At 36.7% G+C, this 114,879-nt stretch carries 131 protein-coding genes, 2 pseudogenes and 1 other annotated feature (2 of these 134 running past the window's edge); of the genes and pseudogenes, 41 read left to right on the forward strand and 92 right to left on the reverse strand.

The window, feature by feature from the left end; translation table 11 throughout:
* The 7 genes from pyk to dnaE all read right to left on the reverse strand — a co-directional run.
* Positions 1-1,459, reverse strand: partial view of a pyruvate kinase gene (gene pyk, locus FS802_RS22900; RefSeq protein WP_001232679.1) — the 5' portion only. The gene continues 299 nt to the left of window position 1, outside the view; 1,459 of the gene's 1,758 nt are visible here — the first part of the coding sequence; the start codon lies at positions 1,457-1,459; its stop codon lies beyond the left edge, outside the window.
* 53 nt (positions 1,460-1,512) lie between these two features.
* On the reverse strand, positions 1,513-2,472 hold the full coding sequence (gene pfkA / locus FS802_RS22905; RefSeq protein ID WP_000821162.1) for a 6-phosphofructokinase: 960 nt from the start codon (positions 2,470-2,472) through the stop codon (positions 1,513-1,515).
* A gap of 128 nt (positions 2,473-2,600) precedes the next feature.
* A complete protein-coding gene (gene accA / locus FS802_RS22910; RefSeq protein ID WP_000818786.1) occupies positions 2,601-3,575 on the reverse strand; it encodes an acetyl-CoA carboxylase carboxyl transferase subunit alpha in 975 nt (324 codons plus the stop codon).
* Entirely contained in the window at positions 3,563-4,432 is an 870-nt protein-coding gene (gene accD, locus FS802_RS22915; RefSeq protein WP_000942866.1) for an acetyl-CoA carboxylase, carboxyltransferase subunit beta, read from the reverse strand. The genes accA and accD overlap by 13 nt, the downstream gene beginning before the upstream one ends.
* 185 nt (positions 4,433-4,617) lie before the next feature.
* Positions 4,618-5,262 carry a FadR/GntR family transcriptional regulator gene (locus FS802_RS22920; RefSeq protein ID WP_000175927.1) on the reverse strand — a complete coding sequence of 215 codons (645 nt, stop codon included), beginning with the start codon at positions 5,260-5,262 and terminating at the stop codon, positions 4,618-4,620.
* A gap of 14 nt (positions 5,263-5,276) precedes the next feature.
* A complete protein-coding gene (ystJ, locus tag FS802_RS22925) occupies positions 5,277-6,485 on the reverse strand; it encodes an NADP-dependent malic enzyme (protein ID WP_161796084.1) in 1,209 nt (402 codons plus the stop codon).
* 133 nt (positions 6,486-6,618) lie between these two features.
* The gene (gene dnaE / locus FS802_RS22930) at positions 6,619-9,945 is read right to left on the reverse strand and encodes a DNA polymerase III subunit alpha (RefSeq protein WP_000673713.1); all 3,327 of its coding nucleotides are present in this window, start codon (positions 9,943-9,945) and stop codon (positions 6,619-6,621) included.
* Between the two features lie 42 nt (positions 9,946-9,987).
* On the opposite strand from dnaE, the gene FS802_RS22935 reads away from it, so the two are divergent.
* Positions 9,988-10,401 carry a YtrH family sporulation protein gene (locus tag FS802_RS22935; protein WP_002008713.1) on the forward strand — a complete coding sequence of 138 codons (414 nt, stop codon included), beginning with the start codon at positions 9,988-9,990 and terminating at the stop codon, positions 10,399-10,401.
* Complete coding sequence (ytrI, locus tag FS802_RS22940; RefSeq protein ID WP_001265726.1) at positions 10,398-10,901, forward strand: sporulation membrane protein YtrI; 504 nt, start codon at positions 10,398-10,400, stop codon at positions 10,899-10,901. Before FS802_RS22935 ends, ytrI begins: the two co-directional genes overlap by 4 nt.
* Positions 10,902-10,953: 52 nt before the next feature.
* On the opposite strand, the gene FS802_RS22945 is transcribed toward ytrI, so the two are convergent.
* Positions 10,954-11,886, reverse strand: a complete 933-nt coding sequence (locus FS802_RS22945) for a DHH family phosphoesterase (RefSeq protein ID WP_000545128.1) — start codon at positions 11,884-11,886, stop codon at positions 10,954-10,956.
* A gap of 240 nt (positions 11,887-12,126) precedes the next feature.
* On the opposite strand from FS802_RS22945, the gene FS802_RS22950 reads away from it, so the two are divergent.
* On the forward strand, positions 12,127-12,423 hold the full coding sequence (locus tag FS802_RS22950; RefSeq protein ID WP_001144772.1) for a YtpI family protein: 297 nt from the start codon (positions 12,127-12,129) through the stop codon (positions 12,421-12,423).
* Positions 12,424-12,440: 17 nt separating this feature from the next.
* On the opposite strand, the gene FS802_RS22955 is transcribed toward FS802_RS22950, so the two are convergent.
* The 3 genes from FS802_RS22955 to FS802_RS22965 all read right to left on the reverse strand — a co-directional run bounded on the left by FS802_RS22955 (position 12,441) and on the right by FS802_RS22965 (position 15,493).
* On the reverse strand, positions 12,441-12,704 hold the full coding sequence (locus tag FS802_RS22955; protein ID WP_000093751.1) for a DUF3949 domain-containing protein: 264 nt from the start codon (positions 12,702-12,704) through the stop codon (positions 12,441-12,443).
* Positions 12,705-12,793: 89 nt separating this feature from the next.
* Entirely contained in the window at positions 12,794-13,735 is a 942-nt protein-coding gene (locus FS802_RS22960; protein ID WP_000345497.1) for a phosphotransferase enzyme family protein, read from the reverse strand.
* Between the two features lie 444 nt (positions 13,736-14,179).
* Positions 14,180-15,493: a CBS domain-containing protein gene (locus FS802_RS22965; protein ID WP_000201566.1), complete on the reverse strand. Its 1,314-nt coding sequence runs from the start codon at positions 15,491-15,493 to the stop codon at positions 14,180-14,182.
* A gap of 247 nt (positions 15,494-15,740) precedes the next feature.
* Between FS802_RS22965 and FS802_RS31245 the strand changes: the two genes are divergently transcribed.
* On the forward strand, positions 15,741-15,899 hold the full coding sequence (locus tag FS802_RS31245; RefSeq protein ID WP_222129166.1) for a hypothetical protein: 159 nt from the start codon (positions 15,741-15,743) through the stop codon (positions 15,897-15,899).
* Between the two features lie 40 nt (positions 15,900-15,939).
* Here the strand turns inward: FS802_RS31245 and FS802_RS22970 are convergent, their stop codons facing one another.
* Entirely contained in the window at positions 15,940-16,623 is a 684-nt protein-coding gene (locus tag FS802_RS22970) for a metal-dependent hydrolase (RefSeq protein ID WP_098654471.1), read from the reverse strand.
* A 149-nt stretch (positions 16,624-16,772) separates the two neighbouring features.
* On the opposite strand from FS802_RS22970, the gene pepQ reads away from it, so the two are divergent.
* Complete coding sequence (pepQ, locus tag FS802_RS22975; protein ID WP_070169147.1) at positions 16,773-17,870, forward strand: Xaa-Pro dipeptidase; 1,098 nt, start codon at positions 16,773-16,775, stop codon at positions 17,868-17,870.
* A 29-nt stretch (positions 17,871-17,899) separates the two neighbouring features.
* Here pepQ and FS802_RS22980 read toward each other — a convergent pair whose 3' ends face one another.
* Both FS802_RS22980 and FS802_RS22985 read right to left on the reverse strand, forming a co-directional pair.
* The gene (locus FS802_RS22980; RefSeq protein ID WP_001079365.1) at positions 17,900-18,271 is read right to left on the reverse strand and encodes a DUF3221 domain-containing protein; all 372 of its coding nucleotides are present in this window, start codon (positions 18,269-18,271) and stop codon (positions 17,900-17,902) included.
* Between the two features lie 20 nt (positions 18,272-18,291).
* Positions 18,292-18,666: a hypothetical protein gene (locus FS802_RS22985; RefSeq protein ID WP_098654470.1), complete on the reverse strand. Its 375-nt coding sequence runs from the start codon at positions 18,664-18,666 to the stop codon at positions 18,292-18,294.
* Between the two features lie 93 nt (positions 18,667-18,759).
* On the opposite strand from FS802_RS22985, the gene FS802_RS22990 reads away from it, so the two are divergent.
* Complete coding sequence (locus tag FS802_RS22990; RefSeq protein ID WP_000941479.1) at positions 18,760-19,587, forward strand: DUF2785 domain-containing protein; 828 nt, start codon at positions 18,760-18,762, stop codon at positions 19,585-19,587.
* A 14-nt stretch (positions 19,588-19,601) separates the two neighbouring features.
* Here the strand turns inward: FS802_RS22990 and FS802_RS22995 are convergent, their stop codons facing one another.
* From FS802_RS22995 to FS802_RS23035, 9 genes are all read right to left on the reverse strand, one after another.
* Positions 19,602-19,808: a hypothetical protein gene (locus FS802_RS22995; RefSeq protein WP_001248905.1), complete on the reverse strand. Its 207-nt coding sequence runs from the start codon at positions 19,806-19,808 to the stop codon at positions 19,602-19,604.
* Positions 19,809-19,871: 63 nt separating this feature from the next.
* Positions 19,872-20,876 carry an anti sigma factor C-terminal domain-containing protein gene (locus tag FS802_RS23000; protein WP_098654468.1) on the reverse strand — a complete coding sequence of 335 codons (1,005 nt, stop codon included), beginning with the start codon at positions 20,874-20,876 and terminating at the stop codon, positions 19,872-19,874.
* Positions 20,857-21,366, reverse strand: coding sequence for an RNA polymerase sigma factor (locus tag FS802_RS23005; RefSeq protein WP_048544391.1), 510 nt, complete (start codon positions 21,364-21,366; stop codon positions 20,857-20,859). The genes FS802_RS23000 and FS802_RS23005 overlap by 20 nt, the downstream gene beginning before the upstream one ends.
* 122 nt (positions 21,367-21,488) lie before the next feature.
* Positions 21,489-21,833 carry a DUF6176 family protein gene (locus FS802_RS23010; RefSeq protein WP_048544394.1) on the reverse strand — a complete coding sequence of 115 codons (345 nt, stop codon included), beginning with the start codon at positions 21,831-21,833 and terminating at the stop codon, positions 21,489-21,491.
* A gap of 2 nt (positions 21,834-21,835) precedes the next feature.
* Positions 21,836-22,624 (reverse strand): GNAT family N-acetyltransferase, encoded by a 789-nt coding sequence (locus tag FS802_RS23015; RefSeq protein ID WP_098654467.1) that lies wholly within the window; start codon positions 22,622-22,624, stop codon positions 21,836-21,838.
* Complete coding sequence (locus FS802_RS23020) at positions 22,621-22,953, reverse strand: cupin domain-containing protein (RefSeq protein ID WP_000450941.1); 333 nt, start codon at positions 22,951-22,953, stop codon at positions 22,621-22,623. The genes FS802_RS23015 and FS802_RS23020 overlap by 4 nt, the downstream gene beginning before the upstream one ends.
* A gap of 44 nt (positions 22,954-22,997) precedes the next feature.
* Positions 22,998-23,423, reverse strand: coding sequence for a hypothetical protein (locus tag FS802_RS23025; protein ID WP_016135447.1), 426 nt, complete (start codon positions 23,421-23,423; stop codon positions 22,998-23,000).
* 142 nt (positions 23,424-23,565) lie between these two features.
* Positions 23,566-24,699: an alanine dehydrogenase gene (gene ald / locus FS802_RS23030; RefSeq protein ID WP_098573354.1), complete on the reverse strand. Its 1,134-nt coding sequence runs from the start codon at positions 24,697-24,699 to the stop codon at positions 23,566-23,568.
* Between the two features lie 213 nt (positions 24,700-24,912).
* Positions 24,913-25,704, reverse strand: a complete 792-nt coding sequence (locus tag FS802_RS23035; protein WP_098200108.1) for an SDR family oxidoreductase — start codon at positions 25,702-25,704, stop codon at positions 24,913-24,915.
* Between the two features lie 147 nt (positions 25,705-25,851).
* Here FS802_RS23035 and FS802_RS23040 point away from each other — a divergent pair, with 147 nt between their 5' ends.
* Positions 25,852-26,310: a universal stress protein gene (locus FS802_RS23040; protein WP_001066680.1), complete on the forward strand. Its 459-nt coding sequence runs from the start codon at positions 25,852-25,854 to the stop codon at positions 26,308-26,310.
* Positions 26,311-26,351: 41 nt separating this feature from the next.
* Here the strand turns inward: FS802_RS23040 and FS802_RS23045 are convergent, their stop codons facing one another.
* Positions 26,352-27,047 carry a hypothetical protein gene (locus FS802_RS23045; RefSeq protein ID WP_098720317.1) on the reverse strand — a complete coding sequence of 232 codons (696 nt, stop codon included), beginning with the start codon at positions 27,045-27,047 and terminating at the stop codon, positions 26,352-26,354.
* A gap of 94 nt (positions 27,048-27,141) precedes the next feature.
* On the opposite strand from FS802_RS23045, the gene FS802_RS23050 reads away from it, so the two are divergent.
* Positions 27,142-27,321 carry a hypothetical protein gene (locus tag FS802_RS23050; RefSeq protein WP_064474588.1) on the forward strand — a complete coding sequence of 60 codons (180 nt, stop codon included), beginning with the start codon at positions 27,142-27,144 and terminating at the stop codon, positions 27,319-27,321.
* Positions 27,322-27,397: 76 nt separating this feature from the next.
* On the opposite strand, the gene argH is transcribed toward FS802_RS23050, so the two are convergent.
* The gene (gene argH / locus FS802_RS23055) at positions 27,398-28,786 is read right to left on the reverse strand and encodes an argininosuccinate lyase (RefSeq protein ID WP_098654465.1); all 1,389 of its coding nucleotides are present in this window, start codon (positions 28,784-28,786) and stop codon (positions 27,398-27,400) included.
* Positions 28,783-29,988, reverse strand: coding sequence for an argininosuccinate synthase (locus FS802_RS23060; RefSeq protein WP_000412318.1), 1,206 nt, complete (start codon positions 29,986-29,988; stop codon positions 28,783-28,785). Before FS802_RS23060 ends, argH begins: the two co-directional genes overlap by 4 nt.
* A gap of 166 nt (positions 29,989-30,154) precedes the next feature.
* Between FS802_RS23060 and FS802_RS23065 the strand changes: the two genes are divergently transcribed.
* Positions 30,155-30,472 carry a hypothetical protein gene (locus tag FS802_RS23065; protein WP_000417223.1) on the forward strand — a complete coding sequence of 106 codons (318 nt, stop codon included), beginning with the start codon at positions 30,155-30,157 and terminating at the stop codon, positions 30,470-30,472.
* Positions 30,473-30,500: 28 nt separating this feature from the next.
* On the opposite strand, the gene FS802_RS23070 is transcribed toward FS802_RS23065, so the two are convergent.
* Complete coding sequence (locus FS802_RS23070; protein WP_000910293.1) at positions 30,501-30,695, reverse strand: hypothetical protein; 195 nt, start codon at positions 30,693-30,695, stop codon at positions 30,501-30,503.
* Positions 30,696-31,550: 855 nt separating this feature from the next.
* Between FS802_RS23070 and FS802_RS23080 the strand changes: the two genes are divergently transcribed.
* A complete protein-coding gene (locus FS802_RS23080) occupies positions 31,551-32,213 on the forward strand; it encodes a YitT family protein (protein WP_001244511.1) in 663 nt (220 codons plus the stop codon).
* Between the two features lie 31 nt (positions 32,214-32,244).
* Here FS802_RS23080 and FS802_RS23085 read toward each other — a convergent pair whose 3' ends face one another.
* Positions 32,245-33,078 (reverse strand): EcsC family protein, encoded by an 834-nt coding sequence (locus tag FS802_RS23085; protein WP_088059863.1) that lies wholly within the window; start codon positions 33,076-33,078, stop codon positions 32,245-32,247.
* Between the two features lie 137 nt (positions 33,079-33,215).
* Here FS802_RS23085 and FS802_RS23090 point away from each other — a divergent pair, with 137 nt between their 5' ends.
* Both FS802_RS23090 and FS802_RS23095 read left to right on the forward strand, forming a co-directional pair.
* Positions 33,216-33,851, forward strand: a complete 636-nt coding sequence (locus FS802_RS23090; RefSeq protein WP_097860443.1) for a DUF1796 family putative cysteine peptidase — start codon at positions 33,216-33,218, stop codon at positions 33,849-33,851.
* Between the two features lie 69 nt (positions 33,852-33,920).
* The gene (locus tag FS802_RS23095) at positions 33,921-34,355 is read left to right on the forward strand and encodes an NUDIX hydrolase (RefSeq protein ID WP_000283464.1); all 435 of its coding nucleotides are present in this window, start codon (positions 33,921-33,923) and stop codon (positions 34,353-34,355) included.
* Between the two features lie 28 nt (positions 34,356-34,383).
* Here the strand turns inward: FS802_RS23095 and ackA are convergent, their stop codons facing one another.
* From ackA to FS802_RS23120, 5 genes are all read right to left on the reverse strand, one after another.
* Positions 34,384-35,577, reverse strand: coding sequence for an acetate kinase (gene ackA / locus FS802_RS23100; RefSeq protein WP_098654464.1), 1,194 nt, complete (start codon positions 35,575-35,577; stop codon positions 34,384-34,386).
* Between the two features lie 299 nt (positions 35,578-35,876).
* On the reverse strand, positions 35,877-36,863 hold the full coding sequence (locus FS802_RS23105) for a class I SAM-dependent methyltransferase (RefSeq protein ID WP_000084361.1): 987 nt from the start codon (positions 36,861-36,863) through the stop codon (positions 35,877-35,879).
* Positions 36,864-37,062: 199 nt separating this feature from the next.
* The gene (gene tpx / locus FS802_RS23110) at positions 37,063-37,563 is read right to left on the reverse strand and encodes a thiol peroxidase (RefSeq protein ID WP_000024522.1); all 501 of its coding nucleotides are present in this window, start codon (positions 37,561-37,563) and stop codon (positions 37,063-37,065) included.
* Positions 37,564-37,696: 133 nt separating this feature from the next.
* Positions 37,697-38,092 (reverse strand): GerW family sporulation protein, encoded by a 396-nt coding sequence (gene ytfJ, locus FS802_RS23115; RefSeq protein ID WP_000350003.1) that lies wholly within the window; start codon positions 38,090-38,092, stop codon positions 37,697-37,699.
* 12 nt (positions 38,093-38,104) lie between these two features.
* Positions 38,105-38,743, reverse strand: coding sequence for a DUF2953 domain-containing protein (locus FS802_RS23120; protein ID WP_002096283.1), 639 nt, complete (start codon positions 38,741-38,743; stop codon positions 38,105-38,107).
* A 205-nt stretch (positions 38,744-38,948) separates the two neighbouring features.
* On the opposite strand from FS802_RS23120, the gene FS802_RS23125 reads away from it, so the two are divergent.
* A complete protein-coding gene (locus FS802_RS23125; RefSeq protein ID WP_000785190.1) occupies positions 38,949-39,752 on the forward strand; it encodes an NAD kinase in 804 nt (267 codons plus the stop codon).
* A 107-nt stretch (positions 39,753-39,859) separates the two neighbouring features.
* On the opposite strand, the gene FS802_RS23130 is transcribed toward FS802_RS23125, so the two are convergent.
* From FS802_RS23130 to FS802_RS23165, 8 genes are all read right to left on the reverse strand, one after another.
* Positions 39,860-41,428 carry an amidohydrolase gene (locus FS802_RS23130; protein ID WP_098654463.1) on the reverse strand — a complete coding sequence of 523 codons (1,569 nt, stop codon included), beginning with the start codon at positions 41,426-41,428 and terminating at the stop codon, positions 39,860-39,862.
* Between the two features lie 70 nt (positions 41,429-41,498).
* Positions 41,499-41,930 carry a VOC family protein gene (locus FS802_RS23135; RefSeq protein WP_000600353.1) on the reverse strand — a complete coding sequence of 144 codons (432 nt, stop codon included), beginning with the start codon at positions 41,928-41,930 and terminating at the stop codon, positions 41,499-41,501.
* A 102-nt stretch (positions 41,931-42,032) separates the two neighbouring features.
* Positions 42,033-43,619 carry an acyl-CoA synthetase MbcS gene (mbcS, locus tag FS802_RS23140; protein ID WP_098720314.1) on the reverse strand — a complete coding sequence of 529 codons (1,587 nt, stop codon included), beginning with the start codon at positions 43,617-43,619 and terminating at the stop codon, positions 42,033-42,035.
* Positions 43,620-43,795: 176 nt separating this feature from the next.
* Positions 43,796-43,990 (reverse strand): alpha/beta-type small acid-soluble spore protein, encoded by a 195-nt coding sequence (locus FS802_RS23145; RefSeq protein WP_000157912.1) that lies wholly within the window; start codon positions 43,988-43,990, stop codon positions 43,796-43,798.
* A gap of 80 nt (positions 43,991-44,070) precedes the next feature.
* Positions 44,071-45,285 (reverse strand): tRNA uracil 4-sulfurtransferase ThiI, encoded by a 1,215-nt coding sequence (thiI, locus tag FS802_RS23150; RefSeq protein WP_000989277.1) that lies wholly within the window; start codon positions 45,283-45,285, stop codon positions 44,071-44,073.
* A 6-nt stretch (positions 45,286-45,291) separates the two neighbouring features.
* Positions 45,292-46,434, reverse strand: coding sequence for a cysteine desulfurase family protein (locus FS802_RS23155; protein ID WP_000638970.1), 1,143 nt, complete (start codon positions 46,432-46,434; stop codon positions 45,292-45,294).
* 228 nt (positions 46,435-46,662) lie between these two features.
* The gene (gene ezrA / locus FS802_RS23160; protein WP_000377307.1) at positions 46,663-48,375 is read right to left on the reverse strand and encodes a septation ring formation regulator EzrA; all 1,713 of its coding nucleotides are present in this window, start codon (positions 48,373-48,375) and stop codon (positions 46,663-46,665) included.
* A 207-nt stretch (positions 48,376-48,582) separates the two neighbouring features.
* Complete coding sequence (locus tag FS802_RS23165; protein ID WP_098720313.1) at positions 48,583-49,425, reverse strand: LysR family transcriptional regulator; 843 nt, start codon at positions 49,423-49,425, stop codon at positions 48,583-48,585.
* 124 nt (positions 49,426-49,549) lie between these two features.
* Between FS802_RS23165 and FS802_RS23170 the strand changes: the two genes are divergently transcribed.
* Positions 49,550-50,494, forward strand: a complete 945-nt coding sequence (locus FS802_RS23170; protein ID WP_000358805.1) for a DMT family transporter — start codon at positions 49,550-49,552, stop codon at positions 50,492-50,494.
* An 11-nt stretch (positions 50,495-50,505) separates the two neighbouring features.
* On the opposite strand, the gene refZ is transcribed toward FS802_RS23170, so the two are convergent.
* Positions 50,506-51,144: a forespore capture DNA-binding protein RefZ gene (gene refZ / locus FS802_RS23175; protein WP_000814938.1), complete on the reverse strand. Its 639-nt coding sequence runs from the start codon at positions 51,142-51,144 to the stop codon at positions 50,506-50,508.
* Between the two features lie 147 nt (positions 51,145-51,291).
* Between refZ and FS802_RS23180 the strand changes: the two genes are divergently transcribed.
* Positions 51,292-51,771 (forward strand): GAF domain-containing protein, encoded by a 480-nt coding sequence (locus FS802_RS23180; protein WP_000494316.1) that lies wholly within the window; start codon positions 51,292-51,294, stop codon positions 51,769-51,771.
* A 62-nt stretch (positions 51,772-51,833) separates the two neighbouring features.
* Here FS802_RS23180 and megL read toward each other — a convergent pair whose 3' ends face one another.
* Positions 51,834-53,012: a methionine gamma-lyase gene (gene megL / locus FS802_RS23185; protein WP_098654460.1), complete on the reverse strand. Its 1,179-nt coding sequence runs from the start codon at positions 53,010-53,012 to the stop codon at positions 51,834-51,836.
* 399 nt (positions 53,013-53,411) lie between these two features.
* Between megL and rpsD the strand changes: the two genes are divergently transcribed.
* The 5 genes from rpsD to FS802_RS23215 all read left to right on the forward strand — a co-directional run bounded on the left by rpsD (position 53,412) and on the right by FS802_RS23215 (position 57,696).
* Positions 53,412-54,014, forward strand: coding sequence for a 30S ribosomal protein S4 (rpsD, locus tag FS802_RS23190; protein ID WP_000135322.1), 603 nt, complete (start codon positions 53,412-53,414; stop codon positions 54,012-54,014).
* 497 nt (positions 54,015-54,511) lie between these two features.
* Positions 54,512-55,903: a T7SS effector LXG polymorphic toxin gene (locus tag FS802_RS23195; RefSeq protein WP_002096281.1), complete on the forward strand. Its 1,392-nt coding sequence runs from the start codon at positions 54,512-54,514 to the stop codon at positions 55,901-55,903.
* On the forward strand, positions 55,893-56,438 hold the full coding sequence (locus FS802_RS23200; protein WP_000932708.1) for a hypothetical protein: 546 nt from the start codon (positions 55,893-55,895) through the stop codon (positions 56,436-56,438). Before FS802_RS23195 ends, FS802_RS23200 begins: the two co-directional genes overlap by 11 nt.
* Positions 56,439-56,694: 256 nt before the next feature.
* On the forward strand, positions 56,695-57,159 hold the full coding sequence (locus FS802_RS23210) for a hypothetical protein (protein ID WP_000312812.1): 465 nt from the start codon (positions 56,695-56,697) through the stop codon (positions 57,157-57,159).
* Positions 57,160-57,231: 72 nt separating this feature from the next.
* Positions 57,232-57,696, forward strand: a complete 465-nt coding sequence (locus FS802_RS23215; protein WP_001147016.1) for a hypothetical protein — start codon at positions 57,232-57,234, stop codon at positions 57,694-57,696.
* A gap of 66 nt (positions 57,697-57,762) precedes the next feature.
* On the opposite strand, the gene FS802_RS23220 is transcribed toward FS802_RS23215, so the two are convergent.
* Positions 57,763-57,891 (reverse strand): hypothetical protein, encoded by a 129-nt coding sequence (locus FS802_RS23220; protein WP_000050944.1) that lies wholly within the window; start codon positions 57,889-57,891, stop codon positions 57,763-57,765.
* Between the two features lie 150 nt (positions 57,892-58,041).
* Between FS802_RS23220 and FS802_RS23225 the strand changes: the two genes are divergently transcribed.
* Entirely contained in the window at positions 58,042-58,344 is a 303-nt protein-coding gene (locus FS802_RS23225; RefSeq protein ID WP_000154637.1) for a YjdJ family protein, read from the forward strand.
* 77 nt (positions 58,345-58,421) lie between these two features.
* Here the strand turns inward: FS802_RS23225 and tyrS are convergent, their stop codons facing one another.
* The 6 genes from tyrS to acsA form a co-directional block, all read right to left on the reverse strand.
* Positions 58,422-59,678, reverse strand: coding sequence for a tyrosine--tRNA ligase (tyrS, locus tag FS802_RS23230; protein WP_000512075.1), 1,257 nt, complete (start codon positions 59,676-59,678; stop codon positions 58,422-58,424).
* 70 nt (positions 59,679-59,748) lie between these two features.
* Positions 59,749-59,978, reverse strand: a binding site (T-box leader).
* A 77-nt stretch (positions 59,979-60,055) separates the two neighbouring features.
* Entirely contained in the window at positions 60,056-60,301 is a 246-nt protein-coding gene (locus FS802_RS23235; RefSeq protein WP_001293791.1) for a hypothetical protein, read from the reverse strand.
* The gene (locus tag FS802_RS23240; protein ID WP_000057190.1) at positions 60,282-60,827 is read right to left on the reverse strand and encodes an RNA polymerase sigma factor; all 546 of its coding nucleotides are present in this window, start codon (positions 60,825-60,827) and stop codon (positions 60,282-60,284) included. Before FS802_RS23240 ends, FS802_RS23235 begins: the two co-directional genes overlap by 20 nt.
* Complete coding sequence (locus tag FS802_RS23245; protein WP_000066432.1) at positions 60,808-61,263, reverse strand: hypothetical protein; 456 nt, start codon at positions 61,261-61,263, stop codon at positions 60,808-60,810. The genes FS802_RS23240 and FS802_RS23245 overlap by 20 nt, the downstream gene beginning before the upstream one ends.
* Positions 61,264-61,329: 66 nt before the next feature.
* A complete protein-coding gene (locus FS802_RS23250; protein WP_000845599.1) occupies positions 61,330-61,887 on the reverse strand; it encodes a maltose acetyltransferase domain-containing protein in 558 nt (185 codons plus the stop codon).
* Positions 61,888-61,972: 85 nt separating this feature from the next.
* The gene (gene acsA / locus FS802_RS23255) at positions 61,973-63,691 is read right to left on the reverse strand and encodes an acetate--CoA ligase (protein ID WP_098654458.1); all 1,719 of its coding nucleotides are present in this window, start codon (positions 63,689-63,691) and stop codon (positions 61,973-61,975) included.
* A gap of 176 nt (positions 63,692-63,867) precedes the next feature.
* On the opposite strand from acsA, the gene acuA reads away from it, so the two are divergent.
* The 4 genes from acuA (at position 63,868) to FS802_RS23275 (ending at position 67,307) form a co-directional block, all read left to right on the forward strand.
* Positions 63,868-64,500 (forward strand): acetoin utilization protein acetyltransferase AcuA, encoded by a 633-nt coding sequence (acuA, locus tag FS802_RS23260; protein ID WP_098654457.1) that lies wholly within the window; start codon positions 63,868-63,870, stop codon positions 64,498-64,500.
* Positions 64,501-64,517: 17 nt separating this feature from the next.
* On the forward strand, positions 64,518-65,162 hold the full coding sequence (locus FS802_RS23265; RefSeq protein WP_000634568.1) for an acetoin utilization AcuB family protein: 645 nt from the start codon (positions 64,518-64,520) through the stop codon (positions 65,160-65,162).
* Positions 65,159-66,325: an acetoin utilization protein AcuC gene (acuC, locus tag FS802_RS23270; RefSeq protein WP_000092828.1), complete on the forward strand. Its 1,167-nt coding sequence runs from the start codon at positions 65,159-65,161 to the stop codon at positions 66,323-66,325. The genes FS802_RS23265 and acuC overlap by 4 nt, the downstream gene beginning before the upstream one ends.
* A gap of 121 nt (positions 66,326-66,446) precedes the next feature.
* A complete protein-coding gene (locus FS802_RS23275) occupies positions 66,447-67,307 on the forward strand; it encodes an alpha/beta fold hydrolase (RefSeq protein WP_141537767.1) in 861 nt (286 codons plus the stop codon).
* Positions 67,308-67,372: 65 nt separating this feature from the next.
* Here the strand turns inward: FS802_RS23275 and FS802_RS23280 are convergent, their stop codons facing one another.
* The 3 genes from FS802_RS23280 to FS802_RS23290 form a co-directional block, all read right to left on the reverse strand.
* Positions 67,373-67,642, reverse strand: a complete 270-nt coding sequence (locus tag FS802_RS23280; RefSeq protein WP_098654456.1) for a hypothetical protein — start codon at positions 67,640-67,642, stop codon at positions 67,373-67,375.
* 123 nt (positions 67,643-67,765) lie between these two features.
* On the reverse strand, positions 67,766-68,455 hold the full coding sequence (locus FS802_RS23285) for a response regulator transcription factor (RefSeq protein WP_000821764.1): 690 nt from the start codon (positions 68,453-68,455) through the stop codon (positions 67,766-67,768).
* Between the two features lies 1 nt (position 68,456).
* Positions 68,457-69,911, reverse strand: coding sequence for a sensor histidine kinase (locus FS802_RS23290; protein WP_098707675.1), 1,455 nt, complete (start codon positions 69,909-69,911; stop codon positions 68,457-68,459).
* Between the two features lie 149 nt (positions 69,912-70,060).
* Between FS802_RS23290 and FS802_RS23295 the strand changes: the two genes are divergently transcribed.
* The 3 genes from FS802_RS23295 (at position 70,061) to mscL (ending at position 72,330) form a co-directional block, all read left to right on the forward strand.
* Positions 70,061-70,741 carry an ankyrin repeat domain-containing protein gene (locus FS802_RS23295; protein ID WP_098654454.1) on the forward strand — a complete coding sequence of 227 codons (681 nt, stop codon included), beginning with the start codon at positions 70,061-70,063 and terminating at the stop codon, positions 70,739-70,741.
* A gap of 135 nt (positions 70,742-70,876) precedes the next feature.
* The gene (locus FS802_RS23300) at positions 70,877-71,803 is read left to right on the forward strand and encodes a Gfo/Idh/MocA family protein (protein ID WP_098654453.1); all 927 of its coding nucleotides are present in this window, start codon (positions 70,877-70,879) and stop codon (positions 71,801-71,803) included.
* 128 nt (positions 71,804-71,931) lie between these two features.
* Complete coding sequence (gene mscL / locus FS802_RS23305; protein WP_000267008.1) at positions 71,932-72,330, forward strand: large-conductance mechanosensitive channel protein MscL; 399 nt, start codon at positions 71,932-71,934, stop codon at positions 72,328-72,330.
* Positions 72,331-72,378: 48 nt separating this feature from the next.
* Here the strand turns inward: mscL and FS802_RS23310 are convergent, their stop codons facing one another.
* The gene (locus FS802_RS23310) at positions 72,379-72,651 is read right to left on the reverse strand and encodes a DUF3917 domain-containing protein (protein ID WP_000636592.1); all 273 of its coding nucleotides are present in this window, start codon (positions 72,649-72,651) and stop codon (positions 72,379-72,381) included.
* A gap of 149 nt (positions 72,652-72,800) precedes the next feature.
* Between FS802_RS23310 and dhp61 the strand changes: the two are divergent.
* From dhp61 to FS802_RS23325, 3 genes and pseudogenes are all read left to right on the forward strand, one after another.
* Positions 72,801-73,080, forward strand: a pseudogene (dhp61, locus tag FS802_RS23315) (protein Dhp61).
* A gap of 79 nt (positions 73,081-73,159) precedes the next feature.
* A complete protein-coding gene (locus tag FS802_RS23320; protein WP_000637905.1) occupies positions 73,160-73,396 on the forward strand; it encodes a DUF3949 domain-containing protein in 237 nt (78 codons plus the stop codon).
* Between the two features lies 1 nt (position 73,397).
* The gene (locus tag FS802_RS23325) at positions 73,398-73,760 is read left to right on the forward strand and encodes a DUF4288 domain-containing protein (RefSeq protein ID WP_141547140.1); all 363 of its coding nucleotides are present in this window, start codon (positions 73,398-73,400) and stop codon (positions 73,758-73,760) included.
* 34 nt (positions 73,761-73,794) lie between these two features.
* Here the strand turns inward: FS802_RS23325 and ccpA are convergent, their stop codons facing one another.
* The 6 genes and pseudogenes from ccpA to FS802_RS23365 all read right to left on the reverse strand — a co-directional run bounded on the left by ccpA (position 73,795) and on the right by FS802_RS23365 (position 78,102).
* Entirely contained in the window at positions 73,795-74,793 is a 999-nt protein-coding gene (gene ccpA / locus FS802_RS23330; RefSeq protein ID WP_098654451.1) for a catabolite control protein A, read from the reverse strand.
* Positions 74,794-75,175: 382 nt separating this feature from the next.
* Positions 75,176-75,297: pseudogene (locus tag FS802_RS32095) on the reverse strand (bifunctional 3-deoxy-7-phosphoheptulonate synthase/chorismate mutase); the annotation flags it as partial.
* Positions 75,298-75,553: 256 nt separating this feature from the next.
* Complete coding sequence (locus FS802_RS23350) at positions 75,554-76,036, reverse strand: DUF2247 family protein (protein ID WP_070169156.1); 483 nt, start codon at positions 76,034-76,036, stop codon at positions 75,554-75,556.
* 93 nt (positions 76,037-76,129) lie between these two features.
* Positions 76,130-77,146: a CamS family sex pheromone protein gene (locus FS802_RS23355; protein WP_098654450.1), complete on the reverse strand. Its 1,017-nt coding sequence runs from the start codon at positions 77,144-77,146 to the stop codon at positions 76,130-76,132.
* 117 nt (positions 77,147-77,263) lie between these two features.
* Complete coding sequence (gene ytxJ, locus FS802_RS23360; protein ID WP_064056632.1) at positions 77,264-77,590, reverse strand: bacillithiol system redox-active protein YtxJ; 327 nt, start codon at positions 77,588-77,590, stop codon at positions 77,264-77,266.
* On the reverse strand, positions 77,590-78,102 hold the full coding sequence (locus tag FS802_RS23365; protein WP_001197725.1) for a DUF948 domain-containing protein: 513 nt from the start codon (positions 78,100-78,102) through the stop codon (positions 77,590-77,592). Before FS802_RS23365 ends, ytxJ begins: the two co-directional genes overlap by 1 nt.
* A 187-nt stretch (positions 78,103-78,289) precedes the next feature.
* On the opposite strand from FS802_RS23365, the gene FS802_RS23370 reads away from it, so the two are divergent.
* Positions 78,290-79,405, forward strand: a complete 1,116-nt coding sequence (locus FS802_RS23370) for an aminopeptidase (protein WP_098654449.1) — start codon at positions 78,290-78,292, stop codon at positions 79,403-79,405.
* 37 nt (positions 79,406-79,442) lie between these two features.
* On the opposite strand, the gene FS802_RS23375 is transcribed toward FS802_RS23370, so the two are convergent.
* The 5 genes from FS802_RS23375 to FS802_RS23395 form a co-directional block, all read right to left on the reverse strand.
* Positions 79,443-79,844: a hypothetical protein gene (locus tag FS802_RS23375; protein WP_098654448.1), complete on the reverse strand. Its 402-nt coding sequence runs from the start codon at positions 79,842-79,844 to the stop codon at positions 79,443-79,445.
* Positions 79,845-79,874: 30 nt separating this feature from the next.
* The gene (locus FS802_RS23380) at positions 79,875-80,057 is read right to left on the reverse strand and encodes a hypothetical protein (RefSeq protein ID WP_000878351.1); all 183 of its coding nucleotides are present in this window, start codon (positions 80,055-80,057) and stop codon (positions 79,875-79,877) included.
* The gene (locus tag FS802_RS23385; protein WP_000347187.1) at positions 80,054-80,458 is read right to left on the reverse strand and encodes a PH domain-containing protein; all 405 of its coding nucleotides are present in this window, start codon (positions 80,456-80,458) and stop codon (positions 80,054-80,056) included. Before FS802_RS23385 ends, FS802_RS23380 begins: the two co-directional genes overlap by 4 nt.
* A 76-nt stretch (positions 80,459-80,534) precedes the next feature.
* Positions 80,535-81,026, reverse strand: a complete 492-nt coding sequence (locus FS802_RS23390) for a GNAT family N-acetyltransferase (protein ID WP_098654446.1) — start codon at positions 81,024-81,026, stop codon at positions 80,535-80,537.
* Positions 81,023-81,571, reverse strand: a complete 549-nt coding sequence (locus tag FS802_RS23395) for a GNAT family N-acetyltransferase (protein ID WP_000494657.1) — start codon at positions 81,569-81,571, stop codon at positions 81,023-81,025. The genes FS802_RS23390 and FS802_RS23395 overlap by 4 nt, the downstream gene beginning before the upstream one ends.
* A 142-nt stretch (positions 81,572-81,713) precedes the next feature.
* On the opposite strand from FS802_RS23395, the gene FS802_RS23400 reads away from it, so the two are divergent.
* A complete protein-coding gene (locus tag FS802_RS23400; protein ID WP_000414144.1) occupies positions 81,714-82,058 on the forward strand; it encodes a PadR family transcriptional regulator in 345 nt (114 codons plus the stop codon).
* Complete coding sequence (locus FS802_RS23405; protein ID WP_098654445.1) at positions 82,055-82,717, forward strand: HAAS signaling domain-containing protein; 663 nt, start codon at positions 82,055-82,057, stop codon at positions 82,715-82,717. Before FS802_RS23400 ends, FS802_RS23405 begins: the two co-directional genes overlap by 4 nt.
* Before the next feature lie 54 nt (positions 82,718-82,771).
* Here FS802_RS23405 and murC read toward each other — a convergent pair whose 3' ends face one another.
* The 10 genes from murC to FS802_RS23455 form a co-directional block, all read right to left on the reverse strand.
* Positions 82,772-84,082 (reverse strand): UDP-N-acetylmuramate--L-alanine ligase, encoded by a 1,311-nt coding sequence (gene murC / locus FS802_RS23410; protein ID WP_000219461.1) that lies wholly within the window; start codon positions 84,080-84,082, stop codon positions 82,772-82,774.
* A 252-nt stretch (positions 84,083-84,334) separates the two neighbouring features.
* Positions 84,335-85,453, reverse strand: coding sequence for a nicotinate phosphoribosyltransferase (locus tag FS802_RS23415; protein WP_000658380.1), 1,119 nt, complete (start codon positions 85,451-85,453; stop codon positions 84,335-84,337).
* A 61-nt stretch (positions 85,454-85,514) separates the two neighbouring features.
* Positions 85,515-89,546: a DNA translocase FtsK gene (locus tag FS802_RS23420; RefSeq protein ID WP_144525509.1), complete on the reverse strand. Its 4,032-nt coding sequence runs from the start codon at positions 89,544-89,546 to the stop codon at positions 85,515-85,517.
* A gap of 155 nt (positions 89,547-89,701) precedes the next feature.
* Positions 89,702-90,658 carry an N-acetylmuramoyl-L-alanine amidase gene (locus FS802_RS23425; protein WP_098655231.1) on the reverse strand — a complete coding sequence of 319 codons (957 nt, stop codon included), beginning with the start codon at positions 90,656-90,658 and terminating at the stop codon, positions 89,702-89,704.
* Positions 90,659-90,698: 40 nt separating this feature from the next.
* Positions 90,699-91,043: a hypothetical protein gene (locus tag FS802_RS23430; protein WP_000813286.1), complete on the reverse strand. Its 345-nt coding sequence runs from the start codon at positions 91,041-91,043 to the stop codon at positions 90,699-90,701.
* Positions 91,044-91,237: 194 nt separating this feature from the next.
* Positions 91,238-91,852 carry a YtpR family tRNA-binding protein gene (ytpR, locus tag FS802_RS23435; protein WP_144525511.1) on the reverse strand — a complete coding sequence of 205 codons (615 nt, stop codon included), beginning with the start codon at positions 91,850-91,852 and terminating at the stop codon, positions 91,238-91,240.
* The gene (locus tag FS802_RS23440; protein WP_000784602.1) at positions 91,849-92,661 is read right to left on the reverse strand and encodes a DUF1444 domain-containing protein; all 813 of its coding nucleotides are present in this window, start codon (positions 92,659-92,661) and stop codon (positions 91,849-91,851) included. The genes ytpR and FS802_RS23440 overlap by 4 nt, the downstream gene beginning before the upstream one ends.
* 78 nt (positions 92,662-92,739) lie before the next feature.
* Complete coding sequence (locus FS802_RS23445) at positions 92,740-93,054, reverse strand: thioredoxin family protein (RefSeq protein WP_000838193.1); 315 nt, start codon at positions 93,052-93,054, stop codon at positions 92,740-92,742.
* 82 nt (positions 93,055-93,136) lie between these two features.
* On the reverse strand, positions 93,137-93,646 hold the full coding sequence (locus FS802_RS23450; protein WP_098655243.1) for a DUF84 family protein: 510 nt from the start codon (positions 93,644-93,646) through the stop codon (positions 93,137-93,139).
* Positions 93,647-93,778: 132 nt separating this feature from the next.
* Positions 93,779-94,852: a M42 family metallopeptidase gene (locus FS802_RS23455; protein ID WP_002096267.1), complete on the reverse strand. Its 1,074-nt coding sequence runs from the start codon at positions 94,850-94,852 to the stop codon at positions 93,779-93,781.
* A gap of 148 nt (positions 94,853-95,000) precedes the next feature.
* Between FS802_RS23455 and FS802_RS23460 the strand changes: the two genes are divergently transcribed.
* Positions 95,001-95,312 (forward strand): PepSY domain-containing protein, encoded by a 312-nt coding sequence (locus tag FS802_RS23460; protein ID WP_000118541.1) that lies wholly within the window; start codon positions 95,001-95,003, stop codon positions 95,310-95,312.
* Between the two features lie 142 nt (positions 95,313-95,454).
* On the opposite strand, the gene FS802_RS23465 is transcribed toward FS802_RS23460, so the two are convergent.
* Together FS802_RS23465 and trmB are read right to left on the reverse strand one after the other, a co-directional pair.
* Positions 95,455-96,309 carry a YtnP family quorum-quenching lactonase gene (locus FS802_RS23465; protein WP_000436842.1) on the reverse strand — a complete coding sequence of 285 codons (855 nt, stop codon included), beginning with the start codon at positions 96,307-96,309 and terminating at the stop codon, positions 95,455-95,457.
* A 69-nt stretch (positions 96,310-96,378) separates the two neighbouring features.
* Positions 96,379-97,032 carry a tRNA (guanosine(46)-N7)-methyltransferase TrmB gene (gene trmB, locus FS802_RS23470; protein ID WP_001239384.1) on the reverse strand — a complete coding sequence of 218 codons (654 nt, stop codon included), beginning with the start codon at positions 97,030-97,032 and terminating at the stop codon, positions 96,379-96,381.
* Between the two features lie 228 nt (positions 97,033-97,260).
* Here trmB and FS802_RS23475 point away from each other — a divergent pair, with 228 nt between their 5' ends.
* Entirely contained in the window at positions 97,261-97,539 is a 279-nt protein-coding gene (locus FS802_RS23475; protein WP_001122237.1) for a YtzH-like family protein, read from the forward strand.
* Positions 97,540-97,542: 3 nt separating this feature from the next.
* Here FS802_RS23475 and FS802_RS23480 read toward each other — a convergent pair whose 3' ends face one another.
* The 4 genes from FS802_RS23480 to pepV form a co-directional block, all read right to left on the reverse strand.
* Positions 97,543-98,340 (reverse strand): phosphotransferase family protein, encoded by a 798-nt coding sequence (locus FS802_RS23480; protein ID WP_002096266.1) that lies wholly within the window; start codon positions 98,338-98,340, stop codon positions 97,543-97,545.
* A gap of 227 nt (positions 98,341-98,567) precedes the next feature.
* Complete coding sequence (pulA, locus tag FS802_RS23485; protein WP_098655232.1) at positions 98,568-100,709, reverse strand: type I pullulanase; 2,142 nt, start codon at positions 100,707-100,709, stop codon at positions 98,568-98,570.
* Between the two features lie 138 nt (positions 100,710-100,847).
* Positions 100,848-101,393: an RNA 2',3'-cyclic phosphodiesterase gene (thpR, locus tag FS802_RS23490; RefSeq protein WP_000418979.1), complete on the reverse strand. Its 546-nt coding sequence runs from the start codon at positions 101,391-101,393 to the stop codon at positions 100,848-100,850.
* A gap of 103 nt (positions 101,394-101,496) precedes the next feature.
* Positions 101,497-102,903, reverse strand: coding sequence for a dipeptidase PepV (gene pepV, locus FS802_RS23495; RefSeq protein ID WP_098655233.1), 1,407 nt, complete (start codon positions 102,901-102,903; stop codon positions 101,497-101,499).
* Between the two features lie 357 nt (positions 102,904-103,260).
* On the opposite strand from pepV, the gene FS802_RS23500 reads away from it, so the two are divergent.
* Positions 103,261-103,482: a DeoR family transcriptional regulator gene (locus FS802_RS23500; protein WP_000805512.1), complete on the forward strand. Its 222-nt coding sequence runs from the start codon at positions 103,261-103,263 to the stop codon at positions 103,480-103,482.
* Positions 103,483-103,563: 81 nt separating this feature from the next.
* Here FS802_RS23500 and FS802_RS23505 read toward each other — a convergent pair whose 3' ends face one another.
* Both FS802_RS23505 and FS802_RS23510 read right to left on the reverse strand, forming a co-directional pair.
* Positions 103,564-104,292: a pseudouridine synthase gene (locus FS802_RS23505; RefSeq protein WP_048562074.1), complete on the reverse strand. Its 729-nt coding sequence runs from the start codon at positions 104,290-104,292 to the stop codon at positions 103,564-103,566.
* A gap of 41 nt (positions 104,293-104,333) precedes the next feature.
* Positions 104,334-105,986, reverse strand: a complete 1,653-nt coding sequence (locus FS802_RS23510) for a putative polysaccharide biosynthesis protein (protein ID WP_048562073.1) — start codon at positions 105,984-105,986, stop codon at positions 104,334-104,336.
* A gap of 445 nt (positions 105,987-106,431) precedes the next feature.
* Here FS802_RS23510 and FS802_RS23520 point away from each other — a divergent pair, with 445 nt between their 5' ends.
* Complete coding sequence (locus tag FS802_RS23520; RefSeq protein ID WP_000558876.1) at positions 106,432-107,703, forward strand: BaiN/RdsA family NAD(P)/FAD-dependent oxidoreductase; 1,272 nt, start codon at positions 106,432-106,434, stop codon at positions 107,701-107,703.
* A gap of 174 nt (positions 107,704-107,877) precedes the next feature.
* Positions 107,878-109,317: an MDR family MFS transporter gene (locus tag FS802_RS23525; RefSeq protein WP_098655235.1), complete on the forward strand. Its 1,440-nt coding sequence runs from the start codon at positions 107,878-107,880 to the stop codon at positions 109,315-109,317.
* 33 nt (positions 109,318-109,350) lie between these two features.
* Here FS802_RS23525 and FS802_RS23530 read toward each other — a convergent pair whose 3' ends face one another.
* Both FS802_RS23530 and FS802_RS23535 read right to left on the reverse strand, forming a co-directional pair.
* On the reverse strand, positions 109,351-109,674 hold the full coding sequence (locus FS802_RS23530; protein ID WP_000098837.1) for an ArsR/SmtB family transcription factor: 324 nt from the start codon (positions 109,672-109,674) through the stop codon (positions 109,351-109,353).
* Positions 109,675-110,106, reverse strand: coding sequence for an SRPBCC family protein (locus FS802_RS23535; protein WP_000437776.1), 432 nt, complete (start codon positions 110,104-110,106; stop codon positions 109,675-109,677). It lies immediately after the preceding gene.
* A 424-nt stretch (positions 110,107-110,530) separates the two neighbouring features.
* Here FS802_RS23535 and FS802_RS23545 point away from each other — a divergent pair, with 424 nt between their 5' ends.
* Positions 110,531-110,758, forward strand: coding sequence for a DUF3973 domain-containing protein (locus tag FS802_RS23545; RefSeq protein ID WP_000498994.1), 228 nt, complete (start codon positions 110,531-110,533; stop codon positions 110,756-110,758).
* Positions 110,759-110,792: 34 nt separating this feature from the next.
* On the opposite strand, the gene FS802_RS23550 is transcribed toward FS802_RS23545, so the two are convergent.
* Positions 110,793-110,975: a sporulation protein Cse60 gene (locus FS802_RS23550; protein WP_000621751.1), complete on the reverse strand. Its 183-nt coding sequence runs from the start codon at positions 110,973-110,975 to the stop codon at positions 110,793-110,795.
* Position 110,976: 1 nt separating this feature from the next.
* Entirely contained in the window at positions 110,977-111,213 is a 237-nt protein-coding gene (locus tag FS802_RS23555) for a DUF2553 family protein (protein ID WP_000533808.1), read from the reverse strand.
* Between the two features lie 254 nt (positions 111,214-111,467).
* Between FS802_RS23555 and FS802_RS23560 the strand changes: the two genes are divergently transcribed.
* Complete coding sequence (locus FS802_RS23560) at positions 111,468-111,962, forward strand: CarD family transcriptional regulator (RefSeq protein ID WP_000451449.1); 495 nt, start codon at positions 111,468-111,470, stop codon at positions 111,960-111,962.
* Between the two features lie 73 nt (positions 111,963-112,035).
* Here the strand turns inward: FS802_RS23560 and FS802_RS23565 are convergent, their stop codons facing one another.
* The 5 genes from FS802_RS23565 to moaE form a co-directional block, all read right to left on the reverse strand.
* On the reverse strand, positions 112,036-112,821 hold the full coding sequence (locus FS802_RS23565) for a glucose 1-dehydrogenase (protein ID WP_000286669.1): 786 nt from the start codon (positions 112,819-112,821) through the stop codon (positions 112,036-112,038).
* A gap of 13 nt (positions 112,822-112,834) precedes the next feature.
* Positions 112,835-113,692: a glucose uptake protein GlcU gene (gene glcU / locus FS802_RS23570; RefSeq protein WP_000353539.1), complete on the reverse strand. Its 858-nt coding sequence runs from the start codon at positions 113,690-113,692 to the stop codon at positions 112,835-112,837.
* 36 nt (positions 113,693-113,728) lie between these two features.
* Complete coding sequence (locus FS802_RS23575; protein ID WP_144525513.1) at positions 113,729-114,148, reverse strand: DUF3888 domain-containing protein; 420 nt, start codon at positions 114,146-114,148, stop codon at positions 113,729-113,731.
* A 93-nt stretch (positions 114,149-114,241) separates the two neighbouring features.
* The gene (gene moaD, locus FS802_RS23580) at positions 114,242-114,475 is read right to left on the reverse strand and encodes a molybdopterin converting factor subunit 1 (protein WP_000621775.1); all 234 of its coding nucleotides are present in this window, start codon (positions 114,473-114,475) and stop codon (positions 114,242-114,244) included.
* Between the two features lie 2 nt (positions 114,476-114,477).
* Positions 114,478-114,879: the 3' portion of a molybdopterin synthase catalytic subunit MoaE gene (gene moaE / locus FS802_RS23585; protein WP_098655237.1), read on the reverse strand. 63 nt of this gene lie beyond the right edge of the window; 402 of the gene's 465 nt are visible here — the last part of the coding sequence; its start codon lies beyond the right edge, outside the window; its stop codon occupies positions 114,478-114,480.

The raw sequence follows: 114,879 nt of genomic DNA on the forward strand, positions 1-114,879 counted from the left end.
CAGCTTTACGACCGATTCCTTGTCCTTTCGCAACTTCTTCACCAACAACATGGATTTTCATTAAGTTTGTTGTACCAGTTTCAGCAACTGGTACACCAGCAGTGATTACTACAGTGTCTCCAAGTCCAATTAGACCTGCATCCATACCTGTTTGAATTGCAGTATCTAACATTTCGTCAGTAGACGCTGCACGTTTTCCAGCCATAAATGCTTGTACACCCCAAACAAGTGCAAGACGACGTCCTACTTGCTCGTCAGATGTTACAGCTACGATTGGAGATTTCGGACGGTATTTAGAGATCATTTTCGCAGTATGTCCACTTTCTGTTGGAGCTACGATTGCAGCTACATCAAGAGCAAGTGCTGTATGCGCAACAGATTGGCTAATTGCATCTGTAATTGTTGGAGTGAACTCTTTAATACGTTTTTTGAACATATCTTCATATTGTAATGATTTTTCAACACGCACTGCAATGTTAGCCATCATTGTTACTGCTTCTACTGGGTATTGACCAGCAGCTGTTTCACCTGAAAGCATGATTGCATCTGTACCATCGAAGATTGCATTAGCTACGTCACTTGCTTCCGCACGAGTTGGACGTGGGTTACGTTGCATAGAATCTAACATTTGTGTCGCAGTAATAACCGGTTTACCTAACACGTTACATTTTTTGATTAGACGTTTTTGTACTAATGGTACTTCTTCTGGTGGAATTTCTACACCCATATCACCACGAGCTACCATTAAACCGTCAGAAACTTCTAAGATTGAATCGATGTTATCGATACCCTCTTGGTTTTCGATTTTTGGTACGATTTGGATGTATTGAGCGTTATGCCCTTCTAATAATTCACGGATTTCTAATACGTCAGATGCTTTACGTACGAATGAAGCTGCGATGAAATCAACTTTTTGCTCGATACCGAAAACGATATCTTTTACGTCTTTTTCAGTGATACCAGGAAGCTTAATGCTTACGTTTGGTACGTTAACACCTTTTTTATTTTTTACAGTTCCGCTGTTTAAAACTTTTGTACGGATGTTTCCGTCAGCTTTTTCGATTACTTCTAGTTCGATAAGACCGTCATCGATTAGAATACGAGAACCTGGGTCTACATCGTCATAAAGACCAGCATAAGATACAGAGAACTTCTCTGCAGTACCTAATACTTGCTCAGTAGAAAGAACTACTTCTGCACCTGTTACAAGCTCAGCTTGTCCGTCTACGAAGTCGTGAGTACGGATTTCTGGACCTTTTGTATCAAGTAAGATACCAACTGTTTTACCAGTTTTCTTTGAAGCTTCACGAATGTTTTTAATACGAGCGCCGTGCTCTTCATGGCTACCATGAGAGAAGTTTAAACGAGCAACGTTCATACCCGCTTCGATTAATTGTTCTAATTTCTCAATACTTTCACTAGCAGGACCTATAGTACATACAATTTTAGTTTTACGCATATTGCACCTCCGAAAATTATGAAACCGTTCCCAAATATCCGACATTAAGCCGATTAAATGGATAATTCTTTAGATAATTGATACATATCTTTATCGATTGTATGCTTTTGAGCTAACGCTTCGATAATATCATGATCAACAAGTTTATTATCTTGAATACCTACACAACGTCCACCTCTACCAGCAATTAATAATTCAACTGCTCTTGCGCCAAGACGACTTGCTAATACACGGTCTTGTGCACTTGGTGATCCACCACGTTGTACGTGACCTAATACAGTTACACGAGTATCAAAGTTTGTTGCTTCTTCAATGTGCTTACCGATGTCAATTGCACTTCCAACACCTTCAGCCACAATGATAATACTGTGTTTTTTACCACGTTCACTACCGCGCTTCAGACGAGCAATAACATCTTCCATGTCATACTCTTCTTCTGGAATTAAGATTGTTTCGGCACCATCAGCTAAACCAGCCCATAATGCGATATCTCCAGCATGACGCCCCATTACTTCGATAACATATGTACGTTCATGAGATGTAGCTGTGTCACGAATTTTATCAATTGCATCAATAACAGTATTTAAAGCTGTATCGAAACCAATTGTGAAGTCTGTTCCAGGAATATCATTGTCGATTGTACCTGGTACACCAACACATGGGAATCCTTGTTCAGTTAATTTTTTAGCACCTTGGTAAGAGCCATCTCCACCAATAACAACAAGTCCTTCGATACCGTGTTTCTTTAATTGCTCGATACCTTTTAGTCGTACTTCTGGATCTTTAAACTCAGGACATCTTGCTGTATATAATTTCGTACCACCACGGTGGATAATATCGCCAACAGAACCAAGTTCTAATTTTTCAATATGACCAGAAATTAAACCCGCGTATCCATGGTAAATACCATATACTTCAATATCATGGAAAATCGCTTTACGAACAACTGCACGAATGGCAGCATTCATACCAGGTGAATCTCCACCACTTGTTAATACACCAATACGTTTCATTTGTACTCACCTCATAAAGATTATTTGCCTTATAATAAAATAACACGAAAAAATATAAAAACACAATGGAGAAGATGTGTCTTTTCATAATAAAAACGTGCATTCGCGAAGAGGAACGCACGCTTTTATTATTTTATCCCAATGGAAGCGTTTGAAAACGAAACTTGCCCAATTTTCATATATTTTTCATAACGTTTTTCGATTAATTCATCTTTCGAAATTCCGCTTAATTGTTCAAAAGTTTTCTTAAGCATTAAATCTATATTTTCTGATTGTTTTAAAATATTACGATGCGCTCCACCTTTTGCCTCTGGAATAATTTCGTCAATTACACCTAATTCTTTCAAATCTAATGCTGTAATTTTCATCGCTTCTGCAGCTTCTTTTGCTTTACCAGCGTCTTTCCAAAGAATTGCCGCCGCACCCTCTGGTGTAATAACAGAATACGTGGAATTTTCCAGCATATGAATGTAATCTCCTACTCCAAGACCTAACGCACCACCACTACCACCTTCACCGATAACAATACAAATAACAGGGACAGTTAAACCCGCCATTTCAAATAAATTACGGGCAATCGCCTCACTTTGTCCACGTTCTTCAGCTGCTTTACCAGGATAGGCTCCCTTCGTATCGATGAAACAAATAATAGGACGATTAAACTTTTCCGCTTGTTTCATTAGACGCAGTGCTTTTCGATATCCTTCTGGATGAGGCATCCCAAAATTACGACGAATATTTTCTTTCGTATCTTTTCCGCGTTGGTGCCCAATTACAGTTACAGGCATCCCCTTATATTTCGCAATGCCGCCGACAATCGCTGCATCGTCGCCAAATAGGCGATCTCCATGACATTCAAAAAAATTAGTAAATAAGTGCTCAATATAATCGAGCGTTGTCGGTCGTTCTGCATGACGAGCAATTTGAACACGGTCCCATACTTTCATATTGCCGTATATATCTTCCTCTAACTTTTCTAGCTTGTCTTCCAAAATACGAATCTCCTCACTGAAGTCCATCTGGCTGTTTTTCGTATAGTCTTTCAGTTCACGAATCTTATTTCTTAGCTCAACAACTGGTTTCTCAAATTCTAGCTCTGCCATACAGCCATTTCCCCTCCTTGATGAACTTCTAAAATCTTACGGAGCGATTCTCTCATATCATCACGATGCACAACCGCATCTAATTGACCGTGCTCTAATAAAAATTCTGCCGTTTGGAAATCTTCCGGTAGTTTTTCACGCACTGTTTGTTCAATTACACGTCTACCAGCAAATCCGATAAGTGCACCTGGCTCTGCAAGATTGTAATCACCAAGTGAAGCGAAACTCGCTGAAACCCCGCCCGTCGTTGGGTGAGTCATAACAGAAATAAATAACCCTCCTGCATTACTATGCTTTTTCAAAGCTACGCTTGTTTTTGCCATTTGCATTAAACTTAATATCCCTTCTTGCATACGGGCACCACCCGACGCAGTAAAGATAATAAATGGAACTTGTAAGTCGTATGCTTTTTCAACTGCACGGGCAATTTTCTCTCCTACAACAGAGCCCATGCTGCCCATTCGAAAACGAGAATCCATTACTGCAACAACAACAAGCATGTCATCAATTGTTCCTTCACCAGTTACAACCGCTTCGTTCAATTTAGTCTTCTTACGATCGCTCTCTAGTTTCTCTTCATATCCTGGAAACTCGAGTGGATTTAATGAAACCATTTCTTTGTCATACTCACGGAATGACCCTTCGTCCAATATACTATCAAGACGTTCCCATGCATTCATAGGATGATGATATCCACAATTCACACATACTTTTAAATTTTTTAGAAGCTCTTTCGTATACATGATTTTTTTACATTTCGGACATTTTGTCATAACACCATCCGGTACATCTTTTCGTACTTGTTCTGAAGGTATTGCAGCGTACTTTTTCTTTTTCACGAATAAATCTCTTAGCACAATTTGACCCCCTTCATTGAGAGCTAAGGTTAGCGCAAGAAGAAAATTGGGCTAACACCAAAGTTTGATGTTAGCCTTATCTTCTCAATCTGTCTAATAACCTCACTCTTTACGTTTAACTTTAACCGCTACGCGATAGAATGTTTGTCATAACGTGTCATGGTCATTTCGACAAATTTTATACATTACGAGTGAAACTGTATATTCTCTACTAATTCATCGTAAATTTTTAGTGCATCATTTTCTTGTTTTTCTTCCAAAGTAGCATAAAGCTTTCTATACATATCGATAGAATCTCCTGAAACTTCACAAGAAAGAGTTGATACGTAATCATTTACGATCATCCAAATGCGATATAGTAAATAATTATCGACTTGTTCAATGAGTGTTTTAAAGAACGTTTGATGAAGCATCGGAATTGAGTTTTCATTTTCTTCAAGCACTTGATTTAATTTTCTTAGCACTTTAGAAAACGTTTCTTTCGGCAAATTACATACAATTCGAATCATATCTTTCTCAAGCAATCGTTTTGTTTGTAATAAATCACGAATTGTTTTCTCATCTTGCAGCAAGAACGGCGCAATCAATTGTACAAGACCGTTATCGTAAAAGTTTCGAATAAATGTCCCTTCACCACGTCTCGTTTCAATCAATCCTACCAGTTCTAAAGCACGCAATGCTTCTCTTACAGAGGAACGCCCTACGTTTAAACGTGAACTTAACTCACGCTCAGACGGCAAACGATCCCCCGCCACCAATCCATCTTCTTCCATAATGGAACGGATTTTTTTTACAATTTCGAGATATACTTTTGTATTTGATAATGTCAATGGAAATTCCTCGCTTATTCTTTACCAATCAGCGCTAATTGTTTTGTTTTCTCAGCAATCTCATTTGGATCTACTTGACGGCGAGCTACTCCTGTCTCCATTGCAGCTTTCGCAACGTAAGCTGCCACTTGAGGCGCTACACGCGCGTCAAACGGTGCCGGAATGATATAGTCTGCATTCAACTCATCTTCTGCTACAAGCTCAGCAATAGCCTGTACAGCTGCCATCTTCATTTCTTCGTTAATTTGTGTCGCATGTACGTCAAGTGCACCACGGAAAATACCAGGGAACGCTAGTACATTATTTACTTGGTTCGCGAAGTCAGAACGACCCGTTCCAACAACAGCTGCGCCCGCTGCTTTTGCCAATTCTGGCATAATTTCTGGAACTGGATTCGCCATTGCAAAAATAATTGCATCGTCATTCATTGTACGAACCATCTCTTCTGTTAATGCACCTTCTGCAGATACACCAATGAATACGTCCGCACCTTGTACAACGTCAGCTAAAGAACCTTCGATACGATTCTTATTTGTATATTTTGCAACTTCATCCTTCACCGGATTCATACCTGTAGGACGACCATCATAGATTGCGCCTTTACGGTCACACATAATAATGTCGCGTACACCATAGCGATATAAAAGTTTAATAATTGCAATACCTGCTGCACCTGCGCCATTTGCGACAACTTTAATGTCAGACATTTTCTTTCCAACTAATTTTAGCGCGTTCACAAGACCTGCTACTGTTACGATAGCTGTTCCGTGTTGATCATCATGGAAGATAGGAATATTTGTTTCTTTTTTCAAACGTTCTTCAATAATGAAGCAGTTTGGTGCTGCGATATCCTCTAAGTTAACGCCGCCAAAAGTTGGCTCCATTAATTTTACAGTTTCAACAATTTTATCTACATCGTTTGTATTTAAGGCAATTGGGAATGCATCTACACCAGCAAAGCTCTTAAATAATACAGCTTTACCTTCCATTACTGGAAGAGATGCTTCAGGTCCAATGTTACCAAGACCAAGTACAGCCGTGCCATCTGTCACAACTGCTACCATATTTCCCTTCATCGTATATTCATATACCTTACTTTTATCGTCATAAATTTCTTTACAAGGTTCTGCAACCCCTGGAGAATATGCAAGACTTAAATCTTTTGCATTTTCTACTTTTACTTTTGATACAGTTTCTAATTTTCCTTGATGCACTTTATGCATGTGAAGTGCTTCTTCACGAAGTGTTGACAAACTATCCACTCTCCTCAAATTATTCTAGCTGATATCAATTTCTCCAAGTGGTCTGACCACGAACACTACTACTATAATAATCGAAGTGTAGGGAAATTGTCCATTATATTTTCACAACCACATTTTCTTCCCCGACAATTTCACGAAGTGCTCCTAAACATTCTTCACTTGGATGAATCGATAAACTTCGAGATAATTGTACCATTTTATGTTCCTTTTCATAATAAATTAGTACTTTCGCAAAACCTGAATAGTCAAACAATATTTTAGTAACCTGATTTAAAAGCTTTTTCTCATACTGAGACGGCAATTTCACGTAAACAGATGCGTCTTTCTTTTCTTCATACACATCCATTTCTTCTAATGGATATAGTCCATTTACAATCCATTGTAACTTATGATTTCTTAGCTCAATCATGCCGTCAACTAAAACAATTGCTCCTTCTTCTAACTTATCTGAGAAATGTATATACGTTTCAGGGAAAAGAACTGCTTCCATTTCATCATTTTGATCACAAAATGTAATAAACGCCATCTTTTGCAACTTTTTCGTACGAATCACTCTCACGCTTGTTATATACACGATAGCCCTTTGTACTTTTTTCTTATGTCGCATCGCCTGAGCGAGAGATGGAATTTCTAATTCTTTCGCTAACTTCACATACTGCGCTGTCGGATAGCTTGATAAATAAAAGCCTAATGCTTCCTTTTCTTTATTTAACTGTTCAATAAAAGAGAGCTCTTCTCCTTGTACGTATTTTGATTTTGGAACAGCATCTCCTAAATCACGCGCAAGATTTGCGTACTCTAACGCTCCTTTAAGACTTTTCCATAAATTTGTTCTCGAAACACCAAAATCATCGAAACACCCAGACCAGACGAACGCATCTAAATTTCGCTCTGTTACAAATTTTGATGGCATGCGAAGACAAAATTCAAATAAATCTTCAAACATTTTTTTCTCTCGTTCTTCAAGTAATGCTGTCACTGTAGCCATTCCGATGTTTCGAATGGAAAGTAAGCTGTAACGTATCGCATTGCCTTCTATTTGGAAGTTGTAACCACTTCTCTGAAGAGACGGCGGCAAAACATGAAAACCTTTTCGCTTCGTTTCTCGTATATACTGTACAATCTTATCTTCATTTCCAATTGCACTTGATAATAATGCTGTCATAAATTCCAGCGTATAATTCGCTTTTAAGTAAGCAAGCTGGTACCCAATCATACTGTAGGCTACAGCGTGACTTCGGTTAAAACCGTAATTCGCAAATCTTACAATTAAATCGTAAATTTTCTCTGCGGATGTCTCGTCATAACCATTTTGTAAACAACCTTGTACAAAATGCTTACGTTCTTGATCTAAAATATCACGATTTTTTTTACTCACTGCACGGCGTAATAAATCTGCTTCTCCGAGCGAGAATCCTGCTAATTTCGACGCAATTTGCATAATTTGTTCTTGGTATACAATGACACCGTATGTTCTTTCTAAAATCGGCTTTAAATCCGGATGTAAATATTTAATTTTTCTTTTTCCGTGCTTTGATTCAATAAAGGTTGGAATTTGTTCCATCGGTCCTGGTCTATATAACGAGTTAACAGCGACAATATCTTCAAATTCATTCGGTTTTAACCCGCGAAGTACATTTCGCATACCACCTGATTCAAGCTGGAATACACCTGTTGTATCCCCTCTACCTAACAATTGGAACGTCTTTTCATCTTGAAGTGGTAAATTTCTTAAATCAATTTGTGTCCCCGTCTTTTTCACGATAAACTTTATAATATTTTCAAGTAACGTTAAATTACGTAATCCTAAAAAATCCATCTTTAACAAACCAAGTTCTTCTAATGCATCAGCTGGATATTGCGTAACATACACATCGTTATGCCCTTCTTGAATCGCAACACTTCCTGTTAACGGCTCTTGGCTCATAATAACGCCAGCTGCATGAATAGACGTATGACGCGGTAAGCCTTCTACACGCTTTGCAATTTCAAACACACGCTCATGCAGAAGGTTTCCTTGTATAAACTCACGGAGTGATTGCGATTCCTCATATGCATCTTTTAACGTTATACCGAGCTTTGATGGGATAAGTTTTGAGAATATGTCAATATCTCGCGGCGGAAGCCCCATTACACGCGCAATATCTCTAATTGCTGCTTTAGCTGCCAATGTTCCGAACGTTACAATTTGAGCAACACGAAGCTGACCATATTTATCTTTCACATATCGAATCATCTCATCGCGTCTTATATCCGGAAAATCAATATCAATATCTGGAAGCGTCACACGTTCAGGGTTTAAAAATCTTTCAAATAATAGATCGTATTCAATTGGATCAATATCTGTAATTTCTAATACGTAAGAAACGAGTGAGCCAGCCGCGGACCCACGGCCTGGTCCTGTTAAAATATGATTTTCATGCGCATATTTCATAAAATCCCAGACGATTAGAAAATAATCACTAAACCCCATACTAGAAATAACGTTTAATTCATGATTCAAACGCTTTATATGTACTTCTTTCGGCGTACCATAACGTTTCTGCAACCCTTCTTCACAAACGCGGCGTAAATACATATCATTCGTCTCATTAGCTGGAACAGGGAATTTCGGTAATTGATTTACATGAAACGGTATTTCTACTTTGCAACGTTCTGCAATTTCTACTGTGTTATAAATCGCTTCTTCTACGTGAGAAAATAATGCTTCCATTTCATCTGATGATTTTAAATAATATTGATCTGTTTTCAGCCTCGGCCTATCTGGATCCGTCATTTTCGTTCCACTTTCAACAGATAATAAGCATTCATGTACGAGTGCGTCACTTTGATTGATATAGCGTACATCGTTTGTTGCAACGACTGGAACATTTATCCTACTCATAAATTCAGGTAATTTCTCTTGCAGAAGCAGTTCATCTTGAATCGCATGATACTGCAAGCTCATATAAAAATTACTGAACATACTTTGATACATGCGAGCTACTTCTTCAGCTTCACTCTCTTTGTCTTCTAATAATAATTGTTCAATTTCCCCATCTTTACCTGGTGAAATGGCAATTAATCCTTTCGCATAATGGGCAAGCCACTTTTTCGGAATACCTTCTTTTGACTTCGTCATAATGCTACTAGAAATCTTTAATAAATTTTGATAGCCCATTTCATTTTCAGCAAGTAAAACAAGCGGATAAGATTTTTCCTCTTCTTCACTAAAAATAGAAGCTGTTAAGCCGATAATAGGCTGTATACCATGTTTCTTACATGCTTTATAAAACGGAATAACGCCATACATAACATTTTCGTCCGTAATAGCGAGTGACGAAAAACCAAGTTCTTTCGCCCTGACTACAAGCTCATCAATTTTACAAGCACTTTTTAATAAACTAAAAACGGTTTGACATTGTAAATGCACAAACTTCACTGTTGTACCCTCTCTTTACCAATCTGACTACTTTTATTATAGGTGATGAGGAAAGCGGAAATCAAAACATACTTCTTATACTTTGTCCATATATATGAAGAAGAAAGGGGAATGACGATGGATGTAAGAGAACATACTTTTTTCTCTCTGCTTATTATTAGTTATTTTATTGCCTTTGGGGTTATACTTGGCGGTTCATTAATTGGTGGATTTGGTGCATTTCTTATCGGAAAACCAACTCTCACTTACATTAATCAATTCGCCCAAAATTTAAGAATTTGGGCACTTGTTGCAGCGATTGGCGGCACATTTGATACTTTTTATAGCTTTGAAAGAAGTTTCTTTGGCGGGGATATGAAAGATATCGTAAAACAAATTCTCCTTATTTTTTTCGCAACGGGTGGTATGCAAACGGGTCTTATTATTATTAAATGGCTAACGCAGGAACATGTATGAGAGTACCAAGTGCCAATACAGCAAAAAAATGGTATTTAGTTTTAGCTGGTGCTGCTGTTGGAGGCGTGTTGAGCTGGTTTATTTTTTTGTACATATACGGTGTTTTTCAAGAAGAACAAGCTAGTAAAATAGCAGAACAAAGAGAAATTATAGAAAAACAAGAAGCCAAGCTCCACGTCCTTCTCGAAGATCAAGAAAAATTGAATACAGAAAATAAACGGCTCTTAACCATTCAAGAGATTAAAATAAAACTTATAAATCGAGAAAAATACGATTTAGACAACCTTACACTCGAAAATATGACCACATCTATCCATAATGACCTCCAACATCTTTTAACGAAAAACATACAAAGTATAGCCAAAAATAAAGACCTACTCAAAAAGGTAATCGAAAACAAAACGTACAAACATTACGATCGGCTATACCGTTTCAAGGTCGATACAATATCTTTTGATACAGTGCTTGAAATTAGCATTACGATAGAGAAAGAAAAATAAAGAAGGAGGGCTTTAGCGCCGCTCCTTCTTTTCGTTTTCATATATAAACTCTTTATCTACACAGCTCACGTAAATCAGCAAAAAGACGATCCGCTTCTTCCCAAGAAGATGCTTTTGCACCAGAAGCCATCGGATGCCCTCCGCCATTATATTGCATTGCTAATTTATTTATCACTGGTCCTTTTGAGCGAAGACGAACACGAATCACATCGTCTTCCTCTAGAAATAGAACCCACGACTTTAATCCATCAATATTACCAAGTGCTCCAACAACGCCAGATGCCTCAGAAGGAAGTACATCAAACTTTTCTAATACTTCTTTCGTTAATTTAATGTAAGCTGCTCCTTCTTCTACCATCGTAAAGTTTTGTAAAATATAGCCGTTTAAACGAGCAATTTTTTCTTTCGTCTTATACATTTCATTGTATAAATCTGTGAATTTCACATCCATATCGACAAGCTCACTTACGTAACGAAGTGTTTTCGCTGTTGTATTCGGGAATAAGAAACGACCTGTATCCCCAACAATACCCGCTAAAATAAGACGAGCTGCTTCTTTCGTTATCTGTAATCCTTTATCTTTTCCATAACTGTAAAACTCATAGATCATTTCACTTGTAGAACTTGCTGTCGTATCTACCCACGTAATATCTCCGTACGGATCTTCATTCGGATGATGATCAATTTTAATTAACATCTTCCCTTTTGCATAGCGTTGATCGTCAACACGTTCTTGGTTCGCAGTATCACATACGATAACAAGTGCATTTTCATATACACTATCTTCAATATCATCCATTACTCGTAAATATTCTAGTGACGGTTCATTGTACCCAACCGTATAAATATTTTTCTCTGGAAACGATTCTTGTAGAATTTTACCAAGACCGCCCTGTGAACCTAATGCATCTGGATCTGGACGCACATGACGATGAATAATAATTGTATCAAACTCTTTAATTGCTCCTAAAATTTGCTCATGCATATGTATAATCTCCTTTTTACTCAACTTCTCCACTTTAACGTGCAGTAACATCCCAATCGGTGCAGGCTAATCATTAGCGCGCAGTAACATCCCCGCACTAATTAAAGTTTCACTTTATCCTTCATTATAACGGAAAGTATTTCATACATGCGAACAATTGCTTTATAATAAAAGTTAGAAAGTTTAGATATTTATTTTTTCTCCACTATTATTTTTCACAAAGCGATGGGAGTGTGCATTATGCCAGTATTAGTCTTCTGTATTATCGTCTCATTTATGTTGTACCTCTTCTACAAAACAAAATACTTTCGTACAAACCGCCCAATGGAGAAAGGTTGGCTCTCAGGAAAATCCGCAATGGCACTTGGTTCATTCGTCTTATTCTTCGGGATAAACCAATTCTTTTTAGAACTTTCAACCGCTCGTATTATCGTTGGTGTTTTATTTGTTCTATTTGGTAGTGCAAGTGTATTTAATGGATTTCGCCAATACAAACATTTCTTACCATTAGCAGTTGAAGAAGCTGAATCTGTCTGAAGCAACATAAAAAAGCATCAATATTGTGATGCTTTTTTACGTCCCCTAACTTTTAAAATCATATATGCAACAAACGCAGACGGTATATTAAAGGGGTTGCCTTGTACGTGAAAATGTAATTGTTCTTCTTCAAAAGACATTTTTTCATATAATTCTTGCTGAGATAATCCTGTTCGTTTCTTTTTTTCATGTAAACCTTGTAAATATAAATATTGAAGCGGTATCATCACAAGAAAGTAAAATAGTGCGATCCCACCAAAAAAGAGCACTTCTGATGACATAATGCATACCACCTTCCCTAAATCCATTTTCTTACAATTGAATTATAACATAGTATAAACTCTAATTAAATTAATATTCTGTTTTTTAGTTATACAATTGTCTCACCACATAATTCCTCTTCAGCATACTGAACATATCGCCGAATAAAAGCACCGGGATCTTTTCTAATAGGCTCGATATCCAGTCTTAACGGAATCTTTCCCGCCATATAAAAAATTCTCGAAGCAGTCCCAAGTCGAATAGCTGCTTCCGAAATATTTTCCCCATATCCCATCATGAAATTCCCCCATGCGTCTTCTAACTGTCCCGAAGCAATTAAATGCAATCTCGGAACACCAATATCAAACTCTTTATAGCCAAATCCACATTCATCAAAATCGAGTAAATACCAATCCTCTCTGTCTACAAGAACATTGCCAAAATGCATATCACCGTGAACAAATTGTTTTTCTCCTAGTTGTGTTGAATTTTCGAGTTCTTGTATTCTTTCTGCAATTCTTATGCACTTATGCTTATCCGCATGCGATAGAAATGAAGCATTTAGTAATCGTTGTAAAGGTTCATGGTTTACCTTTTGCTCACTATATATAGGCCTTTCATAACCTCTCCAAGTTTGCGGTACTCTTTTGAGCACTCCATTTGTTTTTTCATGAAACATTCGCATTAATGATCCAAGCTTTTCATAATCTTTATCCTTTGGTTCTAAAATTTCACTTCCGTTTATAAACCTAAAGACAACAAAATACTGGATACTTCCCTCACCTTTCATAATAGGTGTGATCAAATCACCACTTTTATTGACAACTACTTCTGGTACTAACATTTGTTTTTGTATCGCTATTAACCAATGTATTTCAGCCTCTATTTGCTCGCATGTATAACGTCCTTCTCTGTACTGCCTAACTACAAATTTATTTTTGTCCGATTCGAATATATATGTTTGATTTTCTCCCCCATGTAACAATGAAACTTTCGTAAGACTATTTAAATTATATCGCTTACATAACTGCTCTTTAGCGTGAAAATCCATTCTTCTCCCCCTAGTTCCTATAGTGAAGCGTAGTCTCTTTTATCCAATTACATTATTGTTATCTCTTAACGATTAGTAGCGTAATCGACTAACAACCAATTTTCTATCCACATTGATACATATCCTTCTATTTTTTCACTTCTCTACTTAAAACGCCCACCGAGCTTAAATAATAACTTCAAAATCCAATAAAACAATATAAAGTTAAAGAAAAAGCCTAATGGATTAAACGAAATTTCCCATTCGACACCTCCATAATTATTGTTCAAGCATCTTCAAATGATTACGTGTTCCTATTTATAAATATGAAACAGAATGTGATTTATTTTTCGCTTTCGCAATTCAAACCATGATAGATTCAGTTGCTAACTACATTTTAAAACTCCCTAATGTAGCGTTCTAAAAAAAAAAATGGAACAAACCAAAGCGGTCTGCTCCATCTTTTTATTTATCGATCAACTGCACCATAAGTAATGCTTTCCCGACAACATTACCTTCATGATGCACTTCTACATCAACCTTACCAAATTTACGCCCAATTTCTAATACTTTCGGATGAACGGATACAACATTATCAATTTGAACTGGTTTTACGAAATAAATTGTTAAGTTCTCAACAATTAAATCACTCTTCTTTTGCGCACGAATAACGCGATTCGTTGCTTCCGTCACAATTGTTGTGAATACACCGTAAGATAACGTTCCGATTGAATTCGTCATTTGCGGCGTCACTGAAAATTGATATAAATGTTCATTTTTCGCTTCTTTCGGCGTCATAAATTGATTCGTTACAATATCATCGATTGTTTCGCCGACTTGTGGTTGACGCTGAATCATTTGCAGCGCCTGAAGTACATCTTGACGACTAATAATTCCTTGCAGTTTATTTCCTTCATCAACAACTGGAAGTAACTCAATACCTTCCCACACCATCATACGTGCTGCAGCTGCGACAGACATTTTACCGTTTACCGTAATCGGATGCTTTGTCATCACTTTATCAATTGGTGTTTCTTTCACGACACCAATCATATCTTTTGAAGTTACGATACCTAACACCTTTTTATTTTCATCAACAATTGGATAACGTCCATGCATCGTTTCTTCATTGTACGCATGCCATTGTTGCACTGTATCATTCGGCTTTAAATATAACGTCTCTTCAATTGGCGTTAAAATATCTTCAACGAGGACAATTTCTTTCTTAATAAGCTGATCGTAAATTGCACGGTTAATTAACGTCGCAACTGTAAATGTATCGTAACTACTTGAAATAATCGGCAGTTTTAATTCATCTGCTAATTTCTTCACATGATCTTCCGTATCAAATCCGCCCGTAATCAATACCGCAGCTCCGGCTTCTAACGCTAATTGATGTGCGTTCGTACGGTTACCGATAATAAGTAAGTTTCCTGCTTCTGTATAGCGCATCATCGCTTCTAACTTCATTGCCCCGATTACGAATTTATTTAACGTTTTATGTAGTCCTTCTCTGCCCCCAAGTACTTGACCATCGACAATGTTAACGACTTCTGCATATGTCAGTTTTTCAATATTCTCTTTCTTCTTTTGTTCAATTCGAATTGTTCCGACACGTTCAATCGTACTAACATATCCTTTATTTTCTGCATCTTTAATTGCACGGTAAGCTGTCCCTTCACTTACACTCAAATCTTTCGCAATTTGCCTTACAGAAATTTTATGCCCTACTGGTAGGCCATTAATATGTTCTAAAATTTGGTTATGCTTAGTAGCCAAATGGTTTCACCATACTTTCTTTTCCCTAAATTCTTCATGTGTTGTATTTTCAGTATACTATATTTTCAAAACTGTTACACTCTCTCTTTATATATCTGTACTATTTTTTTTATAACAAAATATGCCTTACATTACACTACTTCTTCTATTACAACAATGTAATGGTATTGTCATCTCGTTCGATAGTTTGTCCAGCCGCTCCAATATACAATGAAGACAAGAAATGAAACAAAGGAGCGGATACATGATGAAAAAATTATTAGAAGTTGTAGGTGCTGTATTTTTAGCTTTCGTAGACGGAAAAAAAGTTGCAATGGAATTGAATGAAACACCTGAACAGCCACTTCCAAAAAGAAAAAAATCATCAAAACAAGTACAACCTTTAAAAGCTGTCCTATACACGTAAAAAACCCTTCACTTGTCTTTTCAAATGAAGGGTTTCTTTTCTATAGTATAATACTTTCTCCAGCTTCTAGTACTTTCCCTGTACAATTTTGTAGCTTTTCTACAAATTGATATGGGTCTTGTTCAATTACTGGGAACGTATTGTAATGCATCGGTACAACAGTTTTCGCCCGAGTCCATTTCGCTGCTAAAACAGCATCTTCTGGTCCCATTGTGAAATTATCACCAATTGGTAAAAACGCTATATCAATGTTATTCAGTTCCCCTATTAATTTCATATCAGAGAATAGAGCGGTATCTCCTGCATGGTACACAGTTTTCTCTTCTGCTGTAAATAAAATACCTGCTGGCATACCTGTATATGTAATCGTCTTATTTTCTTCATCAATATAACTAGAACCGTGGAATGCTTGTGTAAACTTCACTTTTCCGAAGTCAAATTCATGCGAACCACCAATATGCATCGGATGTGTATTTACACCTTGCCAACTTAAAAATGTCGCTAGTTCAAATGGTGCCACAACAACTGCATTATTTTTCTTCGCAAGCTCTACTGTATCTCCAACATGATCACCATGTCCATGCGATAAAAGAATCGCATCTACTTTGACATCTTCAGCCTTTAAATCCGTTGTCGGATTTCCAGTTAAAAATGGATCAATTAAAATCACTTTTCCATTCGTTTCAATCTTTACAACTGAATGTCCATGATAAGATACTTTCATTATTACATTCCTCCCCTATTCACATTCTCACTTTTTATTCTACATGATTTTTCAATTCCCTGTCTTTTCTAACATCTATTTACTTGTCATAACGCTTTCCTCCGATGTAAAGTTATATTTGTAATTAAATATCTCGGGGGTGCCAATCGATGAATGCTAGATTAGAAAATTTAATGCAATGGCTAAAAGAAAAAAACGTAGAAGCTGCGTTCTTAACTTCTACACCAAACGTTTTCTACATGACAAACTTCCACTGCGAACCACACGAAAGACTTCTTGGTATGTTTGTATTCCAAGAAAAAGAACCTATTTTAATTTGCCCTAAAATGGAAGAAGGTCAAGCGCGTAACGCTGGCTGGGCACATGAAATTATCGGATTTACTGATACTGACAGACCATGGGATATGATTGCAAAAGCAATTAAAGACCGCGGCATCAATGCAAATGCAGTTGCAATTGAAAAAGAACATTTAAACGTAGAGCGCTACGAAGAATTAACAAAGTTATTCCCAAATGCAGCTTTCAAATCAGCTGAGGAGAAAGTTCGTGAACTTCGCTTAATTAAAGATGAAAAAGAACTTTCTATTTTACGCGAAGCAGCTAAAATGGCGGACTACGCTGTTGAAGTTGGTGTAAATGCAATTAAAGAAAATCGTAGCGAGCTAGAATTATTAGCAATTATTGAACACGAATTAAAAACAAAAGGCATACATAAAATGTCATTCGATACGATGGTATTAGCAGGTGCAAACTCTGCTCTTCCACACGGTATTCCAGGTGCAAACAAAATGAAACGCGGCGATTTCGTACTATTTGATTTAGGCGTAATCATTGAAGGTTATTGCTCTGACATTACACGTACAGTGGCATTCGGTGAAATTTCTGAAGAACAAACTCGCATTTATAACACTGTACTTGCTGGACAACTACAAGCAGTTGAAGCATGTAAACCAGGTGTTACACTTGGTGCAATCGACAACGCTGCTCGTTCTGTTATCGCAGATGCAGGTTACGGCGACTTCTTCCCACACCGCCTTGGTCACGGACTTGGAATTAGCGTACACGAATATCCAGATGTAAAAGCTGGTAACGAGTCTCCATTAAAAGAAGGTATGGTCTTCACAATCGAGCCAGGTATTTACGTACCAAACGTAGGTGGCGTTCGTATTGAAGATGATATTTACATCACAAAAGACGGGTCAGAAATTTTAACGAAATTCCCGAAAGAATTACAATTTGTGAAATAAGAAAAAGGCAGCTTAATTGCTGCCTTTTTCTATTTTTCTACTATTTCACATTTCTCTACAATCATTTTTGCTGGATAACTTTCAAGTATTTGAGAAAACCATACTTTTATTTTATCCCCTGTTTTTAATTGATTATATGCGCTTTTATCCTTAAAGCTCAAAACCGTATGTGATGGATATTCTTTATTCATTTGTTGTTCTATATAATTTTGCAACTCTACTTTTGTTTCAAACGTTTTATCATCGACAAAAAATGCCGTGTCATTTCTTAATATGACATACCCCTCTTCAGATACTTTTTTTACTGCTACTTGCTCTACTTGTTTTGTAGTACACGCTGATAATATGATTAGAAATGCACCTAAAAACATAAACATAGAAAATTTTATATGCCTATTCATTTTTATCCCCTTACTCTATGCTATTTCCGCTTTAAAACCATTTTCTCCTCATACTTATCATCCCATTTAATCACAATCTCTATCGGTTCATCTTTAGATAGAGGCGTGCAACTTACACAAGAAGACTTCATTTCAACCTTTGCTCCTTTATGATTTTCTGACGTTTGTGTCATTGTGCTAAAGGCTCCATTAATAGCAATCTCTAAATTCTTAAATTCTGTATTCCCATCTCCGCCCTTATACTGAAATGTAAACACTCCATCTTCACTGTCATCCTGAATATGCCCTTTATATTGCCCCGTCCAACTTTTGCTCTCGCTAGAAAAAGTAACATACGAAATCGAACAACTTCCTAAAAAGAAAATACTAATAAAAAAGAATAATGCTCTCTTCATAACGTCCCTCCATTCAAAAGCACTTATTTATTGTCTATTTCTTCCTCTTATTATATTATAAAAATACAGAATTTTCTAAAATAGGAGGTTTATATGTTACAACAACAGTTAGAAGAAATTCGTAATAATAATTACATACTGAATAACACACTTAACATTGATTCTTTAAGTTCCAATATGCTTGAGCATATCGGTGTTACCGATAGCTATTTAAGAGACAAACTTATTTACTCTACTTTTTTTCATCTCATCAAAAAGGACTACATTTCACACACGCAATTAGAGAAACTATTATTAGAAAGCATTAGTGAAAAATATTTATTGTATAAAATTCATTCGGATGACGAAGATGCTGTATTTACCCGCGCATTTACGACATTATTACTTGCGCTCATTATTGATGCTGATACAAAATATAATTTCTTATCACAGAATGATATTTTAACTGTAAAAGATCAATTGATTCTATATATGAACAATGAACATGATTTCCGTGGATATGTTCAAGACCACGGCTGGGCACACAGTATCGCTCATGCTTCTGATACATTTGAAGCGCTTGTTCGTAGTCCTAAACTGGCAACTTTATATTACGAAGAAATATTACAAACTTTATTAAACAAAGTTTGTGTCCATTCTATTTACTATAAATATGAAGAAGACGAACGACTCGTTTATCCGATCGTCTCAATGCTACAAAATGGTCTAAAGGAAGAAGTACTCATAGCAGCCCTTCATGACTTAGTAGCCCAATTACCAGTCCAAAAACAAACACTACATATTGAATCGTACGAGTTTCTATACGGAAATATAAAATCTTTCTTACGTAGCTTATTTTTCAGACTACGCACACTTTCTATATGTGAAGAAACCGAATGCGAAATTGAAAATTTGCTACGAAAGCTTCCAAAATATTATTAAAAAAAGAAGGCCACTTAGAAAGTGCCTTCTTCTATTTCACTAATATTTAATTGAAATTTCACGATCCAAACTGAGAAAAGGTGGACAAGAAGTGCAAACGCCATACATGCTCCGCTCAAAAAAGTTAGTATAGGATGCGAATACACGTGCCCTAATCCATAGGATATCGCCACGAAAAACATTGTTATGTAAATATAAATTGCTCCATGTATTTGCCTCATATGAACCTCCTTTTCCCATATTATAACATAAATTTTCTGATTATTCACATTAATCGCTTGTAATCAATATTTCTCAACTGTTACACCTCTAACAGCCGCTTTAATATATGGTGCTCCTTGTAAACTTTGTAAATCCTCTGTTTTGCCTGTTACAACTACACCGTATATTGGTAGGTCTTTTGATTTTGTGTTTTTTATTTCTTTATACGAATCTTTCGCATCATCCATATGTCGTTCATCTTCTGCTAATGTTTTCATTGCTCCTATAAATCCTTTTGAATTCCTCTCAAAATCCATTTTCATTTCTTCTTCCTTTTTTGCATAACTTCCCGTAAATCCATAGACATGATTAGACATTTTCGCATTTAAAACCGCACCTGTTGAGTCTGTTAAGCCAACATATTTATCCGCTTTCTTTTCATCATATGTATCAACCCAAAACCAAACTGGTTGTATATTTTTTGGTAGTATTCCCATAATTTCATCCATCGTATACGCCTTATCAAACGATAGAGCTACTTCTGCAACTTTATTTTTCAAATCCCCAATTTGTTTTAAATCATTCACGTAATTTGTATACTTCATGAATGGCAAGTAAAACCTCATTTCGCGTTGCATCGTTTGTATATTGTAATCCGGCAATTTCTCAGCTGCGTCTACATTAAATCGCTCTTCCTCTAAATGCGTATTTCCATTATGACTTCTTGACATATATCCCCACACATCATATTCATATATTTCATCTATCCACTTAACTGGCTGACCCGAAATATTTTTATATGAACTATACATAATAGAATCGCTCATTAAACCCATATTTAATTTTCTGTGAGAATAAAATTTTATGTTAGGACCCTTTACAGTTTGCTCTGCAAATACTCTTCTTTCCATCTCATTAAAGTTTTTTTGTTTTAAATATACTATTAAAGCGAAAGATCCAACAATCACTAAAATAGACGCAAAGATTGAGATGACAAAATTTCTAAAAAACTGCTTCCTCTTTGCCTTCTTCATCAAAGTCTTCATCTGCTTATCATCCATATTCAAATCAAAGTCCTTCCGACTCATCGTTTCTCCTCCTATACAATTTTTTAAATTGATTTCTTGCACGGTACAAACTTGTTTTCACTGTTTCTTCTTTCATACTTAATAAAATGGCAATTTCCTTATAAGATAGTTCATATTCATATTTCAACAGTAAAATATGACGATAATCCTCCGTCATCGTCTCCAATATTTCTTGTACCTCGCCTTGTAGTTCACTTGTTAAAAGCAACTCATCTAATGACTTTTGACCAATAAGCACGACAGATTCAATCGCAATGGGATTTAGTCTTTTTTCTTTCCGGTGTAAATCTCGGTGCTGATTAATTGCAACTCTAAATAGCCACGGTGTTAAATGCTCTAACGGTATTTCCTCCATAAGCAATAAAGCTTTATACAACGTATCTTGCACAATATCTTCCGCTTCTTTTCTATCTGCTCCAATCTTAATTAAGTATCCAAACACAGCTTTTGACTTCTCTATTAATAACGATTCAAACGTATCATGACTCATTCTGCTCTCCTTTCTATATACTCAACGTTTGAGAGCGTAAAATGTATACAGCTTTTCTATAATTTTTTTCAACATAAAAAGCACACCTATTTTGATGTGCTTATCTCCAACATACTATTCTATTATTTCATCGCTTCCTTCACAACATCTTGAATCATAACAACTTCTGTTTTCATATCAACAGACGGTGCTTCTTCATCAATACATTCATACCAAAACGCTACATGCTTTTTATCAATTTCATGATGAGAATTTTCGACAGGAGTCCCGCCTTCTCCTTGCACAGAATACCAATATAAGTACTCTTCTCCATCTCTTATTTCCCGGAAAATTGTCTCTACATACATCTTTTCGTCGTTTAATGTCAAAAGCACTTCTTTCATATTTCCATTAAGAAGCTGCATCCATTCATCTACACGGTGACTTTTACCTTGTTTCACTTTAAATCTCGTTAACTCCACATTCATTTTTATTCCCCCGTTCTCTTACGTACAAACAATCTATATTCTATTGGATTATGAAAACTTAATTTACTAGCTAATTTTTGCGAAGGAATATTGTCTACATAACAATCCCAGCACGGTATAATATCATTTTGCGCGCAATGTTCAATGAACCGTGTTGCAACAGCTTGGGCTAATCCTTTCCCTTGATATGCTTTATGCGTCACAATATCAATTTCAGCAAACCCATTCCCATTAAATATCGAAACACATTCAGCTACAATCCTCCCATCTTGTTCTATACAAAATCCAAAACCACGATTCAAAAACGTTTCTTTTGATCCCCAATATTCTTTATAATACGCCTCTGTAAATTCATTGCTTCGTTCTATATCACTTTTATCAATACGCTTCACTTCATATGTATTTTTGTTTGCATTTCGTTTTCTCTCTTCAAAGGTTACGCTTTGAAATTTCATTCGCGGGATGTTCCGAAGTACATTACTAAAACGCTCTTCTAACATCATTTCCCACTCGTCACTTGAAGTGAAGAGTGTAAATCTCTTCTCTGTTTTTTCAATAGCCATTTTTAAATACGCAAATAAATCTTCGTTATAATTGTGATCATCCGTATCACCAAATAAATAATAGATACCATTAGCTGTAATAACTAGTCCTGCTGTTAACTTCTCGTTGGCAAAAATCTCACCATCTATCATTTGGTCACATACCGCATAAGCAAACGTCGTCGTTCTTGTAAGACTTTCTAAAATCGGAAGGATTTTTCTATACTCGGCTACAGATAATTTTTTCATAATTGCTCCACTTTAATCGTATCAGCCTCTATATTTTCAAAACAAAGATTTACTGTTCTCTTTAATGCTCTCGTTCTATGAATCGTACATGCCGGAATTAAGATAGAATCATTTGGCTTTAAAACCGCTGTTTCTCCATCTTCAAAATCGATAAGTAATTCTCCCTCTAACACAATAAATAATTCATCCGAGTTAGAATGATAGTGCCAATCATATTCACCAGTAAATACAGCGATTCGTAAGCAATGACTATTTACATTTGAAACGACGAAGTTTTTATGTTGATCTTGAATGTCCTTCGTTAATTCTATTAAATTCACAGTTTCCATCTTTCGTCCCACCCTTTCATTAGTCGTTCTTTTGAAAAACTAATTTAGTCTCCACCACCTCCGCAATCTCCTCCACCATCACTTGAGCTGCTACAATCGTTGCTACTGTAATCACCAAATCCACTTGATGAGCTTGAATAATAAGACGAATTTCTTTTCTTTTTTTGCCTTTTTTCTCCACCATTCTTATTAGTTGATAGTAATGTTCCAAACACTAAAACATGTACTAAAATGGCTACCATTAAAAAAATAATAAGTACAAATACATGTAAAGATAAATTTGAAACTGGTAACTTAATTAAGTTAATAAAAATAATACACATGACAATAAAATACATAACATTCGCCGCATCTATTAAACCACTTTCAATTTTAGACCTAGGTCTCTTTTTCGTAACTACTAACTCATGTTTACTCCTTATTACTCCTCTTTGTTTTTTATGCTTCCTCCGCTTACTTTTTCTTCCCAATCTAATCCCCCCTCCCAAATTTTATATAATTCTAAATTATCACAATCCCTACTTATTAACAGTAATACACAACAATTTTTACAATTTATTACCTTATAAAAAAAGACCCTCCTCATAAAGGAAGGTCTCGAATTTGTCTCTATTATGATAAAGCAGGAGCTTTTTCAAGAAGCTCTTTCGCATCAGCGTATTGTAAGCCGTGAGCTTCTGCAACTGCTTCGAATGTTACGTATCCATCTAATGTGTTAATACCTTTTAGTAATGCAGTGTTGCCTAAGCAAGCATCTTTGTAGCCTTTGTTCGCAATTTGTACTGCATATGGTACTGTTACGTTTGTTAATGCAAGAGTTGATGTACGTGGAACTGCTCCTGGCATATTAGCAACTGCATAATGAACAACGCCATGTTTTTCGTAAGTTGGGTTGTCGTGAGTTGTAATACGGTCAGTTGTTTCGAAAATACCACCTTGGTCAATCGCGATATCTACAACGACAGAACCTGGTTCCATTGATTGAATCATTTCTTCTGTTACAAGTTTTGGCGCTTTTGCACCTGGAATTAATACCGCACCAATAACAAGATCAGACTCTTTTACAGCTTCTGCAATGTTGTATGGATTAGACATTAACGTTTTTACTTGGTTTCCGAAAATGTCATCTAGTTGACGAAGACGTTCTGCGCTTAAGTCGATGATTGTTACATCTGCACCTAAACCTACTGCAATCTTCGCTGCGTTTGTACCAGCTTGACCACCACCGATAATTGTTACTTTGCCGCGTTTTACCCCTGGAACGCCTGCAAGTAAAATACCTTTACCACCTTTGTTCTTCTCAAGGAATTGTGCACCGATTTGTGCAGACATACGACCAGCTACTTCACTCATAGGTGCAAGTAATGGTAAAGAACGATTGTCTAATTGTACTGTTTCGTATGCAATTGATACAACTTTGTTATCAATTAATGCTTTCGTTAATTCTGGTTCTGGAGCTAAGTGTAAGTATGTGAATAAAATTAAACCTTCGCGGAAATAGCCGTATTCACTTGCAACTGGCTCTTTTACCTTCATAACCATATCTTGATTCCATGCTTCTTCAGCAGTTTCAACAAGTTTTGCACCAGCTTGTACGTATTCTTCATCTGTAAAGCCTGATCCTATACCTGCTCCTTTTTCAACAAAAACTTCATGACCATTTTGTACTAAATGTACCGCTCCCGCTGGCGTCATTGCCACACGGTTTTCATTGTTTTTAATTTCTGTTGGAATACCGATACGCATTATTAGTTCCCCCTTGAGTTATGAAATGACCCCTGAATCATTTTTTAAAGCGCTTTCTACGCTCTTATATTTTAACATAATATCTCAATATTTGACAAAAAATAATACAAGTTTTCCGATAGATTTAACCTTACATTAAAGGACAGTATTATCCGCACCTCTCAGCGTAAAGGATAAACTGTCCAATTATTCGAAACTTCACCTTATTTCGCTCTATCGATGTCTATGAATAACATCTACTGCACCAGTTACTTCAATAATTGTACCGGTAATCATATCGGAATCGTCCTCACATAAAAACGAAATCGTCCTTGCGATATCTTCACCTGTTCCAGATCTACCAATTGGTGTGTTACGTTCTTTCAACTGACGTGCTTCTTGAATTGTCGCTTCTTTCATTTCACCAATAATATCACCAGGACATACCATATTTGCAGTAATACCATATTCTGCTTCTTCGTAAGCAACTGTTTTCGTTAATGAAACAAGTCCTACTTTCGCTGCTGCAAAAGCTGAACGATAAATCCATCCCGGTGCGCTATCTGCCCCTTGGAATCCATAATTAATAATACGGCCAAAGTTCTGTTTTCTCATAACCGGAACGACAAGTTTCAACAAATGAAACACCGCTGTTAAATTACCCTGAATCATTTCATTCCATTCGTCTTCTTCATAATCAACTAACTTTTTTCGTTCAAATACATATGGACCAGCATTATTAATTAAAAAGTCAATTTTGCCAAAACGGCTTATCGCTTCTTCTACTATTTTATGTAAATCTTCCTTTTTCGTGACATCCGCTTGCACGAATTGTAGACGCTCTTCCATATTTTTATATGTTTCTTTCATCGTTTCCATAGCAGTTATATCGCTATGATATGTTACTGTTACTGAATACCCTTTAGCCAATAACTTTTCTGTTACTTGCTTTCCTAAACCTTTCGTACCGGCTGTAATGAGCGCGTGTCTCACAAACATGCCTCCTTTTAAATTGCTATACTTCATATGTAACAAGTTCTCGCCCCAATTACAACTAAAATGAATTAAAGCAAAGTTTTCAAAATTCTGTAACGTTTACAGTAAGCACATTACCAAAATTTGTTTTATAATAAAGTTGTAAACGGTAATAAAAATGATTGGGAGGAATTTACTATGAATAATACATATACAAATATTTTAATCGCGGTGGATGGTTCTAAAGAAGCAGAAAGAGCTTTTAAAAAAGCAATTCAAGTCGCAAAACGCAACAATGCAACATTAACAATTGCTCATATCGTTGATGTAAAAGCATACTCAGCAGTAGAAGCTTATAGCCGCGCAATTGCTGAACGTGCAAATCTATTTGCAGAAGACTTATTAGAAGACTACAAAAAAACTGCGCTTGAAGCTGGCCTTGAAAAAATTGAAACTGTATTAGAATTTGGTAATCCTAAATCTAAAATTTCAAAAGAAATCGCTCCAAACCATAAAGTAGATTTAATTATGTGTGGTGCAACTGGTTTAAATGCTGTTGAGCGTTTCCTAATTGGTAGCGTCTCTGAACATATTATTCGCTATGCGAAATGCGATGTCCTTGTTGTTCGTGGTGATGAGGAGCAAGGTGATCTTTAATTCATAAATAAAACACCAAGTCTACATGGGCTTGGTGTTTTTCATTTTACATACTTCACTATAAATACAAGACAAACAACCACTACAACAGCTACTGCCAACACATATGGCGGTAAGAACTTCAAAGACCATAATGCCATCATGATCGTCGCAACCGTTAAGTACGTTTGCTTTGCATCTTCTGTCATTTTTTTACGAAGCAAGAACACATACAAATAACCGATTGGCGGCGTAATGAAGCAAAGAACATATATGATTTTAGATTTTAAATACCATTTTTGTTCTCCGAGTTTCTTTATATCTTCTTCTATTCTCTTATGCTCTTGCTCTCTCGCTTCTTCTACAAGCCGATCTTCCTCTTCTCCTCGCTTTTCTTTCATATAAGGAAGAAAGTGCACGAAAAAATAGTATGCGAATACGAACGCTCCAAATCCAATATTTAATCTTTCCAATGGAATATTCTCACTAAAAAAAGCAGCAGCAATCGCTAAAGAAAAACAGTACGTCATCATCCAAAATGAACGTTTTCTCTTTTTCCGTTCCATTTCTTTTTTATTTTGTACATGCTTTCTTTTCGAAAGCCATATCGAAATACAGCAATCTACTACAAATAGAATAAAGATAAATATCCCAACGTGTACTGTTTCTACATCCTCAAATGAAAAGATATTTGGGAATGCAACATGTAATACAATTAGCGTGTACAAAATTAGCCCTACAAAATAAATACGTCTCATTTTCCATTCCTTTCTTATTTCCTAACTTTAGGTTAACATACATTTTTTAGAAATAGACGGACAAAATATATATGTTAAAAAAGGAGGATGCTACATGAATGATTCTGAACGTATTATTTTAGATGTGAACGGGAAAGAGCTCGAAATGTTACATACAATCCGTACACATTTTAAAGAAAAACATGGTGTGGAACTAAGTAATGGTGCATTACTTAGAGATTTGATGGATATTGAGTATATTCGAATTACGGAAGATCGACATAAGTATGATTAACTTTAAGCTATAAAAATCACAAAAAAGGTACGCTTCTCTCTACTAAGATTTGCGTACCTTCTGCCCTATAAATCCATCAACTTCCTACAAACTCTCCAACTAACGCTTTCGCCTTCTCCAAAGCTTTCTCAATTTGGTCAAACCCTGTCCCACCAGCACTGTTACGACGCTTTACAGCTGCATATGGTGAAAGAACTTCATACAAATCTTCTTCAAATAATGAGCTCATTTCTTTATATGTTGCTAGTGGTACATCTAGTAAATAAATTCCTTTTTGTGTGCAGTGTAGCACTAGCTTCCCAACAATTTCATGAGCTTGTCGGAATGGGAGTCCTTTACTTGCTAAGTAGTCAGCAATTTCTGTTGCGTTTGAGAAATCTTGCGTTACAGCTTGCCCCATCTTTTCTTTATTGACAGTCATCGTCTCTAACATGCCTGCCATAATATGAAGGCATCCTTCTACTGTTTTTACTGTATCAAACATTCCTTCTTTATCTTCTTGCAAGTCTTTATTGTAAGCGAGCGGTAATCCTTTCATGACTGTAAGTAAACTAAATAAATTACCGTACACTCTGCCTGTTTTACCGCGTATTAGTTCCGCCATATCTGGATTTTTCTTTTGCGGCATAATGCTGCTTCCCGTTGCGTATTGATCGCTCATTTCAATAAATTGAAACTCTTGGCTACTCCATAAAATAAGTTCTTCGCAGAAGCGTGATAAGTGCATCATGAGCATAGATGAGTTACTTAGGAACTCCAGTATGAAATCACGATCGCTTACTGCATCTAAACTATTTTCATAGATTCCATTAAATCCAAGAAGCTCCGCACTATATTCTCGGTCAATCGGGAATGTTGTCCCAGCTAATGCTCCTGCTCCTAATGGTGAAATGTTAATGCGCTTTAATGAATCTTCATAACGATTCACATCACGCTCTAACATCCAAAAGTAAGCGAGAATATGATGCGCAAATGAAATTGGCTGCGCACGCTGCAAATGCGTATAGCCAGGCATAATGGTTTCAATATTATTTTCTGCTTGATGAACAAGAACCGTTTGCAATTGTTTTGTAGCTTTAATAATATGTTCTACTTTTTCTTTTAAATATAAATGCATATCAGTCGCTACTTGATCATTACGACTTCGGCCTGTATGAAGTTTCCCTCCTACTTCGCCAATTTGTTCCATTAACATTTTTTCAATGTTTAAGTGAATATCTTCTGCTTCTACTGAGAATTGAAGCTTATTCTCTTTTGCTTCTTTTAATAAATACTGAAGCCCTACCTTTATTTTCTCTGCTTCTTCTTTCGTAACGATGCCTTGCTTTGCTAGCATCGTTACGTGTGCAATACTTCCGTTTATATCTTGATTTACTAATTGTTGATCGAAGGAGATGGATGCTCCAAACTCTTCAACCCACGCTTCCGCTTCTTCTGTAAAACGTCCGCCCCAAAGTTTGCTCACGCTTCCACCTTCTTTTGATTCACTTGGCTGTATACTTTCGTCGGTAAACCGAATAATGAAATGAATCCAACTGCTGCATCATGATTAAATTCGTCCTGAGCAGTATATGTTGCTAATTTTTCGTCATATAAAGAGTACTCAGATTTACGTCCTTCTACAATCGCATGGCCTTTAAATAATTTCACACGCACTGTACCTGTTACATTCTTTTGCGTTTCTTGTAAGAAAGCGTTAAGCGCTTGTTTTAAAGGAGAGAACCATAAACCGTTATAAATAAGTTCTGTTATTTTTTGCTCAATCATCGGTTTAAAATGCGCTACTTCTTTTACGAGTGTTAAATCTTCTAGCTCTTTATGCGCCGTGATTAACGTCATTGCTGCTGGACATTCGTATACTTCACGCGATTTAATACCAACAAGGCGATTTTCTACGTGATCGATACGTCCAACACCATGTTTTCCAGCAAGCGCATTTAACGTTTTAATTAATTCTGAAAGTGAATATGCAGTACCATTTAAAGTAGTCGGTACTCCTGCTTCAAATCCGATTTCTACAAACTCTGGTTTATTCGGTGTATCTTCTAACGCCAATGTCATCTCATATGCATCTTCTGGCGGCGCTGCCCATGGATCTTCTAAAATACCACATTCGTTACTGCGTCCCCATAAGTTTTGATCGATTGAAAACGGGCTATCTAAATTAATCGGAATGGGTACATCGTTTTCTTTTGCATATGCAATTTCTTCTTCACGTGACCATTTCCATTCACGTACAGGCGCAATCACTTCTAAGTAAGGATTTAACGCTTGAATGGAAACTTCAAAACGAACTTGATCATTCCCTTTCCCCGTACATCCATGTGCAACTGCAGTCGCCCCTTCTTGTTCTGCAATTTCTACTAATTTCTTAGCGATAAGTGGACGAGATAATGCAGAAACGAGAGGGTATTTCCCTTCGTATAACGTGTGTGCTTGCATAGCCATCAATGCATATTCATTTGCAAATTCCTCTTGAACATCAATCATATACGATTTAATTGCACCTACTGAAAGTGCCTTTTCTTTTACAAATGCTAAGTCTTTACCTTCCCCTAAGTCTAAACAAAGCGCGATAATATCATAATTCTTCTCTTGTAACCATTTAATTGCAACGGAAGTATCAAGACCTCCGGAATATGCTAATACCACTTTTTTCTTCTCCATTTTGCATCCCCCTAAAGAATAAATATTCATTTTATTTTATAATAATACACACTTTAACACCTTTTATAAAATGTATCAAGAGTCATTTTCAAATTTTTTCAAACAATTTCGTCGAGCTTATTTCTGTTTTCATGTACAATATAAGCAGGAAAACGGAGGTGAACTTATGGAAAAGTATTTCTTATACAATGAACATCTAGGAATTGAAATTCCGCATTTACAAGAAGACTGGGAAAGTATCCCCGAAAAAATGCAGCATGCTATTTTATTAAAATGGGAACAAGTTCGCGGAAAGATTCCTGATCGTATAAAAGAGCTCGAACACTATATTAATGCAAAACAGCATCATTTAAATAACGAAGAAAACTTCGAAATTTCCTGCAAACTTAATTCAGAAATTGCCGATCTCGCTTCCATCATTAATGACCTTTGGCTTTGGTATCGACTCACTCAAAATGTATCTGAGGGGAAAGCACACCAATGAAAAAAGCATGCCCCTCAATTACTTTGGGTCATGCTTTTTTGTCGTAACACGATTTACAATATATTTCTTGTGCTGTTTTCGCCAAACATACATCAAACGGTCCAACTAATATACTTCTTTCCTTTGGCAACTTTACAAAAGCAACGAGCTCTTCTTCATATTGAATCTTTTTCTGACATGAAACGCATACTAATTCTTTTCTTTTAAACATGTCTTTTAGCATATCTTCTCTCTCCCTTTCATCTATCTATACTGATATAATCTCATAACAATTAAGACTTGTAAAAAAATGACACATTCTGAAACAAATTATTCATATACTATGTACAAAAGGAGGTCTCAATTTTATGCGAGCTTTCATTATTATCGCTTTAACTTTTTTAAGTGTGATTAGCTGGGATGCGTTTTTTAAAGATAAAGGTGACCAGAAAGATACAACTGAATAAACGCCATCTTTTTCTTACTTATTGGACAAACTTTTAAACACTGTCCGATTTCACGAAATAACTTAGGCTTTTCTACAAAAATATTTAAACATAACAATTTTTGTAGATTCCCTCCGTTTATTGTCGGTTTCCATCCGCATACATTTTTTGAAAGTATGATATAATAATATAAATCTTGAAGGAAGGGATTTTGATATCATGATCGCTCGAAGGAGCATGTGGCATCGTATTGACGAATCATACACGTAGCGTATTTTTCAGCTCAGATACTTTAGTCTAGCGAAAAAAATACGAGAGTGGGGAAATTATGATTGCCCGAAGGATAATTTGGCAAAAAAAAGACTCTTCTTACACATAGCGTTTTGTTTAGGACTTAATTGTTACTAGCTAAACAAAACAAAGAAGAGCAGGATTGCTAAATGAAGAATCCTACTCCACGTTTTGTTTAGTCGTTTTAAGACTTAAACTAAAACGAAGGTAGGGAGAATTGATGGACGAGAGGATTATTCGTTATTTCTTCAGCGACATATAGCGTAGTTAGTTTTTTTCGTAAACTAACTGAAGCTACATGTGAGCTCGTAGTTAGTTTACAACACAAAAAGGACTACTAACTACGGAAAGAAGGAATAACGATGAGGAACATCCAAAGTCGACAAATTATTAAAGAAATTTTTATGGTTTTAATCGGTTCATTTATTTTAGCAGCAGCGCTATATCACATTCACTTCCAAAACCACTTAACAGAAGGTGGCTTTGTAGGAATTGCACTATTCATCCAAAATTTTTATGATATTTCACCATCTATTTCAACTGTAATTATGGATATCCCAATTATTTTACTATGTGCTTCATTTTTAGGTAGAAAAATGGTTGGCTACTCATTCCTAGGTTCGATTTCATTCGGAGTATTTTATTCTCTTATGGAAAATTATTCTCCATTTACGGTCGATTTATCAAATAATTTATTTATAGCTGCAGTAGTTGGCGGTGCGTTAGCTGGTATTGGACTCGGTTTTATATTGCGATTTGGCGGTGCAACCGGCGGAGACGACATTTTAACAATTGTATTAAGTAAACGAACTCGTTTTACAATTGGGCAAATTTTCTTCGTCTTTGACGCGATTGTTCTTGCGCTTTCATTATATTATTTAAATTGGACAGAAATTGCTTTTACTATTCTTTCGATTGCCGTACAGGCAAAAACATTGGATTTAATTTATTATCCAAAAGCAGAGAAGAAAGCGGAAAAGCAACCAGTATCTATTCCAATGTCCAAAAAGCATGCAACAAATTAAAAAAGCGAAAGGCTTCGGCCTCTCGCTTTTTTTATGTCCTTTTTTCCTTCTCGACTATGTGGCGCACTTGATAAAATCTATTTGCAAATTCAGTAACGCTTCTTGTTAAACGATAGTTCACTGTAGACCCAATTGCCATTCCAATGACTGGAATACCTTGGAATAATTTACGACGAAGAGCATAAATCGAAAATGTTTTCAAAATTTGTTTTAACACAACTTCAGTAGAAGCTGGTTGTAACACCGCTTCGTCTCCTTCGTAGAAGAACGAATCTTCTTGCTCTAGCTCTTGCAGTAAATTGTACCATGCGTATTGCTGAAGCCTTCCTGGTAGTAATGACGCATGAAACACCTTTAACGCAAGCATCATTTCATAAGGCTTGTTCACATCATGTCCAAATGACGTGGCAATAAGTTGGACTGCCTTCACATTTAACGCAATCATAACGGGAAAATCAGCTGTTAATAATAATAAACCTCCAGCACCCGTTGCTCCGCCTTGTACGAATGAATATAGGCGATGTCGTGCTGTTTGCTGCTCTGCTATGTATGTTAATTGATCAATAGATAACGCTTTTAAATCTTCCAGTTGTTCAATCGATTCATCAAATAATCTCGATGTTCCTAAAATACGATTACGCGCGTCTAACTGTGATTGTGAACTTTGAATCAATGCATGCAAATGAAAGAGCCATCCATCTGCTTTCGTAAAGAAATCTTTTCGTTTTTTCTCAGGCAATTTCGCAATTGTAGTATGTACCCATTTATCAAACATTTTTTGAAAATCAGTCGCTTCTTGCTCAACTAATTGCGATTCCCATTCTTTTATATTGTCTAAAATGGCTTGTTCTCGCTTCGATCGCATCGTAACAACCACCTCGTTCGATTTTTTTCTATTGTAACATATTTCTGCTTATTCTTTGCAAATATGCTTGTCTATCTTTATTCACATACCATTTTTTAATGACATAAAATATTAACAAAAAGGATGAGATAAATCACATGAATCTATCCAATATAAAAAAAGAATATAATGCAGTATTCAGCTTAGGACAAAACTGCTGGCCTGCTTGGGCGTTATATCAATTCAAATTATCACCCTTTTTTGGTGTTATCGATTTTATGCTAAGCCCTTCATTAGAAAAAGTGAATGTATTATTACAAAAACGATTTGACCGTTTTCTACAGTTCGAAAACTTATCTTTCATCTCATTTTGGGATGATGGTGCGAAATTAAGACTCCGTGACAACCTATATGAAATCGACTCCTGCCACGACTTTAAAACAGATGTAAACACACCAACTTCTTGGCCTTCTTATACAGAAATTAAGTTAAACTATGAGCATCGAATTAATCGTTTTCTAACTACAATTGAAACGGAAGAATCCACATTGTTTATTCGAACCGGAGGAACATACGAAGAAGCACGTTCCTTGGAACAAATTTTATCCCAAATAGTTAAACATACATTCTCTGTCCTATTACTCATTCCTGCAGATGTACCAACTATCGCCCAAGAAGATTGGGGATTACAAAACATTTGTGTTATAAAATGCCCTATTATGGATGTATACCAGTACAATGAAGCATTTTGGAATGATTTATTTGATGGGATCACGATTAGACCGCAGGCTTAAACACGATACTTTTTATTACACACTGCCTTATAATCATCCTTATACAAAAGAAATAAGGTGTGATTATATATGTATCCACGTGCAAAAGCTTTTGGCATTGCTATACATCACGATCGCCTTCTCGTACAAGAATATCATACAGGCGATGAAACATTTTACCGACCTCTTGGCGGTTCAATTGAACTTGGTGAAAAATCAGCATATACCGTTATTCGTGAATTTAAAGAAGAGCTTCATACGGAAGTGGAAATCACCCATTATTTAGGCTGCTTAGAAAACATCTTTCCTCTTGATGGAGAAATTGGTCATGAAATCATTCAACTATATTCTTTACGCTTATTAGACACATCACTATATGAAATGGAAATACTGAATATACAAGATGAACAAACACTGTCATATGCAAAATGGATTTCCCTCACTGCATTCATTCAAAAAGAGAAAGCACTATATCCAGATGGAATCTTGAAATATATCCAACAGAAAAAAGACGAAACCCTATAGGATCTCGTCTTTTTTTCATATAGTAATATTAACCAATATCTCCAAGACGTAGTACGTCACGAGCGATCATAACTTCTTCGTCAGTTGGAATTACGATAATTTTTACTGGAGAGTGTGGGAAGCTGATGAATGCTTCTTCACCAAATACGTTATTACGTTTTACGTCGAAGTATACGCCCATGTACTCAAGGCCTTCTAATACACGCTCACGAATAATCGCACTGTTTTCACCTACACCGGCTGTAAAGATGATAGCGTCAACGCCTTTCATACGAGCAGTGTAAGAACCGATGTATTTGTGGATACGGCTTACGAATACATCAAGTGCTACTTTCGCACGGTGGTCGCCTTCTTCTTCTTTCGCAATGATGTCACGTAGGTCACTAGAGTAACCAGTAAGACCTAACATACCACTCTTCTTGTTTAATACGTTAACTACTTCTTCTACTGTTTGGCCTGTTTTTTCCATGATGTATGGAATTAACGCAGGGTCAAGGTTACCAGAACGTGTACCCATTGTTACACCAGCAAGTGGAGTGAAGCCCATAGAAGTATCGATAGATTTACCGCCTTCTACTGCTGCGATACTTGCACCGTTACCTAAGTGACAAGAAAGTAAGCTTAAGCTTTCAAGTGGACGACCTAATAATTCAGCCGCACGCTCAGTTACGTATTTATGAGAAGTTCCGTGGAAACCGTATTTACGGATACCGAATTTTTCATAGTACTCATATGGTAAGCTGTATAAGAATGCAGATTCCGGCATTGTTTGGTGGAATGCTGTATCGAATACTGCTACTGCTGGTACGCTTGGTAATACTTCTTGGAATGCTTTAATACCAACAAGGTTTGCTGGGTTATGAAGTGGTGCTAAATCGCTTAACTCTTCGATATCAGCTAATACTTCATCAGTAATTAAAACAGAGTCAGCAAATTTTTCGCCGCCGTGAACAACACGGTGACCGATACCGCCAATCTCATCTAGAGACTTAACGATTCCGTTTTCAGTTAATTTTTTAAGAAGCATATTTACTGCTACTGCATGATCTGGAATATTTGTAATTTCTTTTTGTTTTTCGCCATCTACAGTAATAGTGAAGATACTATCTTCTAAACCGATACGTTCTACTAAACCTTTTGTTAATACTGTTTCACTTGGCATTTCAAATAATTGGAATTTTAAGGAAGAGCTTCCTGCGTTAATCGCGATGATTTTTGACATCTAGTCTTTCGCCCCTTTTTCTCTTGGTAGTTGTGTGGATATGTCCACAAACCGCTCGATTTTATCTGATCAAATTCACTAAATATGAAAACGTTTCATCATTAGTGAATTTTATACTCACGATTTTAATTTAAACATCGTCCGACATATATTTCAAGTGAAAAAATTGTAACACCAAGAAAAAATATATATTACAGATTTCAAAAAAATTCAGTTTAATCTAGTATATATTTAAAAATATGACATATCATATAAAACTGTACTACATGAATTACTCACCCTGTTACATATACCTTGCCTTATTTGTGGGTTGCAAACCAAGTATTTAATTGATCCATAATGTTCTCCATCGCCTTCATGTTGGAGAATTTAGGTAACTCCACTAATAACGCCTGTTTTGGCATTGTTACACTAGGACCTTTCTTTTGGAGAACAAATATACTTTTTGCATTTTTCTCGTTTTTAAACATGGAAACAGGTAGCTGTAATAGCCCTTGAATAAAACATGTTTCTTTAATAAATGCATGTAACTTTGGTGCTTGATCACTTTCAAAAATAAAGTTTGGTACTAGGAAGAATAAGTACCCGCCTTCTTTCGTATGTTTCACACTTTGTTCAATAAATAGGTGATGGGCATACGACATTCCTTCATCTGCTTTTAACTTATATTCACTTGCACCGATTTCATTTGGATAGTAACCAATCGGTAAGTCTGAAATGACTGCATCAACCGGATCGATATAAAGTGGCGCTAGTCCATCTTGATGGAAGAATTCGATTGCATGCTTTTGTAAATTCGCATTTACTAAAGCAAGTTTAATTAGCACTTCATCCACTTCTACACCAAATCCACTCATTGCTAGTCCTTCTTTGGCGCTATTAAATACTGTAGTCATTAAGTTACCTGTTCCAATTGCAGGATCTAAAACAGTAATTTCGTTTTGCCCTTGCATAAATTTATGGAATAAGTAGCTCATGAACATTCCAACTGCATCAGGCGTCATCTCGTGATTCGCTTGTACGCCTTCTTTCATTCCTTTTAAAATGGCTAACTGAAATGCTTTACGAATTTCTTCACCTTTATATGTTTCTTCATTAAACGTACTATATTCACGATTCAGCCTTTCAATTGCTGATTCAGATAATTCCTCTTGTAAAATTGCCCCTTCAAACAAGTTATCACCTGTTTCTACAAGCGCCTCTAAATATGTTACATCTAATTCTTTACGTAAAACTACCGCAGAAGAATCAAAAATAGAAAATAATGTTTCTACTGTCTGACTCACGTACATTCCTCCTTCTCTCTTTTACACATAACTTATATCATACCACAAAGTGTTTTTTTCCAAAAAGAAAAAGCGACCTCCTACAAAGAGCTCCCTTTTAAGTTATATATGATATAACGTTTTTTCTCATATATTGGTACCATTACGCAGCAATATATGAGAAAAAACGACCTCTTTATAAGAGGTCATTTCTTTCACATTATTTTGCCGCTTTAGCTGCTTCTAATGCTGCTTCATAGTTTGGATGGCTTGTACCTTCGCTTACGTATTCTGCGTAAACTACTTTGTCGTTGCTATCTACTACGAATACTGCACGAGCAAGTAAACGAAGCTCTTTCATTACTAAGCCATAAGCTTCACCGAATGAAAGGTCACGGTGGTCAGAAAGTGTTACAACATTTTCTAAACCGTTTGCTGCACACCAGCGTTTTTGAGCGAATGGTAAGTCAGCGCTAATTGTTAATACTTTTGCGTTTTCAATACCTGCTGCATCTTGGTTAAAACGACGTGTTTGTGCATCACACACACCTGTGTCGATTGAAGGTACAACACTAATTAATTTTACTTCGCCTTTGTATGTTTCTAAACTTACTGGAGATAAGTCATTTGCTAATACTTGGAATTTTGGCGCTTGATCGCCAACTTTAACTTCTGTTCCAACTAAAGTCATTGGGTTACCTTTAAAAGTTACGTTTGCCACTTGAAAATCCTCCCTTATTTAAACAAAATATGTACAATGTAAATGATAGTTTGTCCCTATCGATAATGCAAATAAAATCGCTTTATTTACAAAAAAATTAAAGAAGCTAATCCATTGATTAGCTTCTTATTTGTTAAATTTGAAATTCAGGATCGTCTTCTTTTCGTTTATCCATCATTTCCTTCACTTTATCAACAGCTTGTGGCGCTAATTCAATTATTTTATCGATGACGTGTGTTTGCTTATCTAAATGCAACACTTTTACACCGTCTCCATTTATAACAAGAAAAGCAACAGGATTAATAGAAACTCCTCCACCACTTCCCCCGCCAAATGGATGACGGCCTGAATGTTCTACTTTACCAAATTCACTTCCACCAGCGGCGAATCCGAAACTAACTTTCGAAACGGTAAGAATTACACTTCCATCTGCCGCTTTAATCGGATCACCAACAATTGTATTTACATCAGTCATTTGTTTTAAATGCTGCATTGCGGTTGTCATTAAACCTTGAATTGGATGGTCCATTCTATATCCCCCCTATGCTTGAACTGATTTTTCATTCGTACCAGATCTTTGTCTTCTCATAAACGTGAGTAATTTGATACCAGTTTTTATAGCACGAAATATACGAAAAGATGCTGTTAACTCACATCTTGATGCAAATCCTTTCCCTTGAAAAACAGGGGTAATTTCAAATTCTGGTACGTCGACAATATGCATATATTGTCCTACAACTCCAGCAGCCATTCCTTTTGTCCCCCATGCATATCCAGTGACAATTCCAGTGCTAGCTGCGTCGCCTGCTCCAATTTGCGTGTGCCATTTCCACCCATTGATTTTCACTCGTTTGAGAAAATCTTTAACAATAGTATGAACTTCTTGTAGCTTTTTTATCAGCTCCCCCATACTATCAAGTTGCGCCATAATTTTATTATCTAATCCACCGTCTTTTTCAGCTTTTTCGATTTTCTGCCCTGTCTTTTTCTGTTGTTTTTCAATTCTTTCCAATACATCAAACGTATATCGAATCATCCATATTTTCACTTGAAACAAACATTGCTTTTCCATTTCTGAATATAAAAATGTCACTTTAAGCTTTATTTTCGACAATAGTATAAGCAAAATAAAAAGGAGAAGAATTATTATTCCAATCACGAGCCACTTCATACGTATCATCCTTTCACTCCGTACCCATTATCGACAAGTTTATTCATCATTAAACAGAATCCTTTAAGATTGAATATAAAAATTTTTCTAAAAATAAAAAAGGATTTTGACATTTTATATCGAAATATATTATTTGAACATATCGTCAGGGAACGTATTTGGATGATATGTAGCACGAAGAACAGAAAATTTAACTGCAGTGGAGGGATACATAATGGCAGATCGTCGCAATTTATTTTTCTTTTATGGTGATGACAAAGCAACGCTCGTTGAAAGAATGAAACCAATCTATCGTATTTTAGAAGAGAATGGATTCACCATATTAGATCATCCAAAAAATGCAAACGCTATCGTCAGTGTTGGAGATGATGCAACTTTCTTACAAGCCGTTCGTAAAACTGGTTTTAGAGAAGATTGCTTATACGCAGGGATTTCTACGAAAGATGAAATTTCGTTCTACTGCGATTTCCATATTGATCACGTTGATACAGCCCTTCAAGAAATTACAAAAAATGAAATTGAAGTGCGAAAATACCCAACAATTCAGGTAGATGTAGATCACGGTACATCTTTCCATTGTTTAAATGAGTTCTCATTACGTTCTAGCATTATTAAAACATTCGTAGTAGATGTTCACGTTGATGATCTATATTTCGAAACATTTAGAGGGGACGGTTTAGTTGTTTCTACCCCAACAGGAAGTACAGCTTACAATAAATCGTTACATGGCGCGGTTGTTGATCCGCTCATCCCATGCTTCCAAGTAAGCGAACTAGCATCATTAAATAACAACACATACCGTACGCTCGGTTCACCTTTCATTTTAAATCACAAGCGTACATTAACTTTAAAACTAAAACCAAACGGTAACGATTATCCTGTTATCGGTTTGGATAATGAAGCGCTTAGCATTAAACAAGTGGAAAAAGCTGTTGTACGCTTAAGCGATAAACAAATTAAAACAGTTAAATTAAAAAACAATTCCTTCTGGGAAAAAGTACAGAGAACGTTTTTATAGCATTAAAATAACCGCTGAATTATGGGATTCCATAATTCGGCGGTTATTTATTTCTCTCGCTACCGGCCACTCTTCGTGTCATTTTTTGTCGGTAAGTCGATATATTTTCACGCGTCTTTCCTATACACAATCTTCCCATCAATTACGGTCATTTCTGCTTGCACTTCTTTTATTTCTTCTGCCTCTATTCCAAATATGTTTCGATCTACTATCGTAAAGTCTGCCTCATATCCTTTTGCGATTTTTCCTCGCTTCGCTTCTTTTCCGATTGCATAGGCACTTCCTGTTGTAAATAAAGAGATAGCTTCATATACCGTTAATCTTTCCTCTGGCATATAGCATACACCGTCAATAAAACTTCTGCGTGTAACAGCACTATATATGCCTAAAAATGGATTCACTTGTTCAATTGGCGCGTCAGATCCACCGTTGCAGTGTAATCCCGCTTCCAGTAACGTCTTCCAAGCGTACGCATAACGAAGACGTTGCTCGCCTAGTTTTTCAATGACTGATGGGAAATCCGATGAAACAAAGACTGGCTGTATATCAATAATGGCTTGCAAGTTTTTCATTCTCTCAATTATCTCTTCACGAGCGAGCTGGCAATGAATAATGCGATCACGCAATCCTTCTGCAGGTGGATATAATTCCAGTGCATCAATGACATATTCAAGCGATAAATCACCTATTGTATGAATCGCAACTGGCATATGTAAATCCCGTGCTTTTTTCACTAACTCCGCAAGCTCTTCACGCGAGAAGATTGCAACTCCATTTGTTTCCTGCGCATCTTCATACGGCTCACTTAATAAAGCTGTTCTTCCGCCAAAAGAGCCATCAGAAAAAATTTTCATCGCCCCAAATTCAATATAATGTTCATTTTCATATTCTTTTCGTTCATATGCTACTTCATGATGAACGAGCAAATGTGCTTTAAATGGCATTTCTTTTATAACATGAGAAAAAGCATTGTGCGTTTTTCTAAAACCACCGTAATAATTTAAATCTTCCGTATGCCCGCCAACAAGTCCATATTGCCAACAATCTTTAATTGCTGTTTGCAGGGCTCTTTGTAAATAAGCTTCATCAATTTCTGGCTGCACATGTTTAATTAATTCTTGTCCTTGTTCATATAAAAGGCCTGTTAACATATTTGATGAATCCCGGCCGATTTTCCCGCCTTTCGGGTCTTGCGTCATTTCTGTTATGTTCGCCTCTTGCAATATGTATGAATTCACCCATGTAACGTGGCGACAAACGCGCTTTAATAAAATGGGGTGTTCTTTAGAGATTTCATCTAGATCACGTACGTGAACTTGTTTTGTATCTGTAAAATTATTTTCATTCCAGCCTTCTCCAATAATCCAAGAACCTTTTGGCGCTTCTTCTACTCGCTTCTGAACAAGAGTCAACAATTCGCTATAAGACGTACAATTTGACAGATCTAATCGAAGTAATCTCTCCCCATGACCAATCAGATGCATATGACTATCAACGAGACCTGGAATCATCGTTTTGCCTTCTAAATCGTGAAATTTAACGGTAGCATATCGGTCTTCTAACTCTTCTTTACTCCCGACATCAACAATCATGCCCTTTTCAACATAAACAGCGTCTACTTTTTCATTCTCTTCTCGCATCGTGTAAATGGTGCCGCCATACCAAATTTCTCCCATATATCCCATCTCCTTTGTATTTATTGTATAAAAAAAAGCACCATTTCAAAACATGGTGCTTTTCCAAAAATTAATTTTGTTCAGTAGGGTTCGTTGTGATTTGCCATTCAATGCTAAATTTATCTTTTAGTTGTCCGTATGCTGGGCTCCAAAACGTTTCTTGAAGTGGCATAATAACTTCTCCACCCTCTTGTAACTTTTCGAATACTTCTTTCGCTTTTTCTGCATTACTAATTTGAATTGCAATTGTTACTTGAGATCCGATTGCATGCCCTTGACCTGGGAATGTATCAGAAATCATAAGGTCCGTATTACCAACTTTTAAAGTAGCATGTAAAACGCGCTCTTTTGCTTCAGCTGGAATCGGATATTCTGGATTTTCAGGCATGTCACCAAAAGTTTGCATGACTTCTACTTTTGCATCTAACGCTTCTTTATAAAACTGTACAGCTTCTTGCCCACTACCATCTAAAACTAAGTACGGATTAATACCTAAAATCATACGGACACCTCTTTTTTAAGTTTATAAAATCGAACTTGTGTTCGTTTTTATATTATCATTGTTTACCATTTCATTCAACTATTTCCTTCACTGTTTTCAAAATTATTTTGACGGAATCTCCATCTCTTGTTTTCTAAGTTCAATACGGCGAATTTTTCCGGAAATCGTTTTTGGTAGTTCATCTACAAATTCAATTTTGCGAGGGTATTTATATGGTGCAGTGAGTTCTTTGACGTGTTGTTGGAGTACTGGAATTAATATTTCTTCGTTCTTGTCTAAATTCTCTCTTAATACGATAAATGCCTTCACGACACTTCCGCGAATTTCATCAGGGCTTGCGACAACCGCACACTCTCTTACATAAGGATGTTTTACGAGTGCATCTTCTACTTCAAACGGCCCAATTGTATAACCAGAGCTAATAATAATATCATCACCGCGCCCTTCAAACCAGAAATAGCCTTCTTCATCTTTCTTCGCTTTATCACCGGTAATATAATAATCACCGTGGAATTGCATCGCTGTGCGCTCATCGTCTTTATAATATTGTTTAAAGAGGGCTGGTGTTTCAATGTGAACTGCAATATCACCAACTTCTCCTACCTTTACCGGAATACCTTCCTCATCTACAATATCAACGTGGTTGCCTGGCGTTGGTTTTCCCATTGATCCTGGTCTAATATCCATTCCTTTCATCACACCAACAAGTAATGTGTTTTCCGTTTGCCCATAGCCGTCTCTTACCGTAATATTAAAGTGCTTTTGGAACGTTTCAATGACTTCTCTATTTAATGGCTCACCTGCGGATACGGCGCTATGTAACGCTTCTAAATTGTACTCACTTAAGTCTTCTACTTTTGCCATTAATCTATACTCTGTCGGCGTACAACAAAGCACATTCACCTTATTATCACCTAATAAGTTTAAATACGTTTTTGGTTCAAACTTACCGTGGTATACAAATCCTGTTGCACCTGAACCGAGAGTTGCTACAAACGGGCTCCAAATCCACTTTTGCCAACCTGGACTAGCCGTCGCCCATACAACATCATTCTCTTCAATCCCGAGCCAGTTTGGAGCGCTCGTACGTAAATGAGCGTATGCCCATGCATGCGTATGAACAACACCTTTTGGATTTCCTGTCGTCCCTGACGTGTAAGATAAAAAGACCATATCTTCTTTATCTGTCTTTGCCATTTCTAACAGGTCACTTTCTGTTTCTAACGCTGTTTTTAAATTAATCCATCCATCTACTGACTGCTCGCTCAGAACGAATTTTTGAAGAGATTCCATCGCTTCTATATCATCAAACTGCCCAATGTACGGCTCATAACTTACGATTGCTTTTACTTCCCCGTGCCCAATGCGATATTCGATATCCTTCTTACGTAACATTTCCGAACTCGGAATTACGACAAATCCTGCTTTAATCGCAGCGATATACGTCATGTACGCTTCAATTAAACGTGGCATCATAATGAGGAGCTTGTCCCCTTTTTGCAGACCACTCTTTATAAAAGCGTTTCCAATTTTGTTCGCACCTTTCATTAACTCAGCGTATGTAACTTCTCGTCTATTCCCTTTATCATCTTGCCAAATTAAAGCAAGCTTCTCTTTATCACTTGTATATTTCTCTATTTCAGAAACTAAATTATAAGACGCTGGCGCCAACAATTCTTCTCTCTTCATACAATATCCTCCTCCATTTCTATGCCTCTCTTATATAATAAAGAATTTTCAGTTAATTTTGAACCCTCTTCTTTTGACAAATTTTTTATATCTATGTCGAAATGAATGTATAACGGTGCAAACAACAAAAAGAAAGAGCGGGAGAACCCGCTCTTTCTAAGCCATCATATATGGGATTATTTTTGGAAACCGCCTAATTGTTGCTCAGCTAGTGAAACTAGACGTTTAGTGATTTCGCCACCAACAGAACCGTTAGCGCGAGATGTTGCATCAGCTCCAAGTTGAACACCAAACTCTTGAGCGATTTCGTATTTCATTTGATCTAATGCTGCTTGAGCACCAGATACTGCTAATTTATTGTTGCTTGCCATGTTGTATCACCTCCTTGTGAGTATAGAGTGTGATAAACAACATGACTTCATACATGTTTTAGATATGGTAATTTATGGTTTTAGAAAAGTTCTTCGAATTTTTCTTCTTCCGCCACTACTTCTACCGTTTGTAATACCATTGTTTCTTTGTTCGCTACAGCTTCATCGATTAATGGTGTGAAATCGTATTTCGCTTCAAAACGATTCGCTTTTTCACGCTTCGGCTTCGTCGCTGGGCTTGCTGGTGTGAATACTGTACAGCAATCTTCGTACGGACGAATTGAAATATCATATGTGCCGATTTCTTCAGCAATTTTAATAATTTCTAATTTATCCATCGTAATAAGTGGACGAATAACCGGATAGTTTGTTACTTCGTTAATTGTATGCATACTATCTAACGTTTGGCTTGCTACTTGTCCAAGACTTTCACCAGTCGTGATTGCAAGTGCATTACGTTCCTCTGCAATACGCTCTGTAATACGCATCATCATACGGCGCATAACTGTCATTGAATAGCTAGATGGAATTTCTTTATTAATCGTTTTTTGCACTTCTGTAAATGGAACAAGGTGAAGCGTTACACGTTTACAGTACTTCGTTAACTCTTGTGCTAAATCGATTACTTTTTGTTTTGCACGCTCGCTTGTGAAAGGTGGGCTATGGAAATGAACTGCTTCCACAGACACGCCGCGTTTCATCGTTAAGTACGTTGCTACTGGGCTATCGATACCACCAGAAAGAAGTACCATTACTTTTCCGCCAACGCCAACTGGTAAACCACCAGCTCCCATATGCTCACCACACATAATATAGCTGTAACCACTGCGAATTTCTATACGTACATTCACATCTGGATTATGAACATCTACTGTGATATCCTCTGTATTTTCTAAAATGTGCCCACCGATTTCTGGAAGTAACTCCATCGTCTTCATTGGGAAGCGCTTATCAGAACGGTGCACTGTAATTTTAAATGTTTTCACATCACCTTTTACTTGTAAGAAAGCTGCTAATGCACCCTTTTTAATATCTTCTAATTCTGATGGTACTTTCATCGCTAAGTTAAACTTATGAATACCAAATACATCTTTCAATCTTTCAGAAATTGCTTCATGGTCTTCGCCATTTAATTGGATGTACATACGATCATGTGTTGCATCGATTTTAATATTTGGGAACTTTTTCAGTTTGAACTTTACGTTATCTTTTAATGTGCTTACAAATTTAGAGCGGTTCTTACCTTTAGTCGTCATCTCTCCATAACGAACTAAAATATATTCATATGTCATCATATTCCTTTACCTCATCACTTCATGTAATTTTGGCATCGTCTCTTTCACAATACCTTCAAATTGTTTTACTTCTTCCATCGTGTTTTCTGGTGCCAAACTAATACGAATAGCACTTGCAGCAGCGGCATGGGGTACTCCCATTGACACTAACACTCTGCTCACTTCATTTGCTTTTGAAGAACAAGCAGACTTCGTCGATACATATACACCGTGCTCTTCTAAAGCATGAACGACCACTTCTGGTTTTAAACCAACAAATGATACATTTAAAATGTGCGGTGCTGCATATGCAAGCGACGTATTGATCGTTACATCTTCCATCTCTTTCAAGAAACGGACAAGCTCTGTTTGTAAATTGTGCAAATGAGCTATCTTTTCTTTCACTTGTTCCATTGTCATGCGAAGTGCTTTCACCATCGCTACAATGCCAGGTAAGTTTTCTGTACCAGAGCGATACTTAAGCTCTTGTTGACCACCTGATAAAATTGGATCTAACCTTACGCCGTCACGTACATAAAGAAGACCCGTTCCTTTTACACTGTGGAATTTATGTCCAGATATTGAGCAAAGATCAATATGAGAAGCATATAAATCAAGCGGTACTTTTCCTATCCCTTGTACATGGTCCACATGGAATCTTATTTTCGGATAGTTCGATAATAACGTTCCAATTTTAGCAACAGGCTGAATTGCTCCAGTCTCGTTGTTCACGTGAATAATTGACACAAGAATCGTATCTTCACGAAGTGCTCGTTTTACATCCTCTACCGATACAACACCATGCTCATTAACCGGTAAATATGTTACATCAAAACCGAGATCTTCTAATTGTTTATATGCTTCAAACACAGACGCGTGTTCAATATTTGTTGTAATGATATGTTTACCGCGCGAACGATTCCTCATCGCTATTCCTTTAATCGCAAGGTTATTCCCTTCCGTTCCACCTGATGTGAAAATAATCTCAGAAGGTTTAACGTGAAGAAGCTGCGCTGCAATCGTTCTTGATTGTGTTAATAGACGCTCTGCCTCTCCTCCAAGCGAATGAATAGAAGAAGGATTACCAAAATATTTCCCAGCAACCGTCACGTACGATTGAAGGGCTTCTGGATATGGCTTCGTCGTCGCACTATTATCAAAATAGATCATCGTTCTTCCCCTTTCAGCGCTATCACATCATATAATCATATCATAAATACGTGTCATTACGCTAAGACTACGCAAAGGTTCCGTTTTATCCCGATTAGTGAATAATAATAATTAGTGAGATCCCCCCACTGATTACAGTTTCACTTTATTTTGAAACGAATAACCTTGCTGTATTCCGCTATTCATTATAGCAACATCGCCTGCAAAATTACACAAAAAAACAAACCCTTATGAAAGGGTTTGTTCATTGTCTACATATTCAGCTATTTTTTGAACAACGCCAGGTTCAAGTTGCTCTAGTACAGAAGCCGCTTGTTCTAAAGCTGCATCGTATTGATATTCACGGAATAATTTCTCCGCATAATTTAAGCTCTCTGCAAGGTTCTCATCATGACTGCGGTAACGATTACCGTATTGAATTAATTTTTCAACTAAATACGCTTGTCCAATTAACTCTTCTGTCATTTCAGCTACACCATTAACAGTTGTGTACGCTTCTTCTAAACTGCTATTTACAGCGTTCATATTTAACGGTTTCACTTCTAACTGTTCATATACAGCTTGCATTGCCATTTGTCCTCTTTTTAAATCTTCCATAATGCTTTCTGGAAGACCTGGCAAATTCGACTTTTTCATAAAACGTTTCGTTTCAAAAATGATATTTCGCATTTCTTGTAACTTCTCACGCGCTTCAAATTCTTCTTTACGCATCGTTTGCAACATTTCTTTATATTCTGCATGAAGTACTTTTAACGTTTCACATTGCTCATAAACCTCTTCTAGTTCCTCACGAATAATAGAGAAGGCAATATCTTGTTCCGCAACGCGTAATTGCAGCATTTCAAAACGTTTCATTAAAATGTGCATTTGCTTTTCAATTACTTTTTGAGACTCAATGTCCTTATCTTGTAACTGATAACTTTGTTTCACAAGTTGTGTTTCTGCTTTTGTTTCAATCGTTTCAATGCGAATTTCTTCTAAGTCTTCATAAACAGAAAGTGTTTTTTGCTCCACATAATGTCTCGCATGTACTTCTTGTTCTAATTGATCATAGAAGCCATCTAAACGCGTTTTTAAGTTTTCTACTTTTTCAGCTGCTTCCGTTATATGAAGCTCCTGTATATCCATTAAACATGTTTGTAGTTGTGTCGTCATATCACGAACTTCTTTAGGGACTTCCAAATACTCTAATACATAACCTTGTCTTACCATGTCATTATGTCCGTGTAATAAATCTTCCAGCTGAACTGGTAACGTCGCTTGACACTCTACCAATAAATCTGGAATTTGATGAATAATGATTTCTAAGTTTGCTAAACCTTCTTCTAAACTAATGACAATTTCTCTCGCCTTTAAGTAGTCGCCATTATCTGTTGCCTCTTCAAAGCTTTTAAACTTATTAGATTCAGCATCTAGCATCTCTTCGATTTTCTGCTCTGCTGCTCCATACATATGTCTATGAGCAAGAACACTCTTCTTCATACTACGATATGTATCACGTAACCCCTCAATTTCCGAGCTATTTTTTTCATGGCTTTCTAACAATTGCTGTAATTCATTTAAAATGTCTGTAATACGATTATCAGCGTCATCTAAACCACTTATGGATTCATTCATCGCATGCTTTGCTTTTCGGAAGGAGAATTGCGAGGCGAATTTTCGCGCTTGCGCTAAATCTTTGTCTGCTTTCGGAAGGGTTGTTGATACAATCTCATCCCATTCTTCACGCCATTTACCAAACAGTTCTTCTGTTTGACCTGTCATATTTAAGTCTTTCACCCGTTTTAGTTCATCTGCCACAGGCTTATCTTTTATCTCTTGTTTCCACTGCTCCAGTGCTTCAATATCTTTATATGAACGATTTCTTATCACAAGCTCTATCATGAGCAGCACTAGAATAGAGCTTACTACAATGATAACGATCGTCAGGATAGAATCCATGCAAAAAAGCCTCCTAGTTATATCTCTTTTTTTGTCCGTTCCGTTTATGAAATGGAAGGCATTATGTATAAAAAGGGAATCCCCCTATATTTAACAACTAACAATGTACTAATCATACCATGTAATGGCGTGTTTTTGACCTAGTTTTTTTTAAAATTTCATGTTTCTTTCAATGCAATTGTAATCTTTCTCAATCTTCTGTTTGGATTATCTCCCATCATCAAATGATTGTAATAACAGGTTCTCTTTCATATGAGATACGAAATAAATTTTGCGCACAAGTGGTGGCTCAATTGAAATCGCATGCACATTTCCTTGCTTTACCGCTTGCTCTACTGCGATTTCTGGAAGTAACGTAATACCAAGTCCAGCTCCGACCATTGCAAGCATCGGTTCTGCATAAGAAGTTTCAAATGCAATGATTGGTTTCGCACCTATCCCTTGAAACATATTCGTAATCATTTTCCTTACATCACAAATTTCTGGATATACGATTAACTTTTCATTTTGCAAATCTTCCATTCGGATTACTATTTTCTCTTTATAAAGATGATCACTTGAAACTACACAAACAATTTTTTCTTCTCGCATTTCTTTTATACACGTAGCGTCTTCTACTACTAAATCGACGAACATCGCTTCAATCTTCCGCTCTTTAAAGAGTCCCATTAGTACTTTCGTATGCTCAATTTTCCATTCTACTTCGAATCCTTCACCTAATACATCTTTACATTTTGATATATAATGCGCTGCTAAACTTGGCAATATGCCTATAGAAATTTTCCGCTTCTCTTGAAAATTCTTCATTTCGGCTTTCACTTCATGGATGTGTTCCAAAATCGGTAACATTCTTGTTATAAATAACTCTCCAGCTTCTGTTAATTCCACTCCTTGCGCGGAACGCTTCAGTAAAGTAACCTCTAAATCCGCTTCTAACCTTTGAATTTGCTTACTAAGCGCCGGTTGAGAAATATGTAAAAGCTTACTCGCCTTTGATAAACTTCGCGTATTCTTCACTTCAATAAACGATCGTACTGCTTCCAAATCCATCGTACACACCTCTAACAAAAAGTTATAACTGTCATAAAAAATCGATATTTCCCTCTATAAACAATTACTCTTTATACTTATTTCATCAACTTACTATAACGAAATGAAAAGGGGAAAGATACTCTTGGACAAAAAACAAATGCTACTCGGATCCCTCCTATGCTTACTTGCCGTAACGGCTTGGGGATTTATGTTTCCTGTCATGGCAAATGCTCTGCAGTTTATTGATCCGTTCTTCTTCACAACTATCCGATACGGATCAGCAGCTATTATTTTTCTTATTTTGCTATTCATTACTGAAGGAAAAACTTCACTCCACTTAGAAAAAAGAACACTTTCGTTATTCTTTTACGGAACAGTCGGTTTCGCTGGATATGGTTTTCTCATTTTTTACGGCCAACAACTTGCCGGGCCTTCTGGGGCCATTCATGCTGCGATGATTCAATCTCTTATGCCGCTCATCGCTTTATTATTGCAGTGGATAACAAAAAACAAACGCCCGCAAAACTACACATTCCTTTGTATGTTCGTTGCATTGCTCGGTGTTATGCTTGTCATTTCAAAAGGAAATATTCACTTATTATTTGGAGCTGCCAGTCACCTCTCAACAAATATACTTATGCTATGCGGCGTTACTTGCTGGGTCATTTATACGAACGGTGGTGCTCGTTTTCAATCTTGGTCACCACTTCGATATACGACGTTAACTTGTTTATTCGGCTCCATTTCACTCATCGTTATCGTCACTTTCTTCACTTACACAAACATCGTTACTATGCCGTCACTTCGTACAATTATGAGCGTTCGTTTTGAACTCTTGTATATGTCGATTGTTGCAGGTGTTATCGCTGTATTTTGCTGGAACACAGGAAATCGCTATATTTCATCTATTAACGGCATATTATTTATGAATTTAGTTCCTGTACTTGCACTTATCGGTTCCATCTTTCGAGGTTATACAGTCGACAAAATTGAAATTTCCGGAGCCTCATTAACAATTATCGCGCTCTTATGCAACAATGTATGGCAAAGGAAAGAAAGCCCAAAAATCCCCACCTCAGTTCGTTAGGTGGGGATTTTTCACATATGAACAGCTCTTGGCAATTCATAGTACATATTCGTTATACATAATGTTTGCTCCATCCATTGCTCAATTTCTTTCGTGTACATGTCTATGAAAAATGTCTCAGACGGAAAAGAATGCAGCACTTCTGATATATATTGCGGATATAAAAACGGCATATTCATCATGCCTTTTAATTGCGTCATAAACATTGTAAAAGATACCTTTTTAAATTCCTGCTTCATTTGTCCCTGTCTAATCATTTGCTCTATATAATATCTTTCTTTAGAAAAGTAAATGGTCATCACTTCGCGAATTAATGTCGTATCAAGTGAAAGCTCTCGGTAGAAGAAACGTGTCAGTTCCCTATTTTCAAATTGATATCGTAAAATCCCGCGCACCATTTGCACCATCACATCTTTAGCCGACAAATATTCTCTCTGTTCGAACGACATTTCAATCACATGAATATATCCTTCTAAAAAGTCAGTAATAAGCTGTTCTAATAAACCTTGCTTTCCAGCAAAATAATATGAAATATTCGCTACATTCACATCCGCTCGCTTTGCAATTTCTCGCACCGACGTTCCATCATAACCTTTCGTGTTAAACAACGATATTGCCGCATCAATTACTTTTTGTTTCGTCTGTTTCATGCGCTCACTTCCTCTCACTGAACAGCTATAGTTTAAATTTCTTGACTTTTAAGACAAATTCCTTTAATTTTCTATCGACAAAGTCATGTGAAATACATCGTATTTTGCTAATTTTTTACACATCTCGATAAAAAGGGAGTTGTTTCCATGTTTACAAAAGAAAGTTATGCAGGTTCTCGTGAAGAGCAATACGAGACAGTAATTAAACAACTGGATGCATTATTAACTGGCGAACCGAACGTAGTCGCAAACTTATCAAATGCGTCCGCATTATTAAATCAATTTTTAGATCGTGTGAATTGGGTTGGCTTTTATGTAACAGACGGAAATCAGCTTGTTCTTGGACCTTTCCAAGGAATGCCCGCTTGCGTGCGCATTCCATTTGGACGAGGCGTTTGCGGCGCAGCAGCCGAAACGAAAACAACGCAACTTGTAGCAGACGTTCACCAATTTCCAGGACATATCGCTTGCGACAGTGCTTCGAATTCAGAAATCGTTGTACCGATCGTGAAAGAAGGAACTGTCATTGGTGTACTTGATATTGATAGCCCTGAAAAAAATCGTTTTGATGAAGTAGATCAGCGCTATTTAGAAAAGTTTGTGGAAACACTCCTAAAACATATTTAAAAAAGAAAAGAGTGAGTTATCGATTGCGTACATCACGTACGAAACCGATAGCTCACTCTTTTTTATTGATTACTAACAGTAGATATTTTCTTTAGTGCCTGCTCTAAATCAGAAACGATATCCTCCCATGATTCTAAACCGACAGATAAACGTATTAAATTATCGTAAATACCCATTTCTTGTCTTAGCTCAGCTGGAATCGCAGCGTGTGTCATCGTTGCTGGGTGCTGAATTAACGTTTCTGTATCTCCTAAACTTACCGCAATTGTAATAAAATGAAGGTCATTGATAAACGCTTGCGTCTCTTCTTTCCCGCCTTTTACCGAAAAAGAAATCACACCGCCCCCCCGTTTCATTTGATGAGATGCTAACTCACCTTCTGGATACCAAACACCTTCTACCGCATCATGATTTTTCAGAAACGATACAATTTTTTCGGCATTATCACAATGACGGTCCATTCTTACCGCTAACGTCTTTAATCCGCGTAATAATAACCACGCATCAAACGGCGCCATAATACCACCGATATCTTTTCGCATCGGGCGAATTTTTTCAGCTAATGCTTTCGTTTTACAAATCGTTACACCCGCCACAACATCGCCATGACCACCAATATATTTTGTCGCACTATGAACGACCGCGTCACAACCAAGCTCAAGCGGTCTTTGTAAATAAGGTGAACAAAACGTATTATCGACAACGACAAGTAAGCCGTTTCGCTTCGCAACCCGAATAACTTGTTTTAAATCGATTAATTTCATCGTTGGATTAATCGGTGTTTCAACGAAAATAAGCTTTGTATTTGGACGAATCTTATTTTCAATATCAGCCTCTGTCTCCATATCACAAAACGAATGCGTAATCATAAATTTCTCTTCTAACACTTCTAAAAAACCGTACGTGCACCCGTATAATCCGTTTGAACAAATAATATGATCTCCAGCTTTTAGAAAACCAATTAACGTTGCTGAAATAGCTGCCATACCGGATCCGAAAGCAAGAGCTTCTTCTCCCCCTTCTAACACCGCCATACGTTCTTCAAATAATTTTACGGTTGGATTTCCAAGTCTTGAGTAAATATAAGACGGATCCACTCCCGCAAAACTTGCCTCCCCTTGCTGCGCAGTCTCAAATGTAAATGTAGACGTTTGAAATAACGGTGGTGTTAAACTTCCTTTATGTTCCTCAGATGTATACCCGTGATGAATTAACGCTGTCTCCATATGCTTCTTTTTCATAAAAACATCCCCTTTTATGTTTTTATCCCGCATATTCATCAACAAAAAATTAATGAACATTTTTTACTACATTTTATGTAAGCGTTTTATTTGTGTTTCTATCACTTCTTGTATATCGTTTTAAATTCCTTCTTATTAATTTCCAAAATTTATATGCATAAAACAAAAACGTACTCGCTTGACGAAACTCTGGGTAAAAGATATAATAGCGTTTGTGTAAAATAAAAAGGCAGCCTTGTAATGTGAGTTTATCGTTTGTATTTTGTTCCTCTACGGAGGTGTATCTCGTAACTCCCTGCTGCTGGAGCGAAGGTACATGAAAACAAAATGCCCGTAAATATCGATTACGTCTGTTTTTATTTTACGTAAATAAAAACATTTTTAAAGGAGGAGTCAACTATGGCTCGTTATACAGGTCCAGCTTGGAAACTGTCTCGTCGTCTTGGAATCTCTCTAAGCGGCACAGGAAAAGAATTAGAAAAACGCCCTTACGCACCAGGTCCTCACGGTCCTAACCAACGTAAGAAACTTTCAGAATACGGTTTACAATTACAAGAGAAACAAAAACTTCGTCACATGTACGGCATGACTGAGCGTCAATTCCGTCGCACATTTGACCAAGCAGGTAAAATGCCTGGTAAGCACGGCGAAAACTTCATGATCCTTCTTGAAGCTCGTCTTGACAACCTAGTTTACCGTATGGGCTTAGCTCGCACTCGTCGTGCAGCTCGCCAATTAGTAAACCACGGCCACATCACAGTTGATGGATCTCGCGTAGATATCCCATCTTACCGTGTAAAACCTGGTCAAACAATCAGCGTTCGCGAAAAATCTAACAGCCTTGTTGTTGTTAAAGAAGCGATCGAAGTTAACAACTTCGTACCAGAATACTTAACTTTCGATGCTGATAAATTAGAAGCTACTTACACTCGTCACGCTGAGCGTTCTGAGTTAGCAGCTGAAATCAACGAAGCATTAATCGTAGAGTTCTACTCTCGTTAATCTCGGTACTCTGCAAAGAGTATTATTAAAAGCCTTAGGAACCTTGTTTATCAAGGGGCCTGGGCTTTTTTTATTGAATATAGCCGATTGTATGTATAGAAATAAAACAATGTAACAAAATAAAAAAGAACTGCAAGTCTATAGTTAATAAAAATTAACCCTCTCTCTAGAATTTCATCAATTTTTTATCCACATTAATAAAAACCTCCCCCTTCTTCTAACACTTAAAAATACTATATTCTCCCCCATAACTCATTTTTCTTTGCTATACTCTCCTTTCGTTAACATGATTTTTACAACGTATTTATTTGTATATAATCTATACCTTCCCTTTTTCTATTTACATTCAACCTTAAAAACCTCTTCATCACCAGAGCATCCGAATAAGATTAAAAAACTTAATGAACAAGCAACTTTTCAGCTCAATAATCAGAATATTACATTTACAACAACTCCCTTAAATTGGTATTATTTTCTTGTAAGGGGAGGGAAAGTTCATGTCTTTAAATATGTATCTCGGTGAAGTACAAGCTCAAACAGAAAGTATGAATGCTTTCTGTAACGCTACTATTCAAGGAATGGAACAAATTATTCATTCTATTGACGCTTTTGCATTGGATACTGTTCTACAAGGACAAACATATAGTAGTGCAAAAGCATATTTCTTACAAACCTTTCGTCCGTTAGCACAAGGAATCATTTACTTATGCGAAGAATTAATCCGTCAAAATGATGCTTTTCCAAGAGACTTTCAATCACAGGTAGCTTCTACAGATGTTATCGAACAAGAAATAAGAGAACAAATCCAAGAAATCAATCAAACCATTGCAAGTATAGAAGCAATAGAGGTACTTACACCAATGCCTGGAGTAGACTCAATTGTGGCTGTTTTAATTACGATGAGAAAAAAGCTTGATGAAAAACTAGAGCGTCTACATGAATTCGATTATACATCCAGTAATAACTACAGCACGGCCCTTCAACTAGCAGCTAGTATTGCTATGGGTTTAGCGGAAGTCCAAAGCGGGAAAGGTTTTAGTCCGGTAAGTGGTACATTTAGTACACAAAGGTTGAATATGGAATGGATAGCCTCTATTCAAAAAATTGCAGAGGAAAGAGTTCAAGAAGCCGAAATAAAAAAAGAAATTGAAGAAAAAATGGCTTTGCAGGAACAAGAAGCTAATAGACCGTGGTACCAAAAAACAGCTATTGGCGCTTGGGAATTCTTCCAAGGAATTTGTAATTCAGCTGCTGAAAACTTTACAGGCGTGGAATTACCAATGGGCAATGAATTAGAAAACAAAACAACCTTTCAAGCCGGAAATCTTGTGGGGAATTTTGTATCAGGGGTAGGATCTATTTTTGAAATTTTGGGCGGTATAGCCATTGTAACAGGATCAAATGTTGGAACCGTATTGTTAGAAGGAGTAACTTTCGGGGCAGCATCACCAATTGTTATCCCAGCTGATTTAGTTCTTACAACCGCTGGAGCAGGTGTTGCTACACATGGTACATTTGTATGGTATAATACGATTCAAAATAGTATTGATACTCTTCAAAAATTCCAATCTTCTAGTAGAATTGCAGCTGATTTTGAAAAAGGAATTAGCAAGTTACCTAAGGAAGAACGTATTCCCAAAGTAAATAAGAAAGCGGAAGAAATCGCAAAAAACAATGGATGGGAAAGAAATAAATCATTAGAAAAAAAGAATAAAGGACGAACTATTTATACTGACCCTAAAACTAAAAAACATTACTCAGTAGATACTCAACATGGAAGATTTGAAGAACTCAATAAAAGAGGTAAACATTTAGGTGAAATTGATTTTGATTTGAAAGGAACTAAAGGACCAGATAAGTCAGGAGGGCATGACATAAATGTTAAATAAAAAAATTGAAGAAGTAAAAAGAAAATACTACGTTGAAAAAAATATAGAAGAATATCTACAAAAGTCTTCTATCAAACTAACTCTCCCTAAACAAATAATTGATTTTTGTAATAAAAATAATATTAAAATTAAAGGAGATAGCGACATAGTATTTCCTTCAAATGATTGGTATATTACTTTACCAAGTTATGTAAAAGGTGAGTTTGAAGTTGAATATACTACATATCTTATCATTTCTAAACTAGCTAATGTATATTCTATCCTTAATTCCTTTGAAATTGTAAATAAAGATGTCAATGGCATGATGCCTACTTTAACTGGAGATTCAGAGCAAGAATATACTAGATTGCAATCTCAATTAATATCAGTTATTGAAACAACTCTAAAAGCAAGCGGATATGAAAGAATTGGTTACACAGATAGTAGCCGAAAAATAGAAGGAATAAAATTTGCAGACGATGTCGCACTATTTGGTCCCGATGTAACTGTTGATGACATTCTATTTAGGGATGTACTCGATGTAACACCTGATTGATATTTAAACTAACGTTTACGTTAGCTTTTCCTTTGTTTCAAATCAAATATCATGGAAAAGGCATATTTGATTTTACTGGTGAAAATATTATAACTAAGATACTTCAAAATGAACTGTATCAAGCGGATTATACATTTGCAAAGACTTCAATTTCACGTACGAAAAAAGAAACAAATTCAGGAAAAATTTTGAGACGTATTTGAAAGAAATGAAAGGTAAATATGCTATTGAGATTAGGTTTAGGGAGGAATAATTGATGGCATATGATTTAGAACTTGAAATAAAAGAGGTACTTGAGAAAATTGATTTTGTAGAAAGATATAAATCCTTATCAGAAAAATTTCCCGATAGAACAAATACATTTGAAAACTATGAAAATCAAAAAGCTATTGAAGTATTCGAGTCTCTTGGCTATAAAGCTCGTTACAATAAAAAAGAAGACTTTTTTATTGTAGGAGAAGTAAAAAACAAAGATGTCTACACCTTTAGATTCAACATCAGCTTAAAATATGGTGTTGCTGAATTGATTTGGGAAGCATGGCATAATGGTGAAGTTAGAGCTGGAGACCCTTGGGACATATTTATAAGATTGTTATCAAATGACACGGAAAAAGTACCCGTGCTATATTTCCACAGTTACAATGAACTCAAAGAAATCATGAAAATTGCCTTTGAAATGTACGAAGATTTTAAGCGAGAATTAATTCCTATTTATTCATGATTTCACCTTAAAGATATATGAAGTAATGACCCAAAAATAAGGATAGACTTAATATTTTAGGAGGAATAACTTTTGCCTTATTCATTAAAACCTGAAATACAAGCCAGTCTTGCAAAAATTGATTTTATTAAGAGATATAAAGCCCTATCAGAAAAGTTTTCTGATAGGGAAAATACATTTGAAAACCATGAAAACGAAAAAGTAATTGAAGTATTCGAGTCTCTTGGCTATAAAGCTCGTTTTATGAAAAAAGAAAACTTTTTTATTGTTGGTGAAGTAAAGAACAAGGATTTCTATACTTTCAGATTCAATATCAGCTTAAAATATGGGCTCGTTGAATTTATTTGGGAAGCATGGCACACTGGTGAAGTTAGAACTGGAACATCTTGGGCTATGTTTGTAGACGTATTATCCAATGATACTGAAAAAGTGCTCCGTCCAGGTTTCCACAGTTATGAAGAACTCAAAGAAATCATGAAAATTGCCTTTGAAATGTACGAAGATTTTAAACGAGAATTAATTCCTATCTATTCATAATGTAAAAAGCTACCGAAGACAACTAAAACAGTTACTTCGAGTAGCTTTTATTTATATATATTAAAATTATTTATTTTCCTCTTTTTGAACATATACATAAGCATCTTTCTGCTCTTTATGTACATCCACCTTCGAATTCTCTGCAAGCTGACCCGCGTTTAGCAAAGAAAAAATAATGAGCGCTTCTAGTGACATTTTGTTTTACCACTCCTTTCTATTTGTTATACATTTATCATACCGCTTACATGTGATTTCCGTATGAACTCGAAAAGGAGATTACAACAAAAAGGTTACAGAAATATGAATGCACGCTATAATAACCATAAAATAGGAGGTTGATTCATTTTGACAATAAACCAAATGGTTCAATTGGGTAGTGCATGTATGCTGTTTATTACTTCCGCACTTATTAATTGGTATCAGGGAAGTAATTTAATAGATGATCCTGATGAATGGAAATATAGTGCCAAGTTTACGAATTACTTCAAAGGCACCGTTTCAAATTACCAAGATATTTATCAAATAGATTTCTTTATATATGCGGCAAAATTTTATCCAACAGCATTTATTGTTATGCTCATTAGCTTACTTTATATGCTCGTATTAATTCTTCATATTCTATTTACAAGAACTCGTAAGGTAATCTAAATTCACACATAAAAACCCCGAATCATAAACTTTTCAGCCTACAATTCGGGGTACTATTTGTTTATATTCGTTTCTGATTAGTAACGAATTAAGAAATATTTCTTTTTACCGCGACGAATGATTGTGAATTTACCTTCGATGCGGTCGTTTTCTGTTACAACGTAGTCTAATGCTTGTGTACGCTCACCGTTTACGTAGATTGCACCATTCGTTACATCTTCACGTGCTTGACGTTTTGATGGAGAGATTTTGCTTTCTACAAGTAAGTCGATTAATACTGTATCTTCTGCAGTACGTTCTACAGATGGTACGTCTTTGAATCCTTGTTCGATTTCGCTTGCAGTCAATTCTGCTACAGAACCGCTGAATAATGCAGCTGAAATTTTAATCGCTTGCTCTAATGCTTCTTCTCCGTGAACAAGTTTTGTCATTTCAGAACCTAACGCTTTTTGTGCTGCACGTTTTTCTGGTGCTTCAGCTACTTGCTTCTCAAGCTCAAGAATTTCTTCATGAGATAAGAATGTGAAGTATTTTAAGTATTTTACAACGTCGCGGTCATCTGTGTTAATCCAGAATTGGTAGAACTCGTAAGGAGTTGTTTTTTCTGGGTCTAACCAAATTGCGCCGCCTTCTGTTTTACCAAACTTCGTACCGTCAGATTTCGTAACTAGTGGAATTGTTAAACCAAATGCTTTCGCATCTTCTTCTGATTTACGGATTAATTCAAGACCAGCTGTAATGTTACCCCATTGGTCACTACCACCGATTTGCAAGCGGCAATTATGGTTTTGGTATAAGTTTAAGAAGTCGTATGATTGTAAAATCATATAACTAAACTCAGTGAATGAAATACCAGTATCTAAACGAGATGCTACTGTATCTTTTGCTAACATATAGTTTAAACCGAAGTTTTTACCGATATCGCGTAAGAATGAAATGACATCTAAGTTACCAAGCCAGTCATAGTTGTTAGCCATTGTTGCTGGGTTGTCCACGTTTTCAAACTCTAAGAAGTTTGAAAGTTGGTTTTTAATGCTTTCTGTGTAGTAAGCAACTGTATCTTTCGTATTTAATGTACGTTCTGCTTTTTTACCACTTGGGTCACCGATCATACCAGTACCACCGCCAACAAGTGCAATCGGTTGGTGACCAGCTAATTGGAAGCGACGTAACATTAATACTGGTAACATATGACCGATGTGTAAGCTATCCGCTGTCGGATCGAAACCACAGTATAATTTAACGCTTTCTTTTTCTAATAATTGCTCAAGTCCCTCAGCGTCTGTTTGCTGATTAATTAGACCGCGAAATTCAAGATCTTGTAAAATACCCATATCCTACATACTCTCCTTTAAGTTCATTACTGGCGTGAAGGTTGAAAACATAAAAAAATCGCCCCTTTAAATAAGGGACGATTTTGATTATCGCGTTACCACCCTAGTTGCAGGCAAAAAAAAGCCTACCACCTTATTTACATAACGGCTTAGCACCGTCTTTTCCCTTTTGAATACAATTCAATCGAAAAAAGATGCTCTAGGGGCGTAATTCGCGATCATCTATGTGCTGATTTTCACCGGCCATCAGCTCTCTAAAACAGGGAAATGATCACTACTTCTCCCTTTCCACGCTCAATTATTCATATACTTTTCTTTATACCATCATTTATATAGGCGTGTCAAATAGAGGTCGGGTTTCTCTTCTTGCCAATCCTTTACAACGTCGCAAAGAGTATCGTAATAAGAGAAAGAAGTGGAACTCCAACTATTAACGATACATGAAACACAACAGATAAATCATTCCCAATCGTCGCCTCCACAGGATCTTTCGCTGGGGAACCAAGAAATCTGATTAATCGATCGAAGCGACTTACCTTTTTTGGAAAGCCCGGTATTTCTACATGGTCACTATCTAAATGCTGTTTTAATTTATATTCACTCTTAAAGGGATTTTCGCTCAATTTCATCCACCTCCAGCAATTGTTTCAATTTCTTTATCCCGTTATGAAGTCTCGACTTCACTGTTCCAATCGGAATGTTTAATATCTCAGCAATCTCTTTTTGCTGCATATCATGATAATAAGAAAGAATAAGGACAGCTCTCTGCTCTTCCGGAACTTTCAAAATTGCTTCTCTTACTGTGAGCCGATCTTCGTGAGAAAATTCTTTTTCCTGGATCGGCACTAAAAACGGTAAAAGCGTACGCCACTTTTTTCTTCTATTTAATTTATTAATCATAAGACGATAACCAATTTGAAATAAATACGTTTTTATTTTACCTTTTTCAGGTTCATACATATGTTTCTTACGCTCTAACGTCAAAAACGTATCTTGCACAAGGTCGATACTTAATTGTTCATCTCGGTTAAATCGATACAAAAATGTGTATAGCGCTGGTTTGATTAAAACATATAGTTTTTCTCCCGCCTGTTTATCTCCACTTTGATACGCAAGCATGAGTTCCTCCTCAATCCCAATCTGCGCCATGATTTTTGATCTCCTTTATTCCTTTTAACGTTAATGAAATACGGGAAATTAAATATGCAATTGCAATGAAAACCCACAATTGTGATTGATTTGTAAAAAATTGAACATATGGGTTTTGAATCGTAAATCCCATTGCAACTAAAATATTTAACGCTTGCACACATATACATGCATACAACGCAAGGCAGACAGAAATCGTATCAAATACATTCCAACGAAAATACACTTTTGTTTTTGTAAAATCAATTTTATATCCATTTTTCCGTACTATATGTTTTCTATCAAACGGAATAATGATTGAAAACATAACACTCATTATAACTCCAGCTGTAAGCATTGATACTCTATATCCAATTGGTATCGGTAAGAAAAGCCCACAAGAAAATACGACTATAATTCCAAGTAAAGCAAAAGCAAGAAGTAATTTATTAGACATAAAAAAGCCTCCCTCATCTATTCTTTCATAAGTGTATACAGACGTGGAAGGCACTTCGTTCAAATATTATTTTATTTTTTTAATAATCTTTGCAGGATTTCCGCCAACTACTACATTGTCCGGCACATCTTTCGTTACGACGGCGCCAGATGCGATTACCGCGTTGTCTCCAATTGTTACACCAGGATTAATAACCGCTCTTCCGCCAATCCATACGTTATCACCAATTGTAACTGGTTTTCCGTATTCTGATCCGCTTATGCGCTCTACTGGGTCAAGCGGGTGTGTTGCTGTATAAATGTGAACACCTGGAGCTAACATACAGTTCACTCCGATCGTCACCGGACACACATCTAAAATCGTACAATCAAAGTTCGCGTAAAAATTTTCACCAACATGAATGTTATAACCGTAATCACATCTAAAAGAAGATTCAAGATGAATGTTATCCCCAGTCGTTCCGAATAGTTCTTTTACGATTTCGCTACGCTCTTTTAATTGTACTTCTGGCGTTTCATTTAATTTTCTCGTTAATATACGAGCTTGCTCCCTCTCTTGAACCAAAACTGGATCAGCTGGTATGTACATTTCCCCTTGTATCATCTTTTCTTTTTCTGTTTTCATTTCCTTCTCCCCTTTAACTTATATATACAAGTTTACAATAACATAAAAAAAGGTCTGAACGTTATTTCGTTCAGACCTTCCTCTCTTAATCTTCCATCGTTGATAAGTCACCTGTTGGTAAGTTTAACTCCCACGCTTTTAATACGCGGCGCATAATCTTACCACTTCTCGTTTTCGGTAATTTATCTTTAAATTCAATTTGTCTTGGCGCTGCATGAGCTGCTAGGCCTTTCTTTACAAATTGACGAATCTCTTCTTTTAATTCATCAGATGGTTCGTATCCTGCTCGAAGCGCGATAAATGCTTTAATGATTTCTCCGCGCACTGGATCAGGAATACCAATTACACCAGCCTCTGCAACAGCAGCATGCTCGATTAATTTGCTTTCTACTTCAAACGGACCAACTCGCTCACCTGACGTCATAATTACATCATCAATACGCCCTTGGAACCAGAAGTATCCATCTTCATCCATATAAGCAGAGTCACCTGATACGTACCAATCTCCCGGCATAAAGTAAGATTCATACTTTTGCTGGTTATTCCAGATTCCACGCATCATCGCTGGCCAACCTTTACCAATTGCTAAGTTACCCATTGTGTATGGAGGAACTTCATTTCCTTCATTATCAACAATCGCTGCTTTCACACCTGGAATTGGTTTACCCATTGAACCTGGACGGATTTCCATACAAGGGTAGTTACAAATAACTTGTCCACCTGTTTCTGTCATCCACCACGTATCATGAATACGAAGTCCAAATGCGTTCATACCCCAGCGAATTACTTCTGGATTTAACGGTTCACCAACGCTTAATACGTGACGAACTTGTGATAAATCATATTTTTTAATTGCGTCTTGTCCAGCTCCCATTAACATACGGAACGCTGTTGGCGCACTGTACCAAACTGTTACACCGTAATCTTGCAGTGCTTCATACCACGCATCTGGACTAAAGCGGCCACCTAAAACAACATTTGATGCCCCAACTAACCACGGTGCGAAAATACCGTAAGCTGTTCCAGTTACCCAGCCTGGGTCAGCTGTACACCAATATACATCGTCTTCTTTTAAATCTAATACCCATTTCGCCGTTTGATGGTGCTGCACCATTGCATTTTGCGCATGAAGCACACCTTTTGGTTTACCAGTAGAACCAGACGTATAATGTAGAATTAAACCGTCTTCACGGCCTAACCATTCAATATGTAATTCTTTTGAAGCTTGTTCAAATAAAGGATTGAACGCTACCGTTTTACCGCCTTCTTCTACATTATCTCCAACAAGGAAGACTGTCTTTAAAGCTGGTAAGTCATTTAATGGTACGCGCTCTAACAATTCAGGTGTTGTAATTAATACCTTTGCTTCACTATCTTCTAAACGATCGCGAACTGCGCCTTCCATAAATGCTTCAAATAGCGGACCAACGATTGCCCCTAATTTCACTGCACCAAGAAGGGCAAAATATAATTCTGGAGAACGCGGCATAAAAATAAAAACGCGATCGCCTTTTTCTACATCGCCGTAATTTTTCAGGACATTTCCTGCTTTATTAGAAAAATCCTTCATTTCCTTAAATGTATACTTCTCTTTTCGCGATCCATCTTGATAATAAAGGGCTACTTTATTTTTACGATCGGATTTCGCATGCTTATCAATTGCCTCATACGCCATATTTACTCGGCCTGTTTCATTCCAAGTAAAGTTTTTATTAACCTCTTCCCAGTTAAAATTCGCGTATGCCTCATCATAATTCGGCAAATTATTTTCTCCTTTAATGACAGGAAGCGTTTCTACTTTCATACTTTACATCCCCCTCCTATGTATTCTATTATCTATTATAATGACATTGTTTAAAATTTTCAGTATTTTTGTTGATTTTTAGACAAATTTTTAATGACAAATTTCGATTCACATCGCATATATTATAAAGTACGATATTAATAGATTCACAAACCCTCAAGGTGGTGAGTAATACATTGATTCATAAAAAAATATATAATGCTAGAAACTTAAAAACAGCGAAAGGCACTTTAATTATTGAAGGTCCTGTCTCTACACATAACTTAGAAATGTATGAATTTCATCCCGATTTAGTTGCGTTTCGTCCTGCCGAGCATCAATATAAAGCAATTGTCGAAATTTCTAAATTACCAGAAGCTCGTCTCATTATTGCTAGACATGACCAAACGATTGTTGGATATGTTACATACTTATATCCTGATCCGCTCGAACGATGGTCAGAAGGAAAGATTGAAAACTTAATTGAACTCGGGGCAATTGAAGTTGTCCCAGCCTTCCGCGGTTGCGCTGTCGGAAAGAACTTATTAGAAGTTTCAATGATGGACGATCATATGGAAGATTACATTATATTGACGACTGAATATTATTGGCACTGGGATTTAAAACAAACAGGCTTAAATGTTTGGGAGTACCGAAAAGTAATGGAAAAAATGATGAATGCTGGTGGCTTACAATGGATGGCTACAGATGATCCTGAAATTTGTTCGCATCCCGCTAACTGTTTAATGGTCCGCATCGGTAAACGCGTTGATACAGATTCTATTCAAGCATTTGATCGTCTACGTTTTCACAATCGTTTTATGTACTAATAAAGGGGGCAACTGGAATGATTGTAGAAGAAATTATGAATCAAGATGTAGTGACACTACATCCAAACGATACAATCGAAACAGCAATCCGAACGATACGCACGAAAGGCATTCGGCACATTCCAATTGTCGATCAAAATAATCATGTCGTAGGCATTATTTCTGATCGGGATGTAAGAGATGCAAGTCCGTCTATTTTAGATGAACAAGTTTCACTCGATATGCTGAAGCAACCACTTGAACTTATTATGAAACACCCTGTTATGACTTGCCATCCTCTCGATTTCGTTGAGGAAATTGCTACTTTATTTTTTGAAAATAAAATTGGCTGTCTTCCTGTTACAAAGGCAGGAAAGTTAGTTGGAATCATTTCTGAATCTACTGTACTGCACACGTTAGTGAAATTAACAGGAGCACATCAACCGAGTTCACAAATTGAAATTCAAGTAAAAAACGAACCTGGCATTCTTGGAAAAGTCGTTGCCATTTTTAGTGAGTTACAAATAAATATCGTGAGCGTTCTCGTCTACCCAGCAAAAGATGAGAATGATAAAGTACTCGTTTTCCGCATTCAAACGATGAATCCGCTAAAAGTGATTGATGCACTTGAAGCAGAAGGCTACCGCGTATTATGGCCGAATATTATGGGGATGCAAGCATGAGTAGCGCGTTTATTTATTCGGATGACTTTCGGGGCTATTCATTTAGCCCTGATCATCCTTTTAACCAACTGCGCGTCACACTCACGTATGATTTATTACAAAAGGGCGGTTTTATCTCTCCCTCCCAAATCATCTCACCACGAATGGCTACAGATGAAGAGATCGCCTACGTTCATACAGAGGAATACATAAATGCGGTAAAACGTGCTGGAGAAGGTAAGTTAGAAAAATCAATTGCGATGACATATGGACTCGGAACAGAAGATACACCGATGTTTCCAAATATGCACGAAGCAAGCGCATTACTCGTTGGCGGTACGTTAACTGCTGTCGATGCTGTTCTTTCCGGGAAAGTAAAACACGCACTTAATTTAGGCGGCGGCTTACATCACGGCTTCCGCGGCAAGGCGTCTGGATTTTGCATTTATAACGATAGTTCCATCGCAATGAAATATATACAGAAAAAATACGGTTTACGTGTTTTATATATTGATACAGATGCTCATCACGGTGATGGTGTACAGTGGTCTTTTTACGACGATCCTAACGTATGCACCATTTCACTACATGAAACTGGGCGCTATTTATTCCCTGGAACTGGCGCTGTAAATGAACGCGGACAAGGTAATGGCTATAGTTATTCTTTTAACGTTCCACTCGATGCTTTTACAGAAGACGAATCGTTTTTAAATTCCTATCGAACTGTCGTAAAAGAAGTTGCCGCATATTTTAAACCGGATATTATTTTAACGCAAAACGGCGCTGACGCACATTATTACGACCCACTTACACATCTTTGCGCAACGATGAATATTTACCGTGAAATACCGAAGCTCGCTCGCGAAATCGCTAACGAATATTGTGAAGGTCGCTGGATCGCTGTCGGCGGTGGTGGCTATGACCACTGGCGCGTCGTCCCAAGAGCTTGGGCACTCATTTGGCTCGAAATGAACAACATCCAAAACATCTCAGGTTATCTCCCTCCAGAATGGATTGACGCTTGGAAAGGACAAGCTGAAACAGAACTTCCCCTCACATGGGAAGATCCAGACAACATGTATAAACCGATCCCCCGTAAACCAGAAATTGAAGAAAAGAACGCATTAACTGTAACGAAATCCCTTGAAATAATTCGGAATAATATGACAAAATCTTTGTACTAAACGAAAAGGAGGCTCGTTTTTGAATAGCCTCCTTTTATTTATTGTCGGCTTTTGTCGGTAAGTCGATATATTTCGAGTTGCGCTGATATATTTTATTTCATAATTAACTGGTCCAACTTTTATGAGAAAAGGTAGTGATATTATGTGGACACAACAAATAATTAACACGAAACGTGGCACATTTGAACTCTTTACAAAAGGAAATGGCGAGCCACTTTGTATTACACATCACTATTCACAATTTAATGAAACTGGTGATTACTTTGCAGATGTTTTCACTGCTACGCATCGTGTATTCCTCATTAATTTACGAGACGCTGGTAACTCAGCAAAAGCCAATTCAGAAAAAGAATTAAGTATGATTGAAACAGTTCACGACTTAGAAGCAATACGAGAAGCTTTACAACTCCCAACATGGCATTTCGCCGGTCATTCAACAGGTGGTATGCTTGGACTTTTATATGCGATTACATATCCAAATTCCTTACAATCATTAGCCTTGGCCGGAGCCGCAGCAAGTAACTATACCGAAACACCATTTTGTATTTATCACCCCGCACATCCACAGTTTCATTATATGCAAAAGCTCATCGAAAACTTAAAAACTCCTCACCTTACAAATGCAGAAAGAAAAGAACTATCTACTAATAGGACAAAATTATCATTGTATAAACCCGAAAACCATAACTCTTATTTTAGTAAACCAATCAAAAAAACAATGTCCGCTAGCCGGATGAATGCTTTCGCCAATGAATATCCTTCATTTGATTTAAGAGAGCATTTACCTTCCATCCAAACAAAGACACTTATTATATGCGGAAGACATGATGTACAGTGCCCAATTCAGTATTCTATTGAGATGCATGATGGCATACGTAATTCTATCTTTGTGATATTTGAGGAGAGTAACCATTATCCTTTTTTAGAAGAATCTGCTCAGTTTACTTCTACTACTCAAATATTTTATAAATCGTTACACTAGTACCGCTATTATTAAGGAAAGCTCACAGTCTCTATAAGACTATGAGCTTTTTCAAAAGAAATATTTCACACTAGAAACAACAAGAAGAACAAAAAAATCATTAAACCTATATCAAGTAATACTGCCTTTTTATCTCCTTCTTTTATACTCATCATAAAATTAGAAATTATTTTAATTCCAAAAAAGACCATCATAAATAACCCACCGAAGTGATCATTCGTAGAATCTTCATCATAAAACATTTGTATTGCACCGATAATTAATAAGATAAGTATGATATTCGTTCCAATCTTTAAAGCCTTGTTTGATTTAGTATCTTTTAATGTATCTCCCAAAATGTAGCACGCCCTCTCATGCTCTCCTATGTTTTATCTCTCTTTATATTTTAACACAAATTACCTATTATCCCCTTTTTGTTCGAATAACATAAAAAACCTACCAATTACTTGGCAGGTACATTACACGTTAAAGCGATAACCAGCTCCCCATACTGTTTCAATATATTGCGGGTGAGCAGGATCTCTTTCAATTTTTTCACGTAGCTTTCTAATGTGAACAACGACAGTGGCTAAATCGCCAGCTGAGTCTAATCCCCAAATACGTTCAAATAACTGTTCTTTATTTAACACTTGGTTTGGATGCGTTACAAAGAATGTTAGTAAATCAAATTCCTTCGTTGTAAACGCAATTTCTTCATTGTTTATAAAAACTTTTCTCGCTCGCTGATCGATAGAAATCCCATGAATATACAACGTATCGCGTTGCTTACTCACATTTCCTGATAATCTTTCATAACGAGAAATATGTGCCTTTACTCTTGCTACTAATTCACTCGGGCTAAACGGTTTCGTTATATAATCATCCGCTCCTAAACCGAGTCCGCGAATTTTATCTATATCTTCCTTCTTTGCTGAAACAAGTAAAATCGGAATGTCTTTTATAGCACGTATTTGTTTACAAATTTCAAAACCATTCATTTTCGGAAGCATAATATCTAAAATAATTAAATCATAATCTTCCTGAAGAGCCATTTGTAGACCTATTTCTCCTGAATGCTCTACATCAACTTGAAAATCACTAATTTCTAAATAATCTCTCTGTAATTCTGCGATACTTATTTCATCTTCTACTAGTAAAATTCTCTTCATTCTACTCACCACATTCCTGTACTTTTTTCAATGAGAAGAAAATACTTGTACCTTCCCCAAGCTTACTTTCCGCCCAAATTTCTCCGCCATGTTCTTCAACAATTTGCTTCGCTATCGCTAAGCCAAGTCCACTTCCACCTGTGCTAGAATTTCGCGATTGCTCTGCACGATAAAACCGCTCAAATATATACGGCAGCGTATCAGCTTCTATACCTGATCCATTGTCCATCACTTTCACAATGACTGTATTGTTATCACTTAATACTGTTACAGTAATTTTCTTCGCTTCTTTATCCATGTACTTCACACTATTATGAATTAAATTTGATATCACTCTATTTATCTTTTCACAATCGGCCGTTACATATAGTGGTGATGAATGTAATTGTAAATAAACTTCTATACCTTCCTCACTTAAATCCATCTGCATCTCTTCTAATAATTCTTGCATAAACACGTTTAACTCTATCGTTTCAAACTGAAAAGGAACTCGATTCAAATCAAGCTTCGAAAACAAAAAGAGCTCATCAATGAGTGTATCCATATGCTTCGCCTTCGTATGAATGGTCGTTAAATACTTATCCATTTTTTCTGGCGTATTTGCGACCCCGTCTTTTATGCCTTCTACATATCCGATAATAGATGTAATCGGTGTTTTTAAATCATGAGATATGTTTGAAATGAGCTCTTTTCGATTTTCTTCATACTGCGTTTGTACTTCAATCGACTCTTTTAATCTCTTCCTCATTTCCTCAAATCCTTGATTTAATTGCCCAATCTCATCATGGGATGTAACAGGAATTTGAAAATCTAAATCCCCTTCTTTAATTCTCCCAGTCGCATCTTTCAGTACAAAAATTGGTTTTATCACACTTCTTGAGACGAAATAACTTAATAGCCCTATGAGTAAAATGGCTAACAGTAAAAGCGCTCCGAACAAAATCGGAAATAACTTTTGTGTAAGATCAACAAATGAACTTTGCCTTTTTAGTACAAATATACTCCCTTCTTCATCCCCAGGAAAATAAAAATCAAATTTTACATATCGATAAAATGTATCGCCTAGTTCCGTTGTACCACGACTATTAATATTTGCTGATTCAAATTTCGGAAGGGCTTCTTTTAAAGATACTCTTTCAAATACTTTTGTAGCATAAGAAATGGTTTCTCCCTTTCTTACAACTATTTTCACACCTTCTTTTTCAAGTGTTGAAACGAACGATTCATCTAATAGTTGAGATTGATTTTTCTTTGCCGCTAATTTCAATTCAATATACGTATTCTCTTCTTCTGGCGTAAGCGGCTTTTGAATATAGGAACTTTTATAGAAATTTTTCACTGATTCCAAGTCTCCCGTTATGGAAAAAACAATTAAAAATCCCGCGACTAATATGAGCGTAATGGAAACGAGAATAACAGCAATATAAGAGAATAAAAATCTTGTTTTAATAGACATATGTTACATCCTCACTTTACCAAACCTTATTACTCATAAGCATAAAAATATATGTTCAAATACTCAAGCGATTTTATAGTAATTTTAGCGTCAGTTTATAAAAATTTAATGTTCTTATTTTACAGTTGAAATGAGGAGGTTGAAATTCCATGTTCAAAAAAACATTAAGCATGATCTGTTGCGTAATTTTTTTGCAAGGTTGCTCGCAAGAACAAGAAGTTAAAAAGGAGATGACAAACATGGAGACAGCGCTACTAGCAGCTACTGAAAAACAAGAAACGAATACCGTTATATCGTTACTCAAAAAAGGGGCTGACATAAATGTAACAGACAATAAAGGACGTACCCCTCTTATGATTGCTACATACAAAAATGATGTAAAAACCGCAAAAGCGCTTATCGAAGCTGGGGCTGACGTAAATATCCAAGATGATATGAAAAATAATCCCTTTCTATACGCCGGTGCAGAAGGTTACTTCGATATTTTAAAACTAACAATTGATGCCGGTGCAGATCCATCGCTTACGAATCGTTACGGCGGAACAGCTCTTATTCCTGCCTCAGAACATGGCTATATTGATGTAATTAAAGAACTCCTTACGCGAACAACTATTGATGTTAACCATGTAAATAATCTCGGGTGGACCGCTTTAATGGAAGCCATCGTATTAAGTAACGGAAATGAAACACAGCAACAAGTCATTCAGCTTCTTATTGAACACGGTGCAGATGTAAATATTCCAGACAACGATGGTGTTACCCCGTTAGAACTTGCTCGCGCTCATAACTTTGAAGAGATAGAGAAGATTTTGCTAGCGACAAATAAATAAAAGCTCATTTCCTATAAAAAACGTATCATTTTCAAATCTATTTTTTGCCATTCTCCCCAGTCTATGCTACAGTTATTTCGTCACATAGCTATACAGCTAGACAACTTATATATTTATAATAGGGTGGGAAAAAACATGAGCAAACCTCGTATTGGAATGATTGGATTAGGTAGCATTGCACAAAAGGCTTACCTTCCAACACTGACAAAGGAAACTGATTGGACTTTTGTGGGAGCGTTTACACCTAATGTTAATAAAAGAAAACAAATTTGCGAGCAATATCGTATTCAAGATTTCGCTAACCTTCAGGCACTCGCTTCAGAATGTGATGCGGCTTTCGTCCATAGTTCAACTGCTACACATTATGAAATCGTTTCTGAACTTCTGAAAAAAGGAATTGACGTTTATGTTGATAAGCCGCTAGCAGCTACAGTGGAACAAGCTGAGCAACTAGTCGAGTTGAGCGAAAAGCATAACAGAAAGTTAATGGTCGGATTTAATCGCCGCTTCGTTCCTATGTATGTTGCTGCAAAAGAGCAAGCTCATAATATTTCATGGGTTCGAATTGAAAAGCATCGCACAAATAAAGTCGGGCCATATACATATGACTTTACTATGTTAGATGATTACTTACATATTGTAGATACTGCTCGCTGGTTAGCTAATGATGACCTTAACGTCGTTCATAATATGATGCAAATGAATGAAAAGAATGAACTTCTTTACGGACATCATACATATACAACTCCAAGTGGACTGTTACTTTCTACCGCGATGCATCGCCACGCCGGTACAAATTTAGAACAAATTGAACTTGTAACGACAGGTAAAATCATTCGCGTAAAAAATATGAACACATTTGAAGTTGAGCAGGAAAATGCAGTTTCTCAGATTGGTTCACCATCATGGGATACAACGTTAAAACAACGTGGTTTTGAAGATGCTGTTCATCATTTTATCGAATGTGTACACGGCGATACAAAGCCTGTTGTAGATGGATTAGAAGGATTAAAAACGCAGCAACTGTTGCAATCTCTACTGAACGATCTAATCAAAAATTAAAACGGATACATTTTTCAGAATTTACTTTCATTCCCATTTTCCCTTTATTTCTATCGCAAATTTCTATAGAATATGTTGATAGGAATTATAAATTTCATATTGAATCGTGGAAAGGATGGGATTAACACATGTGGAACGAGTTTAAAAAATTCGCATTCAAAGGGAATGTAATCGATTTAGCTGTCGGGGTTGTAATCGGGGCTGCATTCGGTAAAATCGTTAGTTCTTTAGTAAAAGATATTATCACACCATTACTTGGTATGGTATTAGGTGGCGTTAACTTTACAGATTTAAAAATTACATTTGGTAAATCATCCATTATGTATGGTAACTTTATCCAAACTATTTTTGATTTCTTAATTATTGCAGCTGCTATCTTTATGTTCGTTAAAGTGTTCAACAAACTAACATCTAAAAGAGAAGAAGAAAAAGTGGAAGAAATTCCAGAACCAACAAAAGAAGAAGAACTTCTTGGCGAAATTCGCGACTTATTAAAACAACAAAATTCTTCTAAAGATAGAGCATAATTGAACGGATAAAAAGGCATGCCCCTCGGGACATGCCTTTTCTATATGTTATAACGTTTCCGAATTCATATGAATAAATAAAATAATACCTGCAACCATAAGTACCATAATACTACCTGCAAATAGTGTAATACCCATGAACATTAAACTTGTGCTCATGTCCACTGATACACTTTCAATAAAAATAGAAATTACATACGTGATAAGGGCAATTCCTGCAAGAATACTTCCTGGAACAAATCGCTTTAAGCCATTTTGTTTTAACGTCATATATGCAAAAATAGCAGTCATACAAAGCGTAATTATCCAAAGAACGATCATCTTTTCTCCCCCCTCACAAGCCTTTTCTTTCTATTATACATGACATTGCCCTATAATAGTTAAATTTGCACTTATGTGACATATAACAAGGAATAATACCAATTTTGTAGCGAAGTCACCAATAGGACGCATACTTAGGAGGATTTCAATTGAAAGATGATATTGTAGGATATTTTAAACAAGTAGAGCGATTCGATTATATTACAATCGACTTAGACAAAAAGTTTTTTTATATCGAAGTTGTACAATTAGAAACAAATATCACTTAACTTAGACAAGGATGAAACTATTATTGCTGGCAATGTAAAACAATATGAACCTTCTCGGTTAGAACATTTAATACAAAGCTTTAAGCGCACTGCACAAGCATGCCTTGAACATAATTTACAGAGTCCTGAAGAACTTTTTGCATTTTGGAAAGGAAATTGACCACTTTAAAAATGGATATCATTCATATAAATTGATATAATTACCATATAAAACTATTCTTTACAAGGGAGTGTTCATAATGATTTGGATTTCACTAATCGTATTAGCCTATTTCATCATTCTCGTCCCAATACAATATAACTATATTAAGATGCTCAAGACAAAACAGAAAAAAATGAACGTGTCACAAAACGAACTATATGACAACATGTCTTATGAAGAATCCCAAATACACTATCATTATCAAAGTAACGTATTTACAATACCTGCTTCGCTTGTCGCAAGTATTATTTATAGAGTGAAACATGCAGCATAATATGTACGCTATAAAATTATTGTTTGAATCTGTTCATTCTGGTGAGCCTAATACTACAAAAATGGATGAGCATTATGAAGAAAATCACGATACACTTTTTGAAGAAAGTATTATTCTTGTTAAAGCAAACAGTTTAGAAGAAGCTCATGAACTAGGTGAAAAAATCGCTATGCAATCTGAAGATACATACAATAACATGTATGATGAGCAAGTGACATGGACGTTTCGAAAAGTATTGCATGTGTTTGAATTAGACGATACACCATTTGAAACTGGAAAAGAACTATACGCAAGGTTTTTACACGTTAAGAAAAACGAAACGGTAAATACCGTAGTAAAAACATACTATCCTGAATACGAATAAAAGCTCACAGCAATTGCTGTGAGCTTTTTTATACTTACTTCGTTGAATCTCTAAATTGGATGCGGTGAGGTAAGATAACAGTGTGATCTTCCACTTTTTCCTTGTTCATATACTTTGTTAATAGACGCATTGCTACTGCACCGATATCATACATTGGTTGTACAACTGTTGAAAGTTGTGGACGAACCATTAATGCAAGGCGTGTATTATCGAAACCAAGTACTTCTACATCAGTTGGTACGTTTAATCCAGCGTCTTGTGCTGCATGGATTACACCTAGTGCCATTTCGTCAGAAGATACGAAGATTGCTGTTGGCTTTTCATCACTGCTCCAAAGCTTTTCGAATGCTTCGATACCGGAATCATATGTGTAATCTCCATCGATTATAAGATTTTCATCATATGAAATACCTGCTTCTTCTAAAGCTTTTTTATAACCTTGTAACTTCTTCGCGCTTCCCGCTTTATTAATGAAAGGACCAGAGACGAAACCGATACGCTTATGTCCTTGCTCAATAAAGTGCTTCATTGCGTCGTAAGCTGCTTGTGTATAATCAATATTTACTGATGGCGTTTCATTTTGCTCATCAAATGACGCCGCTAATACGATTGGTACTGGAGACTTTTTGAACTCTTCAATGTGAATGTCTGTAATATCTTCACCCATGAAAACAATTCCGTCCACTTGTTTTCCAAGCATCGTATTTAATAAATGGAACTCTTTCTCTTTGTTTTGGTCAGAGTTACTTAAAATGATGTTATATTTGTACATTGTTGCGATATCTTCAATTCCACGAGCAAGTTCTGCATAAAACGTATTTGAGATATCAGGAATAATAACACCTACTGTAGTTGTCTTCTTACTTGCTAGTCCACGTGCTACCGCATTTGGGCGGTACCCTAAACGATCAATTGCTTCTAATACTTTCTTTCTTGTTGTAGGCTTTACATTTGGATTACCGTTCACTACACGAGATACGGTAGCCATTGAAACGTTTGCTTCACGCGCTACATCATAAATTGTTACGTTCATCTCATCGCACACTCCTTCTATTTTTGTTATCTATTTTTATGTATCGGTTACTTGAATGAAAAAAAGACATCAACTCTATTTGCAGATGCCACCAATCGTCCCGAGTTCTTCCTTTTACTAATGATACGATAAAAACGCAGGCTCATACAATATTTTCCCGCAAAAGTTTCGAAAAAATTCGCTTCTTTTCTCGTATTTTCGTATTTTTTATGAAAAAAAGGACATTTTTTGTAAAAATATAGATATTCAATACGTAGAAACCTTATTTTAAGCAATACGATAGTAGATAGTAAATGAAATTTATATCGGTGATTTTTCAAATATATCGACTTACCGACAGAAACCGAAAATGATATTCATTTGATGCGCGCTGGATCTGGGCTGGCAATAGGAGGTCACATCGCCCTGTAGAATGCGTTATATCGACAACGACAGGTAAATATGTGTTTCTTTCTTTAAAATCGGCACAGCGGAAACATGAAGCGTATTACGCATCGATCTTTCATTGCTTCAGAAAATTGACGTACTTGTTCATAACTTTCTACTGTGCATGGTCCCATAATAAAAAGCTGATTTCCATCACCATTAATTTCAACAATCGTATCTTCTTGTAACTCTAAACGAGCTTGGAAAGTATGTTATAACATCTAGGTTTCAAATGGCTCATTATTATTCTCTGCGATTACATATAGCATAACTTACCTTCCCGTTTCAGAAACTAATTGTAAGTCACGACCTATTTATTGATAGTTTGTATATATTAGCATTTAAATCTCGATTCCTCTAATTTCAAAAATTCCCCAAACCTATTTACCAAATCTTTTTTCGTAGTGGGAACTTCTTGAGGCATATAATTAACAAAACTCACCATATCTTCTGGATAGTGATGATTTCCATAAAACTTTGCAATTTCATTTAATAACTCATTATCTTCTTTACATCTTTCTTTTATTTCAGATAAACAAACAAATCTTAGTTTTCTTTTCTCTTCTACTAACACTGTGCTTTCTTCATCTAATTGAGAAAAATAATTAGTTTTTATTTCTAACATCACCTTACCTAAATTTTCATTAGAGACTCTCCATGAAAGTTCACTAACAAACTCACTTTCATCACCAATCCCCATCAATTCTACTGCATAATCAGAAATAACGTCTTTACTAAAATAATTCCCTTGGACGCCTACAAAAATAGTTTTCCAATCATACTTAATATGTTTATTTTTTAAGTCTCTTAAGTTCATATGACTTCCCCCTTACTTTTTGGAATTTGATTTGGCTTATCCGCCATAACACCATTTTCAATAAAAAAAGACAGTTTAAACACTGTCTTTTTTTTATAAGAAGGAAACAAACGGTTTTTCGCTGTTTTTCTCTTTTATAATAATTGCCTCGATTTTACTCTCGGACTTTATCTGCAATTGTACTTTCGCATCTTTAGGTAATTTTTCTAACATACTTTGAGCAGCCATTTGGGTAAGAGCCATTAATTCTGTTTTACCGTTATATTTAATAACGATATTCATATTTAATGTATCCATCTGGTTTTTCTTGTAAGAAACTTTAGCATTTACTGGGATAAAATCTGCCGGAGAAAAATCTTTCATTGCCTTAGCAAATTCAGTTATTTTTGTATTATCTTCTCCATGTGCTTGTTTAAATTCATCAGAAGGATATGAAAACGCTTGTTCATCAATCGTACTCCAATTTCCAAGGTTCGTATCATTCTTTTGAACAGTAGCACTAGCAATATACGTACCATTTTTTAAAGAACTTGTACTTTCTTGCTTAAAGATAGCAAACGTAATTGGAGACTTATTATACTTGTCATTTTTATTAATCGCTTCAATAAGTTGCTTGGCAACTTCAGTACCCTTAGACATAGCTTCTTCATTCGATACACTTGAAGACATAGCTAAACCGATCATAACACCAGATAAACTTAGTTCGTTTGAATTCTGTTTTCCGAAATAGTCTTGTTCTATAATATTCGTCAAAACTGGCGCTTCTACTTTTGCGACTAGTTCATCAACTAACTTCTCCGGAATATACTGATTTAATTGTAGTACATGATTTTCTGTATCAAATTGCTGCGCTGCAATATTCATTAAACCATTTTCATACTCTGCTAAATCTAATTTAGAATTTGTTTTTATATTAGCTGTATTTATAACCTTTTGTTCTTTTAAAGGAATTACAGTTCTATAATAATCTTTCGAAACAGCAGTTCTCGGGATCATGCTTTTTTCTTTCGTATCCTTCTGTATAACTTCATCCTTCTTACTAATCGTATCATTACTACAAGCTCCTAGTAATAAACTTACGACCGCGAAGGATAATGCCATTTTCTTCATTACTTAAAACCTACTTTCAACAATCTAATTATTTAATTTGAACTAATAACAGTGTACCATTAAATATATTTCAACAAAAACAAAAAAAAGAAGCAAGCACCTTTAGCTTGCTTCTTTTTACTTAATATTCTCTTCTAAAGCATCTTTTTTAATGTTCCAATGAGACGTATTCCATACTACCATCCCATCTTTTATGTATAACACTTGCGGAGATTCATGTTTAATGCTGTACTGTTCTGCAACACGATTCGAAACATCTCTCGCATCTTGTACGTATAAGTAATACGCTGGTACTGCTCTTTCTTCATTACAATACGCTTGAAATTCTGTATATGCACCGTGACTAATCGGGCATGTCGTACTATGTTTAAAAAGAACATACGGCTCGTTTTTTTCTACTAATACTTCAAGCTCTTCAATTGTTTCAACTTTTGTCATATTCATCACGATTCACCTCTCATACGAAGTCTAGAGCGCTTCTCTTTCTTTTCAGCTTTTTTCTCAAGTCTTTCTAATTTACGCTCTTCTTTTTCAACCTTTTTCTCTTGTCTTGTCGCACGATAATGATTGTATACTTCAATTGCTGCGCTACTCCACTGTACAACTTGCGCTACTTTATCTGCATTGTTTTCAATTTCGTCCGTAACAGAATCTGATACATTACGAAGTTTCGTATTTAAAGAATGGATTGTCGTTCCAATTCCATCTACACCCGATACTACTTTATTTAATGATTGTGACTTCTGTTGAATGTCATCAGCTAACGCATTTGTTTTATGTAATAATTGCTCCGTCTCTACGCTAATCCCTTGCATTTGCTTTTCTAAACCTTCTAACGTGCTTGCAACGTTTTCTAACGTCTTTTGAACCGATAACAACGTTCTGCATACATACACTACTAATACAGCGAAAGCAACCGCGATAATAGCTGCACTTACATATAAAAGAACTTGCATTTCATCACTTCCTTTATCTTTTTCATACTTTCCCCTATTATACAATCATTTTCCGTTTCGTTCTAATCCCTATCTTTTCATTAGAATTTTCATACTTATTCGTTAACTTTAACATAAATGATTCAACAAATTCCACTAAGTAGGTTACAATAGGAGAGGATACATAATTAGTAGGGAGGCTTTACATATGAAAGATCCACGCATTGAAAAGTTAGCATACAATTTAATTAACTACTCTATCCGCTTACAAAAAGGCGAAAAAGTATTAATTGAAAACTTTGGCTTACAAAAAGAACTTGTAACTGCACTTGTAAAAGAAGCATATGCCGCTGGTGGTTTCCCATTCGTTTCTTTAAAAGATCATCAAGTAGATCGCTCTTTATTAATGGGTGCTACTGAAAAACATTTCGAACAAATCGCTGCATATGAAGCAAGCGTAATGAAAGATATGGACGCTTATATCGGTCTTCGCTCTGGCGATAACATTAACGAACAAGCTGACGTGCCAAGTGAAAGAATGCAAATTCACGGTCAAACAGTTGGTAAGAAAGTTCATAGAGACATCCGCGTTCCGAAAACGCGCTGGGTTGTTCTTCGCTACCCAAATGCTTCTATGGCGCAGCTTGCTAAAATGAGCACAGAAGCTTTCGAAGACTTCTACTTCGAAGTTTGTAACTTAGACTACGGTAAAATGGATAAGGCAATGGATAGCCTTGTTACATTAATGAATAAAACAGACAAAGTTCGTTTAACTGGCCCTGGAACTGACTTAACATTCTCTATTAAAGACATTCCAGCTATTAAATGCTCTGGTCATTTAAATATTCCAGACGGTGAAGTATATTCTGCACCAGTTCGCGATTCTGTTAACGGTACAGTTTCTTACAACACACCATCTCCTTACAACGGTTATACATTTGAAAATGTACAACTTAAATTTGAGAACGGTCAAATCGTTGAAGCAACTGCAAACGATACAGAGCGCATTAACAAAATCTTCGATACAGACGAAGGCGCGCGTTTCGTTGGTGAGTTCGCAATCGGCGTAAACCCATACATCTTACATCCAATGGGAGATATCCTATTCGATGAAAAAATCGATGGTAGCTTCCACTTCACTCCTGGACAAGCTTACGACGATGCATGGAACGGCAACAACTCGAATATTCACTGGGATTTAGTATGCATCCAGCGCCCTGAATACGGCGGCGGCGAAATTTACTTCGACGACGTACTAATCCGTAAAGATGGACGCTTCGTTGTACCTGAATTAGAAGCTTTAAACCCAGAGAACTTAAAATAATGAAAAACGCTCGGAATGTTCTCCGAGCGTCTTTTTATTAATATTGTAATAAATCTTTCGCCACATCTTCTGGCACTTTAAAACTCATTTTCTTATTTTTCATTTCAACTTCGACATAAGAGACATCTTTATATACTGTCATCATACCAATTTCATGTAACTCTTTTTTATCATTACTCGACTCCGATAATTTTTTTGTATCCTCTTGGTACATTTTAAATGTTTTCCCTTGCGGAGTATCTAAAGGAACCGACTGCATTTCCCACTTATCCATTTTCATAACTTCAAACAGCTTTTCAATTTCTTTCTTATCACTTGAATCCGTAAGTGATTCAATCTCAACCTTTTGTGCCTTTTCTAAGTTCATATCTGCCTTTTCCTTCTTCGAACTACACCCTATTACAAGAAAGGATGCTGTTAGCAGAAATAGAAACAACATACAGATTTTTTTATCTCTAATCCTCCTGCACTATATAGAACTACTTTTCTCGCTTTTTGTTTGCTGAAAATGAAAATAATATAAAAGCGCCACTGCAATAGTACCTATTAATATTGGTACATATAAGGGCAGATCCCATTTCATATATACTCTAGTGCAACCAACAAGCACAAACAAAATTTCTAAACAGAATAAAGGTTTTACATATTTCATTTCTTACCTACCATTTCTATTTTCACATTTGGGTTCTCTTTCTCGATAAGCGCCAAAAATTCATTCATATGTTGCGGTATCGCAACCATATGTACTTTGTATGCATTCGTCGTAATTTCAAGGTATTTCCCAACTTGACGAATGATTCTTATCTCTTTCAATACGATATCGTCATTTAAAATGCCGTACTTTAATACACCATTTTCTACTTTATGCTTTTTAATAAATACTTCCCAAACGAGTGGCACATTTACAAGGAAGCATAAACCCATTCCAATTAACGCTGACATCCACTGCTCTTTATTTGAGATAATCATGACAAGTGGATATATGAACATAAAAACTAACGTGAGACAAACGAAAATTACTACTGACTTACTTCTTTGAATCGGAAAGTCCATACCTACACCCACTAACCTAAATTATACCAAATTTTCCATTTTGATTATAAAAAAAGGCCATTTCTGAATGACCTTTTCAAACAATGTACCTATAGAATTTCTTATCTACCTGTAACACTGGAAAACTTTTTGGCAACTCGTCTATACTCACACTTTGGAAATTATTCTTTCCATAAAAGCGATGCGCTGCTAAAAACTTCACTGTCGTTCCTAAGTAAATATCTTTCAGCTTTTTATTCTCAGCCCACGAAATTGCTGTTTGGAGCAACTTATGTGATGCGCCCCACCCTTTTCCGCGAAATTCTTTTTTTACGAACATTTTTCTTAGCGCTACTTGCTGATTCTCAATATCTAATAAAGCTACTGTTCCAACTACTTTATCATCATAAGTTGCTATCCAAAAGTTTCCACAATCCCTTTGATAGAACGTTTCTATTTCAAGTAAGTCTGGCTGCTCTTCTTTCGTAATGGGAACATTGTACTCTTTTTGCTGAATATGAACGATAAGATCTACTACTTCATCTTGAAACGTACTTTCATACGGAATAATGCGTATCTTCTCGTTCATCGGATCTCCTTCCACTCTGAAGCTAATAAACTATATACAGCGATATCATGAAAATGATCATATAACCATTCTTCATCTCTTAAAATACCATCTAACTTAAAACCTAAACGCTCTGGAATAGCTCGGCTTTTCTCGTTTTCAACACCGCATCTAATTTCTATTTTATTTAATTTTAAATTCTCAAATGCATAGTGAAGTACAGCCTTTACGCTACGCGTCATAATACCTGTCCCACCAGCATCTTCTGCAAGATAATATCCGAGACTTGCCGCTTTCTTCCCCCAACTTACTGGATGAATGCCCACCATCCCAACTAGCTTTCCTTTATAACGTATGCCACTTTCAAAACCGTCACCCTCTGCAAACTTCTTTAACCACATCGGACAAATTTCATCATACGCACCAGCAGATTTCATCCCATCTACCCAAGGAAGCCATCTTCGTAAATGATTACGGTTTTGGTCTATTAATTGATATAGTTCCTCTTTATGATGCTTCTCTAATAACTGTAATTCGATTTCGTCATCTACTCGAAGTGTGAACATGCTTTTTAGCCCCTTTTAGTTTTCTTATTATTCTAACACCTATAGATGCAAAATGTTAAATATTCACACTTTTTTCGATTTGATATAAGAACAACAACTATATATGATTGATATCTAGATATGAATCATATATAGTTAAAGTATGGAAAAAAATGATAATTTTATAATTCAATTACGTAAAGGTGTTTTTGATCTCGCTATTTTGTCTTTAATAAGTAAACAGCCTATGTACGGATACGAAATTACAAGTGCCTTACAAAATATCCCTGTGTTTCATATCCCGAACGGTTCGATTTACCCTATATTAAATCGAATCACGAAAAACAATTGGGCTGTTTCCTATTGGGAAGAGTCCGGTGATGGGCCAAAAAGAAAATACTATCGAATTACAGACGAAGGGAGAGAAATTTTAAATAGTCGCTTACATGATTATGATGCAGTGTATCATGCTCTAATGTTACTAGCTAAAGGAGAGGATAAAAAATGAACAAAGAACAATTCTTTTCAAATGAACTCATTACTTCTTTCTTACACGATCTTCATAAAGGTTTAATGAACTTACCTACGTCAGCAAGAGAACAACATGTGTTAGAGATCAAATCGGATTTATATGAAAATGCATTATGTAAAGAAAGTGAAGGGATACCATTAGCGAGCATTCCTTCACAAGTGATTGAAGAATTTCTTCCTCCAAAAGAATTAGCAAAGGAAATTGCAGGAGAATATACAGATGTTATTCAAGATGCACAGCAATCTACAAATACATTTATTAAATATTATTCCGGCCTATCTATCGGTCCACTCGGCGCTTTATCAGTGCCTATTGTACTCGGTTTTATAAATTTTTCTGCTAATTTACCATTTTTACTAGCCTTTATTGCAAGCAACATTTGGTTTATCTTTAGAGAAAACCATTGGAATATAGATTTATTAAAATACTTTAAAACAATTATTTTCATCAGTTCAAGACTGCTAATTGCTCTCCCATTCAGCTTTTTCGCTATTCGAATTATGATAACAAAACAATTCGATATGTTTTCATTCTATTATTTAATCGGATATGTACTTTTTAGTTCAATTTATATCGTTTTGTTAAAACAACTATACCAAAAAAATAAACAATACCAACATATCAACGCTTTTTAAAATATATCGAACACAACAAAAAAGACGCACAGCCACTGCTATGCGTCTTTTTTCTTACTTCTCTGCAACTTGAACTTCTTTTACGTAAGCCGCTTCGAATTTTTGGATGTCGCCTGCGCCCATGAAAATTAGAACGCCGTTTTTATGTTTCTTTAATACATCCGTTGTTGTATCTGTAATTAGTTCTGCACCGTCAATACGCTTTTGCAGATCTTCGATTGTTAATTCACCTTTGTTTTCGCGTGCTGATCCGAAAATATCACATAAGTATACTTGGTCAGCTTTGCTTAGACTTTCAGCGAACTCATCTAAGAATTTTTCTGTACGTGAGAATGTATGTGGCTGGAATACAGCGACAACTTCACGCTCTGGATGTTTTTGACGAGCTGCTTCAATCGTTGCATTAATTTCTGTCGGATGGTGTGCGTAGTCATCGATAATAACTTGCTCTCCCATTGGCTTTTCATTAAAGCGACGTTTTACGCCTTCAAAAGTTGTTAGCTGATGCTTAACTGCTTCTACATCAACGTTTTCATAATGGCAAAGCGCGATTACTGCTAATGCATTTAATACGCTGTGATTGCCGTATCCTGTAATTTTGAACGTGTCATAGTACGTATTACGAACGAATACATCGAAAATAGTACCATCTGTTCTCTTTTGAATGTTACGTGCTTGGAAATCATTATCTTCTCCAAATCCATAGAAAATAACAGGTACTTTCGCTTGAATTTTTTGAAGTTCTTCATCATCTCCACATGCAATAATGCCTTTTTTCACTTGCAATGCCATCTCTTGGAATGCATTGAATACATCATTGATATCTGAGAAATAATCTGGATGATCAAAATCAATGTTTGTCATAATCGCATAGTCTGGATTGTAAGACAAGAAATGACGACGATACTCACAAGCTTCAAATACAAAATACTTACTATTTTCTACCCCATGCCCTGTTCCATCTCCAATAAGGTAAGATGTAGGGTGTGCACCTTGCATTACATGGGCTAACAAGCCAGTTGTTGATGTTTTTCCATGTGCACCAGTTACAGCAACACTTGTGTATTGGTTCATAAGGTCACCTAAGAAGTGATGGTAACGATGTACCGGGATGTTTAATTCTTTTGCTGCTACGATTTCTTCATGCGTATCAGGAAATGCATTTCCTGCAATAATCACTTGTCCTTCTTTTACATTATTTTTATCAAAAGGAAGGATCGAGATATTACGCTTTTCCAACGCTGTTTGTGTAAAGAAACGCTTTTCATAATCAGACCCTTGAACAGTATGCTTCATGTCATGAAGAATTTGAGCTAATGAACTCATTCCTGTTCCTTTAATTCCTACAAAATGGTAAACTGTCATCTTAAAGAACCTCCAACATTTCGAACTAATACAACGGCCTATCTATAAGACAGTATATGAATCTTTTCTTATTTTGGTAATCATCATACATTTTTGATGTAGTGAAGTTATTCTTCCCTTCACCTATCAGGATAAACTCGTACGTACTTCTTTTTTATGTCCATAACAAATCCATTATAGCAAAAAAGAAGCCGCTATACTATGATAACAGAAAAACTGATAGGGTCAATCACCTATCAGTTTTTCTCTCTTTTACATATCTTCTCTTTTTTCTAATTGAACACGCTCTAGACGTGGGTTTGGACGATATTTACGACCAGCTTTCGCTTCTGGTTTTCCATTTAATTCTACGTTATCACCAGTAAAGCCAATATTCATTTTTAATAAGCTACTTCCTACTCCGTATATATCAACAGGTACGTTTTGAGCTTCAAATTCACGAATACGCTTCTCATCAAATCCACCAGTTACAACGATGTCTACATGCTGGAATCCTTCTTCATCAAGTGCTTTACGAAGTGCGAATACAAGCGATGGGTTTACACCACGTGGATCGAATGTTCCAAGTACTTCTGGGTGGCGAATGAAGTATTGATCAATCATCGTGCGCGACGTATCTACACGTACACCTTTTAATGTTGATCCAAATTCACGCGCTACGCGAAGTGCATCTGTAATGACATCATTGTTGTAATCAATTAATACAACTAATTCATCTTCTGGGAATTTCTTATGATATGCTTTTGCCGCTTCCACAACATCACCATTAAACATTTGAATTAATGCGTGAGGCATTGTCCCCATACCACTTCTGCCCCACCATTCATTCATCGCATGCGTCGCTTGTGCGCTCATACCTCCGATGTATGCTGCATAACCGTCACCAGCTTGTTGCGTATAATGATCGTCACGATCTCCCATGAAAATAACTGGTTTTTCTTTATCTACACTACGTGCAGCTTGGACAACGTTATATACGTTTGTCGCAACTGATGTACGACGGGCTAAAATCCCATCAATGACACCTTCTAAAAATCCGAAATTTTCATAAGGACCATGAATTGTTAACACTGTTTCAAACGGACTAATATTATCGCCATCTTTTAAAGAGTTAATTTCAAGTTCCTCAGGATTTTTTGCGAATGTTTGTAGCAATGCAATCACTTCATCTGTTCCGCAAAGAACTGCATTTTCCTTTTGGAAAAATTGCATCGTCACAACACTTTTCGGGCGAAATTCTTCAATGATTTCTCTAGTCTTTAAAAAGTAAACGGCAGAGAACCAACCTTCTCCAACACGTTCGTCAAATTTAAATGTTCTATTTGTTAGTCTATTTATTTCACCTTTTAATTTTAATTCAATTTCTTTCATGTCGCTTTACTCCCTACTTTACTATCCAACATTTTCTATTAGTATACAGCAAAACCGTTTCCTATACATTTGTTTCCTGCATAGCAGCGAATTCATCCTCAGAAATAAGGACATCTCTCGGTTTCGTTCCTCTTCCTTCAGAAATAATCCCTTGCGATTCCATCTCTTCAATGAGACGTGCCGCGCGATTATAACCGATGCGGAATTTTCGCTGTACAGAAGATGTGGACGCTCCCCCTTGTTCTACAACAAATTGACATGCATCAAAGAACAATTCGTCTTCCGACTCAGCTTGTTCTGTTTTCGCTAATAAATCCTCTTGCTTAAATAAGTAGTTCGGCTTCATTTGCTTTCTCACATGATCAACTGTTTTCTCAATCTCATCATCCGATACATATACACCTTGTACACGAACCGGTTTAGACGTACCGTTTCCTAAGAATAACATATCACCACGACCAAGTAATTTCTCCGCGCCCCCAATATCGATAATCGTACGCGAATCAACTTGGGATGATACTGTAAACGCAATACGCGTTGGAATGTTTGATTTAATTAAACCTGTAATAACGTCTACAGATGGTCTCTGCGTCGCAACTAATAAGTGAATACCACAAGCACGAGCTTTTTGTGCAATACGACAAATCGCTTCCTCAACATCACCAGGAGCAACCATCATTAAGTCGGCTAACTCGTCAATGACAATAACGATATAAGGTAATGTCTCTCCTGGAATTTCTCGCCCACTTACAATCGTATTATAACGAGTTAAATCACGAGCACCCGCGTGCGCAAACAATTCATAACGACGCTCCATTTCTTCAACTGCCCACTTTAAAGCCGCTGTCGCTGCTTTTACATCCGTAATAACAGGTGCTACAAGATGTGGAACAGAATTGTATGGTGCAAGCTCAACCATCTTCGGATCGATTAACATTAACTTCACTTCATGCGGTTTCGCTTTATATAAAATGCTCGTTAAAATTGCGTTAATACACACACTTTTACCAGATCCCGTTGCACCCGCAATAAGTCCATGTGGCATTTTTCGAATATCCGTTACAATTGGATCGCCTGAAATATCAAGTCCTAGCGCAACTGTAAGCGGTGATTCGCTCTTTGTAAACACAGGACTTCGTAAAATTTCACGAAGGAATACTGGCTTACTTTCTTTATTTGGAACTTCGATTCCAATCGCACTCTTCCCTGGAATCGGTGCTTCAATACGAATATCTTTCGCTGCTAAACTCAGTTTAATATCATCACTTAAGTTTGTAATTTTATTTACTTTCACACCTGGGTCTGGCTGTACTTCAAAACGAGTTACCGCTGGACCTTGCGATACGTTAATAACATGTGCACCAACGTGGAAATTATTAAATGTTGTATCTAATAATTCTTTCTGTTCATCCAACCATTCCGTATTATCTAACGCTGCCTGCTGCGGAATTGACAACAATGTTAATGGCGGAATTGCATATGTCGGTGGTGTTTGCAATACATTTCGCATATCGTTCTCTCTTTGATTTACAACATATGCTTTCTCTTGTACTTCCGTACTCGAAGTTGGCTTTTGTACTTGCTCTGCCACTACCTGTTGCATTGGTCTCTCTTCCACTTGTGGTTCCACTGCCACTTGTTGCACTGGTGTTTCTTCTACCACTACTTGCTGCATTGGCCTCTCTTCCACTTGTGGTTCCACTGCCACTTGTTGCATTGGTGTTTCTTCCACTTGTGGTTCTACCACTACTTGCTGCATTGGTCTCTCTTCCACTCGTGGTTCTACTGCCACTTGTTGCATTGGTGTTTCTTCCATTTGCGGTTCCACCACTACTTGCTGCATTGGTTTCTCTTCTACTTGTTGGACAGGCTTATGCTCTACTCGTTCGCTCATAGAAGATTGCATTGCATTTACTCTAGCCGCATGTCTTTCCATTAATCGCGTTCTGTCTTGTTTCAACATAACAACATTAAATGGTACATGACGCTTTTTCTCACGTTTTGGTTCTTCTTTTTGTACAATTGGTTGTTCTTCCGCAATCGGTGCTTCTTCTACAACTGGCTGCTCTTCCGCAATCGGTGCTTCTTCTACAACTGGCTGCTCTTCCGCAATCGGTGCTTCTTCTACAACTTGTTGTTCTTCCACAATCGGCGCTTCTTCTACAACTCGTTGTTCTTCTGCAATTAAAACATCCGCAAAGCTTTGAACATCTTTCTTCGCTTGTTCTTCAGCCTCTGCAACATGTATGAATTCATTCGTTTGTTCAATTGCTTCATTTAAAACCATTTCTTGCTGTGTTTCCTCAAGTGCTACAGGTTCTGCTTCTTCTGGCGCTTCCGTTTCCGTAATTACTTCCACTTCTTCTAGCTCTTCTGCTTCTGCAATTACTTCCACTTCTTCTAGCTCTTCTGCTTCTGCAATTACTTCCACTTCTTCTAGCTCTTCTGCTTCTGCAATTACTTCCACTTCTTCTAACTCTTCTGTTTCCGCAATTACTTCCACTTCTTCTAACTCTTCTGTTTCCGCAATTACTTCCACTTCTTCTAACTCTTCTGTTTCCGCAATTACTTCCACTTCTTCTAGCTCTTCTGCTTCTGCAATTACTTCCACTTCTTCTGGCGCTTCTGTTTCTGCAATTACTTCCACTTCTTCTGACTCTTCTGTTTCCGCAATTACTTCCGCTTCTTCTGACTCTTCTGTTTCCGCAATTACTTCCGCTTCTTCTGACTCTTCTGCTTCCGCAATTACTTCCGCTTCTTCTGACTCTTCTGCTTCCGCAATTACTTCCGCTTCTTCCGACTCTTCTGTTTCCGCGATTACTTCCACTTCTTCTGACTCTTCCGCTTCTGCAATTACTTCCACTTCTTCTAGCTCTTCTGCTTCTGCAATTACTTCCACTTCTTCTGGCGCTTCTGTTTCTGCAATTACTTCCACTTCTTCTGACTCTTCCGCTTCTGCAATTACTTCTACTTCTTCTGGCGCTTCTGCTTCCGCAATTACTTCCACTTCTTCTGACTCTTCCGCTTCTGCAATTACTTCTACTTCTTCTGGTATTTCCACGATGATTGTTTCTTCAAGTTTTTCTTCTGCTTTGACAATCACTGATTCTTCCGGTGCTTGTTTTTCTACTTCAATAGTAGGTTGTTCTATTTCTGTATTACGTTTAGTTTCTTCTGATAATATTGTATCCTCGTGCTCTACTTTAGAATCTACTAATTCCGTTTGTAGAATGTTTTGGGCCACTACATCACTTTCTTGCTTAGCATCTTCCATACGCTCAGCAATTGTTTGATGAGGTACTTCACCCGCTGGAACTGCCTGCTGTGCACTAATTTCTTGAACCACTTCTTTTTCTTCTACTATAGGCTCTTGGCTTTCAATTTCATAACCGTTTTTCTCTAGCCATCGATCGACAACTGACTTTTCTTCCTTTTTATTTTGTTGATCTCGCTGATCAATGCCTTCATGACTGGAAGAATTCGTTGCTTGTCCTTCTGAGAAATCAGATAATGTATATCCTTTTTTCTCTAACCATGCATCAACGACTGATTTGCCCTCTACAGATATTTCAAGATCTTCTCTTTCCTTTTTTTCCTCCTGCTTTTCTACCTTTTTCTCTACAGAAGGACGATTATATCCGTAAATTGGCGAGATCATTTCTGTTGGACGAAATGGTCTACGGTTACTTTCTTGCGAAGGTGCAGATGCTTTCTTTACGACAGGCTCTCTCTCCGGTTCATATTGTACTTCCGGCTCTTCATATGTAGAAACTACCTTTTCCACATACTGTCGTCTACTTCTTTCCACTTTGACCCCTCTTTGAGTAGGCTGATTTTCATATGTTACAACTTGAACAGGTTGTTCTTCAAAATGCCCTGTTGCTATAACATCCTCTTCATCGAACCCATTATCCGGTACTAATGGAAAACGGCATTTACCTGCATTCCGACTTGCCATTTGTGCTTCTCTTGCTTCAGTGTAGTGGTTTACACGAGGGATCTTCGGCTGACTTTCGATTTGCTTTGGTACTTCTTTATTTATCGCTGTTTGTTCTTCCTCTTTGTTAAACAGCTTTTTCATCCAATCTAACATGCTTACCACTCTTTCTACTAAATAGTAACATCCTTTATTGTATCAGCATTCGGCAAAAAGTGCAGGTAAAATTAAGCATGTCATATTTATCCATAACATTCTAATTTACGAGTGTTTTCATATGGAAAAACGCAGCCTTCCATGTAAGACTGCGTTTAAGCTTTACTCTTCCGATACTCATCTACACTATCCGTTACACTTTGCAATAAAGAATTTACATACTGTGGGTCAGATAATTTTTTATCTTCTTCAGGATTTGACATAAACCCAAGTTCTAATAGTACACCAGGTACTTTGGCCCAATTAAATCCAGAAAGATCCTCCCTGAATTTAATTCCATTTACTTTCACTTGCTGATTCTCTCTCATTTTATTTACAATCGTTTGAGAGATTTGAAGACTTTCAGCATAAATCTCTTTCGTATATGGACTTCCTTCTGCCGGCGTTAATACAGCAAATCCACTTTGATTCGAATTTTCAGAACCATCTGCATGAAGACGCAAAAACAAATTCGCCTTATGGTCATTCGCAAATGTTGCGCGTTCTTTATTACTTATATCCACATTTTGTGACGTTCTCGTCATTAATATTTGTATTCCCTTTGCTTCTAACTTTTCTTTTAATACGAAAGCCATTTCTAATACAAGAACAGCCTCTCTTTTTTTCGTCACAACACCAGTTGTACCATCTGTCACTTTATATTTTTGCGTCGTTGCTCCTGGCCCAATCGGTTCTAAATTTAAATTCGCTTTTTGTTGATGCCCTGGATCAATAACAACAAGAAACTTTCCTTGTTTTTCATTACTCTCTACTTTTTGTTCATTATTTTGCAGCGGTTGCTCTGTTGGCTGCACTGGCGTAGCTTCCTCTTTCTTTTCCTCGGCTGGCACTTCCTCCTGCTTATGCTCCACTTGCTCATTTGTTTGAACTGCTTGTGGTTCTTCTTTCTTTTCTTGTTCTTCTTGCTGCTTTTCTACCGGTGCGTCTTCCTTGTTATCTTTGTTTGTTTCCTTCATAGAAGATGTTACTTCTTTTTTCGGCTCTTCTTGCGAACAGCCTCCCATATATATTCCAATGAATGCAATCATGCTCATTATTTTTATATACTTCATGTTTTTCTCCCGTCACTTTGCACCGGTCTCAAAGTTTTTCTTATAATTGTTTTATAATCTCATCCATATTCCCAATATGAACGGGTTGCCACGCTTCTGTACCACGCTCTGCAGTATAAACTAGATAAGCATCATCAGCCACATTTACGAAAACTGGATCCCCCATATCTGTTTCATATCCAATAACAATCCATTCTTCTTGCCATTTACCACTGTCTTCACTTATTAATGAATTTTTATGTTTATCATATCGGTAACCGATTTGTCCTTTTTCTAATTCATTTTCGCTAAACACATATATTTCATAAGAACCTAGTTCGATATCTTGCTGTTTTGAAGTTTCAATTCGTTTCAGAAGTTCCGCGATTTTTAGTTGTTGTTTCATACGTATATCCCCTTCTATTTTTCTAAATTTTAACTAGTTTGTTTATAAAATACAATATAGTTTTTGAGAAAAAAGGTGACATCCTTATAATATGAACGATTTTTTGAATATATCTGTCACAACTCGCAATATATCAACGATTCAACAGAAAAGAGAGGCTGTCCAAAAGGACAACCTCTCTTTTCTTACATCAATTAAAATTTGAACTCTTGTCCAACTTCAAAGCTATCTTCTAATACTAGAATACCTTTTTCTTGTGGAGCATCTGGAAGCTCTAATTCACGTGCTGAGCAAATCATTCCAGAAGAAGGAACACCGCGAAGTTCAGCTGGTTTAATTAGCATACCGCTTGGCATTACAGCGCCAATTTTTGCAACGACAACTTTTTGTCCTGCATCAACGTTCGGTGCGCCACATACGATTTGTAATGTTTCTGTACCGATTTCTACTTTACAAATGTTTAACTTATCAGCATTTGGATGCTTCTCTTTTTCAGCTACATAGCCTACAACAAATTTTGGAGAAAGATCTGCTTCTACTGTTTCTTCAAAGCCGTTCTTCGCTAAAATTCCGTTGATTTTTTCTACAAATTCTTTCGTTAATGTTAGGTTACCTGTTTCTTTTACTTCTAAGTAAGAAGACGCATTAAAGATGTTGAATCCTGCTGTTACATTGCTTTCACGATCGTATACGCGTGCAACATCTCCTTTGCAATCAAAAGTACGGTTCTCTAAAGTAATATCTTGTAAGGCAACAATTAGAGTGTCACCAATTCCTTCAAGGTTGTAAAAAACGTTCACTTCGTTCATCCTTTCTCTTTTCCATCTGTCTTCTTCCGATTTTTCGCTAAAATAAAGATTGGTTCAAAGTCCCCATCTTCATATACGAATGAAAGTGATGTAATCGGAACATGCCCTTCGGCAAAAAATTTCATTGTCATTTGTGCAATAATATCATAACCGATTTCGTTGACGATATCAGCAATAATTAATACATCTTGGTGAGGAACAGCAACAACCATGTCACCAGAAATCTTTTCACGCATCGATTGTAGTAACGATTCGTTTAAAATACGCGTCGCATCATACCCATCATTTGTGTTTAAAAAGTAGAATGTATTCCCTGCTACTGTTTCTTGTTTAAATTCATAACCTAATGAGCGAGCGTTGAATAATGCCATTTCACGCACTTGTTGCTCTGTAAGTTCTAATTTTTGTAATAGACGCTCATCAATGAGTCGATACGTTTTATTCGAATCTAGCGCATAGTAAATACGTGTTTCCGCCGTATGATCCGTCATAATAAACGGATTTCCTTCTTCTGCTTGTTTCGGGAAAGAAGTAGAGCGAATAACAGGTAAAATTTTCGCTGCGCTATTTTCTTCTTTATGCATCGCAATTAACGCTTCTTGTACGTAATAGGCAACCTCTTCAATTGCTTTTTCTTTATTCACTTCCCATTTTGCCACAACTCCTGGAAGCGATACGTTAATACCTTTTTTCGAGTCTTTCTGTTCTATACGTAGAACTTCTTTCTCGCTATCATACTGAAAGTCCCATTCTGGGCGAGATAATTTCTTCATTAACTCGTCTTTCATCTTTTTACTTGTCATCTTCATCTCTTTTTCCTCCCTTCCAAAAAAATAACCTCCCCCGCGAAGGTAGAGGTTGTTTTACAATTCAATTGGCAAATTGCCTTATTTTAAACCTTCAATAAACTCTTCGATTTGTTCTTGTGTTTTACGATCTTTGTTTACATAGCGACCTGTTTCTTCACCCTTATTGTACGCTACAAAGCTCGGAATGCCAAATACGTCTAATTTTACGCATAGATCAATAAACTCATCACGATCTACATAGTAAAATGAGAAATCACTATATTTCTCTTCTACTTCTGGCATAAATGGGTCTACAAAACGGCAGTCTGGGCACCATTCTGCTGAGAACATAAAGACTACATTCTCTTCATTTTTCAATTGTTGGAATTGCTCCATGCTTTCTAATGATTTCATCTATATTTCCTCCTCTAACGAGTGCATTTTTCATGTTATAATCTTTCTTTTATACTACCATACATCGCGTATGGTGCAAGGTTTATGCTTGCTTTTCATCATACTTATATTGCCCAACAAGCAACTTAACAACGTGTACAAATAATTCCGTGCGGTCGACATAATCATCTGTAAAAATACCGATCGCACCTTCGTGACTACGAATATCTTTTCTCTGTACAAACTCTTCCATCACTTCACTTAACTCCTTGCCCTCTTCAAGAGGTGCTAAAAAATCATCTGGTAACGTAATACGTGCACCGCCTGCAACAAATATTTTACCGGTATTTGTTGCTAGCGCGCCCCAGTTACACATAAATAAACCGTGCTCCGTTTTCATTACGCCGCCTTCTAATCCAATACCAATTTGAGCTTCTCCTTCTTGTAGCGCTCGCTTCGCTCTATTAACCGCTCCTTTCATCGTCTCTTCATCTGTAAACGGCTGGTTTGCTACCCCTGAAGGAACAGAAAGAGCTGTAATTGTAACATCACTCCAAACCTTCTCCACAGCACCAACTTTCGTTTTATTCTTCGATCCAACTACTACTTTCATTTCTTTCACCTCTATATACATTCATCATCTTACCTTAATCAAATTACTCTTTATACATGGGAGCACGGCCACCATACATCGCTAGGGCATCTCTCCCACCTAAAAAAAGAAAGGCTCTTCAGCCCTTCTTCTCTACGCGTTATTCTTAATTGTCTCTAACGTCGTTTTATCCGTTGCTCTTACAAGCTTCGTAATGAGTTCTTTTGCTGCCGCATAATCATCAACATGTAAAATAGAAGCATGTGTATGAATGTAACGTGCGCAAACACCAATTACTGCTGATGGGATACCTGAGTTACTTGTATGTACACGGCCCGCATCTGTACCACCTTGTGAAATAAAGTATTGGTACGGAATGTTGTGTGTTTCTGCTGTATCTAAAATGAATTCGCGCATTCCTCTATGCGTTACCATCGTACGATCATAAATACGAAGAAGAGCACCTTTTCCTAATTGACCGAACTGCGTTTTATCACCAGATGCATCGTTTGCTGGACTTGCATCAAGCGCATAGAAAATGTCTGGTTGAATCATATTTGCAGCAGTTTGTGCACCGCGAAGACCAACTTCTTCTTGTACAGTCGCACCAGAGTATAATGTGTTTGGTAATGTTTCGTCTTTTAATTCTTTTAATAATTCGATTGCAAGGCCACATCCGTAACGGTTGTCCCAAGCTTTCGCCATAATTTTCTTTTCGTTTGCCATCGGTGTAAACGGACAGATTGGCACGATTTGTTGTCCTGGTTTTACACCAATCTCAATCGCATCTTCGTAGCTATCTGCACCTATATCAATTAACATATTTTTTATATCCATCGGTTTTGCACGTTGCGCGTCACTTAATAAATGAGGAGGAATAGAACCAACAACCCCAATAACAGGACCATTCTTCGTCATAACTTGTACACGTTGCGCTAATAACACTTGACTCCACCAGCCGCCTAACGTTTGAAAACGAATCATACCGTTTTTCGTAATTTGCGTAACCATGAAACCTACTTCATCCATATGACCTGCTACAAGAACACGTGGGCCAGTTTCGTCCCCTTTTTTCAGACCAAATACGCTACCTAAACCGTCTTGCACAATTTCATCCGCATATTTGCTTAATTCTTGCTTCATAAAACGGCGTACATCATGTTCGAAACCTGATGCACCTTGTAATTCTGTTAACGTACGAAATAATTGTAATGTCTCTTTATTCACGAAGTCCCCTTCTTTCAAACCTTAGTAGAATACCTCTTTTATTGTAACGAAATTTTCGAAATGTTTCTAGTTTCTTCTTTTTTAACTGTATTTGCTTTATAATTATTATTGGTACACTATTTTTATTTTATAGAATTGAGGTGAATATATGAGCTGGAAAGGTTTAGTAGCAGGTCTTGGCGTTGGGTTCGCAGCTGGTTATCTTGTTGCAAACAAAGTACAAGAACAATCCCATATTTCTTCAGAAAAAGCATTGAAAATGGTGAAACAAGCATTAAGTCATAAAGGTGAAATTACTGGCTCTTGGGTACATATGGTTCCAGAGACATTTGAAAAATATGATGTCGCATACGAAGTTTATCGTGGCGGTCTTACAACAATGTTAGATGATATACAAGAACGATTTGAATTTTTAGTTGATGCTAAAACAGGTACTGTTTTAGAGGTTATAGCAGCATAAAAAGGAGGGTTCCCATTAGGTGAACCTCTTATTTTTTAATTGCGGATATTGATTAAATTTATATCAGCGATTTTTCGAATATATTGACTTACCAACAAAAGCCAACAACGGAAAAGGAGGCTGCTGGAACAACCTCCTCTTTTTATGCTTCTATACTCGTTTTCCGCTCTATCTTTTCTACAATATGTCCTTCCTCATTCCATTTTACTGCACGGTAATATGCGTCATGATAAAACGTAAACCAAGCATCGTTTTCAGCGCCGTACTTCATCCACTTTTGCTTATTTTCAATCGATGTCATCGGATAATCGTCGTAGGCCATCACCCATAGTACATTTTGATGTGCGTGCGTCGGCAATAGATCTGCTAAATGAAGCATCGTTTCACCTTTGCTTTCTAAAGCAATAACTGCATGTCCATCACTATGACCACCTGTATGCGCCATTTTTATTTCATCCGTAATTTCTATTTCTTGCTGGAATGTAACAACTTGATCTACAATCGGCTCCCAATTTTCCTTCCAATATGTATTGCGCGACCTGATATTTGGGTTCCTCATTTCATTCCATTCTGTTTCGCTTACGTAAACTTTCGCATTCGGAAACGATGGTACAAGGTGATCACCTTCCCATTTCGTTAAACCAGATGCATGATCAAAATGCAGGTGTGTCATTAAGACGTACTGAATATCTTCAGGTTTTAAATCTAGTTTTTCTAATGATTTATAAACCGCTGACTCTTCTGTTACACCTTGATTTCGCTTCATCTTCTCATTCAATTTACCGTTTCCTATTCCGGAATCAATGAGCATATTACCGTCTTTCGTTTGCAAAAGTAACGGATCTGTTCGTAAATAAATATGATTTGTATCATTATGTTTATATTTACGTGACCAAAGTACTTTCGGTACAACACCAAACATTGCTCCTCCATCTAAATGTGTGTTCCCGCCTTTTAGCCACGTCACTTTTATATCTCCAATTTGTAACTGTTCCATTTTTCATCCCCCTTTCCTTTCAATATTAACATAAAATTCCGATTATTTTAGTTACAAAAAACCTATGCATTACTGCATAGGCTCTGTGCGATATTTTGCTTCAACTCGGTAAATACGATGACCTTTACTTGAGAATTTCTCTTCGTATTCTGTCATAATGTTTCCTTCATAATCACTATTATGAAGATCTAGGCTCAGGTAAGTTAATAACATACCATACTCAGCCATACTCATTAGAGAGTATTCAAATAAACCTTGGTTATCTGTTTTGAAATGAATTTCTCCGCCTTCTACTAACACTTCTTCATAATTGCGTAAAAATGTTTTATACGTTAAACGACGCTTCGTATGACGATTCTTCGGCCATGGATCTGAGAAGTTTAAATAAACGCGGTCAATCTCACCTTTTGCAAAGAAAACTGTTAAATCTTCAGCATCTTTATTAATTAACTTTAAGTTCGGTACTTCTTCTTCAATTAATTTATCAAGTGCATCTACAACAACACTTGTGAATTTTTCAATTCCAATATAATTAATATGTGGGTTTGCTTTTGCCATATCATACATAAAGCGGCCACGACCTGTACCTACTTCAATATGAATTGGTTGTTCATTTCCAAATACTTCTTTCCAGTTACCAGCGCGCTCCTCTGGGTTTCCGATTACGATATGTGAATACTCATTAATTCGATCCATTGCATATGGTTTATGTCTTAAACGCATAGATGTCTCCCTCTCTTTACATAGCTATTTTAAAGGAATAATTCCTTCTCTCTGTTTTAATCAATCTCCCAAACAAAAAACCAAGTACGTACGAGCACTCGGTCCGTTTCTTTCAAGTATAAGATGTACCATTTTGATAAAAACTACATACAGCATTAAACATTCCATGACGAAACAGCTTTTTCTCGTACATTTGAAGAGAAAAACAATCGAAAGGATGATCCGTTCATGCCAATTAATCAACAACATCAATTAGAAGTGCTGAAAGATATTTTAGTCAATCATCAAAGTGATTGTTGCGGGACAGTTTCTGAATGCGAGCAATTAGAGCGTCTCATTCAATCGTTACTCGCAAACGATAGTATAAGTAGTGACGCTAAAACAATGCTAAACGATGTATATTCTTATAGTCAATCGGGTAAATCTTCCTCTAATTTGGACAACCACATTTCCAATAATCAAGAACAACTTACTCAGTGGATTGCTGGAATGGACAATTTTTCTTAAGTATTACTCTGAAGCAAGTAGTTGCTGTAAATATTGATGCCAATATTCAGCTTCTGCTTGCTGTTTTTTTGTTGTGTGCCATTGCATAGACAAAATCGTTTGTGCTATTACATACCATCTCATACGCCTAAGCAGCGATTCATCCATTTCAATATCATAATATTCGAGCCACTCGCTCCATTCATGGCGCGGAATGTACCAATATAATAACATACCGAGGTCTAGAGCTGGGTCAGCAATTACGGCTCCATCCCAATCAATTAAAAACAACTCATCTTCATCCGACAATAGCCAGTTGTTATGGTTCACATCACAATGGCATACAACGAATTCATTGTATTCAATATCTTTTAATGAATCCATTAAATATTGAAGGCCTTGCTGAATTGTTTCATCATCCCTTATATCTCCTCTTAAAACAAGTTGCAGTTGTTGTAATAACTCTTGTGCGTGAAGCGGCTGCTTCCCAAGTCTTTGAATCATCTGTACAAGTGCTTTAGAGGAGTGTATTTTCTTCAAAAGTTTCGCAACACGTTCTAGTTTCATATCCTCTGGCTCTAGCTTCTGTCCCGGAAGCCATTTTTGAGCAGAAATTACATCACCGTTCGTTACCCTTCTTGTCCAAAGTAATTTTGGAACAATTCCTTCTGCTGACAATACCGCTAAAAAGGGCGATGTATTCCGCTTTAAAAATAACTTCTGTTGTCCGTTTTGCGCAATATACGCATCGCCCGTTACTCCACCAGCCGGTACAAGACTCCACTCTTTTCCTAATAATTGTTCCAACCATTCCATATTCATTACCCGTTAACAAATCCTTATCTTTTATAGTTATGAAAAGAAAAACCGCAACATTTCTATACATGTTGTGGATTCATATATTTTACTGTAAATGAAAAGAAAACTTGGCATAAGCCAAAAACTCTCTATTTTATTTTACAAAACCAGTCATAGAATGACAACTTATCAAAATCGTCACCTTTGTCAATTCTACATTTATTACATTCTCATCGTCAAGTAGCGATTTGTCACATTATCGTCAATATATACGTGCTAATTGGAGCGAGCCTAAGTTCCTTTCCTCTAAATGAAGAAATTGGCTCTATTTTCGCTTGCTTTTCGTTTACTAACACATGCCACGTTTCTTCTTTCGGAAGTTGCACCGTTTTAGCTTCTAAACCGCTATTAAATAAAACTATAATCTCTTTCCACGGTCCAAATGATTCTGCATGCTCTAGGTGATATGCAAGTACTTCTGGAGATGTTTGCAAAAAAGTCATGTGTTTTTTTATAAGGTCTGCGTTTTGTAATCGGAATGCTCTGTGCTCTTTGCGAATCGCAATTAAACCTTTTATATAGTTAACGGTCTCTATCTCTTCCTCTTTTTGATCCCAATCTAATTGATTAATTTCATCATTTGCATTATAACTATTTTCATTTCCTTGCTTCGTACGATAAAACTCTTGCCCAGCATGTAAAAAAGGAATGCCTTGCGAAAGAATCACCATTGCGCTCGCTAGAAGGTGACGTTTTTTCAAAATCTCTTCTGGCTCTTCATTACTCCGCATTAGTTTATCCCACATCGTCATATTGTCATGACATTCTACATAGTTAATGCTTTGCACAGGCTCTAGAAACAGACCTGTTTCTTTCATACTCAAAAGACTTCCCGATGCTATATACTGCAAATGATTACAGTCTACATGCCCACCAAATGCAAAACCACGCTTATTTATATGAAAGGTACTCCCTTTTATCCCATCACGAAATTGATCATTAAATTGCGCAATATGCGGCATTTTCTTTGCATTATTTAACGTTGCTTTTTCTTCGGCAGGAAGTGGTGTTTGTAGCTCCCACCCTTCTCCTAATAACAATGCATCTCGCTTTATGTTTCGCACTTCTTTTTCTATTATATTCATTGTATCAACATCTAAAATTCCCATTAAGTCGAATCGGAATCCATCAACATTGTATTCAGTAAGCCAATATAAAATAGACTCTACAATAAATTTCCTCATCATTTTCCGTTCAGATGCTATATCATTTCCGACTCCCGTCCCATTAGAAGGCATACCATCTTCACCATGACGAAAATAATATCCTGGGACAAGCTTTTCAAATGATGATAGCTCTCTTTCATACACATGATTATATACAACATCTATAATTACCCTAATGCCGTGCTCATGAAATGTTTCAATCAACTGTTTACACTCTACTATCCTGTTATACGGATCAGAGAGGTCTGTAGCATAATATCCCGTTGGCGCATTGTAATATAACGGATTGTAACCCCAATTATATGCAGAGGAAGGATTCGCCTCATCTACACCACCGAAACAATATAAAGGCAATAATTCAACATGTGTAATACCCAAATCTTTTATATAGGACAAGCCTGTTAACGTCCCATTTCGCCCTGTTGTTCCTTCTTCCATTAACCCCTTATATGTTCCTTTTTTACTCACTCCACTGCCCTGATGAATCGTAGCATCACGAATATGCAGTTCATACAATATGACATCTGTCATTGCGTGTAATGGTGGTAATTGCTCTCGTTTTGTTACATTTGTCTTTTGCAAATCGATAACAACGCCGTACTTCCCATTTACAGTCACTGACTTTGCGTAAGGATCCACCGCTTCATTCCATATTAAATTAATACAAACAAGAAATGTATACTTTGCTCCGGCTAAATCGCCTTGTAATGTATGAGTCCAAACCCCATTTTCTCCTCTATGCATTTCATTATCGGTATATTCTTTATCACTTTTATAAATCCTTACTTTCGCAAGCCTCGCAGTTGGAGCCCATACTTTAAATGTCGTTGCTTCTTTTTGATACACGGCTCCTAAATCTGTACCTTCGTAATAATACTTTTCATCGAAAATCGCTGTTCTTATGACAGCACCTATTTGTAAATCTGTTTCTTCATTCCGTTCATCTCGTACTGTATAATACTTCCCCACATCTAGCGGCTCTTCTATAAAGCACTCATACTTCGTTGCATCCGGAAGCGCAATTGTATGAGAAATCGGTAAATCTTTCACGTTACTTCCTTCTTGCAAACGAAATGTCCGGCTTGTTCCATACGCATGTGGGAGCAAAATTGTAATTTTATTCATTTCATCTAAATAGGCATCAAATGGACGTTTTACTTTCAACATAAAAAAATCACCATCATTCTTAAAGTTAAAATGAAACGAGCTGCAAATGATAAGGCTTTTCTTATCAGCAAAGCTCTATACAGTAACACATTATTCTCTATAGTATATTCACCTGTATAAAAAACGTTTTCATACATTCTATTTTTGTAATTTTATTTCAGCAATCGCTTTATACTTTGGTGTCTCCTTCACGTGAGATTCGTATAAAGTAATTGTATCTGCTTGAAATGATATTTCAGGCACTTCCTTTATATGTTCTAAATCAAACTTCTCTTCTCCTACCCATTTACGAGCAACAGTAATATGCGGATGATACGGGCGCATTTCTAAAGAAAATCCATTTTCTTCACACATAGCGTGCACTTGCTTTTGTAACTGGAACAAATCGTGATTCTCACTTACCTTCGACCAAAAAATACGCGGCCTATCTTCCATACCGAACGTTGAAAATCCTTGTAATGTGAACGATAGTTCTTTCGTTTCTGTAAGTGTTTGTAATCCATTCTGTATTCCTTCTAATTGTTCCTTTGTCGCACTACCTAAAAATGAAAGGGTAATATGATAGTCTTCTTTATGTACCCATGAACGAAATGGTAATTCCTCCTGCATTTCCTTTTTATAGTTAGACAGCACTTCTTTTATATGATTCGGTAACGTAATCGCGATAAAATAATGCAGCTCCATTTACATCTTCTCCTTCTTTCTATTGTTGCTTTTCTTTCTTATCTCATTCAGGTAAAAAGAAGCCGCTCTCCAAAATAGAGAGCGGTCATTATTTATATATCCATTACTTCGCTAATTCATGAATTGCTTGCGCGTAAATTGCTGTTGCTTTTAATAAGTCTTCAATTTCAATGTACTCGTCTTTTTGATGCGCAAGTTCTTCTTTTCCAGGGAACAACGGACCAAACGCAACGCCAGCTTTCAATGAACGAGCATAAGTACCACCGCCGATTGCTAATAGCTCTGCTTTTTCACCTGTTTGTTCTTCATATACGCGTTGCAACGTACGAATTAACACGTGGTCTTTATCAACGTGATGCGGGCGAGAGTTCGAATAGTCTGCTACCGCAAATCCATGAGTACCAACATACCCTTTTAACTTCGTGATCATTTCTTCAAAGTTAGTCGTAACTGGATAACGTACATTTAATCCTAAATTACCACCATTCTCTTTCGTATAAGAAAGGCGACCAACATTCACTGTTAACGGACCGCTAATATCGTCTTTATAAGAAATACCAGCTTTCTCTCCTAAAATATCTCCTGTAAATGTTTCTGTTACAAACGATGCAAACGAAGCCCCTTTTCCATCAAGAGCAATTGTAGTTAAGAAGTTTGCCAGTAATAAACCTGCATTCTCACCCTTCTCTGGAGTAGATCCGTGAGCTGAAATCCCTTTAATTTGCAACGTCACCGTATTACCTTCTACAATTGCTTCACCTATTTTTTTAGCAGTTTGTAAATACTCTTCATATGCTACTGTAAGTGCATTTACATCTTCTCCTGTAATAATCGCTTCTGCAAAATCAGGAACCATATTTAAACGGCGACCTGATTCAAATGAAACAAGTTCATATGTACCTTTCTTCTTTTCACTACCACTTTGCACAACTTGTATATCAGAAATTCCTTTTTCTGCATTAATAATTGGAAAATCTGCGTCTGGCGCAAAACCGATTGTTGGCATTTCTTCGTTTTTAAAGTAGTGATCTACACATTTCCAATTACTTTCCTCATCTGTTCCTAAAATCATACGAACGCGTTTTGAAAGAGGTAAACCTAATTCTTTCACAATTTTCATCGCATAATAAGCTGCCATCGTTGGGCCTTTATCGTCAATTGCACCACGTGCAAAAATCTTTCCATCGCGAATATCTGCACTATATGCCGGAGTCGTCCAGCCATCTCCTTCTGGTACAACGTCAACGTGACAAAGAATACCTACTAACTCTTCTCCTTGCCCCATTTCAAGATGACCTGCATACCCTTCTAAATTTTTAGAAGCAAAACCTTCAGTTTCTCCTTTATGTAACATGAAAGATAAAGCTTTTTCTACACCTTCACCGAATGGTGCGCCCTCTTTCGCTGATTCTTCTTCCCATACACTTTTAATTTGTAAAAATTGTTGTGTATCACGAATTAAATCATCTTTTCGTTTCGCGACTTCTTCTGTCCAATTAATTGCTGACATCACGCATCCATCCTTCACTATATTGTTTCTTTCATCATAACAAACCGAAATCTCTTATGCCACATACGAAACCCAAATACCGGACAATTGTAATTTTTCAGATATTTCTTATTAATTTTTCTTTTATTTTTCTAAAAAAAATTGCAGGAATTTGGCGGTTTACGTAGAATTTTATGTGTTAGTTGACTGACCATATATAAAATGTCAACTACCAATATTTTTCTATATGAATATTTGTTAAACTTTTGTAAAATTTAAGTAGATTAAAGCATGAATTTTATCATGTAGAGTACAATGGTAGTAACGACCTTCTTTCCTGAATGGGGTCAAAAAAACTAGTAGAGGAGTGGTTTTCTCTTGAAACCTACAACTACTCGTATGCTAACACGCATTAAATCAATTTATATGTACATCAATGAAAACGGAACGGTAACGACGAAAGACCTTGTAGATGAGTTCGGGATCACACCGCGAACGATACAACGTGATCTAAATGTGTTGCAGTTTAATGAACTCGTGTATAGCCCTTGCCGCGGTAAGTGGACAACAACAGGAAAGAAAGTGAGAATGACCTCATAATGAAAAAATAATTGTATGTAAATAAATACATACCCCTTTCTAACTCATTAGAAAGGGGTCTTTTCTGTGCCAAAAACAGCACTATTTCTCAGTATCTACTTGATATGTTTTTAACATTTCTACTTCTTCATCTGATAACTCTCGGTATTCTCCAAGTTCTAGCTCTTCATCTAATACTAATGGTCCCATCTCTGTTCTCTTTAGGTAGACTACTTTTTTCCCTACCGCTTCAAACATACGCTTCACTTGATGGAACTTTCCTTCTGTAATCACAAGCTCGATTTCAGAAATCTCATCGCTTTTTAATATTGTAAGTGCACCTGGCTTTGTTTCATAGCCATCATCTAAAATAACACCTTTAGCAAACTCTTTTACATCCTCTTCTGTTACTACTCCTGCAACATGTGCATAATATTTTTTCGGCACATGCTTTTTCGGAGATAACAATTGATGTGATAACTTCCCGTCATTTGTTATCAATAAGAAACCTTCCGTATCAATATCAAGTCGTCCGACTGGGAACGGATCAAAGATTGCATCTTCTAACTCTAATAAATCTATTACCGTTTCATGATTATCATCTTCTGTCGCTGAAATAACGCCTTGTGGTTTATGCAACATTAAATAAACAAACTCTTTATATTCCACAACTTCTCCGTGAATCATAACTTCTTGCTCTTCTACATTTACATGAACCTTTGCATCTTTCACTGGCGTTCCATCAATTTTCACAACGCCGTCTTTCAACAATTTCTTTACTTCTTTTCTACTTCCGTATCCCATATTCGCTAATAATTTATCTAATCTCACGCTTTTCACCTTCTTTTTTTATCATAGAAAAGGGGACGTAATTACGCCCCTTTTGATTTCAACTTTATTTTAAATCTATTGCCAAGTTTACGTTGAATTTTCTCTAACGCTTCTCCGCCAAATACTCTTTCCAGTACTCCTGTGCGAATCGCTAACAATCCGTACACAAGACCACCAATACCTGCACAAACCACAACTGTAATAAGAGCACCCATTCGGCCATCAGGCGAAATCATGAAGGACAGAATCCATTGTGATAACTTTACAGCAATGACCATTACAAGTGTTAATATTGCAATTTGGAATGTTCTCTTATATACAACACCAAATGAATAGTGTACATGTTTTTTGATTTGTCTATTCGTATACCATACGGAAGCTAAGAAGCCGACTGCAGTAGCTAAAATCGCTCCAACTGTACCGAAATAACGGATAAAGATTACGTTACATACGAATTTCAAAATAACACCCATAATAAGCGCGACAATCGCATGTTTTTGTTGATTGATTCCTTGCAGAATTGCTGCTGTTACTGTAAATAAAGCGAATAACAATGCAACTGGTGCATACCACATTAATACTTGTCCACCTAATGGATCTGAGTCATAGAACGCAGTATAAATTGGATATGCAAGTGTTGAAATACCAACAACTGCTGGCAATGTTAAGAACATATTTGCCTGGAATGTTTGTGTAATTTGTAACTTTAAATAACGGTATTGTTTTTCAGTAAATGATTTTGTAATCGCTGGTACAAGCGTTAAACTAAACGCTGTTGCAAGCGATACAGGAATCATAATTAATTTATGCGTCCACATTGTGAAAATACCAAGCGCTCGTTCTGCGATATCACCTTGGCCAATCGCCTGCATAATTGAGTTAAATGTCAATGTATCAATTTGTTGATATAAAGGAATTGTTAACCCAATTACAACGTAAGGAATCGCATATGCAAATAATTCTTTAAATAATTGAACGGTACTCACTGTCGATTCTGGTACAGTTTGTTCAATTAAATATTGATCCAAATGTTTTTTACGTTTTAACCAGTACCAAATGAGTACACCGAGTGCTCCAACTGCTGAAACGAACGCAGCAAATGTCGCTACCCCAACTGCTGTTGCAACTGTACCGCCAAGTACTTTAATAACGATAAAACTACCAGCTAATAAAAAGACGATACGAATAATTTGTTCAATAATTTGCGAAACAGTAGTCGGTCCCATCGATTGGTGACCTTGGAAATAACCACGAATTAAACTCGCTGCTGGTACAACAATAAGTGCAAAACTTACAAGACGAATAATCGTCGTAACTTCTTCTACATTACTGTGTATACTTTGTTTACCAAGCATTGCTTCTGCAAACAGTGGCGCTGTCATGTATAGAACTAGGAACGAAAGAACTCCTGTTACTATCATCATAACCATTCCCGAGCGGAACATTCTCCGGCTCGTTTTATAATCGCCAAGCGCATTATATTTGGAAACAAATTTGGAAACAGCAAGCGGCACCCCTGCCGTTGCAATACTTAAAAAGATCGTATATGGAATGTATCCATATGTATAGAGCGTTCCGCCTTCTGTACCTACTAATGCATGAAACGGAAAGACGTAAATCATGCCTAAGAACTTTACTAAAAATGTCCCTAACGTAACAATAAGCGTTCCGCGCAGAAATTTCGAATCGGACATACAAAAATCCTCCTACATCTACATAAAGTGAAACTTTAATCAGTGTGGGTGTTCTTCCCCACTGATTATTAGTTGAACCAATCGGGCCTTTACGGGCAGTTACTCTCCCACCTACGTCTTTGTCCTAAGCAAACTTTAAGGTGGGAGTCTTACTGCCCGTTAATGCGGGGTAAAGTGAAACTATAATTTGCAGGGAAGGTGTTCACTCCCTACTCTTTATTAGTTGAACTATTCGAGCATTTACGGGCTACCAAATTTCCTTTTTATTTCTCTTACATCTTAAGGTTTTAGTCTTCTTGCCCACAAATAGCAGGATAGTGCTGAACTCTAACTTTTGTATTGTACCACAATTCTATCCTTAAGCAGTACTTCACTCTATTTTTCTTTTAAGGGAAAACATGCTATTCTTTTAGGCAGGAAATGTAGAAAATGAGGTCGATATATTATGCATTATGATGTTATTGTCATCGGCGGCGGGCCTTCTGGGCTAATGGCTGCAATCGGTGCTGCAGAAGAAGGCGCAAGTGTCTTACTTCTTGATAAAGGAAATAAACTAGGGCGTAAACTTGCGATTTCTGGCGGTGGTCGTTGTAACGTAACGAACCGTCTACCACTTGATGAGATCGTTAAACATATACCAGGAAATGGCCGCTTCTTATACAGCGCTTTTTCTATTTTCAATAATGAAGATATTATTACATTCTTCGAAAAGCTTGGCGTACAACTAAAAGAAGAAGATCATGGTCGCATGTTCCCTGTATCAAATAAAGCACAATCAGTAGTAGACGCACTTTTAACACGATTAAAAGACTTAGGTGTAAAAATCCGTACAAATACACCTGTTGAAACGATTGAATATGAGAACGGTCAAACGAAAGCAGTCGTACTGCAAACTGGTGAAGTGTTAGAAACGAATCACGTCGTTATCGCTGTTGGTGGAAAATCTGTTCCTCAAACTGGTTCTACTGGAGATGGATATGCTTGGGCTGAAAAGGCTGGACATACTATTACAGAATTATTCCCAACAGAAGTACCAATCCTTTCAAACGAACCATTTATTCGTGACCGCTCCTTACAAGGTCTTGCTTTACGCGATGTAAACTTAAGCGTATTAAACCCGAAAGGAAAAGCTATCATTTCTCACAAAATGGACATGCTCTTCACTCATTTCGGCCTATCTGGTCCTGCCGCTCTTCGTTGTAGCCAATTCGTCGTGAAAGCACTGAAAAAGTTTAAAACGAATACGATTCAAATGAGTATCGATGCATTGCCAGAAGAAAATAGTGAACAACTATTCCAGCGCATGCTGAAACAAATGAAAGAAGATCCGAAAAAAGGAATTAAAAATGTATTAAAAGGTTATGTTCCTGAACGTTACTTCCTATTTTTATTAGAAAAGAATGAAATTGATGGCAGCGAACAAGCTGGACAAGTTTCTCACGAGAAGATTCGTGCACTTGTGAAAGACTTTAAAGAATTTACTGTAAATGTAAATGGTACGCAGTCAATTGAAAAAGCATTCGTTACTGGCGGCGGTGTATCCGTGAAAGAAATTAACCCGAAAGAAATGTCTTCTAAATTCACGAACGGCGTATATTTCTGCGGAGAAGTTCTTGATATTCACGGTTATACTGGCGGCTATAACATTACATCTGCTCTCGTTACTGGTCGAATTGCCGGGACAACAGCTGGAGAAAACGCGAAAATGCAATATTAAAAAAGAAACAGGGCTTCCTGTTTCTTTTTTTATATGTACATGAAATTATATCGGCGATTCCACGACAAATATCCCCTCCTCCTAACTTCCCATTGCTTTTTTGTTGCTTTATATACCTTAGTACCTTTATATTTTATATTGTTGAATATTTGAAAAAGGGTAAGGGGAAAAAATATGAGAAAAAAAGTCATGATGTCTTTAATGCTAATGACGTTTCTTTCTGCGGTAGAAGGAACGATTGTTAGTACAGCGATCCCTCGTATAACGAGTGATTTGTCAGGCGTCGAACTTGTTAGTTGGGTATATGCAATTTATATGCTTGCAACAGCTGTTTCGACTCCAATATACGGAAAGTTAGCTGATTTATTCGGCCGTAAAAAAGTTTTACTCATCGGAGCTACAATCTTCTTAATCGGTTCTGCGCTTTGTGGAGTCGTTACATCAATGGAACAATTAATCTTCTTCCGTGCTCTTCAAGGTATAGGTGCTGGTGCCGTTATGCCGATCACAATGACGATTATTGGAGACTTATATAGCGAAGCGAGAGACCGCGCGAAAGCACAAGGCTGGATGAGCGCCGTTTGGGGTGTATCCGGTGTTATCGGACCGTTAGTAGGTGGATTTTTAGTCGATTCCCTATCTTGGCGTTATATTTTCTTCTTAAACGTTCCATTCGGAATTATCGCTTGCTTAATGATTGCAATTTACTACAAAGAATCTATTAAGCCCGCTAAACACCATATCGACTATCTTGGTGCAACAGTCTTCTCATTAAGTACGATCGCTCTACTATATGCATTATTAACAGGTAGCAGTAAGCAAAACTGGGGAGACATAACAATTATCGGCCTATTAATCTTCGCCGTCGTTTCATTCATTATTTTCTTATTTATCGAGAAAAAATCTCCGGAACCATTAATTCCGCTAGCACTTTTCTCTAACCGTACATTATCTACGATAAACATATTAACGCTCATTGCTGGCGCAATGATCATTAGTATTACAATGTACCTTCCAATTTGGAGCCAAGGTGTATTAGGAAAAAATGCAACTGAAGCTGGACTTATTTTAATGCCAATCCCTGTTATGTGGACATTTGGCGCTATTTTCTCTGGTAACTTAGTAGGAAAATTAAAAACGAAACAAATCATTTTACTTGGAGCTAGCATTTTATCAGTGGCTACGTTCTTATTATTTACATTATCAACAAATTCACCATCGTTCCTTATTTATGTAGCAGTCGGATTATTCGGCTTAGGAATGGGGCTTGTGACACCAATTTATATGGTAACAATTCAAGCAGCCGTACCAGCTCATACACGCGGAACAGCCGTTGGTTTAAACACATTTATTAATACATTTAGCCAAACGTTAGGTGCTGCAATCTTTGGCACAATCTTTAATACGATGATTCATGCACGCGGTATTCAAAACCTTGATCTTGTATCTAGTGGCGGACACGGAGGAACTACAGCAAACGTAGTAACCGAATCGCAAGAGGCATTAGCATCAAGTGTACACGTCATTTATATGAGTACTTTCGTATTAGCAGTATTTACACTAATTATCGCTTGGATTTTATTAAAACCAGCTACACAAACAAGTGAGCAATAATAAAGAGGATGACCGAAATGGTCATCCTCTTTATTATTCTTCATTCTCCACAATATGTTTCAGCATAGATAATTTATTATCCCAAAAACGTTCATAATATGAGAGCCACTGTTGTAATTCCTCTAATGGTTCTGGATGCAAACGATATATCTTCTCTCTTCCGCTTTTTCTTCCGCTTACTAAATTCGCTTCCGAAAGAATATGAAGGTGCTTTACAACCGCAGTACGACTCATCGGGAAATGATCCGTTATTTTGGAAATCGGTAACTCTTTATCACTTAATAACCGTATTACTTCTCGGCGGGTTGGATCAGCAATTGCTTGAAATACATCATATTTCGCTGCCGATGAGGACACTTAGCCTTCAACAACCTTTTTCAGTTTTTCATTTACAATCGCTACCCATCCACCACTCATTCTATCGCGAATAATAGAGCTCTTCGCATTCGCTTTCGGAAGAATTTCATCAGGATGTTTCCAGCCGCCGTGAATTAACGTAAATTCTGTTTTATTATCTCCTAGGTCTTTCAGATTAAATGAAACGACCCAGCCATCTGTATCCCATGAGAAAGATAGATGGTTTGGTTCATCAATTTCTAACACTTTACATGGTGATGGTCCAAATGGTGATTGCACATGAAATTCATGTCCTACCTCTAATACAAAATCATTTGGCATAAACCATGACGCAATCCCTTCTGCAGTTGATACTACATTCCATACTTTTTGAATAGACGCGTTAAAAACGATTGTTTGTTTAATATCAGTTAATGTATTTTGTTGTTCCATTTTCATTCTCCTTTATTCGGCATTAAAATATAACACCTTTTGGTTACATTCAGATGATATAACACCTTTTGGTTTCATGTCAACGCTAATTCTTTTTTACTGTTGAGAAATTCTCAACATTTTTTCAACAGGACAAACACCCTCTGAGCATTTCCTCATAATATACTCACAAAGGCAACAAAAAATAAAAACTTCTCTCAATGTGAAACTCCATCATTCATCTTGAAAGAAATGCCTTACGTGTATCTTGCGTATTTCGTCTCTCCTCCTTCCCTCAGGGACACTACGCGAGATATGAAAAATCAGAAGGAATATGCCCACCATTTGAGTAGGTAGTTATTTCTCTTCTCCTCAACATTTCCTTAGGAGCGAAATGACTACCCCCTCACTTTTTTCAAACAAAAATAAAAAGGGGATGAAAGCTATGTTCTATTGCATTAATTGCTCTGACATTCACCATGAAAAACATCCGAATGATAAAGTATTCAAAAACGGTTTTTATATCGATCCATTTTTAGGTGATCGTTATCACCTTGGTATGTGTACAGATGCCCAAAACCATGAAACAGGGGCGCCTCTTTTAGCGACAAAGAAATTAGGCACAACTCAATCTATTATGAACGTATTACCGACACATGTTGTCCCAACATAAAACATAAAAAAGAGCTGGCTTACCCAGCTCTTTTTTATGCTTTATAAACGATCATTGCTGAAAAACAATAAATTTGGTTTTCGTCATCATTAATGGAAACACCGACTTGGTACTTAATATCTACAAAATTACTATCATCAATCTTTTTCAAAAAAACATTTACAGCGTCTTCTAAGTCTTTTTCGTGACTTTCATCAAACACTTTCACACGAATCATGTTAACACCATCCTAGATCGCAGCCCTCCGCCGCTTGATTATTGCCACGGTGCGTATCTATGATGCGATAAAATTTTCCGTCTTCATATATATATCCGTCTTCTAACACATATTGTTTACCTTCAGTATAGACATAAAACTTACCTATCATAAATTTACTCGTATATAATTCCAAATAATCCGGTCTAAATTTAGCTACAACTTTATTTGTAATATCAATTCTTATTGTGCGCCCCACCTTCTCTCCCTCCTCTACAAAGAACGGATTTAGGTATATTGTATTAGCGATTTTACATTTTATGCTTAAAAATAAGTGGATATGCCTTCTTTCTTCGCCTGTACTATTTTTCAAAAAGATCATTAATAAATAAGAGCAAAAAAATATATAAAAAAAAGAGTTTTTACTTATTGACTATAATATCAACATTATGGTATTATATAAAATTTGACATTTTTACTCATATGTGCTATCATTAAAAGTGGTTACCACATATGGAGGTGGATGATTTGTTTCAAATTGGCGATAAAATCGTTTATCCAATGAACGGCGCAGGAGTCATCGAAGCCATTGAAGAGAAAGAAATATTAGGAACAACACGTCAATATTGTGTGATACGTATTATTAGTAAAGACATGCAAATAATGCTTCCTATGGATCAATTACAAAAATCAGGTATTCGTTATATCGTAGATAAAGGTACGTTAGATGGTATACTTCTTGAATTTCAAAACGGGGAATCAGACACATCACTTTCCTGGAAACAAAGATATACAATGAATATGGAAAAAATGAAAAACGGCAATCTGCAAGATAGCGCAGAAGTTGTTCGCGATTTACTTCGCCGTAATAAAGAGAGAGCATTAAATGCGAGCGAAAAACAAATGCTAGATAATGCACGCAAAATGATGATTAGCGAAGTTGCACTTGTGCAAAATGTTTCTGAACATCAAGCAACAGAATTTCTTCAAGATACAATTAATCATTAAATTTAAAATAGCCGACCGCTATTTTTTTTTGCAGAAAAAAGGACAAAGAGATAAAACTCTTTGTCCTTTTTTATTATCCTCGCCCTGCTTGAAACGACGGGTATAAAGTCATTCCACCATCTGCAAATAACGTAATTCCAGTTACGTAACTCGCTTCTGAGGAAGCAAGCCAAGTTGCGACTGCTGCAATTTCTTCCGGTTTTCCAATGTAGCCCATCGGTATCATACTTTCTACGTCAGCACGTTTTTTAGGATCAGCAAACTTTTCGGCATTAATTGGCGTATTTATTGCACCTGGACCAATATTATTTACTCGAATACCTTTTGGTGCATATTCTAACGCTAACGTTTCTGTCATTAGTTTAATACCGCCCTTACTCGCCGCATAGTGCACAAATAGTGGCCACGGAATTTTCTCATGAACACTCGACATATTAATGACAGAACCTTTAATATCATGTTCTACAAAATATTTAATCGCTTCACGGCTTCCTAAAAAAGCTCCTGTTAAATTTGTATTGATTACTTTATTCCAATCCTCTAACGGCATTTCATGCGACGGGACCGCGTTTTCTATCCCTGCATTATTAATCATAACGTCAAGCGTACCAAACTCTTTCACAGCAGATTGAATGAGGTTCACGACATCAGATTCAACTGTCACATCCCCTTTTACAGCAATCGCTTCTCCACCTACTTTTTTAATTTCTTCTAATACATCATGCGCTTCTGACTCTCGTGAGCGATAGTTAATCACTACTTTTGCTTTTTCCTTAGCAAACCGTACTCCCATCGCTCTTCCAAGACCAGTTGCTGATCCTGTAATAACGACAACTTTTCCTGCTAAATCACTATACATTTCAATACCCCCTTTAACTTTTTGCAACACCTAACATTATTCCGGCTGCGATAATAAAAACGATACCGACGACAATACCCGTTAATTGGCGTTTCGTTTTTCTTTCACCCAATATAAGAATCCCGCCAAGCGTTGAAATAATAATTCCCATTTGTGATAGTGAAAAACTTGTTGCCACTCCAACACGCGGCTGCGAAATGAATAAAAACATATTACCAGCTGCCCAAATTAATCCTGGAATAATATTTCGTATTGCATATTTATTAAATGGATGATGTTTAAACGTAAGCAAAATGCCCCCTAACACCATACCAACTGCTTGTGGCAATAAAGCTGACCAACCATCTACGTTAAATAGTCTAATCACTACTACGTAAACTAAATAACCGACTGTTGAAATCAATAAAATGATAATGCCCCTTTTAAAGTTCCCTGCCTGCTCTGCACTCTTTTCTTCTTCACTTTGAAGTGATGTTAAAATAACACCGATAATAATACAAACGAGAGCCAAAACGCCAAGGACGACTGATATAGTCGTGGACCACTCATGAAATACGATGACTCCAAATAAAGTCGTCGCAACTAATTGCAATCCTGTTGAAATGGGCATCGTTCTCGAAACACCCATTAAATCAATACTTTTTAATTGATTTGCCTGACCAAGTGCCCAAAATAAACCTGACACAATTCCAACTCCGATAATAGTAGGAGTCAATACGGGCTTCATAAAAATATAAACAACAATTGAGAAAATAAGTGCACCAAACGTTGTACCGAGCGTTTGACTATACGGTCCTCCGCCCAGTTTCACGTTAAATAGCACAATACTTCCCCAAAATAGAGCCGGTAAAATCGCTAAAAGTATGTCCATCGCTCATTACCTTTCTTTACTAAATTTCATAGGTGATCACTCTGAATCATTAGAGTGATCTTTTATCTTTTCTTTTTCCCGTTCACAAACTTTTTCTGCAATAGCACCAGAAACATTCTTTCCTCGCTCCACCTTCTTTATTTTTACGTGATCTAAATGATCTTCCAAAATAAGTGTAACTTTATCATTCGGCGGATTATGTGCACCTTGGAACGTAAGAAATTGTAGCGTAATTTCAAATTTAGGAACGAACTCACCGTTCTTGCCGAGACGCTTTATATTTATAACGGAAGCACATTCATATTGATCTTCTGTCACTTGTCTAATAACTGAATAGTACCTATTTGATAATGCACTCTCTAACAGCTGCTCCCTCGATTCTTTCGCCAAAGAATCACTTGGGGAAGAGAAGAAGACCGAACATATCATTGTAATAACTACACATATTTTTTTCATAACATCCTCCTTGTTCTATAAATTAGTGTTCGCAAAACTGCCATAAAAAAACGACTTCCCCTATGTAGGAAAGTCGTTTTAATGAATCCAATATTAACCACCGCTCACTGGTGGGATTAGTGCAACAACATCACCATCTCGGATCGTGTCATCTTCATTTGCGTATTCTTCATTAATCGCAACCATAGTTGATGCTGTCACTGGTACATTATATTCTTTAGCAACAACATCTTTTAACTCTGCAACCGTAATATTTTCTTTCTCTATTTGTAATTCACTTGTTCCTGCTTCTTCTTGCAAGTGCGCAAATAACAATACTCGAATCATACTTATAGCTCCTTCCCAGGCTCTCCCGCCGGATATGGTGTTTTTTCTAATTGATCACCAATCCATGAGTCTCCATCTTCCCAAAACTCCTTTTTCCAAATCGGAACAATTTGTTTTATGCGTTCCATAATGTATTCATTCGCCTCATAGGCTGCTTTACGGTGCGGCGTTGAAACAGCAACAACAACCGCGATATCAGAAATTTGCAGTGTACCGATGCGATGTGTAATCGCAACGTGTGTACCTGGCCACTTCTCTTTCACTTCTGAGCCAATTTTCTCTAGCATCTTTTCTGTCATCGTTTTATAAGCGACATATTCTAAGTATAATGTACGACGCCCTTTCGTAAACTCCCTAACCGTTCCAATAAATGTTGTAACAGCACCGCATTCGCGGCGAATAAC

Source organism: Bacillus sp. DE0042 (assembly GCF_007680225.1).
Taxonomy (GTDB): domain Bacteria; phylum Bacillota; class Bacilli; order Bacillales; family Bacillaceae_G; genus Bacillus_A; species Bacillus_A wiedmannii.

What these genes read in the sequence shown, in the direction of transcription:
- FS802_RS23290 (WP_098707675.1), bottom strand. Translation starts at nt 69,911, where the DNA reads ATGTCTATTAAAACAAGATTTTTATTCTCTTATATTGCTGTTATTCTC.
- acuC (WP_000092828.1), top strand. Translation starts at nt 65,159, where the DNA reads ATGAGTAGCGCGTTTATTTATTCGGATGACTTTCGGGGCTATTCATTT.
- FS802_RS22995 (WP_001248905.1), bottom strand. Translation starts at nt 19,808, where the DNA reads ATGAGGCAAATACATGGAGCAATTTATATTTACATAACAATGTTTTTC.
- FS802_RS23465 (WP_000436842.1), bottom strand. Translation starts at nt 96,309, where the DNA reads ATGGAACAGTTACAAATTGGAGATATAAAAGTGACGTGGCTAAAAGGC.
- FS802_RS23440 (WP_000784602.1), bottom strand. Translation starts at nt 92,661, where the DNA reads ATGAAGATGACAAGTAAAAAGATGAAAGACGAGTTAATGAAGAAATTA.
- pepQ (WP_070169147.1), top strand. Translation starts at nt 16,773, where the DNA reads ATGAATGCTAGATTAGAAAATTTAATGCAATGGCTAAAAGAAAAAAAC.
- ytpR (WP_144525511.1), bottom strand. Translation starts at nt 91,852, where the DNA reads ATGAACGAAGTGAACGTTTTTTACAACCTTGAAGGAATTGGTGACACT.
- FS802_RS23535 (WP_000437776.1), bottom strand. Translation starts at nt 110,106, where the DNA reads ATGGAACAACAAAATACATTAACTGATATTAAACAAACAATCGTTTTT.
- FS802_RS23040 (WP_001066680.1), top strand. Translation starts at nt 25,852, where the DNA reads ATGAATAATACATATACAAATATTTTAATCGCGGTGGATGGTTCTAAA.
- pepV (WP_098655233.1), bottom strand. Translation starts at nt 102,903, where the DNA reads ATGTCAGCAATTAATTGGACAGAAGAAGTCGCGAAACGAAAAGATGAT.
- FS802_RS23275 (WP_141537767.1), top strand. Translation starts at nt 66,447, where the DNA reads ATGAGAAAAGGTAGTGATATTATGTGGACACAACAAATAATTAACACG.
- FS802_RS23020 (WP_000450941.1), bottom strand. Translation starts at nt 22,953, where the DNA reads ATGGAAACTGTGAATTTAATAGAATTAACGAAGGACATTCAAGATCAA.
- FS802_RS23370 (WP_098654449.1), top strand. Translation starts at nt 78,290, where the DNA reads ATGAAAGATCCACGCATTGAAAAGTTAGCATACAATTTAATTAACTAC.
- FS802_RS23405 (WP_098654445.1), top strand. Translation starts at nt 82,055, where the DNA reads ATGAACAAAGAACAATTCTTTTCAAATGAACTCATTACTTCTTTCTTA.
- FS802_RS22985 (WP_098654470.1), bottom strand. Translation starts at nt 18,666, where the DNA reads ATGAAGAGAGCATTATTCTTTTTTATTAGTATTTTCTTTTTAGGAAGT.
- FS802_RS23245 (WP_000066432.1), bottom strand. Translation starts at nt 61,263, where the DNA reads ATGTCTAATAAATTACTTCTTGCTTTTGCTTTACTTGGAATTATAGTC.
- FS802_RS23045 (WP_098720317.1), bottom strand. Translation starts at nt 27,047, where the DNA reads ATGAGACGTATTTATTTTGTAGGGCTAATTTTGTACACGCTAATTGTA.
- FS802_RS23420 (WP_144525509.1), bottom strand. Translation starts at nt 89,546, where the DNA reads ATGTTAGATTGGATGAAAAAGCTGTTTAACAAAGAGGAAGAACAAACA.
- FS802_RS23240 (WP_000057190.1), bottom strand. Translation starts at nt 60,827, where the DNA reads ATGGCGCAGATTGGGATTGAGGAGGAACTCATGCTTGCGTATCAAAGT.
- FS802_RS31245 (WP_222129166.1), top strand. Translation starts at nt 15,741, where the DNA reads ATGAAAAAATTATTAGAAGTTGTAGGTGCTGTATTTTTAGCTTTCGTA.
- FS802_RS23460 (WP_000118541.1), top strand. Translation starts at nt 95,001, where the DNA reads ATGAGCTGGAAAGGTTTAGTAGCAGGTCTTGGCGTTGGGTTCGCAGCT.
- FS802_RS23200 (WP_000932708.1), top strand. Translation starts at nt 55,893, where the DNA reads ATGTTAAATAAAAAAATTGAAGAAGTAAAAAGAAAATACTACGTTGAA.
- FS802_RS23000 (WP_098654468.1), bottom strand. Translation starts at nt 20,876, where the DNA reads ATGAGTCGGAAGGACTTTGATTTGAATATGGATGATAAGCAGATGAAG.
- rpsD (WP_000135322.1), top strand. Translation starts at nt 53,412, where the DNA reads ATGGCTCGTTATACAGGTCCAGCTTGGAAACTGTCTCGTCGTCTTGGA.
- FS802_RS23050 (WP_064474588.1), top strand. Translation starts at nt 27,142, where the DNA reads ATGAATGATTCTGAACGTATTATTTTAGATGTGAACGGGAAAGAGCTC.
- megL (WP_098654460.1), bottom strand. Translation starts at nt 53,012, where the DNA reads ATGAAAAAGAAGCATATGGAGACAGCGTTAATTCATCACGGGTATACA.
- FS802_RS23355 (WP_098654450.1), bottom strand. Translation starts at nt 77,146, where the DNA reads ATGAAGAAAATGGCATTATCCTTCGCGGTCGTAAGTTTATTACTAGGA.
- thiI (WP_000989277.1), bottom strand. Translation starts at nt 45,285, where the DNA reads ATGATGACATATGAATATATTTTAGTTCGTTATGGAGAGATGACGACT.
- FS802_RS22970 (WP_098654471.1), bottom strand. Translation starts at nt 16,623, where the DNA reads ATGAAAGTATCTTATCATGGACATTCAGTTGTAAAGATTGAAACGAAT.
- refZ (WP_000814938.1), bottom strand. Translation starts at nt 51,144, where the DNA reads ATGAAACAGACGAAACAAAAAGTAATTGATGCGGCAATATCGTTGTTT.
- FS802_RS23430 (WP_000813286.1), bottom strand. Translation starts at nt 91,043, where the DNA reads ATGAAACAACAACTAAAAATCGCGGAACTTCTGAAACGAATTGAAACT.
- FS802_RS23295 (WP_098654454.1), top strand. Translation starts at nt 70,061, where the DNA reads ATGTTCAAAAAAACATTAAGCATGATCTGTTGCGTAATTTTTTTGCAA.
- mbcS (WP_098720314.1), bottom strand. Translation starts at nt 43,619, where the DNA reads ATGAAGAGAGAAGAATTGTTGGCGCCAGCGTCTTATAATTTAGTTTCT.
- ald (WP_098573354.1), bottom strand. Translation starts at nt 24,699, where the DNA reads ATGCGTATCGGTATTCCAACAGAAATTAAAAACAATGAAAACCGTGTG.
- FS802_RS23445 (WP_000838193.1), bottom strand. Translation starts at nt 93,054, where the DNA reads ATGAAATCATTAGAAAGCATGGAGCAATTCCAACAATTGAAAAATGAA.
- FS802_RS23135 (WP_000600353.1), bottom strand. Translation starts at nt 41,930, where the DNA reads ATGATTTTAGGTATTAATCCGTACTTAGTTTTAGATGGTAGTGGGCAA.
- FS802_RS23390 (WP_098654446.1), bottom strand. Translation starts at nt 81,026, where the DNA reads ATGAACGAGAAGATACGCATTATTCCGTATGAAAGTACGTTTCAAGAT.
- FS802_RS23565 (WP_000286669.1), bottom strand. Translation starts at nt 112,821, where the DNA reads ATGTATAGTGATTTAGCAGGAAAAGTTGTCGTTATTACAGGATCAGCA.
- FS802_RS23085 (WP_088059863.1), bottom strand. Translation starts at nt 33,078, where the DNA reads ATGCGATCGAAGCGAGAACAAGCCATTTTAGACAATATAAAAGAATGG.
- acsA (WP_098654458.1), bottom strand. Translation starts at nt 63,691, where the DNA reads ATGAAAGTAGAAACGCTTCCTGTCATTAAAGGAGAAAATAATTTGCCG.
- ytxJ (WP_064056632.1), bottom strand. Translation starts at nt 77,590, where the DNA reads ATGAATATGACAAAAGTTGAAACAATTGAAGAGCTTGAAGTATTAGTA.
- ytrI (WP_001265726.1), top strand. Translation starts at nt 10,398, where the DNA reads ATGAGAGTACCAAGTGCCAATACAGCAAAAAAATGGTATTTAGTTTTA.
- accA (WP_000818786.1), bottom strand. Translation starts at nt 3,575, where the DNA reads ATGGCAGAGCTAGAATTTGAGAAACCAGTTGTTGAGCTAAGAAATAAG.
- FS802_RS23195 (WP_002096281.1), top strand. Translation starts at nt 54,512, where the DNA reads ATGTCTTTAAATATGTATCTCGGTGAAGTACAAGCTCAAACAGAAAGT.
- ccpA (WP_098654451.1), bottom strand. Translation starts at nt 74,793, where the DNA reads ATGAACGTAACAATTTATGATGTAGCGCGTGAAGCAAACGTTTCAATG.
- FS802_RS23070 (WP_000910293.1), bottom strand. Translation starts at nt 30,695, where the DNA reads ATGCTAAAAGACATGTTTAAAAGAAAAGAATTAGTATGCGTTTCATGT.
- FS802_RS23480 (WP_002096266.1), bottom strand. Translation starts at nt 98,340, where the DNA reads ATGAATATGGAATGGTTGGAACAATTATTAGGAAAAGAGTGGAGTCTT.
- FS802_RS23385 (WP_000347187.1), bottom strand. Translation starts at nt 80,458, where the DNA reads ATGGACTTTCCGATTCAAAGAAGTAAGTCAGTAGTAATTTTCGTTTGT.
- glcU (WP_000353539.1), bottom strand. Translation starts at nt 113,692, where the DNA reads ATGGACATACTTTTAGCGATTTTACCGGCTCTATTTTGGGGAAGTATT.
- FS802_RS23400 (WP_000414144.1), top strand. Translation starts at nt 81,714, where the DNA reads ATGGAAAAAAATGATAATTTTATAATTCAATTACGTAAAGGTGTTTTT.
- FS802_RS23310 (WP_000636592.1), bottom strand. Translation starts at nt 72,651, where the DNA reads ATGATCGTTCTTTGGATAATTACGCTTTGTATGACTGCTATTTTTGCA.
- FS802_RS23090 (WP_097860443.1), top strand. Translation starts at nt 33,216, where the DNA reads ATGAATCTATCCAATATAAAAAAAGAATATAATGCAGTATTCAGCTTA.
- FS802_RS23155 (WP_000638970.1), bottom strand. Translation starts at nt 46,434, where the DNA reads ATGATCTATTTTGATAATAGTGCGACGACGAAGCCATATCCAGAAGCC.
- FS802_RS23125 (WP_000785190.1), top strand. Translation starts at nt 38,949, where the DNA reads ATGGCAGATCGTCGCAATTTATTTTTCTTTTATGGTGATGACAAAGCA.
- ytfJ (WP_000350003.1), bottom strand. Translation starts at nt 38,092, where the DNA reads ATGGACCATCCAATTCAAGGTTTAATGACAACCGCAATGCAGCATTTA.
- FS802_RS23180 (WP_000494316.1), top strand. Translation starts at nt 51,292, where the DNA reads ATGTTTACAAAAGAAAGTTATGCAGGTTCTCGTGAAGAGCAATACGAG.
- tyrS (WP_000512075.1), bottom strand. Translation starts at nt 59,678, where the DNA reads ATGGGTATTTTACAAGATCTTGAATTTCGCGGTCTAATTAATCAGCAA.
- FS802_RS23525 (WP_098655235.1), top strand. Translation starts at nt 107,878, where the DNA reads ATGAGAAAAAAAGTCATGATGTCTTTAATGCTAATGACGTTTCTTTCT.
- FS802_RS23325 (WP_141547140.1), top strand. Translation starts at nt 73,398, where the DNA reads ATGTACGCTATAAAATTATTGTTTGAATCTGTTCATTCTGGTGAGCCT.
- pulA (WP_098655232.1), bottom strand. Translation starts at nt 100,709, where the DNA reads ATGTTGAAAGTAAAACGTCCATTTGATGCCTATTTAGATGAAATGAAT.
- trmB (WP_001239384.1), bottom strand. Translation starts at nt 97,032, where the DNA reads ATGCGTTTAAGACATAAACCATATGCAATGGATCGAATTAATGAGTAT.
- FS802_RS22980 (WP_001079365.1), bottom strand. Translation starts at nt 18,271, where the DNA reads ATGAATAGGCATATAAAATTTTCTATGTTTATGTTTTTAGGTGCATTT.
- FS802_RS23425 (WP_098655231.1), bottom strand. Translation starts at nt 90,658, where the DNA reads ATGAAGTATATAAAAATAATGAGCATGATTGCATTCATTGGAATATAT.
- FS802_RS23320 (WP_000637905.1), top strand. Translation starts at nt 73,160, where the DNA reads ATGATTTGGATTTCACTAATCGTATTAGCCTATTTCATCATTCTCGTC.
- ystJ (WP_161796084.1), bottom strand. Translation starts at nt 6,485, where the DNA reads ATGCATAAAGTGCATCAAGGAAAATTAGAAACTGTATCAAAAGTAAAA.
- FS802_RS23510 (WP_048562073.1), bottom strand. Translation starts at nt 105,986, where the DNA reads ATGTCCGATTCGAAATTTCTGCGCGGAACGCTTATTGTTACGTTAGGG.
- FS802_RS23145 (WP_000157912.1), bottom strand. Translation starts at nt 43,990, where the DNA reads ATGGCAAGCAACAATAAATTAGCAGTATCTGGTGCTCAAGCAGCATTA.
- FS802_RS23250 (WP_000845599.1), bottom strand. Translation starts at nt 61,887, where the DNA reads ATGAAAACAGAAAAAGAAAAGATGATACAAGGGGAAATGTACATACCA.
- FS802_RS23060 (WP_000412318.1), bottom strand. Translation starts at nt 29,988, where the DNA reads ATGGAGAAGAAAAAAGTGGTATTAGCATATTCCGGAGGTCTTGATACT.
- murC (WP_000219461.1), bottom strand. Translation starts at nt 84,082, where the DNA reads ATGACAGTTTACCATTTTGTAGGAATTAAAGGAACAGGAATGAGTTCA.
- pfkA (WP_000821162.1), bottom strand. Translation starts at nt 2,472, where the DNA reads ATGAAACGTATTGGTGTATTAACAAGTGGTGGAGATTCACCTGGTATG.
- FS802_RS22960 (WP_000345497.1), bottom strand. Translation starts at nt 13,735, where the DNA reads ATGGATTTTCACGCTAAAGAGCAGTTATGTAAGCGATATAATTTAAAT.
- FS802_RS23095 (WP_000283464.1), top strand. Translation starts at nt 33,921, where the DNA reads ATGTATCCACGTGCAAAAGCTTTTGGCATTGCTATACATCACGATCGC.
- FS802_RS23265 (WP_000634568.1), top strand. Translation starts at nt 64,518, where the DNA reads ATGATTGTAGAAGAAATTATGAATCAAGATGTAGTGACACTACATCCA.
- FS802_RS23285 (WP_000821764.1), bottom strand. Translation starts at nt 68,455, where the DNA reads ATGAAGAGAATTTTACTAGTAGAAGATGAAATAAGTATCGCAGAATTA.
- FS802_RS23375 (WP_098654448.1), bottom strand. Translation starts at nt 79,844, where the DNA reads ATGTTGTTTCTATTTCTGCTAACAGCATCCTTTCTTGTAATAGGGTGT.
- FS802_RS23365 (WP_001197725.1), bottom strand. Translation starts at nt 78,102, where the DNA reads ATGCAAGTTCTTTTATATGTAAGTGCAGCTATTATCGCGGTTGCTTTC.
- mscL (WP_000267008.1), top strand. Translation starts at nt 71,932, where the DNA reads ATGTGGAACGAGTTTAAAAAATTCGCATTCAAAGGGAATGTAATCGAT.
- FS802_RS22990 (WP_000941479.1), top strand. Translation starts at nt 18,760, where the DNA reads ATGTTACAACAACAGTTAGAAGAAATTCGTAATAATAATTACATACTG.
- FS802_RS23475 (WP_001122237.1), top strand. Translation starts at nt 97,261, where the DNA reads ATGCCAATTAATCAACAACATCAATTAGAAGTGCTGAAAGATATTTTA.
- FS802_RS23450 (WP_098655243.1), bottom strand. Translation starts at nt 93,646, where the DNA reads ATGAAAGTAGTAGTTGGATCGAAGAATAAAACGAAAGTTGGTGCTGTG.
- FS802_RS22955 (WP_000093751.1), bottom strand. Translation starts at nt 12,704, where the DNA reads ATGTCATCAGAAGTGCTCTTTTTTGGTGGGATCGCACTATTTTACTTT.
- FS802_RS23015 (WP_098654467.1), bottom strand. Translation starts at nt 22,624, where the DNA reads ATGAAAAAATTATCTGTAGCCGAGTATAGAAAAATCCTTCCGATTTTA.
- FS802_RS23520 (WP_000558876.1), top strand. Translation starts at nt 106,432, where the DNA reads ATGCATTATGATGTTATTGTCATCGGCGGCGGGCCTTCTGGGCTAATG.
- FS802_RS23080 (WP_001244511.1), top strand. Translation starts at nt 31,551, where the DNA reads ATGAGGAACATCCAAAGTCGACAAATTATTAAAGAAATTTTTATGGTT.
- FS802_RS23350 (WP_070169156.1), bottom strand. Translation starts at nt 76,036, where the DNA reads ATGAACTTAAGAGACTTAAAAAATAAACATATTAAGTATGATTGGAAA.
- FS802_RS23300 (WP_098654453.1), top strand. Translation starts at nt 70,877, where the DNA reads ATGAGCAAACCTCGTATTGGAATGATTGGATTAGGTAGCATTGCACAA.
- FS802_RS23395 (WP_000494657.1), bottom strand. Translation starts at nt 81,571, where the DNA reads ATGTTCACACTTCGAGTAGATGACGAAATCGAATTACAGTTATTAGAG.
- FS802_RS23165 (WP_098720313.1), bottom strand. Translation starts at nt 49,425, where the DNA reads ATGGATTTGGAAGCAGTACGATCGTTTATTGAAGTGAAGAATACGCGA.
- FS802_RS23010 (WP_048544394.1), bottom strand. Translation starts at nt 21,833, where the DNA reads ATGAATGTGGAGTTAACGAGATTTAAAGTGAAACAAGGTAAAAGTCAC.
- FS802_RS23545 (WP_000498994.1), top strand. Translation starts at nt 110,531, where the DNA reads ATGTTCTATTGCATTAATTGCTCTGACATTCACCATGAAAAACATCCG.
- FS802_RS23550 (WP_000621751.1), bottom strand. Translation starts at nt 110,975, where the DNA reads ATGATTCGTGTGAAAGTGTTTGATGAAAGTCACGAAAAAGACTTAGAA.
- moaD (WP_000621775.1), bottom strand. Translation starts at nt 114,475, where the DNA reads ATGATTCGAGTATTGTTATTTGCGCACTTGCAAGAAGAAGCAGGAACA.
- ezrA (WP_000377307.1), bottom strand. Translation starts at nt 48,375, where the DNA reads ATGGATTCTATCCTGACGATCGTTATCATTGTAGTAAGCTCTATTCTA.
- FS802_RS23220 (WP_000050944.1), bottom strand. Translation starts at nt 57,891, where the DNA reads ATGTCACTAGAAGCGCTCATTATTTTTTCTTTGCTAAACGCGGGTCAG.
- FS802_RS23120 (WP_002096283.1), bottom strand. Translation starts at nt 38,743, where the DNA reads ATGATACGTATGAAGTGGCTCGTGATTGGAATAATAATTCTTCTCCTT.
- ackA (WP_098654464.1), bottom strand. Translation starts at nt 35,577, where the DNA reads ATGTCAAAAATCATCGCGATTAACGCAGGAAGCTCTTCCTTAAAATTC.
- FS802_RS23065 (WP_000417223.1), top strand. Translation starts at nt 30,155, where the DNA reads ATGGAAAAGTATTTCTTATACAATGAACATCTAGGAATTGAAATTCCG.
- FS802_RS23130 (WP_098654463.1), bottom strand. Translation starts at nt 41,428, where the DNA reads ATGGGAGAAATTTGGTATGGCGGCACCATTTACACGATGCGAGAAGAG.
- thpR (WP_000418979.1), bottom strand. Translation starts at nt 101,393, where the DNA reads ATGGAGCTGCATTATTTTATCGCGATTACGTTACCGAATCATATAAAA.
- FS802_RS23380 (WP_000878351.1), bottom strand. Translation starts at nt 80,057, where the DNA reads ATGAAATATGTAAAACCTTTATTCTGTTTAGAAATTTTGTTTGTGCTT.
- FS802_RS23035 (WP_098200108.1), bottom strand. Translation starts at nt 25,704, where the DNA reads ATGAAGTATAGCAATTTAAAAGGAGGCATGTTTGTGAGACACGCGCTC.
- FS802_RS23560 (WP_000451449.1), top strand. Translation starts at nt 111,468, where the DNA reads ATGGAGGTGGATGATTTGTTTCAAATTGGCGATAAAATCGTTTATCCA.
- FS802_RS23575 (WP_144525513.1), bottom strand. Translation starts at nt 114,148, where the DNA reads ATGAAAAAAATATGTGTAGTTATTACAATGATATGTTCGGTCTTCTTC.
- FS802_RS23415 (WP_000658380.1), bottom strand. Translation starts at nt 85,453, where the DNA reads ATGAAAGAAATTGAATTAAAATTAAAAGGTGAAATAAATAGACTAACA.
- FS802_RS22950 (WP_001144772.1), top strand. Translation starts at nt 12,127, where the DNA reads ATGCCAGTATTAGTCTTCTGTATTATCGTCTCATTTATGTTGTACCTC.
- FS802_RS22945 (WP_000545128.1), bottom strand. Translation starts at nt 11,886, where the DNA reads ATGCATGAGCAAATTTTAGGAGCAATTAAAGAGTTTGATACAATTATT.
- FS802_RS23005 (WP_048544391.1), bottom strand. Translation starts at nt 21,366, where the DNA reads ATGAGTCATGATACGTTTGAATCGTTATTAATAGAGAAGTCAAAAGCT.
- FS802_RS23210 (WP_000312812.1), top strand. Translation starts at nt 56,695, where the DNA reads ATGGCATATGATTTAGAACTTGAAATAAAAGAGGTACTTGAGAAAATT.